At 50.8% G+C, this 115,343-nt stretch carries 107 protein-coding genes, 2 pseudogenes and 2 riboswitches (2 of these 111 running past the window's edge); of the genes and pseudogenes, 21 read left to right on the top strand and 88 right to left on the bottom strand.

Going from position 1 to position 115,343, the window contains the following annotated elements; all coding sequences use genetic code 11:
- The 6 genes from hemA to lonB all read right to left on the bottom strand — a co-directional run.
- On the bottom strand, window positions 1-630 hold the start of the coding sequence (hemA, locus tag NR121_RS02825; protein WP_054819246.1) for a glutamyl-tRNA reductase. The gene continues 771 nt to the left of window position 1, outside the view; only the first 630 of its 1,401 coding nucleotides appear in the window; the start codon lies at window positions 628-630; its stop codon lies beyond the left edge, outside the window.
- Between the two features lie 310 nt (window positions 631-940).
- Window positions 941-1,345 (bottom strand): adenosylmethionine decarboxylase, encoded by a 405-nt coding sequence (gene speD / locus NR121_RS02820; RefSeq protein WP_062409266.1) that lies wholly within the window; start codon window positions 1,343-1,345, stop codon window positions 941-943.
- 408 nt (window positions 1,346-1,753) lie between these two features.
- Complete coding sequence (locus NR121_RS02815) at window positions 1,754-2,341, bottom strand: hypothetical protein (RefSeq protein ID WP_054819245.1); 588 nt, start codon at window positions 2,339-2,341, stop codon at window positions 1,754-1,756.
- Between the two features lie 278 nt (window positions 2,342-2,619).
- Window positions 2,620-3,264, bottom strand: coding sequence for a ribosome biogenesis GTP-binding protein YihA/YsxC (gene yihA / locus NR121_RS02810; protein WP_256830417.1), 645 nt, complete (start codon window positions 3,262-3,264; stop codon window positions 2,620-2,622).
- 78 nt (window positions 3,265-3,342) lie between these two features.
- The gene (gene lon / locus NR121_RS02805) at window positions 3,343-5,673 is read right to left on the bottom strand and encodes an endopeptidase La (protein ID WP_062409268.1); all 2,331 of its coding nucleotides are present in this window, start codon (window positions 5,671-5,673) and stop codon (window positions 3,343-3,345) included.
- Window positions 5,674-5,779: 106 nt separating this feature from the next.
- Window positions 5,780-7,483, bottom strand: coding sequence for an ATP-dependent protease LonB (lonB, locus tag NR121_RS02800; protein ID WP_074727132.1), 1,704 nt, complete (start codon window positions 7,481-7,483; stop codon window positions 5,780-5,782).
- 195 nt (window positions 7,484-7,678) lie between these two features.
- On the opposite strand from lonB, the gene NR121_RS02795 reads away from it, so the two are divergent.
- Entirely contained in the window at window positions 7,679-8,437 is a 759-nt protein-coding gene (locus tag NR121_RS02795; protein ID WP_062409270.1) for an N-acetylmuramoyl-L-alanine amidase family protein, read from the top strand.
- Window positions 8,438-8,564: 127 nt separating this feature from the next.
- Here NR121_RS02795 and ispG read toward each other — a convergent pair whose 3' ends face one another.
- From ispG to NR121_RS02760, 7 genes are all read right to left on the bottom strand, one after another.
- The gene (ispG, locus tag NR121_RS02790; RefSeq protein WP_054819244.1) at window positions 8,565-9,674 is read right to left on the bottom strand and encodes a flavodoxin-dependent (E)-4-hydroxy-3-methylbut-2-enyl-diphosphate synthase; all 1,110 of its coding nucleotides are present in this window, start codon (window positions 9,672-9,674) and stop codon (window positions 8,565-8,567) included.
- A gap of 131 nt (window positions 9,675-9,805) precedes the next feature.
- Window positions 9,806-11,071, bottom strand: a complete 1,266-nt coding sequence (clpX, locus tag NR121_RS02785; RefSeq protein WP_062409271.1) for an ATP-dependent protease ATP-binding subunit ClpX — start codon at window positions 11,069-11,071, stop codon at window positions 9,806-9,808.
- A gap of 15 nt (window positions 11,072-11,086) precedes the next feature.
- Window positions 11,087-11,677 (bottom strand): ATP-dependent Clp endopeptidase proteolytic subunit ClpP, encoded by a 591-nt coding sequence (gene clpP, locus NR121_RS02780; protein ID WP_054819243.1) that lies wholly within the window; start codon window positions 11,675-11,677, stop codon window positions 11,087-11,089.
- A gap of 40 nt (window positions 11,678-11,717) precedes the next feature.
- Window positions 11,718-11,849: a hypothetical protein gene (locus NR121_RS02775; protein ID WP_256380561.1), complete on the bottom strand. Its 132-nt coding sequence runs from the start codon at window positions 11,847-11,849 to the stop codon at window positions 11,718-11,720.
- A 267-nt stretch (window positions 11,850-12,116) separates the two neighbouring features.
- The gene (gene tig / locus NR121_RS02770) at window positions 12,117-13,406 is read right to left on the bottom strand and encodes a trigger factor (protein ID WP_062409272.1); all 1,290 of its coding nucleotides are present in this window, start codon (window positions 13,404-13,406) and stop codon (window positions 12,117-12,119) included.
- Window positions 13,407-13,557: 151 nt separating this feature from the next.
- Window positions 13,558-14,466, bottom strand: a complete 909-nt coding sequence (locus NR121_RS02765) for a hypothetical protein (protein WP_256830413.1) — start codon at window positions 14,464-14,466, stop codon at window positions 13,558-13,560.
- Between the two features lie 181 nt (window positions 14,467-14,647).
- Entirely contained in the window at window positions 14,648-14,989 is a 342-nt protein-coding gene (locus NR121_RS02760; RefSeq protein ID WP_054819242.1) for a hypothetical protein, read from the bottom strand.
- Between the two features lie 308 nt (window positions 14,990-15,297).
- Here NR121_RS02760 and asnB point away from each other — a divergent pair, with 308 nt between their 5' ends.
- Complete coding sequence (gene asnB, locus NR121_RS02755) at window positions 15,298-17,142, top strand: asparagine synthase (glutamine-hydrolyzing) (protein WP_062409275.1); 1,845 nt, start codon at window positions 15,298-15,300, stop codon at window positions 17,140-17,142.
- An 80-nt stretch (window positions 17,143-17,222) separates the two neighbouring features.
- Here the strand turns inward: asnB and NR121_RS02750 are convergent, their stop codons facing one another.
- From NR121_RS02750 to NR121_RS02740, 3 genes are all read right to left on the bottom strand, one after another.
- Complete coding sequence (locus tag NR121_RS02750; protein ID WP_062409276.1) at window positions 17,223-17,861, bottom strand: XTP/dITP diphosphatase; 639 nt, start codon at window positions 17,859-17,861, stop codon at window positions 17,223-17,225.
- Window positions 17,842-18,603, bottom strand: a complete 762-nt coding sequence (gene rph, locus NR121_RS02745; RefSeq protein WP_062409277.1) for a ribonuclease PH — start codon at window positions 18,601-18,603, stop codon at window positions 17,842-17,844. Before rph ends, NR121_RS02750 begins: the two co-directional genes overlap by 20 nt.
- A 174-nt stretch (window positions 18,604-18,777) precedes the next feature.
- A complete protein-coding gene (locus NR121_RS02740) occupies window positions 18,778-19,812 on the bottom strand; it encodes a GerMN domain-containing protein (RefSeq protein WP_062409278.1) in 1,035 nt (344 codons plus the stop codon).
- Window positions 19,813-20,037: 225 nt separating this feature from the next.
- Here NR121_RS02740 and NR121_RS02735 point away from each other — a divergent pair, with 225 nt between their 5' ends.
- A complete protein-coding gene (locus tag NR121_RS02735; RefSeq protein WP_054818994.1) occupies window positions 20,038-20,553 on the top strand; it encodes a phosphatidylglycerophosphatase A family protein in 516 nt (171 codons plus the stop codon).
- A gap of 76 nt (window positions 20,554-20,629) precedes the next feature.
- On the opposite strand, the gene NR121_RS02730 is transcribed toward NR121_RS02735, so the two are convergent.
- The 4 genes from NR121_RS02730 to NR121_RS02715 all read right to left on the bottom strand — a co-directional run bounded on the left by NR121_RS02730 (window position 20,630) and on the right by NR121_RS02715 (window position 24,136).
- Entirely contained in the window at window positions 20,630-21,181 is a 552-nt protein-coding gene (locus tag NR121_RS02730) for a hypothetical protein (RefSeq protein ID WP_054818993.1), read from the bottom strand.
- A gap of 3 nt (window positions 21,182-21,184) precedes the next feature.
- The gene (locus tag NR121_RS02725) at window positions 21,185-22,267 is read right to left on the bottom strand and encodes a Ger(x)C family spore germination C-terminal domain-containing protein (RefSeq protein ID WP_054818992.1); all 1,083 of its coding nucleotides are present in this window, start codon (window positions 22,265-22,267) and stop codon (window positions 21,185-21,187) included.
- 137 nt (window positions 22,268-22,404) lie between these two features.
- A complete protein-coding gene (locus NR121_RS02720; RefSeq protein WP_256830409.1) occupies window positions 22,405-23,397 on the bottom strand; it encodes an MBL fold metallo-hydrolase in 993 nt (330 codons plus the stop codon).
- A 1-nt stretch (window position 23,398) separates the two neighbouring features.
- Window positions 23,399-24,136: a class I SAM-dependent methyltransferase gene (locus NR121_RS02715; protein ID WP_054818991.1), complete on the bottom strand. Its 738-nt coding sequence runs from the start codon at window positions 24,134-24,136 to the stop codon at window positions 23,399-23,401.
- Between the two features lie 168 nt (window positions 24,137-24,304).
- Between NR121_RS02715 and NR121_RS02710 the strand changes: the two genes are divergently transcribed.
- A complete protein-coding gene (locus NR121_RS02710; protein WP_062409281.1) occupies window positions 24,305-25,516 on the top strand; it encodes an ROK family protein in 1,212 nt (403 codons plus the stop codon).
- A gap of 74 nt (window positions 25,517-25,590) precedes the next feature.
- On the opposite strand, the gene NR121_RS02705 is transcribed toward NR121_RS02710, so the two are convergent.
- The 6 genes from NR121_RS02705 to NR121_RS02680 all read right to left on the bottom strand — a co-directional run bounded on the left by NR121_RS02705 (window position 25,591) and on the right by NR121_RS02680 (window position 31,323).
- Entirely contained in the window at window positions 25,591-26,763 is a 1,173-nt protein-coding gene (locus NR121_RS02705) for a DNA sulfur modification protein DndB (protein ID WP_054818990.1), read from the bottom strand.
- Window positions 26,763-27,938: a DNA sulfur modification protein DndB gene (locus tag NR121_RS02700; RefSeq protein WP_256830407.1), complete on the bottom strand. Its 1,176-nt coding sequence runs from the start codon at window positions 27,936-27,938 to the stop codon at window positions 26,763-26,765. The genes NR121_RS02705 and NR121_RS02700 overlap by 1 nt, the downstream gene beginning before the upstream one ends.
- A gap of 370 nt (window positions 27,939-28,308) precedes the next feature.
- Window positions 28,309-29,178: a YitT family protein gene (locus tag NR121_RS02695; RefSeq protein WP_256830405.1), complete on the bottom strand. Its 870-nt coding sequence runs from the start codon at window positions 29,176-29,178 to the stop codon at window positions 28,309-28,311.
- Entirely contained in the window at window positions 29,175-30,410 is a 1,236-nt protein-coding gene (locus tag NR121_RS02690) for a cation:proton antiporter (protein ID WP_062409283.1), read from the bottom strand. Before NR121_RS02690 ends, NR121_RS02695 begins: the two co-directional genes overlap by 4 nt.
- 2 nt (window positions 30,411-30,412) lie before the next feature.
- Entirely contained in the window at window positions 30,413-30,910 is a 498-nt protein-coding gene (locus tag NR121_RS02685) for a cation:proton antiporter regulatory subunit (RefSeq protein ID WP_062409284.1), read from the bottom strand.
- Between the two features lie 74 nt (window positions 30,911-30,984).
- Window positions 30,985-31,323 (bottom strand): hypothetical protein, encoded by a 339-nt coding sequence (locus NR121_RS02680; protein WP_054818987.1) that lies wholly within the window; start codon window positions 31,321-31,323, stop codon window positions 30,985-30,987.
- Between the two features lie 191 nt (window positions 31,324-31,514).
- Here NR121_RS02680 and NR121_RS02675 point away from each other — a divergent pair, with 191 nt between their 5' ends.
- The gene (locus tag NR121_RS02675) at window positions 31,515-32,144 is read left to right on the top strand and encodes a C40 family peptidase (protein WP_054818986.1); all 630 of its coding nucleotides are present in this window, start codon (window positions 31,515-31,517) and stop codon (window positions 32,142-32,144) included.
- A gap of 33 nt (window positions 32,145-32,177) precedes the next feature.
- On the opposite strand, the gene NR121_RS02670 is transcribed toward NR121_RS02675, so the two are convergent.
- The 10 genes and pseudogenes from NR121_RS02670 to NR121_RS02625 form a co-directional block, all read right to left on the bottom strand.
- Window positions 32,178-32,945 carry a divergent polysaccharide deacetylase family protein gene (locus tag NR121_RS02670; RefSeq protein ID WP_235594135.1) on the bottom strand — a complete coding sequence of 256 codons (768 nt, stop codon included), beginning with the start codon at window positions 32,943-32,945 and terminating at the stop codon, window positions 32,178-32,180.
- 171 nt (window positions 32,946-33,116) lie between these two features.
- Window positions 33,117-34,802, bottom strand: a complete 1,686-nt coding sequence (locus NR121_RS02665) for a methyl-accepting chemotaxis protein (RefSeq protein WP_062409286.1) — start codon at window positions 34,800-34,802, stop codon at window positions 33,117-33,119.
- 308 nt (window positions 34,803-35,110) lie between these two features.
- Window positions 35,111-35,203: pseudogene (locus tag NR121_RS02660) on the bottom strand (LuxR C-terminal-related transcriptional regulator); the annotation flags it as partial.
- Window positions 35,204-35,219: 16 nt separating this feature from the next.
- The gene (locus tag NR121_RS02655) at window positions 35,220-36,878 is read right to left on the bottom strand and encodes a recombinase family protein (RefSeq protein ID WP_054818983.1); all 1,659 of its coding nucleotides are present in this window, start codon (window positions 36,876-36,878) and stop codon (window positions 35,220-35,222) included.
- 85 nt (window positions 36,879-36,963) lie between these two features.
- Complete coding sequence (locus tag NR121_RS02650) at window positions 36,964-37,131, bottom strand: hypothetical protein (protein ID WP_160327386.1); 168 nt, start codon at window positions 37,129-37,131, stop codon at window positions 36,964-36,966.
- Window positions 37,132-37,299: 168 nt separating this feature from the next.
- The gene (locus tag NR121_RS02645; RefSeq protein WP_054818982.1) at window positions 37,300-37,662 is read right to left on the bottom strand and encodes a DUF779 domain-containing protein; all 363 of its coding nucleotides are present in this window, start codon (window positions 37,660-37,662) and stop codon (window positions 37,300-37,302) included.
- A 13-nt stretch (window positions 37,663-37,675) separates the two neighbouring features.
- The gene (adh, locus tag NR121_RS02640) at window positions 37,676-39,196 is read right to left on the bottom strand and encodes an aldehyde dehydrogenase (RefSeq protein ID WP_062409288.1); all 1,521 of its coding nucleotides are present in this window, start codon (window positions 39,194-39,196) and stop codon (window positions 37,676-37,678) included.
- Between the two features lie 182 nt (window positions 39,197-39,378).
- Complete coding sequence (locus NR121_RS02635) at window positions 39,379-40,827, bottom strand: sigma-54-dependent transcriptional regulator (RefSeq protein ID WP_375162501.1); 1,449 nt, start codon at window positions 40,825-40,827, stop codon at window positions 39,379-39,381.
- The gene (locus NR121_RS02630) at window positions 40,802-42,094 is read right to left on the bottom strand and encodes a sensor histidine kinase (RefSeq protein ID WP_256830401.1); all 1,293 of its coding nucleotides are present in this window, start codon (window positions 42,092-42,094) and stop codon (window positions 40,802-40,804) included. The genes NR121_RS02635 and NR121_RS02630 overlap by 26 nt, the downstream gene beginning before the upstream one ends.
- The gene (locus NR121_RS02625; protein ID WP_062409291.1) at window positions 42,094-43,254 is read right to left on the bottom strand and encodes an iron-containing alcohol dehydrogenase; all 1,161 of its coding nucleotides are present in this window, start codon (window positions 43,252-43,254) and stop codon (window positions 42,094-42,096) included. Before NR121_RS02625 ends, NR121_RS02630 begins: the two co-directional genes overlap by 1 nt.
- A 233-nt stretch (window positions 43,255-43,487) precedes the next feature.
- Here NR121_RS02625 and adhP point away from each other — a divergent pair, with 233 nt between their 5' ends.
- Window positions 43,488-44,501: an alcohol dehydrogenase AdhP gene (gene adhP / locus NR121_RS02620; RefSeq protein ID WP_062409292.1), complete on the top strand. Its 1,014-nt coding sequence runs from the start codon at window positions 43,488-43,490 to the stop codon at window positions 44,499-44,501.
- A 251-nt stretch (window positions 44,502-44,752) separates the two neighbouring features.
- Window positions 44,753-46,528 (top strand): sigma-54-dependent Fis family transcriptional regulator, encoded by a 1,776-nt coding sequence (locus NR121_RS02615; protein ID WP_256830398.1) that lies wholly within the window; start codon window positions 44,753-44,755, stop codon window positions 46,526-46,528.
- Here the strand turns inward: NR121_RS02615 and NR121_RS02610 are convergent.
- The 16 genes from NR121_RS02610 to NR121_RS02535 all read right to left on the bottom strand — a co-directional run bounded on the left by NR121_RS02610 (window position 46,503) and on the right by NR121_RS02535 (window position 61,061).
- Window positions 46,503-46,820 carry a helix-turn-helix domain-containing protein gene (locus NR121_RS02610; protein WP_249929615.1) on the bottom strand — a complete coding sequence of 106 codons (318 nt, stop codon included), beginning with the start codon at window positions 46,818-46,820 and terminating at the stop codon, window positions 46,503-46,505. The two genes, NR121_RS02615 and NR121_RS02610, sit on opposite strands and share 26 nt — an antisense overlap.
- Window positions 46,821-46,982: 162 nt before the next feature.
- The gene (locus tag NR121_RS02605; protein ID WP_054818981.1) at window positions 46,983-47,831 is read right to left on the bottom strand and encodes a sugar phosphate isomerase/epimerase family protein; all 849 of its coding nucleotides are present in this window, start codon (window positions 47,829-47,831) and stop codon (window positions 46,983-46,985) included.
- Window positions 47,832-47,867: 36 nt separating this feature from the next.
- Window positions 47,868-49,094 carry an ROK family transcriptional regulator gene (locus NR121_RS02600; protein WP_074727110.1) on the bottom strand — a complete coding sequence of 409 codons (1,227 nt, stop codon included), beginning with the start codon at window positions 49,092-49,094 and terminating at the stop codon, window positions 47,868-47,870.
- Window positions 49,095-49,188: 94 nt separating this feature from the next.
- The gene (locus NR121_RS02595) at window positions 49,189-50,331 is read right to left on the bottom strand and encodes a Gfo/Idh/MocA family protein (RefSeq protein ID WP_074727109.1); all 1,143 of its coding nucleotides are present in this window, start codon (window positions 50,329-50,331) and stop codon (window positions 49,189-49,191) included.
- A gap of 49 nt (window positions 50,332-50,380) precedes the next feature.
- A complete protein-coding gene (locus NR121_RS02590; protein ID WP_074727108.1) occupies window positions 50,381-51,211 on the bottom strand; it encodes a carbohydrate ABC transporter permease in 831 nt (276 codons plus the stop codon).
- On the bottom strand, window positions 51,208-52,092 hold the full coding sequence (locus NR121_RS02585; RefSeq protein ID WP_054818997.1) for a carbohydrate ABC transporter permease: 885 nt from the start codon (window positions 52,090-52,092) through the stop codon (window positions 51,208-51,210). The genes NR121_RS02590 and NR121_RS02585 overlap by 4 nt, the downstream gene beginning before the upstream one ends.
- A 63-nt stretch (window positions 52,093-52,155) precedes the next feature.
- Complete coding sequence (locus tag NR121_RS02580; RefSeq protein ID WP_062409296.1) at window positions 52,156-53,544, bottom strand: ABC transporter substrate-binding protein; 1,389 nt, start codon at window positions 53,542-53,544, stop codon at window positions 52,156-52,158.
- Window positions 53,545-53,575: 31 nt separating this feature from the next.
- Window positions 53,576-54,613, bottom strand: coding sequence for a zinc-dependent alcohol dehydrogenase family protein (locus NR121_RS02575; RefSeq protein WP_062409297.1), 1,038 nt, complete (start codon window positions 54,611-54,613; stop codon window positions 53,576-53,578).
- A gap of 14 nt (window positions 54,614-54,627) precedes the next feature.
- On the bottom strand, window positions 54,628-55,458 hold the full coding sequence (locus NR121_RS02570; RefSeq protein ID WP_256830395.1) for a sugar phosphate isomerase/epimerase family protein: 831 nt from the start codon (window positions 55,456-55,458) through the stop codon (window positions 54,628-54,630).
- 391 nt (window positions 55,459-55,849) lie between these two features.
- On the bottom strand, window positions 55,850-56,476 hold the full coding sequence (locus NR121_RS02565; RefSeq protein WP_074727107.1) for a DedA family protein: 627 nt from the start codon (window positions 56,474-56,476) through the stop codon (window positions 55,850-55,852).
- Window positions 56,473-57,057 (bottom strand): class I SAM-dependent methyltransferase, encoded by a 585-nt coding sequence (locus tag NR121_RS02560; RefSeq protein WP_054818971.1) that lies wholly within the window; start codon window positions 57,055-57,057, stop codon window positions 56,473-56,475. Before NR121_RS02560 ends, NR121_RS02565 begins: the two co-directional genes overlap by 4 nt.
- Before the next feature lie 139 nt (window positions 57,058-57,196).
- Window positions 57,197-57,664 carry a large conductance mechanosensitive channel protein MscL gene (gene mscL, locus NR121_RS02555; RefSeq protein ID WP_074727211.1) on the bottom strand — a complete coding sequence of 156 codons (468 nt, stop codon included), beginning with the start codon at window positions 57,662-57,664 and terminating at the stop codon, window positions 57,197-57,199.
- Between the two features lie 210 nt (window positions 57,665-57,874).
- The gene (locus tag NR121_RS02550; protein WP_054818970.1) at window positions 57,875-58,636 is read right to left on the bottom strand and encodes a CAP domain-containing protein; all 762 of its coding nucleotides are present in this window, start codon (window positions 58,634-58,636) and stop codon (window positions 57,875-57,877) included.
- A 174-nt stretch (window positions 58,637-58,810) separates the two neighbouring features.
- The gene (locus tag NR121_RS02545) at window positions 58,811-59,482 is read right to left on the bottom strand and encodes a YcnI family copper-binding membrane protein (protein WP_256830453.1); all 672 of its coding nucleotides are present in this window, start codon (window positions 59,480-59,482) and stop codon (window positions 58,811-58,813) included.
- A gap of 86 nt (window positions 59,483-59,568) precedes the next feature.
- A complete protein-coding gene (locus NR121_RS02540) occupies window positions 59,569-60,237 on the bottom strand; it encodes a response regulator (RefSeq protein WP_062409301.1) in 669 nt (222 codons plus the stop codon).
- Entirely contained in the window at window positions 60,234-61,061 is an 828-nt protein-coding gene (locus NR121_RS02535) for a sensor histidine kinase (protein WP_062410995.1), read from the bottom strand. The genes NR121_RS02540 and NR121_RS02535 overlap by 4 nt, the downstream gene beginning before the upstream one ends.
- A 307-nt stretch (window positions 61,062-61,368) precedes the next feature.
- On the opposite strand from NR121_RS02535, the gene NR121_RS02530 reads away from it, so the two are divergent.
- The 5 genes from NR121_RS02530 (at window position 61,369) to NR121_RS02510 (ending at window position 64,800) form a co-directional block, all read left to right on the top strand.
- On the top strand, window positions 61,369-62,373 hold the full coding sequence (locus tag NR121_RS02530; protein ID WP_074727105.1) for a ketoacyl-ACP synthase III: 1,005 nt from the start codon (window positions 61,369-61,371) through the stop codon (window positions 62,371-62,373).
- Window positions 62,374-62,545: 172 nt separating this feature from the next.
- The gene (locus NR121_RS02525) at window positions 62,546-62,839 is read left to right on the top strand and encodes a nucleoside-diphosphate sugar epimerase (RefSeq protein ID WP_235594136.1); all 294 of its coding nucleotides are present in this window, start codon (window positions 62,546-62,548) and stop codon (window positions 62,837-62,839) included.
- Between the two features lie 29 nt (window positions 62,840-62,868).
- Window positions 62,869-63,177, top strand: coding sequence for an alpha-helical endospore appendage domain-containing protein (locus NR121_RS02520; RefSeq protein WP_054818968.1), 309 nt, complete (start codon window positions 62,869-62,871; stop codon window positions 63,175-63,177).
- Complete coding sequence (locus NR121_RS02515) at window positions 63,155-63,505, top strand: hypothetical protein (protein WP_217437276.1); 351 nt, start codon at window positions 63,155-63,157, stop codon at window positions 63,503-63,505. Before NR121_RS02520 ends, NR121_RS02515 begins: the two co-directional genes overlap by 23 nt.
- Window positions 63,506-63,666: 161 nt before the next feature.
- A complete protein-coding gene (locus tag NR121_RS02510) occupies window positions 63,667-64,800 on the top strand; it encodes a YheC/YheD family endospore coat-associated protein (protein ID WP_074727104.1) in 1,134 nt (377 codons plus the stop codon).
- 103 nt (window positions 64,801-64,903) lie between these two features.
- Here the strand turns inward: NR121_RS02510 and NR121_RS02505 are convergent, their stop codons facing one another.
- Window positions 64,904-69,379: a WIAG-tail domain gene (locus NR121_RS02505; RefSeq protein ID WP_256830390.1), complete on the bottom strand. Its 4,476-nt coding sequence runs from the start codon at window positions 69,377-69,379 to the stop codon at window positions 64,904-64,906.
- Between the two features lie 219 nt (window positions 69,380-69,598).
- Window positions 69,599-70,171, bottom strand: a complete 573-nt coding sequence (locus tag NR121_RS02500; RefSeq protein WP_054819515.1) for a DNA-3-methyladenine glycosylase I — start codon at window positions 70,169-70,171, stop codon at window positions 69,599-69,601.
- An 86-nt stretch (window positions 70,172-70,257) separates the two neighbouring features.
- Here NR121_RS02500 and NR121_RS02495 point away from each other — a divergent pair, with 86 nt between their 5' ends.
- Window positions 70,258-71,082, top strand: a complete 825-nt coding sequence (locus tag NR121_RS02495; protein WP_082660820.1) for an EcsC family protein — start codon at window positions 70,258-70,260, stop codon at window positions 71,080-71,082.
- A gap of 144 nt (window positions 71,083-71,226) precedes the next feature.
- Here the strand turns inward: NR121_RS02495 and NR121_RS02490 are convergent, their stop codons facing one another.
- From NR121_RS02490 to NR121_RS02445, 10 genes are all read right to left on the bottom strand, one after another.
- Entirely contained in the window at window positions 71,227-72,183 is a 957-nt protein-coding gene (locus tag NR121_RS02490; RefSeq protein ID WP_256830389.1) for a ComEC/Rec2 family competence protein, read from the bottom strand.
- Window positions 72,180-73,301: an ABC transporter ATP-binding protein gene (locus NR121_RS02485; protein ID WP_062409307.1), complete on the bottom strand. Its 1,122-nt coding sequence runs from the start codon at window positions 73,299-73,301 to the stop codon at window positions 72,180-72,182. Before NR121_RS02485 ends, NR121_RS02490 begins: the two co-directional genes overlap by 4 nt.
- Window positions 73,302-73,304: 3 nt before the next feature.
- Complete coding sequence (locus NR121_RS02480) at window positions 73,305-74,171, bottom strand: ABC transporter permease (protein ID WP_054819520.1); 867 nt, start codon at window positions 74,169-74,171, stop codon at window positions 73,305-73,307.
- Window positions 74,168-75,022, bottom strand: coding sequence for an ABC transporter permease (locus tag NR121_RS02475; protein WP_256830388.1), 855 nt, complete (start codon window positions 75,020-75,022; stop codon window positions 74,168-74,170). Before NR121_RS02475 ends, NR121_RS02480 begins: the two co-directional genes overlap by 4 nt.
- A 23-nt stretch (window positions 75,023-75,045) precedes the next feature.
- Window positions 75,046-76,254, bottom strand: coding sequence for an extracellular solute-binding protein (locus NR121_RS02470; RefSeq protein ID WP_212741253.1), 1,209 nt, complete (start codon window positions 76,252-76,254; stop codon window positions 75,046-75,048).
- Window positions 76,255-76,412: 158 nt separating this feature from the next.
- Window positions 76,413-77,126, bottom strand: coding sequence for a GntR family transcriptional regulator (locus tag NR121_RS02465; protein ID WP_074727100.1), 714 nt, complete (start codon window positions 77,124-77,126; stop codon window positions 76,413-76,415).
- Between the two features lie 78 nt (window positions 77,127-77,204).
- The gene (locus NR121_RS02460; RefSeq protein ID WP_054819522.1) at window positions 77,205-78,557 is read right to left on the bottom strand and encodes a hypothetical protein; all 1,353 of its coding nucleotides are present in this window, start codon (window positions 78,555-78,557) and stop codon (window positions 77,205-77,207) included.
- Window positions 78,558-78,771: 214 nt separating this feature from the next.
- Complete coding sequence (locus tag NR121_RS02455) at window positions 78,772-80,421, bottom strand: b(o/a)3-type cytochrome-c oxidase subunit 1 (protein WP_062409310.1); 1,650 nt, start codon at window positions 80,419-80,421, stop codon at window positions 78,772-78,774.
- Window positions 80,422-80,452: 31 nt separating this feature from the next.
- The gene (locus NR121_RS02450) at window positions 80,453-80,923 is read right to left on the bottom strand and encodes a cytochrome c oxidase subunit II (RefSeq protein ID WP_062409311.1); all 471 of its coding nucleotides are present in this window, start codon (window positions 80,921-80,923) and stop codon (window positions 80,453-80,455) included.
- A gap of 21 nt (window positions 80,924-80,944) precedes the next feature.
- A complete protein-coding gene (locus NR121_RS02445; protein ID WP_373864978.1) occupies window positions 80,945-81,115 on the bottom strand; it encodes a cytochrome c oxidase subunit 2A in 171 nt (56 codons plus the stop codon).
- A 239-nt stretch (window positions 81,116-81,354) separates the two neighbouring features.
- Here NR121_RS02445 and NR121_RS02440 point away from each other — a divergent pair, with 239 nt between their 5' ends.
- Complete coding sequence (locus tag NR121_RS02440) at window positions 81,355-82,155, top strand: SDR family oxidoreductase (protein WP_256830380.1); 801 nt, start codon at window positions 81,355-81,357, stop codon at window positions 82,153-82,155.
- 44 nt (window positions 82,156-82,199) lie between these two features.
- Here NR121_RS02440 and tenA read toward each other — a convergent pair whose 3' ends face one another.
- From tenA to NR121_RS02420, 4 genes are read right to left on the bottom strand one after another with little or no spacing between them, the layout of a single operon-like run.
- Window positions 82,200-82,862 carry a thiaminase II gene (tenA, locus tag NR121_RS02435; RefSeq protein WP_256830379.1) on the bottom strand — a complete coding sequence of 221 codons (663 nt, stop codon included), beginning with the start codon at window positions 82,860-82,862 and terminating at the stop codon, window positions 82,200-82,202.
- Between the two features lie 47 nt (window positions 82,863-82,909).
- Complete coding sequence (locus NR121_RS02430; protein ID WP_174350128.1) at window positions 82,910-83,704, bottom strand: energy-coupling factor transporter transmembrane component T family protein; 795 nt, start codon at window positions 83,702-83,704, stop codon at window positions 82,910-82,912.
- Between the two features lie 6 nt (window positions 83,705-83,710).
- Window positions 83,711-85,219, bottom strand: coding sequence for an ABC transporter ATP-binding protein (locus tag NR121_RS02425; RefSeq protein ID WP_256830378.1), 1,509 nt, complete (start codon window positions 85,217-85,219; stop codon window positions 83,711-83,713).
- Window positions 85,216-85,809, bottom strand: a complete 594-nt coding sequence (locus NR121_RS02420; protein ID WP_054819523.1) for an ECF transporter S component — start codon at window positions 85,807-85,809, stop codon at window positions 85,216-85,218. The genes NR121_RS02425 and NR121_RS02420 overlap by 4 nt, the downstream gene beginning before the upstream one ends.
- Window positions 85,810-85,920: 111 nt before the next feature.
- A riboswitch (TPP riboswitch) is annotated at window positions 85,921-86,026 on the bottom strand.
- A 173-nt stretch (window positions 86,027-86,199) separates the two neighbouring features.
- On the opposite strand from NR121_RS02420, the gene NR121_RS02415 reads away from it, so the two are divergent.
- The 3 genes from NR121_RS02415 to NR121_RS02405 all read left to right on the top strand — a co-directional run bounded on the left by NR121_RS02415 (window position 86,200) and on the right by NR121_RS02405 (window position 88,645).
- On the top strand, window positions 86,200-86,412 hold the full coding sequence (locus NR121_RS02415) for a hypothetical protein (protein WP_235594137.1): 213 nt from the start codon (window positions 86,200-86,202) through the stop codon (window positions 86,410-86,412).
- A gap of 148 nt (window positions 86,413-86,560) precedes the next feature.
- Window positions 86,561-87,352 (top strand): archaetidylserine decarboxylase, encoded by a 792-nt coding sequence (asd, locus tag NR121_RS02410; RefSeq protein WP_062409317.1) that lies wholly within the window; start codon window positions 86,561-86,563, stop codon window positions 87,350-87,352.
- 36 nt (window positions 87,353-87,388) lie between these two features.
- Window positions 87,389-88,645, top strand: coding sequence for an MFS transporter (locus NR121_RS02405; RefSeq protein WP_137670563.1), 1,257 nt, complete (start codon window positions 87,389-87,391; stop codon window positions 88,643-88,645).
- A gap of 65 nt (window positions 88,646-88,710) precedes the next feature.
- Here NR121_RS02405 and NR121_RS02400 read toward each other — a convergent pair whose 3' ends face one another.
- On the bottom strand, window positions 88,711-89,520 hold the full coding sequence (locus tag NR121_RS02400; protein WP_062409319.1) for a DUF2797 domain-containing protein: 810 nt from the start codon (window positions 89,518-89,520) through the stop codon (window positions 88,711-88,713).
- Between the two features lie 185 nt (window positions 89,521-89,705).
- Here NR121_RS02400 and NR121_RS02395 point away from each other — a divergent pair, with 185 nt between their 5' ends.
- Window positions 89,706-90,803 (top strand): PRK06851 family protein, encoded by a 1,098-nt coding sequence (locus tag NR121_RS02395; protein ID WP_054819526.1) that lies wholly within the window; start codon window positions 89,706-89,708, stop codon window positions 90,801-90,803.
- A gap of 81 nt (window positions 90,804-90,884) precedes the next feature.
- On the opposite strand, the gene NR121_RS02390 is transcribed toward NR121_RS02395, so the two are convergent.
- From NR121_RS02390 to NR121_RS02350, 9 genes are all read right to left on the bottom strand, one after another.
- Window positions 90,885-91,550 (bottom strand): class II aldolase/adducin family protein, encoded by a 666-nt coding sequence (locus NR121_RS02390; protein ID WP_062409321.1) that lies wholly within the window; start codon window positions 91,548-91,550, stop codon window positions 90,885-90,887.
- Window positions 91,551-91,676: 126 nt separating this feature from the next.
- Complete coding sequence (dhaL, locus tag NR121_RS02385; RefSeq protein WP_062409322.1) at window positions 91,677-92,333, bottom strand: dihydroxyacetone kinase subunit DhaL; 657 nt, start codon at window positions 92,331-92,333, stop codon at window positions 91,677-91,679.
- A 46-nt stretch (window positions 92,334-92,379) separates the two neighbouring features.
- Entirely contained in the window at window positions 92,380-93,381 is a 1,002-nt protein-coding gene (locus tag NR121_RS02380) for a dihydroxyacetone kinase subunit DhaK (protein ID WP_256830451.1), read from the bottom strand.
- Window positions 93,382-93,453: 72 nt separating this feature from the next.
- On the bottom strand, window positions 93,454-94,479 hold the full coding sequence (locus tag NR121_RS02375; RefSeq protein WP_082660823.1) for an ABC transporter permease: 1,026 nt from the start codon (window positions 94,477-94,479) through the stop codon (window positions 93,454-93,456).
- Entirely contained in the window at window positions 94,476-95,984 is a 1,509-nt protein-coding gene (locus NR121_RS02370; protein ID WP_137670565.1) for a sugar ABC transporter ATP-binding protein, read from the bottom strand. Before NR121_RS02370 ends, NR121_RS02375 begins: the two co-directional genes overlap by 4 nt.
- A 76-nt stretch (window positions 95,985-96,060) precedes the next feature.
- Window positions 96,061-97,113 (bottom strand): sugar ABC transporter substrate-binding protein, encoded by a 1,053-nt coding sequence (locus tag NR121_RS02365; RefSeq protein WP_256830371.1) that lies wholly within the window; start codon window positions 97,111-97,113, stop codon window positions 96,061-96,063.
- Window positions 97,114-97,294: 181 nt separating this feature from the next.
- The gene (locus NR121_RS02360) at window positions 97,295-98,305 is read right to left on the bottom strand and encodes a LacI family DNA-binding transcriptional regulator (protein ID WP_054819530.1); all 1,011 of its coding nucleotides are present in this window, start codon (window positions 98,303-98,305) and stop codon (window positions 97,295-97,297) included.
- 202 nt (window positions 98,306-98,507) lie between these two features.
- Entirely contained in the window at window positions 98,508-99,797 is a 1,290-nt protein-coding gene (locus NR121_RS02355; RefSeq protein WP_062409326.1) for a nucleobase:cation symporter-2 family protein, read from the bottom strand.
- A 1-nt stretch (window position 99,798) separates the two neighbouring features.
- Entirely contained in the window at window positions 99,799-100,407 is a 609-nt protein-coding gene (locus tag NR121_RS02350; RefSeq protein ID WP_062409327.1) for a xanthine phosphoribosyltransferase, read from the bottom strand.
- A 170-nt stretch (window positions 100,408-100,577) separates the two neighbouring features.
- Window positions 100,578-100,681, bottom strand: a riboswitch (purine riboswitch).
- Between the two features lie 499 nt (window positions 100,682-101,180).
- On the opposite strand from NR121_RS02350, the gene NR121_RS02345 reads away from it, so the two are divergent.
- Entirely contained in the window at window positions 101,181-102,398 is a 1,218-nt protein-coding gene (locus NR121_RS02345; RefSeq protein WP_062409328.1) for a cation:proton antiporter, read from the top strand.
- A gap of 21 nt (window positions 102,399-102,419) precedes the next feature.
- The gene (locus NR121_RS02340; protein WP_054818933.1) at window positions 102,420-102,908 is read left to right on the top strand and encodes a cation:proton antiporter regulatory subunit; all 489 of its coding nucleotides are present in this window, start codon (window positions 102,420-102,422) and stop codon (window positions 102,906-102,908) included.
- Window positions 102,909-103,341: 433 nt separating this feature from the next.
- Here the strand turns inward: NR121_RS02340 and NR121_RS02335 are convergent, their stop codons facing one another.
- The 10 genes and pseudogenes from NR121_RS02335 to nfsA form a co-directional block, all read right to left on the bottom strand.
- Window positions 103,342-103,827 carry an amino acid ABC transporter permease gene (locus NR121_RS02335; RefSeq protein WP_256830449.1) on the bottom strand — a complete coding sequence of 162 codons (486 nt, stop codon included), beginning with the start codon at window positions 103,825-103,827 and terminating at the stop codon, window positions 103,342-103,344.
- A 348-nt stretch (window positions 103,828-104,175) separates the two neighbouring features.
- Window positions 104,176-105,120, bottom strand: coding sequence for a cysteine synthase A (gene cysK, locus NR121_RS02330; RefSeq protein WP_137670567.1), 945 nt, complete (start codon window positions 105,118-105,120; stop codon window positions 104,176-104,178).
- Window positions 105,121-105,193: 73 nt separating this feature from the next.
- On the bottom strand, window positions 105,194-106,987 hold the full coding sequence (locus tag NR121_RS02325) for an ABC transporter ATP-binding protein (RefSeq protein ID WP_375162503.1): 1,794 nt from the start codon (window positions 106,985-106,987) through the stop codon (window positions 105,194-105,196).
- Window positions 106,988-106,994: 7 nt separating this feature from the next.
- Entirely contained in the window at window positions 106,995-108,758 is a 1,764-nt protein-coding gene (locus NR121_RS02320) for an ABC transporter ATP-binding protein (protein ID WP_054818931.1), read from the bottom strand.
- Window positions 108,759-108,787: 29 nt separating this feature from the next.
- Window positions 108,788-109,588, bottom strand: a complete 801-nt coding sequence (locus tag NR121_RS02315; protein WP_256830447.1) for an ABC transporter ATP-binding protein — start codon at window positions 109,586-109,588, stop codon at window positions 108,788-108,790.
- Between the two features lie 132 nt (window positions 109,589-109,720).
- A pseudogene (locus NR121_RS02310) lies at window positions 109,721-110,517 on the bottom strand (ABC transporter transmembrane domain-containing protein); the annotation flags it as partial.
- A 98-nt stretch (window positions 110,518-110,615) separates the two neighbouring features.
- Window positions 110,616-111,224, bottom strand: coding sequence for a PadR family transcriptional regulator (locus tag NR121_RS02305; RefSeq protein WP_074727083.1), 609 nt, complete (start codon window positions 111,222-111,224; stop codon window positions 110,616-110,618).
- Between the two features lie 172 nt (window positions 111,225-111,396).
- Window positions 111,397-112,371 (bottom strand): aldo/keto reductase family protein, encoded by a 975-nt coding sequence (locus NR121_RS02300; protein ID WP_256830364.1) that lies wholly within the window; start codon window positions 112,369-112,371, stop codon window positions 111,397-111,399.
- Between the two features lie 42 nt (window positions 112,372-112,413).
- Complete coding sequence (locus tag NR121_RS02295) at window positions 112,414-113,775, bottom strand: LLM class flavin-dependent oxidoreductase (RefSeq protein ID WP_062409335.1); 1,362 nt, start codon at window positions 113,773-113,775, stop codon at window positions 112,414-112,416.
- A gap of 139 nt (window positions 113,776-113,914) precedes the next feature.
- Window positions 113,915-114,667: an oxygen-insensitive NADPH nitroreductase gene (nfsA, locus tag NR121_RS02290; RefSeq protein WP_054818935.1), complete on the bottom strand. Its 753-nt coding sequence runs from the start codon at window positions 114,665-114,667 to the stop codon at window positions 113,915-113,917.
- A gap of 233 nt (window positions 114,668-114,900) precedes the next feature.
- On the opposite strand from nfsA, the gene NR121_RS02285 reads away from it, so the two are divergent.
- Window positions 114,901-115,343: the 5' end (the start) of an NAD(P)-binding domain-containing protein gene (locus tag NR121_RS02285; RefSeq protein ID WP_256830362.1), read on the top strand. 706 nt of this gene lie beyond the right edge of the window; only the first 443 of its 1,149 coding nucleotides appear in the window; it begins with the start codon at window positions 114,901-114,903; its stop codon lies beyond the right edge, outside the window.

The following is a 115,343-nucleotide window of genomic DNA, read 5'->3' as shown; positions in this document are numbered from 1 at the left end:
GATGACTTTATCCGCTCCGTTGGCGTACAGATGCTTTACCGTCAGCTCGCTCATCTTCCCGGCGCCGATAATCAGCACTTTCTTGCGCTCGTAGCTCCCGAAGATGCGTTTGCCGAGTTCCACCGCCGCATAGCTGACAGATACCGGATTTTCCCCGATTCCCGTCTCGGTGTGCGCTCGTTTAGCCATGGTAACAGCCTGCTTGAACAGCGTGTTAAACAAGACACCCGTCGTCTTCTCCTGCTGTGCCAAAAGGAAAGCATCACGAACCTGGCCTAAAATTTGCGTCTCACCGATCACCATCGAATCCAGTCCGCTCGCCACCCGGAACAAATGCTCAATGGCTTTCTCATTCTCCAAAACGTAAAGATGTTTATTGAACTGCTCTTTCGGCACATCGAACCATTTTTCAATAAATCCCCGTAAAAGATGTCCGCACAAATGCTGGCTGTCAACCACAACGTATAATTCCGTCCGGTTGCAGGTGGCCACAATGACGCATTCCATCACGCTTTTGATGTTCTTCAGCTCTTTCAGCGCCAGCGGCAAATCCTTCTCGGCGAATGCAAATTTTTCTCTGATCGATACCGGCGCTGTTCGATAATTTAAACCTGCCACGACGATATGCATCTGGTTCACCTGCCTCCTCCTTTTAAATTGAATTTATTATAGCATAGTTGTCCGAGCTTCTTCGACATAATTTATGAACTTTTTTTCACATTCACGGCTTATTTTCAAAATTTTCTTGTTCAAGACCGCATTTCTATTTTCCTCCGGAATACCGGGACGTATACTTGCCGGCTCCATTTTTTTCTTGGCCTCCGGATGACTGCCTGCATGCAGCCGAATCCCCTCTCAACCAAGCAATTACTTGATATGTATGGGAGGGAATGAAAAGAAATAACCACGGAAACGATTCCGTGGTTATGATATGTTCAATTCATGATTTAATCAATTCCGCTTGCTTCAATACCGGTGTTTCGACTTGCAGTTCACCCACACCGCGAACCAGTTTTTTAGCGTGTGCAACCTCCGGCTTCAGAACGGAGAGCATATGTTCAATCGCTAGCTGAGGATCGACCGTCTCGCCACAGGTATAACAATCGAGCGCTGCGAAGCCTTTCTCAGGATACGTATGAATGGAGAGATGACTTTCTGACAGTAATACAAGAACCGTTGCGCCTTGTGGTTCAAATTGCTTGGACTGCACCGACAAAACGGTCGCCCCGCAAACCTCGGCAGCTTCTACCATTTGTGCTTGTAACCATTCAGCATTATTGAGAAGTTCGAAATCGACTCCCCATGTATCTACAGCTACGTGTCTTCCGAAAGTTGAGTATTCCATCTTCCGGTTCCCCCTTCCTAGGAATAAAATGTTTTGAAAATTTCATCCGCTAGGACCTACGTCATTCACTTCTCGAGGGAATAATCTCTCGCAACATTACATGTCCTGAGTGAATCCTGGTTCCTATTATTTTTTCAACGAAAATAAAAATAACATCTATTGACCAGAAATGCAATACTTTTTTTTGCAAATTCGTTTTTCCCTATCATCCGTGAACACCCAACAACAAAATATGTACAAAACATGTCCCATGTGAATTGAGGATGGCCTTCATCCCAAGCCCATTAGCGGCTGTAACGGCGATATCCGAAACCGGTATAAACAAAGGTGTATAAAAATGCAAATGGAACCCTTCCCCGGCACAGCAAAGCCGAACCGGAAAGAGTTCCTATGAATAAACGCATTATCTTAAGCTTCAAGTACAAACAAACGATGCGTCAGTTTGCGAAGTCGGACATCGATCTGGTCGCGAACGTAATTTTCCGTGATCTCATTGCGAAGGTCAAGCAGGCTGTTCACTTGCTCCTTGAGCCACCTGATCTCTTGCTCCACCTCATTCTTATGGAACAAATGCTCCAATTGACCGAGCGTATCCTTAAATTCATAAACCACTTTTTCGGCATTCTTCGCCTTCTCCACAATCTTGACGACTGCGCCTTGTTTATATGTGTAGACCATGGTGTAAGCATGATAAATCCGGTGAACGACAGCATCCCCTTTAAAGACGGATACTGCTTTTCGCATGGCGTTAACCAGATTTCTATTTTTCATCCGGCAAGTGCCTTGACATACATACAAATTCATTTGCCGCTCAAACGGCAGGACGATTTCTTCACCAGCGTCGTCTTGCAGCACAACCTCTTGATTTCCATTTTCAAGAACTTTGACTTGCAAAGAAGCCCCCTGGTCGACAAACATTTGAATGAATTGGGTCATCTCGGCTTCCGTTAACTTTAGGCAGGTTTTGACGTATTCAGTCGCTAACCTATTTGCCATAAAAATCCCTCGATTCATTTTTTTCGAACCTAAGCTTGAGCCTATTTTCAGTTGTTCTCTATACATTATACTACATAATTATTTAATATTCCTGCTCCCAAGGTTTTGTATTTCGCCGGAAATTAGAAAAATTCGCTTTTTCCCCTCAGAAGACCGGGGGAACGGGTAAATAACTCTTTCTCCCTCCCTTTGTTTCGCAGTTCCCCGTACCAATGCCGTAAAAAGGCAAAAAGAAGCAGCCCGCAGTCTTTCCTGTGTTCAAGACCAGGGCTCTTCTTTTATCGGCTTTCATTTTCTTTGGCGTTATTTATTGCATCTTCAGGCTCCGATATTGCGCCGTCTCCGATCCGCTGCTCGATGACGGACCACAATTCGTCTTTACCGAGTCCCGTTTCGGAAGAGAACAGCACAAGCGGGTCGGACTTGTCCACACCCAGCGTCTCTCTAACGATCTTCATGTGCTTCTGCCATTTGCCCTTCGGGATTTTGTCCGCCTTCGTGGCTACGAGGCACACCGGAACCCCGTTATGCTTGAGCCAGGCATACATCGCCTGATCGTCCTTCGAAGGCGGGTGACGAAGATCAATAACCTGCAGCACAAGCTGCAAATATTCCCGCTTCAGCAGGTACTCCTCGATGAACTTCCCCCACTTTTCCCGTTCGGTTTTGGACACCTGCGCATAGCCGTAACCGGGCAAATCGACAAAAAATAAATCGGTATTAATCCGGTAATAGTTAAGCTGCTGCGTTTTGCCGGGCTTCGAGCTGGTGCGGGCCAGATTTTTACGGTTGATCATACGGTTGATTAATGAAGATTTGCCGACATTAGAACGCCCTGCCAGAGCAATTTCCGGCAAGGCATCGGAAGGATATTGGCTTGGACCGACGGCACTGATCACAAATTCAGCCTGATTTACTTTCATGCCATTTCACTCATTTCTAACGGATGCCGATTAATCCGAACGGATCTCCGCGCAGCGGATTCAATCGGCGCATATATATTAGACTCCTACAGGTTTGACTAAAGCATGTTCAAGAACTTCGTCCATGTGGGAAACAGGGATAAAGTTCAAATCGCTGCGCACACTTTCGGGTATTTCTTCAATGTCCTTTTCATTATCTTTGGGCAAGATGACCGTACGGATGCCTGCCCGGTGGGCAGCCAAGCACTTTTCCTTCAATCCGCCGATCGGAAGCACGCGGCCGCGAAGCGTAATCTCTCCTGTCATGGCCACATGGCGGGAGACAGGTATACCGGTAAGCGCCGAGACCAACGCCGTGCCCATCGTAATTCCGGCAGAGGGCCCATCCTTCGGGATGGCTCCTTCCGGAATGTGTATATGAATATCAAATTTTTCATGAAAATCGGCTTGAATATGGAACTGCTCAACCCGCGAACGTGTGTAACTGAATGCGGCCTGAGCGGACTCTTTCATCACATCGCCGAGCTTGCCCGTCAAAGTCAGCTTGCCGTTGCCGGGCATGACCGTCACTTCGATCACCAGCGTGTCTCCGCCGACTTCTGTCCAGGCAAGTCCCGTGACGGCTCCGACTTGGTCTTTTTCTTCCGCCATCCCAAAACGGAATTTGGGTTGACCCAGGAACTCTTTAAGATTGTCCTCCTGTACGTGCACGCTTTCTGTTCCGCCGACGACCTGCTTGGCGGCCTTTCGGCAAATCGATGAAATTTGCTGCTCCAAGTTGCGGACGCCGGCTTCCCTTGTGTACTCGCGAACCGTTTTCATCAGCGCAGCTTCATCTACGATCAGCTGCTCATCCGTCAGCCCGTGATCCTCCCGCTGCTTCGGAAGCAAATAATTTTGCGCGATATGCAGCTTCTCGATCTCGGTATAGCCCGGGATATACAGCACTTCCATTCGGTCCAGCAGCGGTCTCGGAATATTGTGCACGCCATTGGCCGTCGTAATGAACATCACCTTGGATAGATCGAAAGGAACTTCCACATAGTGATCGCTGAACGTGCTGTTCTGTTCCGGATCGAGGACCTCCAGCAGCGCCGATGCCGGATCGCCGCGAAAATCCATCGCCATCTTGTCGATTTCATCCAGCAGGAAAACAGGGTTGTTGGTCCCGGCCGTTTTCATCCCCTGAATGATCCGTCCCGGCATGGCGCCGACATAAGTGCGGCGGTGTCCCCGAATCTCAGCCTCGTCCCGCACTCCGCCCAAAGAAATTCGAACGAATTCGCGTTCCAAAGAGCGTGCGATGGAGCGGGCAATCGACGTTTTCCCGACGCCCGGAGGCCCTACGAGACACAGAATCGGGCCTTTCATTTTTTTGACCAGCTTCTGTACGGCCAAATATTCAAGAACACGTTCCTTGGGCTTCTCCAAGCCATAATGGTCCTGATTAAGGATTTCCTCCGCTTTGCGGATATCCAGATCGTCTTCTGTCGAATGTGACCAGGGAAGGGCAAGCAGCCAATCGATGTAATTGCGGATCACCGAGCCTTCCGCCGATGTAGCCGGCATTTTCTCAAGCCGATCGATTTCTTTTTCGATCTTCTCTTTTACTTTCTCCGGCACTTCGCTTTGCGCCAGCTGGCTGCGCAGCTCCTCCGCTTCACCAGCACGGCCTTCCTTGTCCCCCAGCTCCTTCTGGATAGCCTTCATCTGTTCGCGCAAGTAATATTCCTTCTGCGTCTTCTCCATTTGTTTTTTGACGCGTTGGCTGATTTTGCGCTCGAGCTCCAGCACTTCCCGTTCGTTGTTCAGAATGTTCAACAGCTTTTCCAGCCGCAAACGCACATCCACGGTTTCCAGGATTTCTTGTTTATCTTTAATTTTTAAAGATAGATGACTGCAAATGACGTCCGCCAGTCTTCCCGCCTCATCAATATCGGAGACGGCGGCCAGCGTCTCCGGGGTCACTTTCTTTGAAAGATTAATATAATGCTCGAATTGATTTAATACGGTACGCATCAATGCATCGATTTCCGGATCGGACACTTCCTGTTCGGGCAGTTCCTTGACGTGAACCTCATAATATTCGTCATTGACCAGAAACTCGGTGATTTCCGCGCGCACGACGCCTTCCACAAGAACCCTGATCGTACCGTTGGGTAGCTTGAGCATTTGACGTACTTTGGCAATGGTACCGATCCGGTAAATGTCTTCGTTCTTCGGTTCTTCAATATTTACTTCGGATTGCGAGCACAGCAGGATCATGCTGTCCTCGACCATCGCTTTCTCGAGCGCACGCACCGACTTCTCTCTGCCTACGTCCAAATGCAGAACCATGCTCGGATAGACGAGCAATCCCCGCAGCGGAAGCAGCGGCAAACGACGCACCTTCTGTTTGCTCGGTCCCATTGGCGAGCACCTCCAGACTTAACATACATGCTGTGATTTACATTTTATCAAAATTGTTTTCAAAACACCAATCAGCGCCTTTATCCAAAAAGAGACGCCAATCGCCCTATTCGAGCGCATCGGCGTGCAGTATTGTTACAGAAGCGGGAGAGGCGGGCTCCTGAACCAAATCCAGGGATTCGGATGAAACGTGGAGTTCCATGCCCAATGCATGATACAGCGCCTCTTCAATGCAATCGACGGGGATGACCTCCAGACCGTTTAAACCTGCAAAAATTTCCTGCCAGTTCTCCTTGGGAATGATGACCCTGTTTGCTCCTGCCTGGAAAGCGGCTTCCACCTTGGCAATAACCCCTCCCACAGGCTTTATTTTCCCGTGAATGCTGATTTCGCCAGTCATGGCGATATGGTTGTCCACCGGAATTTGTTTAATGGCCGATGTGATGGCAACAGCCATCGAAATTCCCGCAGAGGGTCCGTCAATCGGAATGCCTCCCGGAAAATTGATGTGCAGATCGAAATCATGCGGCCTGATGTTGAGTCTTCGAAGAACGGTTAGTACATTCTCTACGGAGCCGCGAGCCATACTCTTGCGCCGCAGCGTCCGCGCGCCCCCTCCCATCTCTTCCTCATCCACGACACCCGTAATCGTAAATTGTCCGCCGCCCGGCTGTGCCGCGGGGATTGCCGTTACCTCGATGTCCATTAGCGTTCCCATATTGGGGCCATAGACGGCCAATCCGTTCACCAAACCGATTTCAGGCTGCGAATGAATTTTTTTCTCCGGACGCGGAGAAAGCTGAGAACTGTTGACCACCCATTCAATATCGGCCGCCGACACTTCGCGGCGCTGTTCCGTCAATGCCATGCCCGCCGCCAACTGAATCACATTAACGGCTTCCCGTCCGTTGGTCGCATACTTTTTCACCACATCGATCGCTGCGCTGTTTTCGGGAAACCCGATTTTTTTGAGCGCTTTGGCGGCAATCATGCCAATCTCATCGGGCAGCAGCGGGCGAAAATAAATTTCCATGCAACGGGAACGGATGGCGGGAGGAAGCTCCTGTGGATTGCGCGTCGTAGCACCGACAAGCCGAAAATCGGCCGGCAGCCCGTTCTGAAACACGTCATGAATGTAGCTCGGCACATTCGTGTCTTCCGAATTATAATATGCGCTCTCAAGAAATACTTTACGATCTTCAAGTACCTTTAATAATTTATTCATCTGATGTGGATGTAATTCTCCGATTTCATCTATGAACAATATTCCTCCGTGCGCCTTGGTCACCGCACCCGGCTTGGGCTGGGGAATACCGGCAACCCCCATGGCTCCGGCTCCCTGATAAATCGGATCATGAACGGAGCCGATCAAAGGATCGGCAATGCCGCGTTCGTCAAATCTTGCCGTGGTCGCATCGATTTCCGTAAATTTGGCGTCGGGACGAAACGGGGATTCCGGATTCTTCTTCGCTTCTTCCAGCACTACACGGGCAGCTGCCGTCTTTCCTACTCCCGGCGGCCCGTAAATGATGACATGCTGCGGGTTAGCCCCGCATAAAGCGGCCTTCAGCGCGCGCAGACCTTCTTTTTGTCCAACGATATCTTCCATCGATGACGGGCGTGTTTTCTCTACAAGGGGCTTATTGAGCGAGATGGAACGAAGCTTGCGCAGCTTCTCCAGTTCCTTCTTGGATTCTTTGTCTACGGCCGTACGGTTCGTTTGCTGATTGCGCAGCAAATTCCAAAAGTACATCCCGATTACAATGGCAAAAAACAACTGGATCACCATTAAAACTACACTGATGTTCATAGCGTTTTGACCTCCATATGATTTCAGCTGACCGGGCTTTGTTTGCGGATATTTCCGGGGTCAGTTGCAGTTTCATTGATAACATATATGGTATTATTGCCCAGTCGTGGTAGCATTAATCGCTAAAGCTCGAGAAACTTTTTGGGGGATGCTAAAGAAGGCAGCACATTTCATTGGACGACAGGGGTGAGTTTTATGGCCACACGAATCATCATTAAACGTATGGCATCACTCGGATTAGCGCTATCGATCTTACTTATGCCCAAGTTGCCAGGACTTTTGGTGCAGGTGCAGCAGGTGCAGGCATCAGCTCCCGATTCCATTTTGCAGCCTAATGCAATAAGCGAACATCCGGCTATATCGAATGTGGATGTCATTATCGATGCAGGCCATGGAGGAATCGACGGCGGAACTTCGTATGGTGAGCTGTTGGAGAAGGACATTAATTTGGCCATTGCCGAAAAAACCTACGAGGCTTTACGGAAAAAAGGCTATATTGTTCTTCTCAACCGTTCGGGAGACTATGCGCTCAGCGGCGAAAATCTGTGGTTGAGAAGCAGATCGAGACATTTGAAGGATTTAGCGCAGCGGAGTCATTTGGCCAATGAAATCAAACCTAAGGCGATGATCAGCTTACACGTCAATTCGGCCAGAAATTCGTCCAAAAGAGGAGCCATTCTTCTTCATCAAAAAAATGAGCAGAGCAAACAGTTGGCCCGGCATCTTCAGCATTCGCTGAATCATTTGTACGGCATTCACGAAAAACCCTTTTATGGAAAGACTTACTATCTGCTTAAGCACTGCCGGATACCTACCGTTATTGTGGAGATGGGTTTTATTACGAATCATCAAGACCGCGAAATGCTGGTCCGGCCGGATTGGCAGCAAGCCATCGCCGATCATATTGCCATAGGGCTGGAACAATATTTAAAGACGTCATCCAATCCCTCCTAGACTTTGGTTTATTTTGTTATTGGTCTTTATCCCCGTTTTTATACGTTTTATGTAAGCAGGATGCAAAAAAAGCCTCGTATCCGTCTCGCAAAAGACAGATCCAAGGCATTCTCGTTTAAAGCCGTTGTTATGCATTGGCATGATGCTTTCTGCCGGGAATTTCACCGGTTTTATTAAAATGATCGACAATATGATCGATTTCCTTCTTCAGTTCGGAAAGGAGTTCGGCTTCAGGGACTTTACGGATCATTTCGCCGTAGCGGAACAGCAAGCCTTCTCCACGGGCTCCGGCAATTCCGATATCGGCTTCCCGAGCTTCGCCGGGGCCATTGACGGCGCAACCCAGCACGGAAACTTTAATCGGTACCTTCAGTTTGGAAATATATTCTTCAACTTCATTGGCAATGGAGAAAAGATCAATGTCAAGACGTCCGCAAGTCGGACAAGAAACAAGCGTGGCCGCATTCGTGATCAAACCGAATGATTTGAGAAGCTCGCGGCATACTTTGACTTCTTCCACCGGATCCGCGCTAAGCGAGATACGGATGGTGGAACCGATCCCCATACTGAGCAGCGCCCCTAGACCCGCGGCACTTTTTACCGTTCCGGAGAATAATGTTCCTGCTTCCGTGATACCCAGATGCAGCGGGTAGCGGAATGCAGCCGCCGCTTTCGTGTAAGCGGCTATGGCCATAGGTACATCGGAGGCTTTAAGAGATACGATGATATCATGAAAATCAAGCTCTTCCAAAATTTGAATATGGTACAAGGCACTCTCAACCATGGCTTCAGGAGTCGGGTAGCCATATTTTTCTAAAAGATGATTCTCCAGGGATCCGGCATTCACACCGATGCGAATCGGAATTCCCCGCTCTTTGCAAGCCCTGACCACGGCTTCCACTTTCTCGCGGCGGCCAATGTTCCCCGGGTTGATTCTCACCTTATCAATACCGTTTTCAATCGCCAGCAGCGCCAGACGATAATCGAAATGGATATCGGCTACAAGCGGAATAGAGATTTGCTTTTTGATCTCTTTAATGGCTTCCGCCGCTTCTTTATTGTTTACTGTCACGCGCACGATCTGGCAGCCGGCTTCCTCGAGCCGATGAATCTCCGCTACCGTCGCCTTCACATCCGCCGTCTTGGTCGTGCACATGCTTTGGATGATCACGTCGTTGCTGCCGCCAATGGTCAGATTTCCAACTTTGACCGGAATTGTTTCCGTTCTATGAAACATCTGTTTTCTTCTCTCCCATGATACCAAACATCCTCCGCTCCGAAGCGCGTGTTCCTTGGCCCCTGAACGGGTGAAACAAGGAATTTTCGGCAGCGGATTGGAGGTGTTTGATTTTATTGTATATCCTGCGCTTACGCGCTTTCTTCTTTTTTCTTCACCGTTTGGCCGTCGAGGGCTGTAATCTGCGGAGCGATCTTGGCTTGGACCACTTCCTTCGTTACAACGCATTTGGACGATTCGGTACGGGAAGGCGCTTCATACATCACGTCGAGCATAATGCCTTCAATGATGGCTCTTAAGCCCCGTGCCCCGGTATTGCGCTTGATCGCCTCTTTGGCAATCTCTTCCAACGCCTCGTCCTCGAACTCGAGCGTAACATTATCCATCTCAAGCAGCTTTTGATATTGTTTGACGAGCGCATTCTTCGGTTCAGTCAAGATCCGGATCAACGCCGCTTCATCGAGCGGCTCCAGTGTGGAGATAACCGGAATACGGCCTACAAATTCTGGAATTAACCCGAACTTCAGCAAATCCTCAGGCAGCACAAGCGACAAATACTCGCCCGGCTTCAGATCGACTTTGTGTCCATCCGTACCAAACCCGATGACTTTTTTGCCGATCCGGCGTTTAATAATCTGTTCCAAACCATCAAACGCTCCTCCGCAAATGAACAGGATATTCGTTGTGTCGATTTGGATGAATTCCTGATGCGGATGCTTGCGCCCGCCCTGCGGCGGAACGGAAGCGACCGTACCCTCAAGAATTTTGAGGAGCGCCTGCTGCACACCCTCGCCCGATACATCGCGTGTGATGGACGGGTTTTCGGATTTGCGCGCCACTTTGTCGATCTCGTCGATATAGATAATGCCGCGTTCGGCTTTTTCGACGTCGTAATCCGCAGCCTGGATCAGCTTCAAAAGAATGTTTTCCACATCTTCCCCTACATACCCGGCTTCGGTGAGTGAAGTGGCATCTGCAATCGCAAACGGCACATTCAATATTTTGGCCAGTGTTTGCGCCAGCAGCGTTTTTCCGCTCCCGGTCGGACCCACTAGCGCAATATTGGATTTTTGCAGCTCCACATCATCCAGCTTGCCCTGCTGCGTATTGATCCGTTTGTAATGGTTGTAAACCGCAACGGAGAGCGATTTTTTGGCCTGCTCCTGCCCGATAACATAGGAATCCAAAATAGCCCGGATTTCCATCGGCTTGGGTACATCCTTCAGATCGAGCTCTTCTTCATGGCCCAATTCTTCCTCAACGATTTCCGTACAAAGCTCAATACATTCATCGCATATATAAACGCCCGGTCCGGCAACCAGCTTGCGCACCTGCTCTTGCGATTTGCCGCAAAAGGAGCATTTCAGCTGGCCTTTTTCGTCGTTAAATTTAAACATGGGATCACTCCTTTTCTATGTCAAATCACTGCGAGTGATAACCGCATCAATGAGCCCGTATGCTTTAGCTTCCTCCGCACTCATGAAATTATCACGGTCTGTGTCGCGTTCGATTTTTTCGTATGGCTGTCCTGTACGTTCCACATAGATTTGATTCAGCTTCTGCTTGGTCTTGATAATCCAGTCGGCATGAATTTTAATGTCCGATGCCTGACCGCGAACTCCTCCAAGCGGTTGATGAATCATAACCTCGCTGTTCGGCAAAGCAAAGCGTTTGCCCGGCGCCCCGGCGGTTAACAATAACGAGCCCATACTTGCAGCCATCCCGACGCAAATGGTCGAAACGTCCGGCTTGATATATTGCATTGTATCATATATACCCATTCCTGCGGTAACGGAACCGCCAGGGGAGTTAATGTACAAGTGGATATCCTTCTCGGAATCCGTTGCAGCCAAAAATAACAATTGGGCTATAACCAGGTTGGCGACATCGTCATCGATCGCACTGCCCAAGAAAATAATGCGATCCTTTAACAAACGCGAGTAAATATCGTAAGAGCGTTCGCCGCGGCCTTCCTGTTCTACAACCATAGGTACCAGAGTCATCGTCTCAACCCCTCTACTTCGTTAATGCAATACAAAGAACTTACAAAATCATTGTAGCACGTTTAATGGCTAAAGTCATTCTCATGCAAATGACCCGCCCTCGTCTCACGCCTGCAACCATCACGGCCGTTTCCATCGCCATGCTGAACGACGGCAACCGCCTACTGCTCATTATGCGCTCTCCGTGAGCTTACTATGTACTAAAAGCAAAGCCGTTCTTATGTCGGTTTAAACGTTTGCGGCTTAATACCGCTATGTACGCAACTACGCAACGTTCACATGTACGGCGTAGGCAAAGCTATGTACTTCTTATTGTACTGCTATGTCATTCTTATGTGCATTCATCAGCCGGCAGAAACGCAATTTTTGGGTAAAACAAAAGCACGCATGGAAGTACACGTGCCTTTGAATGTATGTGACGCGGTATGAGCGTTACTCGTTACGCCGTTTTGCTGTTGTCGAGCAGGAATTTAACCGTTTTACGGTTCACAATGTCCTGAACCAGGGAAGGCATGTTTCCGTTGGACGTGAAGATGCTGCGGATCTCGTCTGCGGAACGGCCGTACAATTTGGACAAATTCTCCAGCTCGGCATTGATTTCCTCTTCTGTTGCTTCCAGGTTCTCAGCCTTGGCAATGGCTTCGAGCACCAGGTTATTCCGTACGCGCTTCTCGGCGTCGGCGCGCATTTGACCTTTCAGGTCCTCGACGCTTTGTCCGGTAAACTGGTAGTACATCTCGATGTTCATGCCTTGCGTACGCAGACGGGCTTCAAATTCTTTAACCATTTGCTCGGCCTCGTCATTGATCATGACTTCAGGAATTTCAACTTCAGCCGCTGCAGCAGCTTTCTCCACCACTTGAGCTTCTCTCTTTGCGTTGATCTCGTTTTGCTTGCGCTCTTTCAGCTTACTTTCGAGATCAGCCTTGAACTCTTCAAGCGTTTCGAACTCGCTGACGTCTTTAGCGAATTCGTCGTCAAGCTCCGGCAGGTTTTTGCGCTTGATGTCGTGCAGCTTGATTTTGAATACGGCTTCTTTGCCCTGCAGCTCTTCCGCCTGGTAGTTTTCGGGGAAGGTAACCGTAATGTCCTTCTCGCCGCCTTTCTCCAAACCGACCAGCTGCTCTTCAAAACCAGGAATAAAGCTGTTCGATCCGAGCTCCAGGGAATATCTTTCGGCTTTGCCGCCTTCAAATGCAGCGCCGTCTACAAAGCCCTCGAAATCGATCACGACAATGTCGCCATTTTGCGCAGCACCTTCTTCTACCGGAATCAGCTCCGCATGACGCTTTTGCAGTCTTTCCAGCTCTTCGTTGACTTCTTCCGCCGTTACGGAAGCTTCTTCCGCTTCGAGCTCGATGCCCTTGTATTCGCCAAGCTCTACTTCCGGCTTTACGGCAACCTTGGCTTTGAACTTCAAACTTTGTCCTTTGCCGAACTGCTCGACGTCTACTTCAGGACGGTCTATGGGCTCGATGCCTGTTTCTTGCACGGCTGCAACATAGGCGTCCGGCAAAATAATATCAAGCGCGTCCTGATACAAGCTCTCCACACCGAATTTGGATTCAAAAATGGCGCGGGGCACTTTGCCCTTGCGGAAACCCGGGACATTCACCTTTTGTACGACTTTCTTGAATGCCTTGTCCAGGGCGGCGGCCACCTGTTCCGCTTCGACTTCAATATCAAGAACGGCTACGTTCTTCTCTATTTTTTCCCAGCTTGCTTTCATTTTATGCTTTCCCCTTCCAAAAATGTTCCATCCATGATTTGTTACCGCAACGAACTGAGGACAAGCCTCTCGATATAACCATTATATTATAACTAGAATGAGTGACGTTTTCAAGGTATAAATGAATGTTGCAAAACGATAGAGACGCCGATCAAACCCTTCGGGTAAATACAGTCGAGGCAAACTGCTGCATCAACCGGTACGCCTGCTCCCATTGAAACGCCAATTCGGACGTAATGCCGTACTGCTCCAGAATTTCCGCTTTGTCTCCGCCCTCAAACAGATGCTCCAACAGCGTCAAGTGCAGCGCTGCGGCCCAAACATCCACACAATCGGTTTCCTGCTTCAGCATTTGGTCATAAAACGAGGTGCCGTAAATAAACGCGAGGAATTCGTTCCAGGTTTCCCCTGCAAAATAGGATAAAGCCGGGTGCTGCGTTTCGCTGATTTCCTGCACCCGATGGATAATATCTTGAATTTGCGAAGGGAACTGGTCGAAACCCGCAGGCGTATCCTCGATATCGACCTCCGCCGTTTCCCCGTTCTTATGGAGCGCCACAACACCGGTGATACCGCGCTTTTTTAACGTTTGGAGCGTTTTGAATTGAACAATGGGATGAAGCGGCATCTGCGTAAGCCAATCGAGTAGGGCTTGATCAATATCCGGATGATCCAAAAAAGCGAGCTGATCCAGCGCCAGCATCAGCTTGTCCACGTCCTTGTGTTCCTTCAGGCTTTCCAGCAGCTTTTGGGCATACTCTAAGCTCTGTTCACCTTTTGCGCTCAGATGCTCGCGCAGCAAATCCGTCTCGCTCAGATCCTGCTCCAAGTCGCTTTCGGGTTTGAATATGAGATCGGGAAACATCATATACAGCCAATCCAGAAGCGATTGCCATTCTTCCCTCGCCCTTGCGTCGCCGGACTGGCAGGCAAGGAGGAAACGCAGCAGCCTGATCGCTTCGCCGTATTGTTCCGACTCCAAAAGACGGGTCAGTTCATATTGATAGTACTCGACGGTTTTGGGAAATAGAATTACATTATCGTTCGATTGTCCGTTCATGTGACACCGCCTTTCCTTAAGCGACTTTCTTATGAATGCCAGTGTACCCGAAAAAGAAGCCGAAAGCAAAATTTGCCTGCTGCGGCTGCTGATCACAAAAAAGCCCCTGATGGCATCCATCCGGGCTGCATGTAATTTCAACTGGTTCGTTGGTATGGGGTTTGACATTCGTCCGCAGATCTTAGTCCATTTTCATGGCGGCTTGAATCAATTGAGCCTTGATGTGCGGATTTTTGTCGATGAAGGCGTACATTCTGTCGACAGCTTCCTTGTTTTGCAAGTAGTCGCGTTCATTTTGAATCATCTGGTGAGACCAGTTCAAAAGCGCAGCTTCCGCCGCTCCAAGACGGTTCAGGGCCGTGTGCAATCCGGTATCTTCAACAAGCCGCTCCATGACTTCCTGGTTTACGGTACCCAGCTTCTTCGTGGTAGCCAGCTTTTGCTCGAACTCTTTGTTGACTTTCTCAAAATGCTCCTTGGCTTCCTTATATTCCTTTTGCTGCTCCGATAAAGTCTTTTTCATACTTATGACCACCTTTCATGTTGATTCTCTGCCTTCCTGTCCTGCGCCGTGATGAAAAAAGGGAACCAAAACTCCGCTTTTTTGTTTCATAGGCCGCGCAAGGCAGAACTTACCCAATGGTTTTATACGCTTTAGTGTAACTTTTATTCGATCGTTTGTCCAATTGTTCGTCAAGTTTATGAGCCGTCCGCCCGCTACGGACAGACATGAATCGCGTTTTTCCCGCATAACCTTTAACATCTTGCTGTCGCTCCTTGGATAGGCTTGTTAGCCTGGAGGAATTCCAGAGATCAGAAAGGATGAAGACTATGTGTGGAATTACGGGATGGATTGATTGGCACAAAGACTTGACGCAGTATCCGTCCATTCTTGAAAATATGACGGATACGCTGGCCCCCCGCGGTCCGGACGCTTCCGGCACCTGGATCACGCCCCGCTGCGCCCTCGGCCACCGCCGTCTGAGCGTCATGGACCCGGAGAACGGCGTACAGCCGATGACGCGGAGAGCAGGCGACAATACGTACAGCCTTGTATACAACGGTGAGCTGTATAATGCCCCCGAGCTGAAAAAGGAACTGGAGCTGTGCGGTCACCGTTTTCTAACCGCATGCGACACCGAGGTGCTCCTCGTGGCGTTTATCGAATGGGGCCGGGCCTGCGTGGATCGGTTTAACGGCATTTTTGCTTTCGCCGTTTGGGATGATGAAGAGCAAACTCTGTTTGCGGCCCGCGACCGGCTCGGCGTCAAGCCGTTTTTTTATTCCTACACGGACGGACGGCTTCTGTTCGGTTCGGAGCCTAAAGCCATTCTCGCACATCCCGATTTTCCCGCCCAAATCAGCGGGGAGGGGCTGGCCGAGATCTTCGCTTTAGGACCGGCGCGTACCCCCGGGCACGGCGTATACAAAAATATGCACGAGCTGAAGCCCGGCCACTGCATGGTCCTGGATGCGAACGGCATTCGCATCCGCGCTTACTGGAAGCTGGAAAGCAAGCCTCACGAGGATACCGTCGAAGCCACTGCCGGGAAGGTGCGTGAGCTTCTGGAGGATACGGTTCAACGCCAGCTTGCTTCCGACGTGCCGGTCTGCACACTGCTCTCGGGCGGACTGGATTCCAGCGCGCTTACGTCTTTTGCTTCCCGTCATTATCATGCGCAAGGGCTCGGCACACTGCATACCTACTCGATCGATTACGTGGATAATGACAAGCATTTCAAAACGAGCGCCTTCCAGCCGAACGCCGATGCGCCCTGGATCCAACGGATGACGGATTACTTGGGCACCGTTCATCACGCGCTGGAATTTGATACGCCGGAGCTTGTAGATTCCCTGAAAAATGTAGTGTACGCCCGTGATTTGCCGGGGATGGCCGATGTCGACGGCTCGCTGTACTTGTTCTGCCGGGAAATTAAAAAGGGCGCTACGGTGGCGATTTCCGGCGAGGCCGCGGATGAAATATTCGGCGGCTATCCCTGGTTTCATCGTGACGATGCCCTGAACGCGCAAACCTTCCCCTGGTCGCTCGCCACTCCGGAGCGCATCGCTTTGCTGTCGCCTGATTTTGTCGATTGGGTGAAGCCGGAGCAGTATGTTCAGGAACGGTACCGCCAGGCGTTATCCGAAGTTCCGCGGCTTGCCGGCGAGAACCGGCAGCAAAACCGGATGCGCGAGATGTCGTATCTCAATATCACCCGGTTCATGCCGACCCTGCTCGACCGGAAGGACCGGATGAGCATGGCGGTGGGACTTGAGGTTCGCGTACCTTTTTGCGATCACCGGCTCGTTGAATACGTCTGGAACATTCCCTGGGAAGTCAAGACGGCGGGCGACCGTGAAAAAGGCATTTTGCGGAAAGCGCTCAAGGGCTCCTTGCCGGACGACGTGCTGACCCGTAAAAAAAGCCCGTATCCGAAAACACACAATCCAAATTACTTGTCGGCCGTCCGTTCCTGGGTTCTGGACATTTTACACGATTCCTCCTCGCCGCTGCTGCAATTTATCGATGTTGCCAAAATCCGCGCGTTAGCCGAGGACGACGGCAGCCGGTTCGACCTTCCCTGGTTCGGACAGCTGATGACAGGACCCCAGCTCTTGGCCTACCTTGCCCAAGTGGACACCTGGCTTCGCGCCTACAAAGTGGGCATTCGCTGACGGCGTACGGAAATCGGCCTCTAAATAAAATGACGGGACGAACTGCCGGAATGTTTCACCGTGCAGGCTTGTCCCGTCATTTATTTGCGGTCAAGCATGTCCCACAGCTTTCGCAGCGCACGGCCGCGGTGGCTCAAGGCGTTTTTCTCCTCCATCGTAAGCTCGGCAAGCGTACGGCCAAGCTCCGGCACATAGAAGAGGGGGTCGTATCCGAAGCCCCGTTCTCCCCTCGGCGAATCGATGATGACGCCTTCGCATTCCCCTTCAACCTCGGCTACAGGCTCGCCATGCTTGTCCACAAGCGCTATGGCGCACACGAACCGGGCCGGGCTGAGATATACAGGCCCGCCCGGCGCGGGGCCTTGAGCAGGCGCTGCGCGCTTACCCAGTTCATCCAGCAGCTTGCGGTTGTTCGCCGCATCATCCGGCGGCTCTCCGGCGTAACGCGCGGAATACACTCCGGGAGCGCCGTCCAGCCGATCTACGCATAATCCGGAATCGTCGGCAGCGACCGCGACTCCGAACCGCAGGGCGATCGCCCTCGCTTTAATCAGCGCGTTGGCCGCGAACGTTTCCCCATCCTCCGGGATGTCCGGAATGTCCGGGTAATCCCGCAGGCTGCGAACCGTCAAGCCTTTGTCCCGAAAGAGGGATTCGAACTCTTTTACCTTTCCCGCGTTCTTCGTTGCAATAAGGATTTCAGACCCGGGAAGCAGCATGGGCAGCCCCCCTGATCCGTTCAGAGATCACTCCGAGCACTTTTTCCTGTTCACTGATCATGGATTGGATGCCAAGCTCAGCTAACAACAGCAGCTCATCGAGCTCTTTGCGGGAGAACGGCGATTCCTCTCCTGTCCCTTGAACCTCTACAAATTTGCCGCTGCCGGTCATTACCACATTCATATCCACCTTGGCCTTGGAATCTTCGTCGTAATTCAAATCAAGAAGCGCTTGTTCCTGGATAACGCCCACACTGACCGAGCCAAGAAAATCAATGATCGGAAAACGGCTTAATTTTTTGTCGGTTGCCAGTTTATCGATCGCAATGGCCATCGCTACGAACGCCCCCGTGATCGACGTCGTACGGGTTCCGCCATCCGCTTGAATCACGTCGCAGTCGAGTGTGACGGACCGTTCTCCAAGCGCATCCAGTTGAACGACAGAACGCAGCGCACGGCCAATCAACCGCTGAATTTCCATGGTTCGGCCGCCCAGCTTGCCTCTGGCCGATTCCCTCTGGTTTCGGACCGAGGTCGCGCGGGGCAGCATCGAATATTCCGCCGTTACCCAGCCCTTGCCCTGCCCTTTCATAAACGGGGGCACCCGCTCTTCTATCGTCGCGGTACAGATCACCTTGGTATCGCCCACTTCGATGAGCACGGAGCCTTCCGCATGTTTATTATAATTCGCCGTGATTTTTACCGGCCTGGTTTCATCGGCTCTTCGGCCGTCGCTTCTCATCAAGTGCTTCTTCCTCCTTTTGCTCTGACGCTCCTTATTGTACCAGAGCAAATCCGGAAAACCAACCGGCACCGATTTCCGTTAGGACGCCCTTGTTCATCAATAGAATTGGTTAAAATTCCCCCTTTATCGGACACCGCCGCATAAAGGGGGAAATATTCGTGAGTATAAGACTTACAATTTGATCTGATTGACCGCCTGCGGTCTGGACACCGGCTTCGCGTAGCTTTGGTTGTCCGTCGTGCTCACATCCGCTTTCCCGTTGACCAAAATTTGCACTTTGGTGGCCGCTCCCGCATTCTCCGTCAAGGAAAGCACAACGGCTCTCAACGCTTCGGCCGGAGCTTTATGATCCGGTCCGAGCATCTTGTCGGAGAAATTGACCGTGATGATATCCTCCGCTTTGCTAACCTTGAGCAGCTCCGCGCCGGGCGTCATCACGGCGCTCAAGCCTGTCTTCTCATTCGGACCGGCTATAAGCTGCTGCACAACCGCTTCAGCGACCTCGTCGGTCCGCTTGATCAATCGGGTCACCGGCACATAGTAGCTGTATTCTTCCTGATTTTGATTCAGGAAATAAAGGGTCACAGGAGTCGTCTGCCCGTATTCCACGTGTTCCGATTTCTCCAGGTTGATGCCCATCTCCCGAGTCAGCGCTTCGTCCAACGGCGTTTCGCCGACGGGCATTTCTTTCAGCGCCTTACCCTCTACGCGAATTTGCACTTTGTCCACGGTCGGAAAGCTCGTAAGCGTCCAAGTAATGCCCTCCAATATTTTCCTTTCGTCCTGCAGGTTATAATCTGTGAAGGAATTGGAGAAATCTACGATAGCGAGCTTATCTTTAATATTGATGCCTTTAATTTCGGTTCCTTTGGGCAGCAGACTCGTGAAGCCCGCCGGAAGCCGGCCTTGTGACGGCCCGCCTTCCACCATATATTCCAGAGCTCTCTTGGCCGTGCCTTCTGTCTTCTCGACCTGTATGGCAATAGGTGCGACAAAACCTTTCTCATCCTTTGCATATACCGTAATCTGCATCGGATTGGCAATGGCAGCCAAGACGGCTTTGGCCCCCGCGGCCCCGGCATCCGTCCCGGTCTGTGGAGGATCGATCGGCTGGGATTGTTCCTTTGTCGCTTCCGAGCAGCCGGAAGCCAGCAGCACCACAATGCCGGTAACGGCGGCCCACCGTGTCCATTTGTACTGTTTCATTGCTTTTCCTCCTTGATTGTCGGGGTGTTGTCCTTTTTTTACTCTATGTATACGAGACAGAGACAAGTTTATGACAATAATTTATCTGCCGCATTCGGATCTGCCTTTCTAGCTCTTAGAGCGGAAGAATCCTTGATTTTCCTGTCCTTGGAAGCCTATAATAAAAAATGTGTTTTCCCAAAAAGAAGCGAATCGCCAGATCGAAAATACGAAGGAGGCGTCCTCATGAAATACACTTTGAACAGCAAGGAAGTGGCTGAAGCCTCCCGTGAATGGCTTATGAAACGCGGGGTCCGGACTGAGGATATTGCAGAACTGACGTATTTTCTGCAAAAAGATTATTATGATAACCTGACGATGGAAGAATGCCTGTCCAGCGTGGAACAGGTGTTGTCCAAGCGGGAAGTGCAAAATGCCATTCTGACAGGCATTCAGCTGGATATCTTGTCGGAGCAGGGCAAACTGATGTCTCCCCTGCAGGAAATGATCGAGAACGATGAAGGGCTTTACGGCTGCGATGAAATCCTGGCGCTCTCCATCGTTAACGTATACGGCAGCATCGGTCTGACGAATTTCGGCTATATCGACAAGCTCAAACCGGGTATTGTAAAAGAACTTAACGATAAAAACGGCGAGCGCAAGCATACGTTTTTGGACGATATCGTCGGAGCTATCGCCGCATCGGCCAGCAGTCGGATTGCACACCGCAAACAGGAAGAAAAAGAGAAAGGAATGCGGTAATACCGCTCCGTAAAAACAAGGGCGATGCCTCTCATGGATGAGAAGCATCGCCCTCTTTGTTTACGGGTCAGGCTGTTTATTCGAGCGGCGCCAGCGTTTCGGCAATGGCTTCTATGGCTTCCGGAGCAGTGCCTTGGAGGGGCTGGATGGCGATAAACGTGTCCCCCTGCTTCAGATAGAGCGCGCGCTGTCCGTTTACCGTTAACCAGTCGGCTGTACCAATGCTTAGCTTCACTTCTTTCTCGGACTCCTGCCCCGGCGGCCTGAGCTCTTCAGGCGACTCCAGGACAGCCATATGTTTAAATTTCACCGTCATCACCTTCCCGTTGCCCTGCACTTGGTCGATCTTGTCATCGGGAACCGCTTTTTGCGGTACATAAATGGAAGCGACGCCGGTGAACTTGGCAGTATTTCGAATATTCTCCTTGTCCGCCTCCGTGTAGCTGATCGGCACAAGCTCCACCTGAGCCGCCGGCGGGTTGGCAGCCTGGTCTCCTTGATTTTGATTTTGCCCCTGCGGGGGCGTAGTCTGATCCTTCTGGCAGGCCGTTAAGGCAAACAGAGATGACGCGAGGAGCAGTACAAAGAACCATACCGTTCCCCGTTTCCACGGATATCGTGCATTCATTGTTTACGTACCTCCATGTAAATTGACGTCAACGTCCAATTTGATTTCCGCCCGAGACAGCGCTTCTCTCCATCGTTCTTGCGTCCATAAGCCGCTGTACTGCTTACGGACGGCTTCCCCCAGACGCAGCGGGTCGGTCCGAAGCTCCTGCAGAGAACGGATAAGCTCCGCCCCCTGCTGCTTCAGCCTTTCTTTCCACTGCCCGGCGGTTGACCGTCCGTCCGAAAGCGCCGATACCGTCAAAACCACCCTCAGCTTCGGCTGCTTTAAATCGCCATTGGCGGCTATATCCACCCTGCAGGAGACCTGCCGAAGCGTTGTGGATCTGCCGGCGGCGGATTCTGCCTGATCCGTCCCCGGCCAAACAAGCCGAGGCAGATCGCTGCCCCGCAAGCAGGAAAGCAGTTCGCTTTGACCGGCGGAAAGCACGGTGACAAGCTTTTGATTTTTAAACAGCAGGGCCTGAGGAGTTGTCTTCCGGCTGCCCTCGCCCGACCGGGATAACGCCTCCGCAGGCAGATAAGGCAGGACAAGGTCGTCGCCATACCGGGAATCATAGGCGCCCAGCGTGTCTAAGGCCCAGCCGCTTTGGCCGAGCAGCGCCATACCGCCTTCCGCTCCGCCGGGGCTGCGCACCCATCGCTCGGCCGAGCCTTCCACAACGGCAAGCAAGGGCTTGCGTCCTTGCCTCACACCAAGCCGCTGCAGCTGCTTGGCCCAGGATGCCGGGAAGCCGTGAGTACGCACCCAGGCTTCACCGACGGCAATAAATTGCGGAGACGCTTTTTGCTCCCACTGCCAAGCTGCGTCCGCGAAGGTGGCAAAGGATTGCGAGCGCGGCTCCGCCGCCGCATAAGTCTGCAGCTTCCCGCCCGCCAAGCGGGTGAAGTGCTCCGAAGTCGTTACGCGCAGTCCTCCCGGACCATCGTCAACTCCGGCCATCGTCAGCCGCGCCCCTTCGTACGGAAGCGGCCTCATCGATTCGTTATCAGATGCCCTGCAGCCGGTTGCCGCAACAAGGCATGCGATGACCGGAAGCAGCAGCCGGAGCGGTGCGCCTTTCGGCGGCATGCCGTCTTTTGTCATTGAGCCTTCCCCTTCCTTTGCGCATGGCAGAGAGCAAGAGCTCTGCATTTCTTACTGGTCTCATATTTCCCATTTTGCAGTAAAATATGCAGAAAGCACCGGATCTCGCTTATCGCGCCGGAACAGGCACGCTCGGCTTATTGCTGCTCATAGCGGATGATGCCGTCCCGCTCTGTACACCGCGCCGCCCCTTGTTCGCGCAGCCAGATCAGGTGCGCCACCGTCTCCGACAGAGCGAACCGGAGCTGGTGCGTGCTCAGCTTCTCTCCGAAGGCGGCGCGGCATACGTCATAAGCCGTACGCGGCTGCGTCAGGAGAACACGCATTGATTCAAGCCTCTGACGGTGATGAGCGATCAGTTCCTTCGCCCGCTGCTGCAAATGAGCGAACGGCTCCCGGTGGCCCGGAAACGCCAGGCGCACCTCGTAGCGGCTGATCAACTCCAAGCTCGCCATATAACTTGCAAGCGGGTTCTCGTCGATACCGGGCAAATAGCTGACATTAGGCGAAATTTGCGGCAGCACATGGTCGCCGCAAAACATCGTTGCCGTCTCCGCACGATAAAAGATCAGGTGCCCGGAAGCATGCCCCGGCGTATGTATAGGCTCGTAGTCGTCCTTGCCCAGCCTTACTTTTTGCGCTTCATCAATAATGGTGACTTGCGGCTGCGGCGATACGGCCTGTACGAAGCTGTCCATATTCTCCCGCACCGTCTTCTCCAGCTCCGAGGGCAGCCCGTTGGTTCGAAACAGCGCCATCAGCTTTTCCGTCATAGGCTGACCCTCGCCCCACAGGAGACGGGTTTGCTCCCAGGCCGTCCGCGACATCAAGACGGGAGCGCCGCCCGAGCGTTCCTGAAACCATCCTGCCAGGCCATAATGGTCGGGATGATGATGAGTGAGCACGATTCGCTCGATGTGGTCAAAACGAATCCCCCGTTCGGCGAGCACCGACTCCCACAGCAATTCGGCCGCTTCCGTCCGGAGGCCCGGATCGATCAATGTCCAGCCGCCGGGCCCGGGCAGCAGATAGCTGTTGACAAAGCGTAAAGGAAACGGAAGCGGAACTTTCACCTGCAGAACATCGCCGTGCTCCGTAACCGTAGTGGATAACGACAATCGACTTGACATCCTACGCTTCCCTCCTGCCTACAAAAATCATCCGTTGGGAGTCATCGGGCTCATATGGAGAAGCATCGTAGCCGCCGTACACGGCATCTGCAGCCAATCCCGCCCTGCTCAGCATCTGAAGAAAGGTTTCCCGATCAATTAGCCTCACCTGCTCATCATAAACCCGTTCTTCCCGGTTCTTTTCATCCTGCAGCACAATCGTTTTCCGGACGAACCCATCCTCGATCCGACGCCGTTCGTCGATGGTAATCCCGCCTTCCGTACGCACCGAATGCGGGACGAGGTGAGCGGCCACATAAGACGGATTCAAATAGTCGATAATGAAACGTCCTTCCGGTTTAAGCAGTCTTTGAATTTCCCTTAATACCCTTTCATTGTCAGAAGGCTCGGTAAAATAACCGAAGGACGTAAACAAATTAACAACCGCATCAAACTGCTCCGTCAAAGGCACGCTGCGCATATCTCCTTGAATCCATCGCACTTCACCCTTCCTGTCCAGCTTCTTCGCCTCTGCCAAAAGCACCTCAGAAAGGTCGACTCCCGTGACCTGAAAGCCAAAGTCATGAAGCGCCATCGAATGGCGGCCCATTCCACAGCATAAATCAAGCACTCTCGCTCCTTCCGGCAGCTCCAGCCAGTCCATCATCCGATGAACCTCTTCATAAGCCCCTTGTAAATCACGATGTTTATATACCAACAAATAATCTTGTCCAAAGCTCTTTTCAAACCACTCCGCCATCTCTCCATCGTCCCTTCCCGCATATCTCATACAGCCGATTGAATATTACAAACTACACCCTATTTTACCAGAACACGGCCGCAAAAATCACGTTATTGTTTCCGACCCGTCACGAGTATAGTATAATTATATTTTAATCAGCAATGATTCTGGCATCGGAGGAAGATCATGGAACATGATAGCCTGGAACGAAGAATTTCCGGCCGGAAAGCAAAAGATATTTTTGAACAAATACGAAAAGTGGGAACCGTATCCAAAATCGACCTCCTCGATAAGAGCGGCCTGACCGGCAGCACCCTGACCCGAACCCTTGAAGAGCTAACGGCGCAAGGGCTGATCCTGGAGGCGGGCTTTGGAGAATCGACAGGCGGCAGAAGGCCGATTCTATACACCATTAATCCCAACTATGCCTATGTGTTCGGACTGGATATATCCAGAATGTACTCCAAACTGATGCTCTTCGACCTGCAAATGAACAAGCTGGAGTCGAAAACCTGGGTGATGACCGAGAGCCTTAGTCCGGATGTACTGTTTGATGAGATTGTCTTGACGGCGCAGAAGATGATGTCCGGGCGCGGCATTTCCTCAAATAAAGTGCTTGGCATGGGTGTCGGGGCGGTAGGACCGGTCGATCGAGCCTCGGGCACCATCCTGGAACCCTTATATTTCCCTTCCGAGGGCTGGAACCAGGTGCACGTGACCGACGTTCTGGGGCAGAGGCTCGGGTTTCCCGTTCTCCTCGACAACGGGGCCAATACCGCCCTGATCGGAGAGTCCTGGTCCGACCGCGGGCGGGATTATCGGCATCTGCTGTATATTCATGTCGGCGTCGGCCTGCGCTCGGCCATGATGACGAACGGGCAGGTCGTTTACGGGGCAGTGGACATGGAAGGAGCCGTCGGGCAGATGATTATTCAAACCGACGGGACCCGGCTGTGGGATGAAGGCAATTTCGGCGCCTGGGAATCGTACGCCTCCATTCATGCGCTGGAGCGGCAGGCTCAGCGCCGGCTTAAGCAGGGGCGTGACAGCCTATTGCTCCGTATGGAGCCGGATCCGGAGAAAATCACGTTTGCTCATCTGGGACAGGCTTTGCGCGAGAATGATCCTCTAACCGTCGAATTGTTCACTCAGGCCGCCACTTATTTTGGCATCGGATTATCCAATTTGCTCAATATTCTGCATCCCGAGAAAGTCATTCTCGGCGGTGCTTTGATCGGCAGCCATCCCGGTTTTTTCCATACCGCCACTCGCGTCGCCATCCAAAGAACCTACTACTATCCGAAGTACCAGGTCGTGTTCAGCCAGGGCTCCTTGGGGGAAGATGCGCTTGCCACCGGTGCGGCAATTATGGTCATCAACAAACTGACCGGCGTTTAAGTTTACATCGCTCCGGAAACCAAAAAAGCTCCACAGAAACCTATGGGTCGCCGTGGAGCTTTTCTCATTTTCGATTATGCTGATGCTTCATCTTCATTGACCGGGTCGCCATGCATTTCCTGGAACAATTCAACCAGTTTGGCGTGTTTGCGCAGCGATTTCTCATGAATGAGGTTCAGCTTCCCATTGTCAAGCAGCCCGAAACGTTCGATCAGCTGCTCGTTTTCATGGGTCCAGTCGAAGCCTTCAAAAATGTTCAAACAGGTCGTCCAGTTTCTCACATATTTGCCGTCCGCAAACAAATAACGGTTCGCATAAAGCGCGATACTCTCCTGCATGGCACGCGAAGACGAACTGTACTGAGGCAGACCAGGCTGTTCCGGCATCAACGGAATGAGCGTGGTAAAGAACTGGTGCAAAATCTCGATATACGTGGAAGGATCCTGCTTGATCTTACGCGCCAGCTCATAAGACGGCTGCATCTTCCCGGTAAACAACATGGTGGCCGTAGAATACAACCAGCTGAACGAAGTGAAATTTTTGTTGTATGCGGTCAGGTTGGCCCTGCGTTCCACGCCCGCGCCCTTCAGGAACACGTTATGATCCACTACCTGCTGAATAACAACGTTGAGCGGGTCGATGGAGTCGAACGAATGGCCGAGCTCCTTGCTTACCAGCTGCACCTTGGAGTTAATGTCTCCAAACAGCTGCTTTTCTTCTTCTTCGCTAAGGCCGATATAAATCTGAACCGCCAGCTCGCTTTCCATAAGCTCCAGACGGCGGCGTTCCAACTGCTCTACCTGCCCTTCAAGCTGTTCCAGCTCGGCGGCAATTTCCGCATTGTCCGGCGTCTTGCGATGCTTGATCTTCAAAGCGGCAACCTTCTTTTCCAGGCTGCGGGCTTCTTTGAGCATTTGCTCGCCTACATACCCCAGCGCAAGAATACGGTGCTGTCCGTCGAGTATGCTCAGCTTGGAACCCGGGCGCAGGAACAAACCGTTATCCGCCTTAGCCAAGCTGCTGACATCCCGCAGGCTGAGTGTAACCGGGCCAAAAAACACGCGGTCAAGATCGCGTTCTTGCAAATAGTTCGCAATTTTACGGCGCTGACCGGCGCTCAGCTTCCTCTGCACCATCGGGTCGATCGTTGTATAGTTCAACAAATCCTGTACTTGAATGGCTACCGTTGCAAGTCCGAAACGATCGCAAAATGGATGGATCGTCATTTGTAGATTTAAGCCGTCCATTAGCCAACGTCCTCCTTAGTGTTATCCGTTTGGAAAACTTGTTCAGCAAGCGAGTCTTCACGAATCAGGAACATATGGTGCTCCTGATAAAAATCTTTAATATATTGGTATGCTTTCATAATGCGGGAGCGTCTGGGCAAACGGTCTTTCTCATCCCCAGTGTAAATGGCATCCCAATCGATGTGAGGCAAAATTTTAAGCGCATAGTCAAGCGCATATTTGTTAAACGTGCCGGTTTTGGTCACTTCATCATGGAAGAACATGGACAGAGCGATTTGCAGGTTCTCCGACCAGCACAATTCGCCTTTTTCCGGCGCAGGCAAATACTTCAGCAGGCTCTCAAAGTAATGGACGGCCAGCTTCATGTGCTCCTCCACCTGTTGATCCTCGAAGTAATACCCGTTGTTCCGGGCGGCTGACTTCAAACGCCCTTCAAACAAACCAATCATTATCTCGATCAGCAGGTGATAAGAGAACAGGTACTCCGGCCCTTTGCCCCGCTCGGTAAACATATCGACCGGAATTTGTTTCATCACCTCTGTCTCCAGTGCCAGACGGGAAGCAAGGACATGATAAAATCTGCGCTGCTCTCTCAAACCCGCCAAATTCCCGCCGATCTTGCGCGGGAGCTTATTGATATCCGAGAACAGCTGGCGCTCTTGACGCGCATTGATATCAAGATAAATCATCGTGGACATCGGGAACGTGTACAGCTTGCTCAGCTTCGCCGAAATCTCTTCCATACGATCGTACTCTCTGCGGTCTTTGGCCCGCGCCATAGCGCTTTGCAGCGTTTCCATCAAACGCCGGAATGCCGCCAAGCGATGCTGCCCGTCGACCACGTACAGTTTCTCGATGGCTTGAAGTCTGTACAAGCGTGAATCCGGATCATATTCACCGGCACCGCGGGCAGACAAAATAATCCCCGGAAAATAAATCCCTTGTCCGTGATCCAGATAGAGCATGATATAGTCCATCATTTTGGACAAGTTTTGCGGGACGATGGAGCGCTGAACCTCCAAATCCACTTCATAGATGGCAAAAAGCTTACTCATGGGCAATGTTGTAGAAAGCGTCGTTTGGCCGAATGTTCTGGAGACGACCCCTGGAATTTCTATATACGACGACGCCTTCTGCTCTGCCAGCAATTCCGACAGAGATGTGATGTTATCCATATCCGTTTCCTCCTTGGATACCTTGCAGTCAGGCATATAAGTATATTTTACTATAATAGGTTGATATAATTCCATTATACACCGAAAATGCCCAAAACATTCAGGTTTCCGGCAGATTACGCAGGTTTTTCACAAAAAAAACCATTTGACAACAGAAAACCCTTGGAAAAAGCGCGATCCGCGCCTTTCAACGGTCTCAGCCCGGTACTGCAAAGTTATAGTTAGGCATATAAAATTAATCGTATATTCTTTTCAAAGGGTTGTCAATTCATACGGCCTGAAAGTCATGGCTGCTTTTTGATAAAAATATGAACGTTTTCAAAAAGAAATAAATGACAAAGAGGCATCCCATGAGGGTGCCTCTTTGTCGCTAGCGTCGCGTATATTCCGCCGCTTCCGATGGTTTGATCGGAGTGAAAATCACGGAGACCTCAGGGTCCGCACTCGACAGAACCGGCTGGATCCGGGTCATAAGTTCACGCGGTATAATGAGAAACAGTTCATTCGGGGATGTGTTGGAATAAGCCGGTGAAGATACCCATACCGCTTGATCGCCGTATGCCTCGGACACCTTTTCTTTCACGGCGGATGCATGATTGGTCCTGATCCACACCATCATCAGATCAAAATGGTCCCTTAGCATGAACTGCAGCGAGCAGTAAGCCAGGAAATAAGAAATAATGGAGTACAAAGCTTGTTCCCAACCAAAGAGGAACCCGGCCAAAGCCAGAATGCCGATATGAATCAGAGTCACGAGCTCAGCGGTGGAAAGCCTCGTTTTTTTCCTTAACCATACTGCCGTTTCCCTTACTCCGTCCGTGTGCGCACCATATTTGACCATCATTCCGGTACCGATCCCGAGCATCAGTCCTCCGGCAACCGATGCAGCGAGCGGATGCTCGGTCACCGGCGGTACGGGGTGCAGCAGCAGCGTAACGAAAGTAAGCAGCAGCAGGCCGATCCAAGCCATCCAGGCGGAAATGTCCTTTCGCCTCACTCCCGTGAGAAAAACAAACGGAAGGTGAAGCAGAAAAAGAAACAACCCCATATGCATTTCGGTGATATACGCCAGCATGATCGAGAGGCCTTGAACACCGCCAGGCACGATCCAATTGGGTCTCAGAAACAGCTCCAATCCTACGGATACGAGAACGATACCGGCTGCGAACAAGCCATACCGGAGCAGCATGTGCAGGTACGGATGCCTGCCTTTATCTTTCATCTGCATTTTTATTTTCAAGATTCATCGATCTGCCGAGCAGGAGTCTTCTGCTCTTTTTTTGTATTCTCAAGCGGAATAATGCGGTTCAGCATGGTGTAGACCCACTTGGATTCTTTAGTCAGCAGCGGTCCCAGGATCGCCAGAATCAAAACATAGAGCGCAGCAAACGGCTGCAGAATCGCAAGCAATCCGCCCGCTTTGCCGATGTTCGCCATAATGATGGAAAACTCGCCACGTGACACAATCGTAAGCCCGATGTTCGCCGACGCTTTGGATGACAAGCCGGCGTATTTCCCCGCGAGCATGCCTGCAATGAAGTTTCCGATCAATGTAACGACGACGGCCGCCAGAGAGTACCACACGGCTCCGCCTAAAGTAAGCGGATCAATCGACAAGCCGAAACTGAAGAAGAACACGGCTCCGAAGAAATCCCGAAAAGGAAGGATGAGGTGCTCGATCCGCTTCATATGCTCTGTCTCCGCCAGAACCAGCCCGGTCAGCAGCGCGCCGATGGCCTCGGCAACGTGAATTGTTTCACCAATGCCTGCAATCAAAAACAAAGTGCCAAAAATCACAAGCGCGAAGAGTTCATTGGATCGAATATTTAATGCACGGTTTAAGAATGGTACGGCCTTTCGGCCAAGGATGATAAAGAAGAGCATGAATCCCAAAGCCATTAAAGCGGAAAGCAATACGCCGCCAAGCGAGGAAGCGCCGCTTAGGACAAGTCCGGAGAGGATCGAGATATAGACAGCCAGAAATACGTCTTCGAACATGATAATGCCAAGAATCATCTCGGTTTCGGGGTTAGCTGTTCTTTTTAAATCTACCAAAACCTTAGCAACAATGGCACTTGAAGAAATCGTGGTTATCCCTGCAACGACTAATATTTCCTTTACAGGAAGGGCCAGCATCCAGCCGAGCAGAAGGCCCAAAGTAAAGTTAATCGCGATGTATATCGTGCCGCCGACGGCGATGGATTTGCCTGATTTAATCAAACGGCCGACAGAGAATTCCAGTCCCAGATAAAAGAGGAGGAAAAGAACTCCGAGACGGCCCATGAATTCGATCAATGGCGCGCTCTCAATGAAGCGGAAATCGAAAAATCCGATTTTGGGGGCGTGAGGACCTACCGCCATACCGACCAAAATGTAAAACGGAATAACGGAAAAGCGCAGTTTAGCTGATAACAAGCCCGCGATAGCAATGAGTGAAATAGCAAGACCTACCTCCAGAACGATATGATCCATGCTTATTCACTCCCGCTAACCAAAATCTGTTTGAGGAGTTTTAAATGTTTCCGTTCTCCGGCAACAATCAGCATGGAATCGGCTTTAAACACGTAATCCGGACCCGGATTGATTTTCTTGCTGTGATCTTTCTCAACCACCGCAATAATGCTGGTGCCCGTCTTTTGCCTGATTTCCAACTGCCCGATGGACAGGCCGACACATTTATAGTTCGGCTCGACCTTGTACCATTCAATGGTCAAATCATCCAGTTCCACTTCAATGGTCTCCAGCGCTTTGGGCTTATAATTCATTCCGCCGATGATGCTGCCTATGATGCGTGCTTCGTCGTCGTCGAGAGTTACCATAGAAATGCTGTCATCCGGATCTTCATGTTCAAAATGATAAAGTTCTCTTCTTCCGTCGTCGTGGATAATGATGACCAGTTTGTCTCCTCCACGGGTAATAAGTTGAAATTTGCGGCCGATGCCGGGCAAATCGATTTCTCTGATATTTGGCATAATTCAATGACCTCCTGAAAGCTCACTTTGTATCCGAATCGGTTATTGTAATGTATCGATCAAACATGCAGGCTTCAAAACGCCACAAAATGTGAAGTAAACTTGATCGGGTACAGCAGAACCTTCCTCATCCGCTTAGGAACCGTACAATCAAAACGATTGATCGGCATTCGGAACAGCAAGAATTTCAGCAGATCCCGACAGCAAGCCAGAGAAAAAGCTGCGATCAGGTATGTCATCATGACCTGCTGGAAAACCATCGTACCTGAGGAATACGTTGAATGTCCCAAGGATGACGACAACCCTCTGGATATAGGATCGATAGTAATGAAGGGACTGACCGAAGCCACTGCCAGCGCAAGCAGAATGAACAGCAAAAAAAACAACCGTATGCCTTTATTCTTGATACGCATGGTTATCCCTCCCTTAACCCTTATCCATTCATTATATAGAATTTTGCTAATGAAATCCATTATCTCATCCAAACCGTGTGAAAACGCTCATTTGTTTCCTTTTTCCGATTCCAGAATTTACCCCTTTATTCGATTTCTTCATCCTTGATAGAATGGTTAGTGCAACTAGAATAACATACAGGAGGTAACAAATGAAAAATATGATCGTTTCATCCGTATTGGCCGGAACCTTTTTATTTAGCGGAGTCGCTGCTGCAAACGCTCCCAATCAATACATAGCCACGGACTCTGATACGCTCTGGACCGTTTCGCAAAAGCTGAATATTAAACTGTCCGATCTGATAGCGGCCAACCCTAACCTGGACCCGCAAAACATTTATGCAGGCGTGGTGATCCATCTTCCCCGCTCCACCGCTCAAAAACAGAGCTGGGAAGCCAAAGCCGATGCCGTCATTGCAACGGGGTTGAAACAGCTTGGAACACCGTATGTATTTGGCGGAGATACGCCGTATGTTGCTTTTGACTGCTCGGGATTTGTCCAATATTCCTTTAATCAAAACGGATTCAACCTTCCTCATTCTGCAGCATTGATCAGCCAAATGGGGACGCCTGTAAATAAATCCGATCTTCGCAAAGGCGATCTGGTATTTCTGTACGGAACCTATACCAGAGGAGTTTCTCACGTGGCCATCTATCTTGGGAACAATAAAATACTCCATGCAAGCACCTACGGAGGGACCAAAGAAGTCAAAATCACTCCCCTTTTCGGTACGCCTTATTATGATGCGCATTATTGGGGTGCTCGCCGTTTGATCCACTAGCAGACAACAAGCGGATGACCCTCGGCTTGCTGCTTATAAGGGCGGCTGTTTTTTGACCAGTGCGGATACAGGCAAAAATTGAATTTCCTTCTTTAATTTAGGGATGACATCTCCCAAAACCGCTGCCGTTTTCTTTCGGGTTCCAACATGCCCTATCGCTACGCATTGGTCATGGTCCTTCAAATGCTCCTGAAGCAATGTAATTTGCTTGTAAATATGCTCCCTCGTGTTGATATCATCCAGGAAAATATGGTTTTCAATACAAGGGACTCCGACTTTTGACGCCGTTTTGGAAACAATGCTCCGGTAATTCGTATGGCTGTCCAGAAAATACATCCCTCTTTTTTGGCATTCTTCCAGTATGATGCGAATGATGCGAGCATCGGCCGTCACTTTTGAACCCATGTGATTATTGATGCCGACAGCATGGGGAACATCATCAATCGCGGCGTTAATACGCCGCCTGATTTCCTCTTCGGCGAGGTCGGTCGTAATCGCCCCGGGTCCAAGCCATTTGTCTTTGTTCCCTGACTTGGGCTCCATCGGCATATGGACTATCACTTCATGACCGGCTTGGTGCGCCCATTCCGCATCCCTTTTGGTCGTTGGCAAAAATGGCATAACCGCAACGGTAATCGGAAAAGGCAGGTTCATCATCTCTTTGGTTCCGAACATGTTGTTACCAAAATCGTCAATAACAATAGCAGCCTGTTTGGTCGGAATTGCAATTTCTTGCGCTTCAGCAACCAAGACGGAACCAAGAATCAGCATCACCGCTATACATCCAGTCCAAAATTTCATAACAAACTTCCTTCCCAAGACCATTCATTTACCAATAATATGTTGATTTTCGGTTTGCAATATGCATGGGAAATGACTTTTTAAGGCAACGTTTAACAAAAAAAGCCCCCGTCTTACGATCCCTCCACTTAGAGGCAGCGTAAAAAGAAAGCTTTTGAGGATTCATAGATATCACACTTTGAATTTGCTTATCATTTCCTGCAGATCTTGAGCCATCTTGCTTAAGGATTCCGCAGAGGCTGATATTTCTTCCATGGAGGCATTTTGTTCTTCTGCTGAAGCAGCCACGTTCTGTGTATTTCCTGCCGATTGTTCAGCGATATGTGCCACGCCTTCCATCATTTCCGCCATACTTTGTGAGCTTGAATTCACTTGTTCTATGATAGCAGATACCTCTTGAGATTCGGCAGCAACTTGTTCGATCGCCTTGACGATGTCTCTGAAAGCTTCACCGCTTTGATGAACCATTTGAATACCCTCAAGTATAACATTAGCCCCTTCGTCCATCGATTGAACAGCCTTGTCCGCTTCCGCTTGAACCTCGCCGATCAGTTGACGAATTTGGCCCGCCGCGTCTCCGGATTGTTCTGCTAATTTTCGTACTTCATCGGCAACTACAGCAAAACCTCTTCCATGTTCCCCGGCCCGCGCAGCTTCTATCGCAGCATTAAGAGCTAACAGGTTGGTCTGATTGGATATTTCGGTAATCAACTGAACAATATGACCGATTTCTTTTGACTTTTCGCCAAGCGCATTTATCACCTCTGCGGTGTGTCCCACTGAGCGCTGCATAACATTCATTTGTTCCATAGCCTGCGTCACCACTTTATTTCCAGCGGTTGCTTTTTCGTTAGCTGTTGTAGTCAGATCAGCAACAGATTGAATGGACAAGGCCGCCTGATTCATCCCTCTTAAAATTTCAGCGGCCGCCTGATTCGCTTCCGCGGCGCTGTGAACCTGTTTTTCAGAGCCCAATGCCACCTCTTGAATGGCAATCGATATTTGCTCCGTAGCTTTGCTGGTCTGTTCAGCACTTTCAAATAAATCGTGTGAAGTGGCACTAACCTGCTTGGCATTATTACTTACCTGACCAATCAAATGCCGGAGGTTCATCTTCATTTGATTGAAGGAGTTTGCCAGATCCGCAATTTCATCGCGGTTTTTCACCTTAATATCGTCCCCGGTAAGAATCCCTGATGAAATTTCCTTTGCACTGGCGGCTATAGTTAAAATAGGTTTTTTGATGATTCGAGTAATATATACCCCTATCAATACGGCCAAAATACAAGCAAAAACACTCAGAAAAAGAACGGTAGTCACAACCGAGTCAACTAACTGACGGTTAGCCGCACTTGCTTCTTCCATCAATTTTGCTTGTTCATTGGCGATTTGGTCTGACATGTCCCTTATTTCTCTAGCTAATGGAAATAAAACTTGGTTTGATTGACGTACAGCTTGTTCGGGATTGCTTCTCGCCGAAGCGATTATCGCATCGGATTGCGATTTGAAATCGGCATTCAATATTTGCAGCTTTTGTAATTTAGCCTTGAGTTCTTCACGTTGGACTATTTGGATGGTAGCATTGATCTTCTCGCTCAGATCATTAATAGCGGTTGCTACTATCTCCGATGAACCTTCTTCTTGCATCAACACCCCTCGCATACCGGAAATTTGCCGCGAAGCACTGATTTGCATATCCTTGGCATTGGATAAAATGATGACCCGGCGCTCAACCAAATCGGAATAGGATTCGTCTACCTTCTTGATGTTGTAATACGATATAAAACTAATGATTCCAAGAAGTAAAGAAACACTAAGAAATCCACCCAACATTTTTTTGCCAATCGTAAGCTTCATTCAGTACACCTCATGATACATTTGTTTTATTATCTCATGCTTAATAGGCATTTCTTACTGTAAATATCTATATAAAGGGTTCTCAAAAATAGTCCTAAATCCGGTTCCTCCTTACTTTCGTCAGGTTTCCTGCTGGCATATTTTAGAACTTTAGTCCTGTACTAATATATCACATAATGGGTAAGATGTTGAAGGAAAATTTTAAAATTTATATCAAATTTTCTCCCCAAACCAAAAAGCCCTCGTCTCACGATCCTCTATGCAGAGGAACCGCAAAAAGAAGGCTTTGTTAGGGTCAATGAAATTTTTCAGATCTGCAACTCCCCAAGCTTGATCAGCTCGACAACCGCCTGCGAACGTCCCTTTACGTTGAGTTTTTGCATTACATTCGTGATGTGGTTTGAAAGTGGCATCATTTTAGTATGAGTGCTTCCCACCGGCAGCTTCATCCTCCTGAGCAGCAAGATCTTTCCATTGGGGTCCGAATGTTGTCTTAACAGAAATGTTTCCTTTGCGGTCAACGGTAATCCGCTCAATTAATTTCAAAATAATCAACCGGAGTTCTTCAAATTCATCTTCGTCATCGAAATTCAATGTCACCAAATCGTCCAATGAATCCATGACTTCCTCATATAACTCATTCAAGTTGTTTTTCTTTTCATGGTTATTCCTGAGTTCTTCCAGCCTTTTTTCCAATGCAAAGATATCGGCTTCGTATTGCTGTTTCTCAAATTCATATTGCTTTTCGTCCAAAGTCCCCTGCATTTTTTCTTTTCGAAGTTTAAATAATAGCTTGCGTTGATTTTCAAGCTGCTTTTCAGCATATTGGATTTGTTTACCGCTATCGTCATTATTGATGTTCAATAAGTCTTTATATTTTTCAAATAAATCTTCTGCCAAGCTGCTTTGCGCAACATGATCGGAGATGATGTCAAGCAAATCCTTTTTAAACGGATAATAAGGAAGCCAATAATCATTATGGCATCCTGCAGCTCCTTGCCTCCTCCGTTTGGAACAAATCAAGTATCGATATTCTTTGCCTTCGCGATGGGTTTGCCGGCCTTTTGACCGCAGGGTGACCATGGCCGCCCCGCAGTGGGAGCATTGTATGATACCTGCAAACAAATTTTTATTGTTTCGTATTCCGCCACGTTTCCCGCCACCGCGCTGCAGCCGGATCTCTTGAGCCAGTTTGAACAGCTCTGTATCGATGATCGCTTCATGAGTCACAGGATGAATTGCCCGTTCCCATTTTTCTTGATCCCGTTTGACCAGTTTCTTTGTTCTGTCCGAGAGATCCTCCGTATTATTATAAATCAGTTTGGACTCATACTTGCCGAATACGTTAACTCCTGTATAGGCTTCATTTTGTAATATCCGCTGCACGGAAGAAAGCCCCCAAACACCGCCTTTGGGTGAAGCAATTTTCTTCTCCTCGTTCAGATATTTAACGATTTGTTTCTCTCCCATTTTGTGAGCAGTGTATAGTTGAAATATTAATTGGACAATTCCTTTGGTCTGATCGTCCGGTATTAATGTCTTCTTATTATCTATCATCACTTTTTTATATCCATAAGGAGCCACGCTTCCGATAAAATTTCCTTTCAGAGCGGACTGTCTTATTCCCCGACGGGAGCTGAAGCTGATTTGTTCGCTTAATTTCTGATTGACTGCGGATAGGATCTGAAATTTTAACTCGTCCAAGTCGATAAGAGAATCGAATCCTTCATCCAGTGAAATCAATCTGATCCCAAGCGTATCGACCAATATTCGTTTAAGCGATAATGAATCCAGGGAATCTCTTGAAAAACGCGATAATGAGGCAAAAATGACATTTCGAAATTCCCCTCTTTTCGCATCCAGGATCAGTTGTTGTATGGCAGGGCGATGAACAATAGTCGTACCCGTATCCCTGTCTTCATAGATGAATTGTTCCAAAACTTCCAATTCCATTTGACGCGCTTTTTCCCGGCAAACGGCTTCTTGATGCTCGGGACTGTCTTTTTGGCTTTCCTTCGTCGTACTGACCCTCACGTAAATGGCCGTCTTATTTCCTGTCTCATTCGCAACCCTCATTGCGGAACCTCCAGAATATATCAAACGGATCTCTCGGAGCGAACCGGAAAAGGCCGGTGAATGATACTCCTCTTCCCGTCATCCGCTACACAGCTCGTCTAAACGTCCGGCTTTTTTTTACTCCCCGGCAGACAAAATCTCCCGCGTTTTTCCGGACCGTTTGTTTGGCCAAATCATCAATGATCCGATTCAAATCCGATTCGCCATAAAAAATATTCAAGCGATATGTTTTGGCATCCTGTCGGTTGATCATTTGGAATCTCTCCCTTCGCGCATGACATCATAATGTATTCGTTTCTTAACTTGTACTATGCATGTAAAATAGCGACGAAAAGGGCAGGAGGAAAATCCCCCTGCCCCTTGCGTACCCTATTCATTGCCTCAAATGGCCATTAGACTATAGTATTGTATTTACCCCTGCTTATAATTGAAGCGCCTTTAATTCTTCGTCCGTGAAAACGCGGGAGCGTGTCAGGAACCGGCGTCCTTCCGGTCCCTCCAGCGAGAACATGCCTCCCCTGCCGGGAACGACATCAATGATTAACTGCGTAAACTTCCAGTATTCATATTGGGCCCGGCTCATATAAAAGCGGGCTCCGCCGATTTCCCCCAATAACACGTCATATTCGCCGATCAGAAATTCGCCTTCGCGGTAGCACATCGGAGAGCTGCCGTCGCAGCACCCTCCCGATTGATGGAACATGACAGGACCGTATTTGGCTTTCAAAAACTCGATCAGTTCAAGGGCGGCGTCAGTGGCCAGAACTTTTCGGACTTCTTCCATGACGATGACCTTCTTAGAAGAATCCTAAAGCGTCCGGGCTGTAGCTGACAAGCAGGTTTTTCGTCTGCTGGTAATGGGAAAGCATCATTTTGTGCGTTTCACGGCCAATCCCGGAAACCTTGTAGCCCCCGAATGCCGCGTGCGCCGGATAAGCGTGGTAGCAGTTGGTCCATACGCGGCCGGCCTGTATGCCTCTTCCGAAACGGTAAGCTGTATTGATATCGCGGGTCCATACCCCTGCCCCCAACCCGTACAGGGTGTCATTGGCGATGGATAACGCTTCCTCCTGATCTTTGAACGTCGTTACGGAAACGACCGGCCCGAAAATCTCTTCTTGGAAAATACGCATTTTGTTGTGCCCTTTGAACACGGTCGGCTCAATATAATACCCGCCTTCCAGGTCGCCTTTCAACGACGATCTGTTTCCGCCGATCAGACATTCCGCACCTTCCTGTTTGCCAATGCTGATATAGGACAAAATTTTCTCCACCTGTTCCGAAGATGCCTGAGCTCCGATCATCGTTTCGGTATCGAGCGGATTGCCCTGCTTGATCGCAGCCACGCGCTTTAATGCCCGTTCGATGAACGGTTCGTAAATCGATTCCTGAATCAGGGCGCGGGACGGGCAGGTGCAAATCTCGCCTTGGTTCAGAGCGAACAGCACAAACCCTTCGATAGCCTTATTCAAGAACGCGTCGTCTTTGGCGAAAACGTCTTCAAAAAAGAGATTGGGAGACTTGCCGCCCAATTCCAGCGTAACCGGAATAATGTTTTGTGATGCGTATTGCATAATTAAGCGGCCTGTCGTCGTTTCTCCTGTAAAAGCGATCTTGGCGATGCGGTTGTTTGAAGCAAGAGGCTTGCCTGCTTCCAGCCCGAAGCCGTTGACGATATTCAATACTCCTGGAGGCAGCAAATCGCCGATCAGCTCCGCCAGGACCAGGATGGAAGCTGGCGTTTGCTCCGCTGGCTTCAGCACGATGCAGTTGCCCGCAGCGAGCGCCGGCGCAATCTTCCATGTAGCCATCAACAGCGGGAAATTCCATGGGATGATTTGCCCGACGACGCCTAACGGTTCATGGAAATGATAGGCAACCGTATCGCCGTCCACTTCTCCGAGCGTTCCCTCCTGGGCGCGAATGCAGCCCGCAAAATACCGGAAATGGTCGATTGCCAAAGGAAGGTCGGCAGCCAGCGTTTCCCGGACGGGCTTTCCGTTATCCCAGGTTTCGGCTACGGCAAGCTGCTCCAGATTGGCTTCCATGCGGTCGGCGATTTTTTGCAGAATCAAGGCACGCTGGGCCGCCGATGTGCGCCCCCAGGCGTCCTTGGCGGCATGGGCAGCATCCAGCGCCAATTCGATATCTTCCGCTGTCGAACGGGCCACTTCGCAAAAAATCTGGCCTGTTACCGGCGTGATGTTCTCAAAATATTCCCCTTTGACAGGCGCAACCCATTTTCCCCCGATATAATTGTCGTAGCGCTTTTTAAAAGTAACTTTGGAGCCGGCTTGCCCCGGTTGTGCATAAATCATTTGTACAGCCTCCTTTATATCCATTGATTTTTGACAATAAAAACTAGAGCAAAAGTCGTGCCAATGGAAAATAAACGGCTGTGCCAGCTTTTTTTGTAAGCGCTTATATCGCTTTGCATAGAAATGGAACAGATCGGGTGTTTCATCTTGTTCAAAATAGAACAATCGCATTGAGACTTTCGTTACTTCTCATTTAGAATATATCGGAGCGTCCTCATGGAGATATTTAATTTTTTGCTTAACAACTGCCTGTCTCTATTGGTCTCGGACAATTTTCTTTCAATCACTTTTCTCCCGATTTCCCCTTCCATCTTTCTGATCCTGTCCAATACTTTTTTTAAATGGAGCTGCTCGGCTTGGCTCAGGCCATTGACCAGACTTTGCACAAATTGCTTGGCTTCCCGTTCAATAAAATCTTCGATTTGCCGGTCAATCGGCATGGGGTTGTCGGGATGCTCCGCTCTTTGCAGCAAATATGGCGGAAGATGGTCTGGCTTTAAACACTTGCATTCGTGAATGGCATGCGTCTGATTGAGCACATTGAGGAGCTGTCTCACGTTCCCGGGCCAATCGTACATTTTTAACATCTCCGCTGCATCCGGATCAAGCCGGCACTCGCCTCCATATTTTTTGTCCAGATAGGACTGCGCTATCAACGGAATATCCCCGGGTCTTTCCCGCAACGGAGGAATCGACAATTTCACTCCCTCCAGCCGGTATAAGAGGTCAGAGCGAAATTGTTTGTTTTGGACCTCGGTTTCCAAATTTCGATTGGTGGCCGAGATGAACCGCACATTGCTCTTTTGGATCTCCTCACTGCCCACCCTCATGAACTCTCCCGTCTCTAGCACACGCAGCAATTTTACCTGAATCGAAGTCGGCGCCTCTCCAATCTCATCCAGGAAGAGCGTTCCGTTATTAGCAAGCTCGAAATACCCCTTTCTGGTCCTGATCGCTCCGGAAAACGCCCCTTTTTCATGACCGAACAATTCACTCTCCAGCAGACTTTCCGGCACGGCCCCGCAATTGATGCCGACAAACGGATAGGGGGCTCTCAGACTGGAGCCGTGAATGAATCGGGCCAACAATTCCTTGCCGGTCCCCGTCTCTCCCTCGATCAAAATGTTGATGGCTTTCTTGGCCAGCTTTTCCGCTACGGCTATGACCTTTTGCAGCGGACTTGAATTTGAAAAAATAATTCCGTATTGCGCAGCTTCCATGTTCAGTTTTTCCGTATTGCCGACCGGGTTCAGCAATACGGAATTGATGATGTTTTCCAGGCTTTCCAGGTCATCAAACGGCTTTTCCAAATAGTCTTTGGCCCCCGCTTGTAAGGCCAGCACAGCTGATTTGACGGTGCTGTAACCGGTCATGATCATGACTTCGCAGTCGGGGTACCTGGTTTTAATTTTGGCCAACAAATCCAATCCATTGGCATCAGGCAGCTTCAGATCCACAAGAGCCAGATGAAACGGAGACGGATGCCGGTGAAGCAGCTCATCGACCTCCCTTCCTGAATTCGCAATCGTCACGTCACATCCTTTATCTTCCAAAAAATATCGAAAAAAAGAGGTCACTTCCATTTCATCATCAATGACGAGCACCCTACTCAAAGGATTCCCCTCCTTCATTTTCTTGAATCGGCAGCAGAAGGGAAAACTGGGTGTATTCGTTGACCCTGCTGTCTACCAGAAGCTTTCCTCCATGGGACTCGGCAATGCCCAGACTTACGGAAAGTCCCAGACCGGTACCCTTCATGCTTTCCTTCGTTGTGAAAAAAGGATTGAATATTTGAGAGACGTTATCTTCTTCAATGCCGACTCCGTTGTCGCGCACATAGATCGAAACGAATTGCCGGTCCTCCAAATCGACGAGGCATGTTCCAATGATCACTTCCGGGTTGCTTTTTCCTTGCACCGCGTCTCTCGCATTCAGAAAAAGGTTAATCAGCACCTGTTCGATTTGATTGCGGCTCCCTCTGACGACCGGGAGTGTCGGATCGATTTCCTTCTGTATGGAAATACCGGAAACAGCCAGCTGATATCCCACCAGCCCTAATACGTCATCGATCAAGCCGGAGAGGTGCATGGTTTCCAGCTGATATTCTTCCTGTCTTGAGAATGTCAATAAATTTTGTATGATTTTTTTGCTGCGCAGGCCGCACTGGTAAATATCCTCCAGCATTTTGCCCGGACGCCCGTCTTTCATGTCGCGCATCAGCAGCTGGACATTCCCGAGAATGGCGGTTAACGGACTGTTCAATTCATGGGCGATTCCCGCAGCCATCTCTCCCAAAGCGGCCATTTTTGCAGACTGGATCAGCTGCGCTTCAATGTGGACTTTCTCGCTCACGTCTTTAAACAGGAGGATGTTTTCAATGGAGATCCGCACATGCTCTCCCATACGCCTGTAAAGCTCAAGCTCTTCCCGGGAATACTCCACTTTCTCCCGATTCAAAAGAGTAAGAAATCCGTAGATGTTTCCGGCTTGATATTGCAAACAAACGGACGTGCCATGATGATCCGGTATTTCCTTTTTAAGCAGCTTTTTGAATTCTTCAATCGACATGGCCGTCTTCGTCACCATTCGCCTTTTGACAAAACGGCAGGACCAGCCCGCCGCTTCCGGCTCCGAAATATAAAACAGCAGATCGGAATGGTCGAGAAGCGTCAGGACAAACCGGTCGAAAGAAAGAATTTGTGATAATTGGGCGGCCAGATAGCTGCTGACTTCCTCCCATGATTTGTCCACATGGATCTGTGTTAACCGGTTAATGACTTCCAGCTGCTTGTTCTTTTTCTTCATTTCTTCAACGATAGCGTTTAGTTCGCTGTAATAACTTTTTCTTGAAGATTTAATCCCTGTTAACTTGTCGATCAACTCTTGTTTGCCCGACATCAGATGTCACTCCCCAAAGCATGGCGGAACAGCATTTTCACATCCGACACCTTCATATCCCGCGGGTTCGTCGTCATGCAGGCATCATGAACCGCATTATGGCTCATAAAATCGATCTGTTCTTCCTTCAGGTTCAAACCGGACAAAGAATCGGAGATGCCGAGATCGCCGGCCAATTCCTTAACGGCTCCAATCGCCTTTCTGGCGGCCGCAGTCAGGCTGAGGCCTTCGACGTTTTCACCGAAAGCCTCGGAAATGTTTTTGAATTTCTCGGGACAAGAGATCAAATTATACTCCAATACATAAGGCAGCAAAATCGAATTGACCTCCCCGTGCGGCAGATCCAGCAAACCGCCTAATTGATGTGACATGGCATGAACCGCTCCCAAAATCGAGTTGGAAAAAGCGATCCCTGCCTGAAGGCTGGCCATGGCCATCGCTTCTTTCGCTTCGCGATTGTGCTGGCTTGCCACGGAAGGCCGAAGGTAATTGGCAACCAAGCGAATCGCTTGCAATGAATACCCTTCCGTCATCGGGGTAGCCGCCAGAGAGATATAAGATTCAATGGCATGTGATAAAACGTCCATACCCGTATGTGCCGTTAATCGCGCATCTTTCGTCATCAGGGTCTGCGGGTCAATGATAGCAATATCGGGAATCAGCGATTTGGAAATAATGGTCATTTTCACCTTATGTTTGGAATTGCGGATAATGGAGAACTGGGAAACTTCCGATCCCGACCCTGCCGTCGTCGGCACCATGACCATTGGCGGAAGCGGCCTGGTTACCAGATCGACTCCTTCATATTGTTGGATCGTTCCACTGTTGGTTGCAAGTAAGGCAACGGATTTGGCAGCGTCAATTGCACTTCCTCCCCCGATCCCGACAACCGAATTGCAACCGCTCTCAACATAGGTTCGAACACCTTTTTCCACTTCATAATCCTTGGGGTTGGAGGTGAGTTCCGTCCATAAGCAGTAGTCCAGTTTGCAATCTTTCAAATAGCGGACGGCAAGTTCCACCCAACCGGAATTCAGAACGCCTTTATCGGAGACAACAAAAACCTTTTTCGCTCCCAGTCGAAGCAGGCTTTCCCCGATTTGACTCAGAGCATTCGTACCGAAAATAATTTCCGGTGTCATGAATTTGAAAATACCCATGGCTATTCCTCCTTCATTGCTATTGTACTGTGTAATTTACTTTTTGGTAAACATTTTATAAAAAGCCGAAAAATTGATAGGATAGCCGTTTTTTTGGCTTTACGGCCGAATTTTCGTCATTTCAATGCAAAAAAACATAACGTTTCTGCGTTTTTTAGGATTGGCACAGGTTTTGCGTTTGTATGAAAGTGTTGCATGCAACCCTATAACGTTCATCTTAAAGGAGGATACAAATGAAAGCTGCTATTGTAAATCAATTTCATCAAAAGCTGGAAATCAAGGAAGTGCCGACACCGGAGGTCGGACAAGGGGAAGTACTGGTAAGAATCACGGCTTGCGGAGTTTGCCATACCGACCTGCATGCCGCTCATGGGGATTGGCCCGTGAAACCTAAGCTGCCTTTGATCCCCGGTCATGAAGGCGTTGGCTATGTGGAAAAAGTCGGTCCGGGAGTAAGCTCCCTCAACATCGGGGACAGGGTTGGAATTCCGTGGCTGTTCTCCGCCTGCGGCGAATGCGAGTACTGCTTGACCGGTTGGGAAACGCTATGCAAAAGCCAGTTAAACGGCGGCTATTCGGCCGATGGAGGATACGCGGAATATTGCGTCGCACCCGCCGCCTATGTCGCGAGAATCCCGGACGGCGTATCGGATGAAGAAATTGCCCCGATCCTATGCGCAGGCGTAACCACATATAAAGCCCTGAAGGTTACCGATGCAAAACCGGGAGAATGGGTGGCGATCTATGGCATTGGAGGTCTCGGACATATTGCGCTCCAATATGCGAAGGCGATGGGATTTAACGTCATTGCCGTCGATATCAGCGACGATAAATTGGAACTTGCCAAGCAGTTGGGAGCCGATCTTACCATTAACGGCAAGTCTGTAAATCCTGTAGAAGAAATCGAGAACAAAGTCGGAGGCGCTCATGCCGCCGTGAGCGTGGCCGTCACTCCAAAAGCGTTTGAGCAAGCATACCGTTCCGTAAGACGCGGCGGTACACTGGTGGTCGTCGGTCTTCCGAGCGGCGAGCTGCCGATCCCGATTTTCGATACGGTTCTCAATGGCGTTACAGTAAAAGGTTCGATTGTCGGCACAAGAAAAGACATGCAGGAAGCTTTGGATTTCGCCGCCCGCGGCAAAGTGAAAGCGATCATCGAAACACAGCCTCTGGAAAAGATCAATGAAATTTTTGAACGTATGGAAAAAGGAAACATTAATGGACGGATCGTCTTGACATTCAAATAATGTAAGCGCTTGCCGACGAGTCCATGGTGCCAGAGCCACACAAACACCGTTACGTTATTGGCTTTAGCGGAATCACCATTCCGCTCGGATCCAATGCGTAATGGTGTTTTTTCCGACGACGGATTCAATTATATCTCTTTTGCGTTAAGCTGTAACATTTTGAAACATTCTTGTTCAAAAGAGCACATCTGAATTTCAAGTATGTTATACTACAATCAATATCTCACAAGTGGTTTGTGGAGGTGTTTACGTTGCCGTCTCTGAAAGCAAGGAAACATTCTGAAGTTGTAGCAACCTCTTGGAAGCGCTGTCAGCAATATGGATTGAAACGGACGGATCTTGTGGACGACCAGTTGATGACAGGCAGGCAAATTCATGAAATCCTTCATCAGAATGAAGTTCTGCTCAAGCACGTCTCGCATATATTCGGGAAAATGGAGCTCTTCATCAAACAAGCGAAACAGGCGGCCCTTCTAATCGATGCTCAAGGCAATATCATTTATTCGGTCGGCGACCCCGATTTCTCCAAACGCGCGGCAGCGGTTCAACTCCAGGTAGGGGCCAATTGGGCGGAAAACAGAAAGGGAACCAATGCCATCGGGGTAGCCATTACGGAACGGCTCCCTGTCCGTATCCATGCCGATGAGCATTACTATCAGTTGAATCATTTCCTCACCTGCGCATCGTCGCCTGTGTTCAGTCCGACCGGGGAATTGTTGGGCGTCATCAATTTCAGCAGCAAACAGGAAAATTACAATGCCCACAGCCTGGCTCTCGCCACGATGGCCGCGGATTCACTGCAGAACCGGCTTCTCATCGAAGATTCCAAGAAGGAGCATCTCATCACTTTAAAGGAACTGGAATTCTCGATGAAAAATAATCCGCTTCCGCTTCTGTCGCTGGATAACGACAACAGAATTATTCGTGCCAACCAAGCCGCTCTCCGGATTATAGGCAAGGATGCCATCGGCAAGGAATTCTCGGGCATCGAGGGCTTTTCCATCGAAACAATCCACGATCATCATCAAAAGGTTTGGCGTTCCATAGCGATTCAAAAAAAAGTGATCGGTGTAACTCGCTTGTATACATTCTCCGATATCGCCGGATCGTGCCCCAGCATCATACAGAAAAAAGAACTGGCCTACAAAGCGGCTCTCACCGACTTTCCGGTTCTGCTGCTGGGAGAAAGCGGCACTGGAAAAGAATTGTTTGCGCAATCCATTCATACGGCCAGCTTACGTTCGAATCAACCCTTCATAGCCGTGAATTGCAGCGCAATACCCGACAACCTGGTGGAAAGCGAATTGTTCGGTTATGAGCGGGGCGCTTTTACGGGGGCCAATCGGGAAGGAAATAAGGGGAAATTCGAGGCGGCTCATAAGGGAACGATTTTTTTGGATGAAATCGGCGACATGTCTCTGCGCGCGCAGGCGGCTCTGCTCAGGGTTTTGCAGGAACGGACGATCACCCCCGTCGGAAGCGCCAGAAGCAAGTCCATCGATATAAGAATCATCGCGGCAACCCATCGAAACTTGCAAAATGAAATCAAGGAAGGACGGTTTCGCGCCGATCTTTATTACCGCTTGAAAGGCATTCAAATTACATTGCCTTCCCTTCGTGAAAGAAGCGATATCGTCGAGCTTGCCAAACATTTGCTGCAAAGCCATAACTATCCGAACGCTTATTTGTCGGAAGCAGCGGAAAACTTGCTCCTGCGGCATGCCTGGCCCGGAAACATCCGCGAATTAAACAGCGCCCTTATGCAAGCCGCTTTTCTGGCCGAGGGAGGGCCCATACTTCCCGAACATCTGCAGATTGCAGACGATTGTCAAAGCGGACCGGAGGCTCAGGCTGCCGATGATGCCGTCCCGTCGCTTCAAGAGGCGGAAATCGAGGCAATCAAAAAGGCGCTGCATGCAACGGGCTGGAATTTAAGCAAGGCTGCGGCCCTTTTGAAAATAGGAAGAACGACCTTGTACAGAAAAATTGAAGAATACAATATTACATGCCTGACAAGCTCCCGGTGATCCGATCCCGGCTATGCACGGTTGTCCCGGCATGCGGTCGGAGGGGCTTGAACCCTCGCCACCGTCCCCCTCCAGAAAGCGGCTTTGTATGAATTTCAAACCACATCACATTCGAGATATGGTTGCGCACGGTCTTCTCACTGATAAACAGTTGCTGCGCGATATCTTTCGTCGTTTTATCCTGCACCAGTAGTTCAAACACTTCTCGTTCGCGATTGGTTAGCAAAAATTTACTTTTATTATTGTCGTTGCCCTTCAATGTCACCCCTCCTTGCCCGGGTTTTGGTATCATTACAAGGTCTAGGGATACAGTCAAATTCAGTTTATGTAGGACAGCATAGCGTGGTGATTGGCTGGGGAAAAATGGGCTCTTAACGGCTTTCGCTGCGCCGAGGCAAAAAAAATCCATGGCGGCGATCCATGGATTTTGGGGCTGATGATCCGATACGGCCGATTATGCAGACGCCGTTCCCGTAATTTTTTGGACTATACGTTTCATCTCTTGAATGGAACGTTCGGTATACAAATCGAACACTTCGCTGGAACCGGTCTTCGATGCCGCTAAATACGGATTAGCGACCGGCGGCAAAAATTCCATTGTAATCGGTCCTTGGTAGTTCAGCTCAATCAATGTTCTTATCACAGGCTCGAAATCGGTCTGTCCCATGCCAGCGGCTTCACGGGTATTATCGGCGATATGAACATGAACGAGGTACGGAGCGATGGTCTTCAAGGCTTGAACATGGCTGCGCTCCTCAATATTCATATGGAACAAATCGGCCATGATCTTCACGCTGTCCACGTTAACTTCCTTGGCTAAGGCTAACGCTGTTTCCAGGTTATTCACAAGATAGGTTTCAAACCGGTTCAATGCTTCAATCGCCAGATTGATTTGTTTGGAGGCAGCATACTCGCCCGCTTCTTTCAGGCTGTTTACCGCATTGGCCCATTCCTCGCTGCTCGTCGTCTCCGGACGGCTCTTGCCTACCGGGGACGGTACGACGATGACATGGGCAGCTCCCAGGCTGCTGGCCATGTCTACGCAATCCTTCACATATTGAACCGCTTTTTGGCGGACTTCCGGTCTGGAAGACGAAAGGTCGCGCTCCGCCGTATAAATGCCGCAAATGGAAGTACAGATCAGACCGTACTGCTTCAGCAGCCGTTTGGTATGCTCGATATCGATGGAATAAGGTTCTCCGGCAAGTTCTACACCATCGTATCCGTATTTTTGCAGCCTTTTCAGGCTGGCTTCGATTCCTTCATCTCCAAAAATCCATTGCGTAGCGCTATAACGAAACATACGCTTTCCTCCCGAACAGCATAAATTTAGTAGTCACTACCAGCTTTTCATCCTCAAATCAAGAAGGGTATCCGATTTTTCAATGCTGTTGATGATCAGCTGATCGATCGTCATAAATGCGCCGCCTACGAGTCCTGCGGCCTTTCCCAAATTAGACTTGTTAATTAACAAATTGCGCGTAGACAGAGGCAGGGATCGCTGATAAACTCCTTGTCTGATCGCGGCCAGCAAAATATCGCCGATCTCCGCAACTCCCCCGCCAATCGAAATCAGGGAAGGGTTCGCAAAGTTAACCAGTGAAGAGATCACTTGGCCTATCAGGGCGCCGCTCTCGCGAATCAATTCAACAGACGCGGAGTCAAAGCTGTGAATTCCCATGCGTACATCCTTGATGGTGATCTCGCCATTAGATTTCAATCTTTCCAACAAAAACTCGCTTTTGCCGGCCAAAGCCATATCCTTGGCTTTGGCGGCAATGGCTTTACCGCCCGCCAGGGCCTCCAGACAGCCGCGGTTGCCGCACCAGCAGACGACATCTTTGCCGACATCGATATGGCCGATATCGCCCGCACTGCCGCTTACGCCACGATAAAGCTTGCCGTCATAAATGATTCCGGCGCCGATCCCTGTCCCTATTTTAATGTAAATCAAATTGTCTACTTCAAACTGCAAGCCTTTGGCATATTCCCCAACGGCCATGATGTTCACATCATTGTCAACATAGCAAGGGCAATCAAAATGCCGGGACCAGAAATCTCTGATCGGGTATCGATCCCATCCCGGCATAATCGGCGGAGAGACAGGAAGACCGGAGGCAAACTCGACCGGTCCCGGTATTCCGATGCCGATGCCTTTGATTTCGCTTTTTCCGATTTTAGCCTTGTCCAGAATCTCGCTGACGATGCTGTGAATATAGGATAGAACTTTCTCCGGACCCTCGCCGATATCTACCGGGGCGCCATGAGAGACGAGAATATTGCAGTCAAAATCAGTAATCCCCACACGTACGGCACTTGTGCCTAGTTCAATGGATATGATATATCCGGCATGTTGATTGATAGAGTACAGCTTGGGCTTTCTGCCGCCGCTGGAATTGCCAATATTTGAAATTTGAATTAATTTTTCATTCATCAACCGTTCGACATGTTCAGATACTGCGGAAACGGATAAACCGGTAGCCGCCGCAATATCCGTTTTGGACAAAGGCTGCTTAGCTCTTCTTATGATTTGCAGTACATGGGCGGTCATCGAGAGCAATTTCATGGATTACACCACTTTCTCTAAAATAAATAACCTTATCTAGTCCATAATATAACACCCCCGGGACGATGAGAAGGCATGACTTCAATCTTTTTGACTATTCCGCCAAACTTACCCATCTTTTTTCTCTATGACTTTTCAATATGGCATCGATTAATCTCATGATCCGGTGTCCATCGGAGAAGGTGGCAAATGAACTTTCATGATCCCGGTTTCGCACTTTTTGATAAAAATCGATGCACAGATTTTTCAAACCGTCGGGCCAGCCTTCTTGATGGCCTCCCGGATAATGGGCTAATGATACGGATTTGGGTGATAATAAATCCGGATCCCTGAGCCATTCTTCGTTGGAATGGTCGCGTTTTCCTACCCACAGCCGGTTGGGGTTCTCCTGATCCCATGCAAACGAAGACCGTTCCGCGGAAATTTCAAAATACAATCGGTTTTTTCTTCCTGCCGTCACCTGGGATACCGTAAATACGCCCTGAACGCCATCTTCAAAGTGAACCAGCACGCTTCCGTAATCCTCTGTCGTGATTTTCACTTCTTCTCTTTCCACATCATTGGACGATTCGAATGTATTAACTTTCCCTTTCGGTTTTTTCCGGATCGGATGCACGATCTTCAGGTCGGCAAAGACTTCGGTAATTTTTTTGTTTAATACATATTGAACGGTGTCGCACCAATGGGAACCGATATCCGCGATCGCACGGGAAGGACCGTTTTTATCTTCCTCAAGCCTCCAGCTGTAATCCGTATCGTTGCTTAACCAATCTTGAATATAGCCGCCGTAAACGAGATTCGGTTTTCCGTTGCTTCCGGATTCCAGCATCTCTTTGACTTGAGAAACCATAGGATAATGTCTGTAATTGAACGAAACCCCGCTAACCACTCCGCTTTCCCCGGCAAGCCTCAGCAATTCTCCAGATTGTTCGCTGTTTACGGCCAGCGGCTTTTCCGATAAGAGATGTTTGCCGGCAAGGAGCACCTTTTTATTGATTTCAAAATGCAAGGAATTGGGGGTGCAATTATGAACGGCTTGTACCTCCGGATCCCGAATCAACTCGTCCGCATCTCCATATGCCTTGGGTATGCACATTTTTTTGGAGAACTCTATACTTTTTTCCTTGGAACTGGAAGATATGGCGATAACCTCCACAAAAGGAATTCTTCTTAATGCTTCGATATGAGCCATCGCAGAAAAGCCCGTCCCTATGATTCCTACTTTTATTCTCTCCATCTTACCCTCCAAAACGCGCTTAATATCTATCTGCTTATTGTCGTAACCATTACCCTTTTACAGCTCCCATAGTAAGTCCGCTGACCATTTTACGCTGCAAGACTAACGTGATGATGGCGATAGGGACAATAATCATCGTTCCCGCTGCCGCAATTTGTCCCCATAATACACTTACCGGCGTTGCATATTCATTGAGTCCTACAGGGGCCGTACGAACATTCGGGCCTGACAAAATATTGGCGAACAAAAATTCGTTCCAGGCAAAGATAAACGACAACAATCCAGCCGATACAAGCCCAGGGCCGATAATAGGGAAAATGACTCTGAAAAATGCAGTAAATCGGTTACAGCCATCCACCAGCGCAGATTCTTCGATTTCTCCCGGCACGTCCTTGAAAAAGCCGTACAGCAGCCAAGTCACGAGCGGAAGATTCATAAATGTATACATTAAGATCAATGCCGTATACGTATCTAGCATATTCATGTTGGAAAACAACAAATAGATAGGCAGTACCGATACAATCGGGGGAACGATTCTTAAAGTCAAAATCCACGTTAAGATGTCTTTGGCTCCCTTGATGTTATACCTTGCGAACGGGTAGGCAATGCCGCTTCCCAGGATGACCGCCAACACGGTGGAGAAAACCGAAACATACAAACTGTTCCAAAGGTACTTTTGAAAATCCCTTTCAAATAAAACAGTTTGGTAATTATCATAAGTAACGGTAAAAATCCATTTCGGAATCGCCGTAAATGCATCGTTTTGGCTTTTTAAAGAAGTGAGAAACATCCAAGCGATAGGAAATATAAAAACAATCGTAGCAATAATGACTATGAGATATAGCAGTAACGTAAACGATTTACTTTTGGATTCGCTCATGACTTGCCCTCCACATTAAACAAATCAACCTTACGCAAGAACAACATCAGCAGGGTCACGACCAGGATCAGCATGACCACGGATAGTGCCGCGCCATAACCAAAATCGAGGAATTTAAAGCCCTTGTCGTACACAATCCAGCTTAAGGTTGAAGTTACATTGATCGGTCCGCCTTTGGTCATCATATAAATGGTATCGTAAATCCGGAATGCATCAATCGTTCTTAACAACAGTGCTATATATATAATCTTGGACAACAGCGGAATGGTGACATAGAAGAAGGTTTGCGATGCCGTTGCCCCGTCTATTTTAGCCGCTTCATAAGGATCACTCGGTATACCTTTAAGTCCGGCAAGCAGGATAATCATCATAAATGGCGTCCACTGCCAGACATCCGTCAAGATCAAAGCCGGTAAAGCCAGCTGGGGATCGGAAAGCCAGGATATCCTTGAAAAACCAAGACTTTCAGCAAAATAATTAAATACGCCATACTGATCGTTCATCATAAAACGGAACATGAGCCCTACAATCGTAGGCGCCATAGCGATGGGAAGCAAGATCAGCGATTGAAATATCTTCTGCCCTTTGCCAAGCTGGTGCAAAACGATGGACAAAAACAAACCAATAAAAAACTCCAGTGAAACCGTACTAAGAACAAAAATAATTGTAATTTTCAGAGAATTCCAGAAACTTTGATCCTGAAACACTTGGATATAATTACTCAGCCCGACGAATGGTTTCTCTATACTGATCGGACTATATTCCTGAAAACTGATCTTAAACAGGAAAATTGTAGGATATATAGCAAATAACAGCAGGAGTATCATTCCGGGGGCCATGACCAAATAAGGACCGCTCCGGCTTAACTTAAATTTGTTCATCTCCAACTCTCCCGATTGCATAATTGAGGGGGAGAGTCCCCCTCCTTCATCTAGATCAAGCGACTATTTTTTCAGCATTTTGTTGACGGCTTCATCAGCCTTTTTCAATGCATCTTCTACAGACATGGTTTTCAATTGTGCGGCGCTCAAATATTCGGAAACAAAACTCTCCCACTTTTCTTCCTGCGGGAAGAACGGACGGGCCTTGGCCGTTTTCATCGCTTCTTGAAGCGCTTCATAACGGCGGTACTTCTTCACATCGGTACCTTCGATCAGTTCGTTGGTTAACGCCGGGTCGGAATAAGATTCTTCTCGAACCGGGTCTCCTCCACCCATGGTCGCCTGACGCACATCATTCTGCTTATTCTCGAGCCAAATCATAAATTTAACCGCTTCATCCGGATTTTTCGTTGATTTCGGAGCTACGATCGACCATCCGCCGATATGCGGCGTAGAGCTTTTCATAGCCGGCACTTGCACGAAATCCCATTTGCCGACCGTTTTGGACGTTTGGGGATTGTCTACTTCAAAAGCGCTCCAGGACCAGTGAATCGCCATAGCCAATTTCCCTTGAGCCGCATCCGTCGCTACTTCGGCAAAGGTATAGTCGTTAATTCCCGGAGGCGAGTACTGCAGTAAATCTACCCACGTTTTGGTTGCTTCAATCGCCTGAGGAGTGGATAAGGACGAAGTCATCGTATTCCAATCAATCACGTCCGCACCGTTCGAGTACATAAAGGTCAGCCAGGTATGCACATTCCCGAATCCTTTACTTGCCTGGGCGGCCCATCCGTACAATTTTTGCCCGTTATATTCTTTACCGTTAAAGAATTCAGCCGCATCCCTGAACTGCTTCATATCCTTTGGAGGTACCAGGTCGTAACCGTATTTCGCTTTAAATTCCTCTTTTATTTGCGGGTCATTGAATAAATCGGAACGATACCACAGCAATTGAGGATGGATCGATTGCGGCAGTCCATAGATCGTTCCTCCTTCGCCAAAGGATCCGTTTTTGTCATTCCACTGCGATAAAGCCAAAGCTCTCGGCAGGTATTTCGAAGTGTCCACGTTATTCTTTTTCAGATAGTCATCCAAAGGCAGCAGGCTTCCTGTCGAAGCAAATTCCGGAATCCAGTTATAATCGACGTTAAACAAATCATAATTGGCTTGACCGGCGATGGACAGCGCCAGCTTCTGATAAATGACATCCCGGCCTACCAATTCGACGTTGACTTTAACACCCGTTTCTTTTTCGTATTCTTTAGCCAATTCTTGAGTGGCTTGTCCCCAGGAAGAGCCGAGAAATACCGTATTTAATGTGACTTGCTTGCCGTCACTGCCATTGCTGCCGGAAGCCTGTCCGGCTTGATCGCCGGAATTGGAAGAGCATGCGGAAAGCAGCAGAGCACCGGAAAGCATCGCAAGCGCCAGTGGCTTAGACTTCAATTTCATATCCTCATTCTCCTGTCTATGATATGGAATATTATTTCGAGATTTCGACGATAATTTTAATGGTGTCTTTATTGTTTGCCGCTTCCTGGATGCCGTCGACGACTTGCTCCAGAGGAATCGTTTTGGAAATAATATCGTTCGGGTTGAAGCGTTTGCTGGAGATCATGTTGATCGCTTTGGTCCATGTGTTGTATGTTCCCGCATAGGATGCTACAATCGTAAGCTCCTTGCTGTAAATTTCAAACGGTTTAATTTCCATCGTCGCATGTGCAGGAGCTGCACCGTACACAACCAGTACGCCGCCACGGCGAACCATTTGAAACGCTTGCTGATAGGTCGGAATAGCACCTACGGCTTCAATAACAAAATCCGCTCCCCGGCCTTCCGTCAAATCAAACACCGCTTGAACCGGGTCCTGCTTGGAAGCGTCGATGACATGATCGGCACCCAGCTGCTTCGCTTTTTCGATCCGGGTCGGGTTCATTTCACTGATGATGACCTTCGTTGCTCCGTTCAATTTGGCCAGCTGCGAGTGTACCAATCCCATCGGCCCCGCACCGATAATCGCCACCGTGCTGCCCATTGTAATTTTCGCCTGTTCCTGGCCCCGGATGGCGCACGCCAACGGCTCGATGTATGCGGCTTCTTCCCAGGTCATGCTGTCAGGAATGAGATAGACGTTGGATGCAGGCGCCTTCACATATTCGGCGAAAGCACCGTTGGTATGCACGCCAAGCTGCACAATTTCATTGCAAAATAGTTTTTGGCCGGCCCTGCAGAAAAAGCAGGTTCCGCAGCTGATGTTAATATCCGCTGTCACGCGATCGCCAACCTTGACGTTTTTTACGGCGGAGCCTACTTGTACTACTTCACCCGAAAATTCATGTCCCTGGATCAGCGGGGTCGGCACCGGGAAGTGACCGCGGAAAATATGAGGGTCCGTACCACAAATCCCGCAGCGCTTTGTCGCAATCAATACTTCGTGGTCTGCAATCTCAGGTACAGGCACTTCTTCAATTCTCATGTCTTGCGGCTGATGGAGCACAGCAGCCTGCATTGTCTTTTTCATGTTCTAGTCCTCCTTTAATCAATCGAGCTAAACAGTTTTTTCAAATAATCAATCGATTCTTTGGTATATTGATCGTAAAATTCCTCGCAGCGGATGCCGCTGAACGGATCGGCAAAAGGCGGAAGCAGCTCCATCGAAATGTAGCCTTCATATCCGATGTCTACCAGAGCTTGCGCAATCGGCTTGAAATCGATGTGTCCTCTGCCCGGGGCCGCCCTGTTGCTGTCGGCAAAATGAACATAGAATAATTTATCGCCAACTTGACGGAAGGCATCAGCGATATTCACTTCCTCGATGTTCATGTGATACGTATCGCCCATGCAGCCTACGTTAGGCAGGTTCACTTCGTTCACCAAAGCCAGGGATTGCTCCAAACGGTTAATCAGATAAGTTTCATAACGGTTCCAAGGCTCGACCGTCAGACGAATTCCATGCTCGCCGGCATACAGTCCCGCTTCTCTGATGCTTTCAGCCGCCCATTTCAGCTCGGTTTCGATATCCGCTTCAGCGTGGATTTTCATATTGGCCGTCGGGGTAACAGAAATACCTTTAGCCCCGATCAATTTGGCATAGTCAACACACTCTTTTACATAATTCACCGCGTTTTTCCTGATTGATTCGTTGCTTGAAACCAAATCTCTCTCCGGTGTATAAATGGCGCAAATAGAGGAAGCCTCGACATTGTACTTCTCAAGCAAGCTTTTAACCTCTGAACCGTTTACATTTTCCGGCTCTCCGACGAACTCAACCGCGTCATACCCAAAACCCGCGATTCTTTTTATGCTCTGTTCGATTTCTTCTCCTGCATAGACCAGTACGTTATAGGCATACTTTATTTTAGGCATCTGGTTTACCCTCCCCTTAATGATTCAGAAGTGATCAGGTCGTTTCCCATGGTTTACTTCCCCATGTCATCCCTCCTTGATAAGGTATCGCTTACATGCAACGCTTTCATATAGCGTTTACATGAAACCTCTCGCATCCTGATGGTGTTGAATGCACTTTCATAGAACTTTCTTAGTACTTTCATCGTACCAATTGGAGAAATATCGTATTTATTCGACATGTTTCAACTATAAATCATATACTTTTAACTGTCAACGTTAAAAGTATAACTTTTAATTTAGTAATAACGACTTTTAATCCATTTTTTATAATCAAAACAAAAAAATCCCTTTTCATGGACAGTTTGGTCTATCCATAAAAAGGGATGGGTTCTCCGTGCGTTTCCATTTTTTATTCTTTCTCTACCATCGTGCTGCCACTCTCTCGTTTTTTGCGAAGGAACAGCCGGAAGACGACATAGATAAAACAGGCCGCAAAAGGCACCCACAACAGATTCAATCCGTACCGGTAAATCGTCATTCCCACTTCAGCGGCATGGTCGACCGTTAAACGTCCCGCCGTGAAAAAAATCAAGGTCCACAAAAGCCCTGTCGTATAAGAAAACAGAGCATACCTGCTAAACGGCATTTTGTTCAGTCCTACAATGTAAGGCATCACGTGCCGGATGACAGGAAAAAAATAGCTGATCACAAGCGCCAGACTACCATACTTGCTGCTCCACCGTTGAGACATTTCGATATATTGATTCATGTTTTTCTTTCGTCTGAGTTTATCCAGTACGGGTGTCCCGATATAGCGCCCCAGAACATAGCCCAAGGTAAGACCGGAAACGACTCCGAGATAAGTCAGGACGAAGGCTGGAATGGTGTGCAGCAGGCCTCCCGCCGTTACCGCACCGCCGGTCATCACAATGACCTCATCGGGAATCGGCATTCCCACAATTCCCAGCCATAAGGCAAAGAATAAGGCTGCATATCCGTATTGTCCGATCAAATCAAGCAATGTATCGTATGTCATGAAGTCGGATCCGCTTTCTTTCGGCACACATATACGAATGCAGGCGGAAGGTTGAAAGGTACGAACCGGATGGTTTCGATATCAAAATAGCGCCTTAATTGCGGCTTCATTTGCAGTGAATATTGAAAAGCAATGAAGCTTCCGCCCGGTTTCAAGGACGAGATAATTTGTTTGATCAATCGATCGCGTACTTCTCGCGGGAAATTAAAGAACGGCAGCCCGCTGATGACAACGTCCAAACCGTCCAGTTTTTCGCGGCGCACCGCCTTTTGAATGCCGCAGGCATCCGCATAGCAAGCGAACGCAGGGTATTTTTGCGCCAGCTTATAGCGCAGCACCGGCTCTTTCTCGAACAGCAGCACTTTGACCCGGCCTGAGGCAGCCTGCTCAATATATTTGGTCAGCGCTCCCGTCCCCGCCCCCAGTTCCGCCACGCTTTCGATTTTGTCCCAAGCCACCGGCCTGGTCATCGCCTTAGCCAGAAACCCGGAGCTCGGGGTCACGCTCCCTACCTCTTTGGGAGATTGAATAAACTTGTTTAGAAATAAGAATTTTTCCAGAACGATCGAACCGAGATTCATTTGCACGAAACCCTCCCTGCACAGATAACACTAGGCTAACGAAAACACCTTTAGAACATGTGAAGGATTTTCTGAATAATTTCTTAAGATGCAAATTACTCCTTGCCCCCACCTCATGGAAATCCTTAGACTGCCATTCTTAGTTGGACGGTTTCAATTCATTTTCCCCTTCAAGGATTGCAGTACAATATTTGCAGCGAACTGCTTTCAAGGGAATGTCGGAGAGGCATTCCGGACATTCCTTGGTGTTTGCTTCAGGTTCCGGCTTGCTCTCTTCCTTTCTGCGCAAACGATTGAGCTGCTTCACGGCTATAAAGATCACAAAAGCAACAATCAAAAAGTCAAGCAGATTGTTGATAAATAGTCCGTAATTCAGCGTAGGCGCGCCTGCTTCTTGAGCCTGCTTGAGCGATGTATACGACACTCTGTCCAGACTGATGAATAAATCTGAAAAATTGACCCGGCCAAGCAGCAATCCGATCGGAGGCATGATCACGTCATTGACGATCGATGTGACGACCTTGCCGAAAGCCGCGCCGATAATGACCCCGATGGCCAGCTCGATCATATTTCCTTTGATGGCGAATTCCTTGAATTCCTTCAGCAGCCTTGATGCCAAAACAGAACAACCTCTCTTCTCCAAATTCGGTTTATCATCCTATTTTACACTAATCAACCTCTTTATGGAAATGCCTCCATGCAAAATTCATCACCTCTTGCATTACAGAATAATTCGAACCGAATGATGCGGCTTGTGTCAGTCTAACAAAACCGTCCTGAAGCATCGCACGCTTCAGGACGGTTGGGCTTGCCGGCGTTATTTGGCTGTAAACTGCTGAGTAAACATCTTGCCGCAAGGGCCTCCCTCCACGATACCGATGCCGATATGAGTGAAGTCCCTGCTTAGTATATTGGCACGGTGTCCTTCGGAATTCATCAGCGCTTGATGGGCTGACTCCGCATTTTGATTGCAGGCAATATTCTCCCCCGCCGTCCGGTACCGGATTCCGAATCGTTTCATCATGTCGAAAGGCGAGCCATACGTAGGAGAATCGTGGGAAAAATAATCTTTGTCCGTCATATCCTGACTTTTCAGCCGTGCCACTTTGGACAGCTCCAAATCGACGGCAAGCGGAGACAACCCGGCTTCGGACCGGGCCTTGTTGATCAGGTCGATCATCTGCTGCTCCTCAGGCATAAGCCCGGGCGGCTTCTCCTGAGGCGGCGGACCCGGCTTGGGCGGCATCGGACCCGGGGCGGGAGCGGGTTTCTTCGGAATTTTCAGGTTTCCGTATGCCCAGAGGATTGCTTGCAAGGTTTGGTCATCCACCGCCCCTGTAGGGGGAAGTCCGTTAGCCTTCTGAAACACCCTGACGCCGTTGGCTGTATCGGGTCCGTAATAACCGTTGATCTGACCCTGAAAATAGCCAAGCGATTTTAACATCCCTTGAACCGCATAAACGTCCGGACCTTGTGCACCTTCGCCGAACGCAAGAACCTTGCCTGCGATGGTCAGGCTCATGAACAGGCAGACGAGCCATATCAAAGCGTTTTTCTTGTTGCGCCAACGCTGCAGCATCTTCGCAAATCCCCCCTGAACTGGTTAAATAATCAAGTCTACAACCAGCATCCCCTTCCGGCCGCATTTTTATGATTTGGTTTGCAGATAAGAATTCCTCTATATGTAAAAGACCTGCGCTACAACACAAAAAAGCCCGTTTCCCATGCTGGAAACGGACCGGTTCATACGATATCAGCGTTTTCTTCGCGACAAGGACACGACGAAAGATAACGCACCAAGAATGAGGGCGGCAATGGATAAGTACAGCGGCGCTCCGGAGGCTGCCGGTGCTCCGGCCGCCGGTTCCCCGGACACTGAAGGCGCTGCGGCAGAATCGGCTTTGCCGGCATCTGCGGCAGGAGCGGTATGGCCGTGGCTGTCTGTGGCTGCCCCTGCCGGTTTGGCATTGACCTTGGTTACGGAAGCCGGCTTGTCCGAGCCTTCCGCGCCTACCCACTCGACGACACTGCCGTCCTTGTAGGTTTGATAAGCCTTCCATTGGATCGCTGTAGCGTTGTCGGCTACTTTACCCTGCATATAAAATTCTCCGAACTCTGTAGGACCGAGACCTTCTCCCGTTGCGGTCCAAATCACACCGGTAATTTTTCCGTTGTCGTCTTTGGTCAGTTCATAGCTCCAACCCGGCTTCGGCTCGAAACGGGAGATGGAGACGGCATCCAGCGGAAATTTCACTTCCACCTTCACTGTCGGCACATCTTTCTCCGTCGGGACCCGGACGGCAAATTTCTCGTAAGATCCTTGCGTCGTTTCTTTTGGCAGCACGGTGACGTGCGCGCTGGCCAGTCCTCCGGTCATAAGCGATAAGAACAGGCTCAATACCAGCGTAATATGCCATTTTTTCATCATATGGAATCCCTTCTTTCTTAGCGATCAGTATATCCATGTGTAATGTATAACAAACCGCCGCTTGAAAGAATGACTCGATTGGGCTATTTTCGCCCGTTTTTTTGTCCGATCTGTGTCAAACCGTGCCGTACGGCATACGCTGTCAGCTGCACCCGGTTGTCAAGGGACAGCTTGGCCAAAATGTTCTTGATATGATTTTTCACCGTATTTTCCGTGATGACGAGCGTTTCTGCAATTTGCCGGTTGCTTTGGCCGCTGGCCACGCAGCTTAAAATTTCACACTCCCGCTGAGACAGCACACCGGGCTGTACATCGCTCACATTCGCGTCCGCTGAACGAAACGAATGGAACAGCCGATCCGCCATACCGCGGGAGATTTCGCTGTCATCATCAAGCAGCCCGTGCAGGTAGGCGATCCAATCGTCCGGATCCATATTTTTGAGCAGATATCCTTGTGCGCCATAGCGGATGGCGGTGAACAAATCCGCCACGTCATCGGATACCGTAAGCATGACCACGCGGATATGGGGATAGAGCTGTTTAATCCGTTTGGTTGCTTCCAGCCCCCCCATCACCGGCATTTGAATATCCATCAGTACGAGATCCGGCAGCAGCTCGCCGCAAAGCTCGACGGCTTCCTGCCCGTTGCGCGCTTCACCGATCCACTCGAAGCCGCTCTCGCCCTCGATCAGGGTACGGACGGCCTTCCGCGCAAGCGGATGGTCGTCCGCGATCAGTACGCGGTAATTCATGACGTTCTCCCTCCCAGTTCCTCACGCAGCGGCCCGGTAACCAGCAGTTCCATTCCTTGACCCGGCGCTGTTCTGATTTCCAGCTTTGCCCCCAGTTCCTTCGCCCGCTTTCGCATGATGGAAATCCCGTAACGTTGAGGCTGCTCCGGCGCTTCACGATCCGTTCCTTTACCGTTATCTCCAATCCTCAAGCTCCAGTTTGCCCCGTCCTCCTGCAGGACAAACTCAATGTAAGCATGGTCTGCCCGGGAATGCTTGCGGATGTTCGTAAACGCCTCGCGGATGATCGAGAACAGAGGCACCTCCGCAGACGGCGGAATGCGATCCTCAGGCACGCTGATATGCTGATCGACGGCAATGCCGCTCATGCCGCTCCACTCCTCCAGCCATGTCTGCAGTCTGGCAGTAAAGCTCGCCCCTTCTTCCGGCGCCGTTCTCAAATTAAAGATCGCTTGCCGCAAATGATGATCGATCTCCGATATGGCGGAGCGGGCCTCATCCAGCTGCCCTTTTTTTAACTGCACGTTCATAAAAAACAGAATCTGCGCAATGTTGTCGTGCAGCTCCTGCGCCAGCCTTTCCCGCTCCTCATATACCGCCCGTTTGGCCTGTTCTTCCGCCAGCTTCACGTTCATGCTTTGAATGCGTCCGAACATCCATGTTCCGAACAAATAAGAAAGCAAAAGCGTGAGCAGGGTCATATAGAAGTTGCCTGCTTCCATAGAAAGCACATCTAACAAAAAATCATGCCGGATGTACTCAAAGCCTCCAATGATAAGCGGCGGCAGTAAAATCGTCAATATTTTATAGCTTCTCATGGACATATTCATCTGCTTCACCTCACAGCTCGCGCATGGATTGGATTCCATTCTATACGGATATACGAACCTGCATAGAAATCGGGCGTCCCTTCTCTAAGACACAGCCGTATGGCCCTCTGAATTTTGCCGGTATGATATCGACGAACGAATGATACCCCTATTCTAACATAATAAAACAAGCTGTAACTCCTTATCGTATTAAACGCATTGACAGAATGCAAAAGCCCATGTATCATTTTTGGTACCAAGTACTAATATCAGGTTATAATTTTTTTTGAGCGTGAATATAATAAACTGAGGTGATGTGATCATGAATCAATTCGTTCCAAGAATAACGGCGGTTGGCAGCTACACGCCCGAACGCCGGCTGACGAATGCGGATCTGGAGCGTATGGTGGAAACCGACGACGAATGGATCGTTCAGCGAACGGGCATCCGCGAAAGACGCATATCGGCGCCCGAAGAGTATACCAGCCACTTGTGCATTGAAGCGGTCAAGGATCTCGTGAACCGGTACGGAGCCGCATTGGATGACGTGGATCTGCTCATCGTTTCGACCAGCACCCCGGACTTCACTTTCCCTTCGACCGCCAGCCTGGTCCAAGCCCACTTCGGCATTCCGCAGACACTCGCGTTCGATCTCAGCGCCGCGTGCGCCGGGTTCATCTACAGCCTGCATACGGCCAGAAGCATGCTCGCGTCAGGGCTGCACCGCAAGGCGCTCGTGATCGGCGCCGACGCCTTATCCAAAATAACGGATTACACGGACCGCACGACATGCATTTTGTTCGGCGACGGAGCAGGAGCCGTGCTGCTGGAACGGGATGCCGAAGGGGCGGAAGCGAGTTGGCTCGCCTCTACCTTCGGCTCCGACGGCACCGGGGGCGTGCACCTGTACCGGACCGGCATCGCCTCCTCCTTGAACGGGGTACCCGTAAACGCCGGCGGCAAGCTGGTGCAGAACGGCCGGGAGGTATATAAGTTCGCCGTACAGACTGTGCCCAAAGGTGTAGCCGAACTGCTTAAACAAGCCGGTCTGTCCAGCGGCAGTGTGGATTGGTTTATCCCTCACAGCGCCAATCTCCGGATCATCGAGTCCGTATGCGAGAGAACGGGGATTCCGTTGGAAAAAACTCTGCATACCATCGAGTATTTTGGCAACACCTCGGCCGCGACCATCCCTCTCGCTTTACATCAGGGGATCAAGCAGGGCTTGCTGAAAGAAGGCGACAAGGTGCTTATGTACGGCTTCGGAGGAGGTTTTGTACATGGAGGTTTGCTCCTGAAATGGAAGGAACCGTTGAGCAAAAGATAAACACTGGCATATGTTATACAAATAGCGTCCCTTCCCCGCGAAGGGACCTTCATTTGGAACATTCTCCTTTACAAAATGGACGAAAGCTGCGATTCCGCTGGGCCAATGCCAATGTTCCCGTTTACCGGAGCAGCATATATTATGGCATAATTTTGTTTATAAGGGAGGATGAATGATGCATCAGCAAGCAACCAGCATTATCGAACATATGGCCTCCTCGCATTGGGAAATGTCGAAAATTCTGGAGTCGGAGAGGCATGTCGCCGTACGGATGGCCGAGCTCGTTCATGAAATTCCCGAGTATAACCCGACTTTTGATGATATTCCGGCATTGATGGAAGGTTCTCTGCTTGTCACCAAAAACGTTGCGGCCTATCTGAACAGCCTTGCCGATCTGTCCGACGCCATTGGGGATAATTTGAATTTGATCATGAAAGAACAGCGAAGCTCCGACGGGGAAGAATAACGTATGTTGATAATGGAAAGAGGGTAACCATGAGCAGAGAGGACTCTTATTACAGAATCTTGCAATCCGTTTCCCGATTACAGTTCAATATATCGCTAATTCTTGAAGCAAAAGCTATCGAAGCCTCCCGTTCAAGCCAATGGCTTTGCCATCACATATCCTCCATGCAATTTGAAAATCAAGGTGAGCAGGTTGCAAAAACCGTGGAAATCCACGATCATCTGCTGGAAGTCATTGACGGTTTAACCAAAATGGAGCTGGCGCTTTCGAAGAATCTTCAGGCTCTTTTAGGGGACCAAGAGGGAGGCGGCGCCAATGATCCGGGGATCACAGGTTGATCAATCCAATATCGTTCGGAGGAAATTCAAAGTGAACTGGCATGAGGAAGAAGCGCGAACAAAGCTTCATATTCTAATTTCGCTTGCCCGAAGTCAGCGTGCGCTGTCCAGAATTTTGGAAAGCGTAGCGGACGTTGCGGAAAAAACGGAGCCGGCCGGTGAGAGGCTTGTTGAGCAAATGGAAGCGCTCAGCAAGTACCAAAGGCAGATTGCAGTCAAAATGATTGGAATCAAAATACGAAAAAAAACCAGCGGAATCCCTCAAAAACCGTGGATCAACCAAACGCTGGTTCATTACCGTCCTCAAACTATTTCTGCGAAGGAATAGTTTTTTTATTGCCTCTCTGTACTTTACTTCACGTCAATCCGCATGCTCAATGTACGATCCCATTAAATGCCTACGATACCTGTCCAAACCCCCTTTCCCCCGGTCACATATGCTGTATGGTCAAGTATTACTCCGAATCCGGGGACAAAGGAGTGATAGCCATGCTGCCTCCCTACGTAGGCATCCTCGTCAACGATGTGATGTACGCTGGAATACCTTTAGGAAAAACCAAATACGAGAGGATCGATTATTACCTAGAGGCGGGCAAGAAATTCGGGATTACGCCATGCTTTTTTCGAATCCGTGATTATAAGGCAGGAAAGGCTTGGATTAAAGCTTATGTACAAACGGACGACGACAAATTTGAATTGGCTGTCGTCCCTATGCCTCAAGTCATTCATAATCGCGCCATTTATAACGGTATAAAGGAATTCCGCACACTTCGAAGCTGGTCCGATGAAGGAAGGGTGCTCTTTAACTCTTGGAACCGTTACGGCAAGCTCTTCATTCACAATGTGCTGATGAAAAACCCCGGCTTGCAGCCCTACTTGCCGCGGACCCGCAAAGCCACCCCCGCCAATGTAAAATCGATGATGAAACAATTTGATTCCATCATTATTAAACCTGACCGAAGCAGCAAGGGACGCGGAGTCATGAAATTATCCCGCACGCAAAAAAAGTGGAAATTGCTTTATCCGTCCACACTTCATGTGCGCAATACCAAATGGCATTCGATTGTATTCAACGGCCTCAAACTGCCCCCCGTCCTGCGCCGCAGATTGCAAAACGGAAAATATATCGTTCAGCAGTGTGTCGCCCTGGCAACCTATAAGAAACGTCCGTTCGACCTCAGGGTTGCCGTCCAGCGAGGAGCTGCGGGCGAATGGAAAATTACAGGAATCGTCGCCAAAGTGGCTTCAGACCGGATATTTTTGACCAATGTATCCCAGGGCAGCACGATTCACCGGTTGGAGGAGATTTTGCAGCAGGAATATCCCCACCTGACACACGAAGAAGTGATACGGAGTATCCATCATTTGGCCCTAAGCGTGGCTGATCAGCTGGGACAAAGCCTCCCCTGCATGGCCGACCTGGGACTGGATATCGGTTTGACCACAGACGGTGTCCCTATGTTCATTGAATGCAACGGGAAGGACCAGCGATACAGCTTCCTTAACGCCGGTATGCTGAAAGAGTGGAAAGCCTCCTACGAGAATCCGATGGCTTTCGCCAAACATCTTCTTACCTCCGGCAAGGAAGTCGATCGCCCTCACGCCGGCAAAGCGGATCGTTGACTGAGTTTAGCGAAATGCCGGAACAAGCGGAATTCCACCCAGAGGCCGGGAGGCACGAGACGTATAAAAGGCTTGCTCCTGCCGGGAACAAGCCTGTATTGATTTATTCATACACGCTTCCGATGGCAATCCAGTTGACAACCCCTTGGAACTCGCCGGAAACATTGCATCGTACGACTTCGATAACCGCACCGCTATCCTGTTTGCTCTGGATCACGGCGTAGCAGCCGGGGTGGCTCGTTGTTCCGACAAGAACATAGTTATCGTCAGCGTACGGCCGATCAAAAATGACGGGAATGGCCGCACTTTCCGTTTCACTGGAGAAAGAGAAGCTGCTCAGACCGAACTGCTGCGAAGTGGTCAGCAGCTTTCTTTCCGGTGCGGGGAAAAACAACGGATGCTGCCGTTCGTTCTTATCGTCCAGGATCGTATTTTCCTTATCGTTCTCCGTCTCTATATCGATCGCATGCAAATATATTTTGTCGCTCTTCGGCTTTTCCGTTCCTTCTGACGCAGGCTCTTTGGTATGCGCCTTTTCGGACTTTTCGTTTGATTCCTTTGCCGGAGCCTCCGCTTTGTTCTCGGCCGGATTCGGGGCCAAACGTTCCTCCTCCGGACGAATTTCAGCAGCAGGCTTCTTATCCGCAAGCCCCTTCGTCTCCCGCTTTCCTTCTCTAACGGAAAGTCCGTTCAGCAGCGTTTGAAGCTTAGGTTCCAAATGAAGCAGAGAGATCGTTCCCGGGATCAGATGATATCCGGATATAGTTTCCTGCTTAATATGGAATCCATCCACCGTTTCATCACCCAAATGCTTCGACGTGACGGCCCCGTCGGCCAGCCGGCTGCTGTCCACCGCGCCCAGCGCGATCTTCTCCATCGTCACCGCATACGGCCTCAAATTGGCTTCACCCACGGCATCGACTGCCAGATGCTTCGATTTAACCGAACCGGACGTCAGATGCTTCGATTTAACGGAACCGGACGTCAGATGCTCCGAACCGACAGAGCCCTCAGCCAGCCGGCTGCCGTTCACCGCTCCCGGCGCCAGCTTCTCCGTCGTCACCGCCTCCGCACCCAGTTGGGCTGCACCGACCGATCCTGCAGCCAGGTGCTCCAATCTGACGCACTCCAAGGTCAAATGCTCCGGACCAACGGAGCCTTCAGCCAACCGGCTGCCGTCTACCGCGCCGGGTGCCAGCTTCTCCGTCGTCACCGCCTCCGCACCCAGCTGGGCTGCACCGACCGCTTCTTCGGTCAGGTGCTCCGAGCCGACAGAGCCCGACGTCAAATGCTTGAAACTGACGGAGCCTTCAGCCAGCCGGCTGCCGTCCACCGCGCCAGGCGCCAGCTTCTCCAAGGTGACGGCCTGCGGTCCGATTTGTGCTTCGCCGACCGCTTCAGGAGCCAGGTGCTCCGAACCGACAGAGCCCGCAGCCAACCGGCTGCCGACGACCGACCCGGGCGCCAGCTTCTCCGCGGTGACGGCCTGTGGTCCGATTTGTGCTTCGCCGACCGCTTCAGGAGCCAGGTGCTCCGGACCGACAGAGCCCCAGGCCAAATGCTCCGGACCAACGGAGCCTTCAGCCAACCGGCTGCCGTCCACCGCGCCGGGCGCCAGCTTCTCCGTCGTCACCGCCTCCGCACCCAGCTGGGCTGCACCGACCGCTTCTTCGGCCAGGTGCTCCGGACCGACAGAGCCCAGGGTCAGATGCTTCGCCGTGATCGAGCCTTCGGCCAACCGGCTGCCGACCACCGCGCCATGCGCCAGCTTCTCCGTGGTCACGGCATACGGCCTTATCTGCGCTTCGCCAACCGCATCGACGGCGAGATGCTTCAAAGCAACGGCGCCCGGGGTCAGATGCTCGGATGTTACCGAGCCCGCGGCAAGACGACTGCCGACCACCGCTCCCGGCGCCAGCTTCTCCGCCGTTACGGCCTGCGGCTGAAGCTGCTCTTCTCCTACCGACTCCGAAGCGAGGTGCAGGGGACCGACGCTTCCGGGTGTCAGGTGTTGAGAACCGACCGAACCCTCAGCCAGACGGCTCCCGTCCACCGCACCGGGCGCCAGCTTCTCCAAGGTCACGGCCTCCGGCATCAAATGCACCTCACCGACAGCATAGAAAGTAAGGTGCTCCGAGCCGACGGAATACGAGGTCAGATGCTCCGAGGAAACGGCTCCCGCGGCCAGACGGCTTCCGTCCACCGCTCCCGGCGCCAGCTTCTCCGTCGTCACCGCCTGCAGTTGCAGCTGTTCTTCTCCTACCGACCCTTCGGCGAGCTGAAGCGATCCGACGGCACCGGGGGACAGATGCTCCGATACAACGGCTCCCGCAGCCAGACGGCTTCCGTCCACCGCTCCCGGCGCCAGCTTCTCCGTCGTCACCGCTTCTGCCTCCAACTGCGCTTGGCCTACCGCTCCGGCGGCAAGCTGGACCGATCCGACGGCACCGGAAGCCAGATGCTCCGATCCGACGGCTCCCGCGGCCAGACGGCTCCCGTCCACCGCTCCCGGCGCCAGCTTCTCCCTGGTCACCGCCTTCGGACTCAGCTGATCTTCACCTACCGACTCAGGCTCGAGCTGTGTTGGGCCGACAGCCCCCGGGGTCAGGTGCTCCCTTGCAACAGCTCCCCAAGCCAGACGACTGCCGTTTACTGCGCCGTATGCCAGCTTTTCCGTCGTTACCGCATTGGACATCAAATGCTCTTCACCTACGGCCTCGGCAGTGAGATGTTCCGGTCCTACGGAGCGTTCAGCCAGATGTTCCGATGTCACAGCGCCTGCAGCGATTCTCCGGCCGTCGACGGCGCCTTCGGCCAGATGTGAGGCGCTCACGGCTCCATCTGCGATTTGAAGTCCCGTCACGGCGCCTTCGGCCAGCTTCTCCGTCCTCACCGCGCCATCCTCCAAGTGCTGCGCCTTCACGGATCCTGTCCCAAGGTGCACATGCTGAACCGATCCGGGGGACAGATGATCCGCCTGCACCGCTTCCTTGGCAAGCTTTTCCGAAGTCACACTGGCATGCGCCAGCTTTGCCGTTGTGACTGCCAGATTCGTAAGCTTATCCGTGGATACCGATTCGCTGGATATTTTGGAGGTCGTTACGCTATGATTCGAGAGATGTCCGGTATGAACGGCTCCCTCTTGCAAATGCTGCTGCTGCACCGCACCGTTGCTCAGCTTCTCGGAAGTGATGGAGCGGTCGTGCAGCTTCTCCGTTGTCACAGCACGGTCCTGAAGGTGTTCCGCTGCGACGGTTTTTTCCGCCAGATGCCCCGAAATCACCGCTTTATCGGCAATATGCGCCGACCCTACCGTCCCGGGCGTCAAATGCTCGCCTTTTACCGAAGCCTTCGCCAGTTTACGGGAGTTGACCGATTGCTCGGCAAGCTTCTCGGCAGTCACGGCCCCGTCGATCAGTTGGGATACGCCGACACTGGAGGCTGCCAATTTATCACCGGTGACCACACGCGGAGACAAATGCCGGTTCTCAATCACCCCTTGCTGGATATGCTTAGCCTCAATGACCGCCTCCTGCAGATGAATTCCTTGTACAGTCCCTTTGGACAGCTTCGCGGAAGTCACCCCACCGTCCTTGAGATGGACGCTTTGCACCGCTCCGTCCGAAATGTGATTGGGTTGAATCTGCTTATCGGCAATGTGTTCGCTTCGAACAAGCCCTGCCGTCAAATGCTCGTTAACAATCGAGTGCATCTTCAAATGCTCGGACGAAACGCTCCATGGCGCTAATTTCTCCTCCGTCACCGCCCCCTCCGCCAGCTTGCTGGAGGTGATTTCCCCGTCCACCAGCTTGGCGGACGTCACGGACTGGTCCCTCAGCTTTTCTGTGGTCACCGCCTCATCAGCCAATTTGGATACATTGATGGCCCCGTTGGCCATATGAATCGTTTGAATCGCGCCGCTTTTGATTTTATCGGATGTGATGGATTGATTCTGAATCAGCTCTTCCGTTATGACTTCGTCCGCCAAGTGCTTGGTGTGTATCGAATGCTCGGCGATCTTCATGGCATCGATCGTTTTATCCGCCAATTTGTCTGACGTGATGCTGTTATTTTGAAGCTTCGAACCGCTGATCGCACGGTCCTGGATCTTATCCGAGGTAACCGCGCCGGCCGCCAGATGCTCTTCTGTTACCGCTCCGGGGGCCAGCTTTTGTTGGGTTACACTGCCATTAGACAATTTCGTACCGTCTACCGCATAATCTGAAATATGGTCCTTTGCAATGCTGCCGCGTTTAATTTTGGATCCGTCCACGGCATAGCGGGCTATTTTTTCCGATGTTACCGACTCGTCGGCCAGATCGTCCGTATAAATGATAGCGCCTGATGATAGCGGGGATGAAAGCTTCAAGGAAGGGCGCCTCGAGACGGGCGGCAACGTTTTCGGTTGAGCGGACTCCGATTCCCTGACGCGTCCGGGTGCAGAAGAGCTCAAGCCGGCTTCTTCCTTCCGTGCCGTTTCTCCCGAATCCAACCAGCTCAATTCATTCGTAAGCGCATCAACCCGTTTTCCTTGTGTCGGCCTGACTTTGCCGGAACTCCGGCGGCTCACTTTTTTCATATGTGTCCTCCTATATTCCGTAATGACCTTTCATGCTACGATGAAACCTTCGCAATTAGTCATTGCTAACATATGCATTCACCTAGAAGGACGTCATACAAACTGTTAAAAATAGGCAACTATACAGGAAATGCGCGCAGACGAGCACTGTCTGACCGACGGAGAGAGAAAGCCCTGGGCTTTTCTTGCCGAAGAAGCCCGGGGCTGCAAGAAACCAAGCTACACGCCCCGCTCCCCCTCTTCATAACGGAAGCAGTCCGTCGTATGATCCATCACCATGCCGACAGCCTGCATGAACGCATAACAAATCGTCGACCCTACAAAAGTAAAGCCCCGCTTCTTCAAATCCTTGCTCATCGCATCGGATTCGGGCGTGCTGGCGGGCACCTCCTGAAGCGAACGCCAAGCGTTGCGTATCGTCTTTCCGCCGACCAAGCTCCAAATATAACGGTCGAAGCTGCCGAATTCCTCCTGCACCTTGAGGAACGACTGCGCATTGGTAACGGCGGCCCGCATCTTGAGGCGGTTGCGAATCAAACCGGGGTCGGCAAGCAGCTCGTCCAGCTTCGCTTCATCATAGCGGGCTACGATGGCCGGGTCGAAGCCGTCGAACGCTTCGCGGTACCGTTCTCTTTTTTTCAGCACCGTATACCAGCTTAACCCCGCCTGCATCCCTTCCAATATCAGCATTTCAAACAGCTTCCGGTCGTCGTGAACAGGCACTCCCCATTCTTCATCATGGTATTGGATATAAAGCGGATCTTCATTGACCCAGCGGCAGCGGCAAACCATCCGATGACCAACTCCTTTTTTTCTCTATTATAGCGTATAATTAATAACGGGTATTGCTATATTCCTACCTCAAGCGGGGGATTGCCATGAAACATGAGTTGACGGTTTACGAACAACAGATGGAAAAACAGCTGATCCGTTGGGAAAAGGAACTGCTCAAGCCTCCGGGGATGCTGGAAAAGACGTCCAGGGCGGTCCAATCGCGCGTAAATCAGGTCATTCCGGAAAAAGTCCATACAACGCTCACTACTGCGGTGAAGGGCATTGTCCAAACCGCTCTCTTCAGTATGGATTACATTCCGAAGAATGAACCGCTGTCGTTCATGTCTCTGGCCATGCGCGACCACCAGGCCGAAGAGAAGATTTCCTTTTACAAAAAGCTGGCGGCCGCAGAAGGCGCCGGCGCCGGTGCAGGCGGTATCCTGCTGGGAATCGCCGATTTTCCTATCCTCATCGGCATCAAGATGAAATTTCTGTTCGAGCTCGCTCATATCTACGGACATTCGACGCTGGATTACCGGGAGCGGCTCTTTATCCTTTATGTGTTTCAGATCGCTTTTTCCAGCCAAAATAAAAAACCGGCCCTCTTCCGAACGATTCTGGAATGGCCGGAGACCGTGAAATCACTGCCCCCCGAAGCTTCCTACGCCCAGTACATTAATTGGCGGCAGCTGCAGCAGGAGTACCGGGATACGCTCGACTTTCGCAAAATGCTTCAGCTGGTTCCCGGTATCGGCGCTTTCGTAGGAGCATGGGCCAACTATGGTCTGCTGGATGAGCTCGGGCAAGTAGGCATGAACTGCTACCGCTTGCGATGGCTGCAGGAAGCGAAGCGGCGCAAGCATGACGCCGATCAGCAGAGCCAGGACGACGACGGGGTAAAACCGTTTCAAACGGGCAGCCCTGAGTGACAAACGAACGGTGAGGAAGCCGCAGGATGATCCATAGGATATTTGCCGGCATATAAGCCCCCTTGCAGTCTCCGTCATCCGGACGAGGCAGCAAGGGGGCTGTGATATGGAAGGGCCACCCGTTAGGAAGGTTCCCTGATGGGTTTAACCTATATATACAAGAATATCCCCATCCGTGATGAGCTTCGACGTCCCCGGAGGTACATCTCCCGTGATCCGCAGCTGCACATCCTGACCCAGTTCCTCCGATGCCAAGCTGGTCCATTGGGCTTGAAGCGCCTGGGCGCGTTCGGAACAAATCGGAATAATGGCGACCTCCGGACGGGTCAAGCGAAGCGTTGCGGCGTTGAAGGCATCGTTTACACCGTGGTGTGGAGCCTTCCATACCCTGCAGCGGAGCTGCAGCCGCTGTGCCAGCCTTTTCCAGCCTTCTTCCAGCAAATCCCCGCCGAAGAGAACGCCGCCGTCCCCGGACGCTTCATCACGCGTCAAGAGATAGACGGAGCTGTCGTGGTTGGACAGTTGATGAAAACGTTCCAGCCAACCTGCCCCGGCCGCGCCGATCTCATTGCGGCATGCAAGCAAAGCTTCGGTCAAGGCGGCCCAAGCCGGAAGAGGGTCATCCTGCCGCGGATGCAGCTGCTCAAACGTATAGCCCTCCCGATGCCAAATGGCCGCCTGGTCCTTTTGACCATATCCGTCCCGCCATATCAGCCGCGTTCCATTCTCCTGAAGCAAAGCGACCAGTTCCAGGTAACGGGCCAGCAAGCGGCAGACAAGCCCGGTCTGGTCTTCCCGCTCCCGGCCCGCCAAAATCGATTCCGGCAGCACGAAAGGCTTGTAGGGCAGAACGGCTTCCAATACGCGCTTGCGCCTGGCCACCTCCAACAGGCCGTTCAAATGATCGTCATGCAAATGCGTAAGGATCATACAATCAAGCCGTTCCTCTCCGCAACGATCCATCCAGCCGGCAGCCGTATCCCCCCCAGGTACATTCTCCGGCAAGTCCCCGCCGTCCACTAAGGTCAAATGGCCCGACGGCAGACGAATGAAATGCGCATCTCCCCATCCGACCTGGATGCAATGCACTTCAGCCTTCATGCCGAACGCACCTCCTTATCCTCATCTCCCTGCGCATTCTCCTTGCCTCCCGTTTCGTTTCTCTCCTCTGTTTCTTCAAACCAATAGGCTTTGTCGTCCGGTATACGAATCCAATAGGTTCCCTCCGGCTGCGCAGCTTCATCGTCAACGAATACGGTCTGTCCGTTAACCGTTACCATGTGCCGGTAAGCGGAGCCGACAAACAATCGGCTCTTTACTTCACCGAGGAACAATACGCCGCCATCCTCCCGGCGGACCTGCGGCAGTCCGCCGGATGCCGGAAGATGAGCTTCAGCGCCGGTTGCTCCCCGTTCCTCATGGCTGTTCACCGGTATCAGCTTCGCATCATCCGAACGCAGCACCAGCCTGCTGCGCTTCCCGTCCCGCATCACCTGAAGCGTATGGCTCTCTCCCAGAAATTGAGCGGTAAAATAGGTCGCCGGCTTGCGGTATACCTCTTCCGGCGTACCCGCCTGTTCGATCCGTCCTTCATTCATCACGACCACATAATCCGCCATAGACAACGCTTCTTCCTGATCATGCGTCACATACAGCGCCGTTATGCCGAAGGCTTGTTGGATGCTGCGGATTTCCACGCGAAGCCGCTGCCTCACCTTCGCATCCAGATTGGACAACGGTTCATCCATCAGCAGCAGATCCGGCTGCACAACGAGGGCCCGAGCCAGGGCGATCCGCTGCTGCTGCCCTCCCGAATACTGCTGAGGCTTTCTCTTGCGGACCTCCGTCAGATCAATCTCCACCCGGCGCAAGACGTCAAATACCTTTTCCTCCCGCTCCTTGGGGGGAATCTTTCGCAGCTTCAAGCCGTAAGCCACGTTGTCGAACACCGACATGTGCGGCCACAGCGCGTAGTTTTGAAACACCATCGCGGCCCCCCGCTCCTGCGGGGTTGCCCTCGTCACATCCCTTTCGCCGAAATGAATGCTTCCGCTATCCGGTTGAAGGAACCCGGCCAATGTGCGCAAAAGCGTTGTTTTGCCGCAGCCGCTCGGACCCACGATAGCGGTCAATCCCCGCTGCGGCAGCAGCAGATCGATACCTGTGATGCCGCGGCTTTTGGCATAGTTTTTGGTCAAGCCCTGAATATGGATCTGCATAGGTCATACCCTCCCGAAAGCACTCAAATATTCCGATTTCATAAATCGTTGCAGCAGCAGGAGCAATACGATGCCGGGAAGCATCAGCAGAATGGCCGTCACGGACGCCACCTGCATCTCGTATCCGTTCGCCGCATTGTACATAAATATAGGCATGGTCACCATGAACGGCGCGCCGATCAGCAGACTGCCCGTAAATTCATCAAGCGAATACAGGAAGACGAGCAAGGAGGAAGCGATCATGCCCGGCAGGGAAAGCGGAAGCGCGATATGAAAAAAAGTATACAGCCGCGACGCTCCCAGCATGATGGACGCCTCCTCAAGAGCAGGCGAGATCGACTGGAACACCGATACCATGGTCCACACCGAAAAGACAACGGCGCCTACCAGATGAATCAATATGACGCCCGTCAGCGTTCCTACAAGATCCCATTTGTACATGAGCACCATGGTGTTCGTAAATACCGGGAGCTGGGGAAACGCCTGCGGCAGCAAAAACAGCAGCAAAAGAAGGGTTCGTCCCGGAATCCGGCAGCGTGCGATGATGTAGGAGAGCGGTACCGACACCAGAAGACACAGCAAAGTGACGAGCAGCGCCGTTTCAAAGCTGAGTATAAGGGACTGCAGCATCTTTCCTTCGAATACTTTCCGCCAATAGAGCAGGCCCCATTGGTTCGGCAGCGGATGAGGCCAAAACCATTTTTCCGCCAACGACCACAGAAGAAGGCTTGTCAGCGGCCCCAATATCACGAACAATGCGGCTGCATAGGCGACCAGCCTGAGAGAGATTTGCAGCAGACCATAGCCGGAAACGAGCCGGGAAGCGCCGGAAGACGACGGCAGAGCTCCGGGTTGAACAGTCGAATTCATACTTTGGCCACTCTCCTGACGTAATAGATGGCGGCACCCATGGAAACAAGATAAGACAGCACGCCGAGCGCATTCGCTACTCCGTTGTTGTGCTGATATACCATTTGATAATAAAGATCGATCATGAGCATTTGGCTGCCGCTGCCGCTGCCCATCATCGCCGGAATGGAGAAGCTGCCCATCATCGAGGTGAACGTCAGAACGGCAACGACGCCGATCGAGCCCGTGCTCATAGGCACCAGAATATCTTTTATCAATCGAAGGCCCCCCGCCCCTACATTGCGGGCCGCTTCCAAATAGCTCGGATTTACGGCACGGAACGCACCCATGACGAGCAGCAGAGAGAACCCGATATTTTTCCAGACTAAGGCCAGAATTAAGCCGGCGGTATTGAAAGCGATGGAAGGAAGGGAATCCGGATTGAACAACCCGAGCGACATGAACATCGAATTCAGCGTTCCGTGCGGAGCCAGAAAAACGCGCATTGCATGGCCCACCACCACAAAGGGAACAAACAGCGGAATTTTGAACAAAAACTCGATAAACGGACTGGCATGCAAACGCAATACGCCTCCGAGAAGTACGGATACCAGCAGGAGCAAAAGCAAGCTGACCGCACAGACCCATAACGTATACCACAAATCTCCTGTGTATAAAGCGAAGGCTTCCCGATAATGGGCTGTCGTCCATTCCCCCTGGTCCGTCCTCAGGCTCGCCGCCACGGAGAGAACAAAAGGATAGACGAACAGCACAGCTACAAGACCGACGGGAGGAGCGGCAAGCGCCGCCCCCGCCAACCGGTGAATGATAGCAGGGCTAAACCAAGATGGCGTGCTGCTTTCAAGTTTCATCCATTGCACCCCTGATTTCCGTCTCAATTCTTTTCGTAAGCCGACTGCAAGTTCGTAAAGAACTGCGAGATCGGAAACGATTGGCCTCGTTTGCTGAGATCCTCCGCCGTGACGTCTTTAAACAGCTTTTGCTTTCCCTGCTCGCTCACGTTGGCCATGACGGCATTCGCGTCGATACCGGGGTACCAGCTGTTTTTATCCACAATATATTTTGCCTGAATTTCGGGAGATGTAAGGAAATCGGCGAAGGCCAATGCCGCTTCCTTGTTTTTGGCGTTCTTCGTGATCACAACGTACATCGGCTGGCCAGGCAGACCCGGTTCAATCACCTTAAGCCTCAGGTTCGGATTCAAACGTCCTTCGTCTATCCAGGTATAGAACATGTCGACCCAAACCGGGCCCATATCGATTTCGCCCCGGTTCAGCATATCCAGCGTACCGTTATTGCCGTTGGTGATGGTCGCGGGCAGCGATTTGAGCTCCTTCATGATATCCGGCCATTTTTTCTCCAGCTCCGCATTGTAAGGACCCTCGGATAACGTTTTGTAATCGCCTGTTTTCCAGTAGACGTAAGCGGTCGTGAACGCTACTCCGCTCATGCCGTTCTTGATACCGTTGTAGCCGAAGCGCTTGGGATTCGCCTGGATCCAGGCGGCCAATTCCTCAAAACTGGCCGGAGGCTGCTTCACCTTGTCCGGATTGTAAGCGATCGCCACTTGGCTGTGGAACATCGGGATCACATATCCCTCCACATTCGTACCGAGGCTGTTTTTGCTGTCCGAAGAGGTCACGTACTGCTTATTGGCGGATTGCGGCACCCATTTGTCCAGCAAATCATTATCTATCATTTGCTTCATCAGGTTTTGGTGTACGATGGCTACATCGATATCCCATTCTTTTTTGCCTGCGTCTTTTTGCGCCTTCAGCTTTTCCACAATTTTTTGCGATCCCGCATCTCCGGGACCTGTTCCGACCACCGCAACTTCGGCTCCCTCATATTTCTTTTTGAAATCGGGGGCGACAGCTTTTTCCATCAGATCCGTCATAACGGTGTCGCCCGCAACCGCCAAGCTGACTTGAAGCGGTTTGTTTTCCGCCTGTTTGGGCGTATCCGCCGGTTTCGTTTCCGTACCGGAAGTGGTTATCGACGCCGCAGGCGCCGTTTGTCCGCAGCCGGACAGCATGGCCGCAGTGAGCAAGCATACAACTGATAGGCTTCGAATTTTTCTCATTTTCCCCATCCTTAGACCTTTTTTAATGGATTGTTGTCTAGACACCCACTAATCACATTATGCTCAGAGATTATTAGCAGAGTGTCAAATGGATGTGAAGAATTAGTAAAAGTACCCAAACCGTACGGCTTTTGTGACGCAACCAAAAAAAGCGCCCCTTACCGGGTGCGCTTGATCCAAAACTTGAACACGTCGTTGCGGAAATAATCGTACGAAAACAAGACAGGCAGAAAATCCTCGTCGTAGTGCGTTTGCTTCAGCAGAAGTACGGGCGTTTCTTCCGTTAGCCTGAGCTTGGCCGCATGGACGTCGGATGGCGCCGGTACGATCAGCTCGGTATTGGCGCTGACAATACGAATGCCGCACTCCTCTTCGAGAAAACGCATTAAGGAGCCGTGCAATCGCCTTCGCTTGAATGCCTCCCCTGAAATGGCGTAAGGCAAAATATTGATATTGAACGATACCGGCTCTCCACCGGCCGTCCGTATTCTCTCGCTGACGACAACCGGGTCGCCGGACTCGATATGAAGAAAGCCGGCCCACTCCGGTTCGCATGGAACCGTTCGAATCGATTCCTGATACTCGCCTTCCCCTAAACCGGAAGAACGGATCATCTCCGATGTGGAGCTCAAACGGTCCAAGCTGCTGGGGATCGAATCCTGCGGCCGCGTGACGAAGCGGCCGATCCCCTTGCTGACGCGAAGCTTCCCTTCCCGTTCCAACTGCTTTACTGCGGAACGGAACGTTTCACGGCTTACACCGAATCTGCGGGCCATTTCCGGCTCCGAAGGCAGTTTCTCTCCTGCGACAAGCTCACCGGACTCCATTTGTCTCTCCAATTCTTCCTTTATTCGGATATACTCGTGTGCCATATCGTTTCTCTTCGCTTTCGTTTTTTTAAATCGTAACAAACCGTAACGAAAAAAGGAAGCCTTTCGGCCTCCCTGGATTTATCTTACCGCTTGTATCTCTGCCGTTACTCTCGCCTGGCCGTTTGAAGTATCGGCGTTGTTCCAGTTGACGGTTTGACCCACACCGGGCAAAGCGCTCAGGAACCCCATTTCGTCGTCTCCGCTCGTACCGTCCGAGTCGTTGACGAGCAGTTTCATCTCCGTACCTGCCGGCTCGGTGACATAGCGGTCGTTATAAGCGGAACTATACTGGCCGCCGAGTACGGCATCCACCGTTCCCCAAAGCACTTGATAAACCGAGCCAATCGGTGCATCGTTCTTTTTCCATAGCCGGTCATCGCTTACACTGTTGCCGTTTGCTTGCCACTTCACATAGATATCGCTTTTGCCCCCAAACGGGTCCCGGTCAGCCTGACTGGTTACGCTGGAGACCTGAAGCCTGTGCGTATAATAAGAATGATTCACATATTGATGGGAGAAATCCCCCAATCCGTTTACATGCGTATCGACCATATGAGCCGGGTCGCTTAAAAAATCGCCTTTGAATGTCGGACCGTCGTCTGCATCATCCCACACCCACGGCATGGCGGCGGCGTCCGTGCCGTATGTATCCCCGTCCAGTTTCCCCCACGCGCCGAACGTTTTCCCGTCGCCAATGTCGGTGCGCCGGTCCCAGAAATCATTAAAGGACAGCAGAGCATATTCGTATTTGTTGGTATAATTGCCTGTTGCATCCGTTACTACATCCGCTGTCGTGCCGGGTTGATATACGATGCCGTCGCCTCCGGGCGCAGAGCTCCCGTCGTAGGCATAAACCCCGTGTCCGCCCAATGGGCTTTGCCCGTTGGATTGAATAAACACTTTCGGATGCGAGCCGTTAAACAGCACGCCTCCGTCCACATTATCCGTACCCGTCGTAATGGAAGGATCGTTGGTGTACTGATAAAACTGGTTGTGCGCGCAGGTTTCCATCAATTGAAACGCACCGTAGGATGAGCCATCCTTGCGAATGACCAGCAGCACGCCTTCCAGATCGTTTTCATGCCGGTCCAGCGTCAACGGTCCGTCATCGCGGGGATGGTACACATAGTAGCCGATAAAATAATGCGTTACGGTTTCCACCACGGAATAGTAGGCATAGGCTTTCAACGGATATGAATAAAGATTTTCCCAGTTGTTATTGCCCTTCCAATCCCCGTCATAATTAAAATTGGTGATGTAGTCCGCTTCATAGCCGTAGGTTGCGTTTACATCCTGATAAAACTCCGGCGCCCAATGTGCAGCGAGCTCGGCGGCGGAAGCCGCCTGTACGGCCGGAGGCCATGCGCTTCCCGCCACTCCCAGCGTGATGACGAGGGCCAACAGCCAGCTTCGGATCCTTTTCTTTCCCATACCAATCCCATCCTCCCCTAATATAGCCAACGCTTGGAAGCGTCAGCTGTGGTCAGCGGGTGTCTAGACATCATTATCATAATCGAATTGGATTAGCGGAGTGTAAAAGCGATATAAAGATTTTATTAATTCCGCTCAACAGAAAAAAAGCCTCCGCCGGGGCAAAAGCCATGGGCGAAAGCTTTAGAAGTAATGCTATTCGGTATACCGAACATCACCAGGTGACGAAGCCTTTGGCGCCGACTCCGGGATTGGTGATCATCTCTGTTACCGGAATCGCGTAAGCCACGAGAATCAAGACGACCAGCACGCCGATCCACACGCCCCAGCGTTCGAAGACGGCCGGTGTTTTTTCCGCCTGCTCGCTGACCTCGGCAATCGGAAATTCGGTCTCCCCCTTCGGCGCGCTGAGCAGCATGACGATGTTGATGATCATCAACACGACGCCGACGAACAAAATCGTTCCACCAATCGCCATCACCACATGATAAGGAATCCACATGATGGCATCCGGATGATCCTGATAGGTAGTGAATGCCGTACGCCGGGGCGATCCGAGCAAACCGACGGAGTGCATCGAGCCTGACATGAAGAACATGCCTACTGCCCAAATCACGGTTTGAATGATGCCGAGACGATGCATGAGCGGTGTCATCTGGCGGCCAAGAATCGCCGGTATCAACCAATAAGTAATGCCGAAGAAGGTCAATGCGACGCTGGAAGCTACCGTCAAATGAAAGTGTCCTGTAACCCAGAGCGTGTTGTGGATGACCGCATTCAGCTGATGGCTTGCGTTAATCAAGCCGCCGGCCCCCGCCGGAATAAAGATCAGCATGCCCATGAACGGGGCGAAAAAGCGCACGTCCTTCCATGGCAGCTTCTTAAACCAGCCGAACAGCCCTTTGGCGCCGACGGAGCGTCCGTGCAATTCGAAGGTGGCAAACAGCGAGAACGCCGTCATCAAGGAAGGAATAACCACCATAAACGTCAGAATCACCTGCACAAACTTCCAGATGTTAGAAACCCCCGGTTCCATCAGCTGATGGTGGAACCCGACCGGAATAGAGAATATCAAAAACATAATGAAGGATAGTCTGGCCAAGGCATCGCTGAATATTTTGCCGCCGATGACCTTGGGGATGACGCAATACCAGCACATATATGCCGGCAGCAGCCAGAAGTAAACAAGCGGGTGGCCGAAATACCAGAACAATGTACGGCTGAGCACCACATTGACGGTGTCCACCCATCCGAACGACCACGGAATGAGCTGGAACAGCACCTCAACGGCAACCCCCAGCGTAGCAATAATCCACAAGAGCATCGTGATGACGGCCATATAAGCGAACAGCGGCGTCGTTTGGCCGCGATGCGTCTTTTTCCAATAGCGGTAGTTGATAAAAATGCCGAGGCCGCTCATCCAGCTGCCGACCACAACGAAAACCAGCGCGATGTAGAACCAGGGCGATGCTTTCATCGGGGCGTAAAAGGTGTAAAGCACGGTCGCCTTATTCAACAAAATCAGAATGGTGGCCAGGATCGTGCCGAACGTCATCAGTCCGTAGCCCAGCCAGCCCAGCTTACGGGCAATCGGCAGCAGGTGCCCTCCCAGCGTCCGTGCAATCCCTGCAAGCATAAAGCCGATAATGAAATAGGTGGTGAACACTAACGCCATCAGTAGACCATGCGCCGTAAGCAGTTGATAGTAGCCGATCTCCATCGGAAGATGGATCATTCCCCCGCGCACCAGTCCTTGAAGCACGCCCGCTACACCGCCCAGAAACAGGGCGAAAAAGGCGAACAAAATATGAGCAAGCACCAGCGCGGAATCCCGGCTGTCAAAACGCTTGATATCGTTAATCATCGTATACACTCCTTCATGTCGGCCGGCTGTCTTATTTAACAACGATTTTCATCATCATCACTTCATGCGCCGCCCCGCAGTATTCATTGCAAAGCACCAAATATTCCCCGGGCTTGGTGAACGTGTAGGTTAGCCGGTTCACTTCCCCGGGCACCACCATCATGTTGATGTTCGTTCCATTGACTTGAAATCCGTGTACGACGTCCTGGCTGGTGATTTGAAAATGAACCTTCGCCCCGAGCGGTATTTCCATTTGATCAGGCGAGTATCCGAAGGCAAACGCCACGAGATTGGCTTCGTACTCCTGATCCCCGATTTGCTTTAAACCCGGCTTGTCGAACGGTGCGGTCGTGCTGAGCTTCTCCGGATCTACGGTATGACGATGATCGCCGGGAGGCTCCATCCCCAGCGCGAAAGCGCCAACCCCCACAACGGTCAAAAACAGGCCAAGCATGGATATGCCGAATATCAGCCAAATTTTTTCCAATCGATGAATGTGCATGTAAGTTCGACTCCTTCTCCTCTAGTGTCTTGCCATGAACAACAGAAACACACCGACCCAAGACAGCACCAAGAACAATCCGAGCAGCATCACGGATACAAAGGTGCCTTTTAACGATTCTTCACTATGCTTCCCTTGAGATGGCGTCATTTGGTAATGTTCATGCCTCGTCACGTTTTGCGGCTTTGTCATCGTCTTTTCCTCCTTCTTCCCGGAAGTATTTGATGTATACATTGTAAAATTTGCTTTTCATCCCCAACTATGATTTAAGTCACATTAGATGTTAAGCATTCGTGAACGATTAATAAGGCGAAGAACTGGCCCTGCCCTTTGGATGTATCATACTTTCAAATTTTCAACTGCCGGAAGCAGGCATATGTTGTAAAATAGAAGGAAGCAAGAAGCCCCAGCCAATAAAGGAGGAGAATGGGATGGATTTAGGACTTGGCGGGAAAATAGCCATTGTTACGGGAGCAAGCGCCGGAATCGGATGGGCCTGCTCTAAAGCGTTGTTTGATGAGGGCGCTTCCATTGTCATGGTCGCGAGGGACCCGGAGCGCATGGAGCAAGCCGCTGCCGCAATTCTTGAAGGTGATCCGGAGAAGGACGCTTCGCGCATCGTCACAGTGAAGGGAGATTTACGCGAGCCGGAGACCGTGAAGCAAACGGTGTCCGCCGCGATGGAGCGTTTTGGCCGCATCGATATTTTGATCAACAATGCCGGATCGGCTAAGGCCGGATCGTTTTTTGAGATGCCTGAGGAAGCCTTCCTGGAAGCGTGGAATTTGAAGCTGCTCGGCTACATCCGCATGGTCAAGGAAACCGCCCCGCACATGATCCGTCAAGGTGACGGGCGCATCGTCAACATTGTCGGAGCAGCGGGACGTACACCGGGCCCTACGTTTCTTGCCGGCAGTACCGCCAACGCGGCTCTGCTGAACTTTACAAGAGGGATCTCCAAGGAACTGGCCCGATCCAATGTCAGAATTAACGCGATTTCGCCCGGCATCACGGCTACGGAACGCATGCACAGGATGGCGGAGCAGCATGCGAAGGCCAAGGGAATCACGGTAGATGCTCAAATCGCGGAGCAGAGCGCCAACATTCCGCTGGGCCATGTCGTAAATCCCGCAGAAATCGCGGCAATGGCGCTGCTGCTGGTGTCCGATCGCGTCCCGTCGATAACGGGTACGGAAATCGTTATCGATGGCGGACAGCAGCCAGGCGTTTAGACAAAACGATAAAAAACCGCAGCGCTAACCGCTGCGGTTTCGTATTATACCGGCCAGGCTTCTTTACGGTAAGCCATATCCCAGAACATATATTCATACCGGCTGCTGATCACAAAATGATTGCGCATCCGCTCCCGATCCTGCGGCGTCACCTGCTCCGCGATGTCATCGATTCTTGCGATTTGCTCCTCCACCAGCTCGCGGAACCATTCACCGCCGTACGCGGCGATCCATTCCCGGTAAATCGGCTCCTCCGGCGTGCAGCCTGCAAGTCTCTTTCCAATCTCGTAATAGAGCCAGTAGCACGGCAGAATGGCGGCAATAATATCGCCCAGCTGTCCGGTGTACGCCGCCCGGAGCATATGCGACGTATACGCATAAGACGTCGGCGCCGGCTCGAACGCTTTTTGTTCCTCTTCGGTGATTCCGAGAAGCTTCGCAAACTTTTCATGCAGCGCCAGCTCTGCACTATATGTACCCTGTGCATGTACAGCCATGCGGTTCACCGTGTATAAATCGTTTGCCTTGGCAGCCCCTAAGGCCTGAATCCTTGCAAACTGGGACAAATAATAGGCGTCGTTCAGAACATAATGACGAAAGCAGTCCAACGGCAGCGTACCGTCGCCGATTCCGCGAATGAACGGATGCTCGAAGCTGGCCTGCCAGCTGGCATCTGCCGCCTGGCGAAGGTGTTCGGAAAATTTCATAAGTAATCCTCTCCATTTCTTCCCGTAAGATTCGTTAACCGCCTTACCTATCCCGTTCTAACATCCCCTATGTTGAAATACGGGAAATCCCGTCCGAGCCAGAACGCCGCGAGGCAGATCAGCAGCATTACACCGGCCAGAAGCCCGTCCCGCGCCGACCATCCGATCAGGTAATAATAGGACCGCCGCTTGGCCGAGGAGAAACGCTTGGCCTCCATAGCCACCGCGATTCTCTGGGCCCGGCGAATGCTTTGAGCCAACAGCGGTATGGCATACCTGTTCAGTGATTCCATCCAGCCCCGGATCCCTTTGGCTCTCTTCACACCGCGGACCTTGAGCGCCATCTGAAGCGTCCGGTACTCGCTGGCCACCATCGGCAAAAGCCGCATTGCGGCCATAAAGCTGTAAGCATACTTGGCCGGCAGCCGCACCTGCTGCATAAGGGAATAAAACAACCGGACGGGGCTTGTCGTCAGTCCGAACAACAGGCCGATCAGCGCCATATTAACCGATTTCAGCCCGATGTGCATGCCGCGATAAAAGCTTTCCTCCGTAATATGGATGAGACCCCAGCGCAACCAGGTTGTTTCCCCTTTGCCAAAAAATACCATGGACGTCGCGGAGGAGACGAACATCAGTGCAAAGGGCAGCGTCAAAAGCAGCAGCCGGCGCACCGGGTGGCCGGCTGCTGCAAAGAACAAAAGCGCAAGCATCCAGGTCACATGGATCAGAACATTCAAATGATGTGTCAGCAGTACGACCATAAACATGCCGATGGAGACGATCAGCTTAAAGGCGGGGTTGACGCGGTGCAGCCACGTTTCCCTGTAAGACCATGACAAAGCCCCTCAACTCCTTAGTTCTGCGGTGAGCGGCGGGCATGCCGCAGCGAATCGGCTTGCATATTCTTTGGGACTGAGCTCGGCGGCAAGACGACCCTGCCGTACCTCCCATACCCGGGTGGCAAGCCTTCTTACAATTTCCAGATCATGCGTGACCATGACGATGGCGATCCCTTCCCGGCGCCATGATTCCAGCATCTCCAGCAGCGCGAACGTATTTGCGGCATCCTGGCCGAAGGTGGGCTCGTCAAGCAGGACAAGCCGCTGGGCTTTCACCGTCGCCGCCGCTACACTGAGTCGGCGCTTCTGCCCGAGCGACAGCTGATACGGATGCAGATTGCGGTGCTGATCGAGGCCGAACCGCTGCAGAAGCTCCTCCGTTTTCACCCGGATCGTTTCTTCGGAATCCCTGTCACGCCTGAAATTAAAGGCCAACTCATCATAAACGCTGTGGGTCACAAACTGCATCTCCGGGTTTTGAAAAACATAAGCCGCCATGTCGGAGACGTCGTCGAAGCCTCGAACCGGCCCTCCTGCAAGCACATAGTCGCCGCGCGTTGGAATCAACTGCATTAGGGACTGAAGCAGTGTGCTTTTGCCCGCGCCGTTCTCCCCCACCACGGCAACCCAATCCCCGGGATACAGGGCTGCCGAGGCGGCTTCGATTTTCGGCGCCTTCCCGTGGTAACCGGTAAATCCGCGGAGCCGGACCAACGGCTCCATCTCCCCGGGTGTACCGCTTATGAATCGGTCGTTATCTTTTGGGAACCGGTCCTCTTCGTCTTCCCACACGCCAGGATACCAAATTCCGTATTCCTTGAGCTTCGGCTTAAAATCCCGGAAAATCTGCTCCGGCCTTCCGTCTGCCGCAATGCGCCCGTGAGCGTCAAAGAGGATCACCCGGTCGACGAAATCTACAATCTCGTCAATTTTGTGCTCTACGATAATGACCGTCTTATCATGAGCGACTTGTTTCACGGCTTGCCATACCTCCGCCGTCCCTTCCGGGTCGAGTAGCGACGTTGGCTCGTCGAGAAACCAGACGTCCGGCTCGAGCGCCAGCAGCGAAGCGATAGCCAGCCGCTGCTTCATTCCCCCGGAAAGCGAAGCAATCGGCACATGCGGATCATCCAGCACCAGCCCGACCTGCTCCAGGCATCGCCTGATTGTCTCCGGCATCCGTTCGTGAGGCACCCCGATATTCTCAAGCACAAATGCAATCTCTTCATCTGCATAGGGCATGCAGAACTGGGCGTCGGGGTCCTGGAACAAATATCCCCACGAATGCGGAATACCGATGTCTTCATATTTGAGCGGCACCTCCAGCGCATCCGGGATCAGCCCGCTCCAAACCTGCAGAAGCGTGGATTTGCCGCAGCCGCTTGGGCCAAGCAGCAGCACCTTTTGCCCTGCGGGCACGCCCGCCGTCAAATCGTCGAACAAAAGCGACGAACTGCCGGGAAATTTCAGCCTAAGCCGCGAAACCCAGGCGACAGCGCAGTCCGCCCCGTTCAATGCACGTTCTTCCTGTCCAGAGCCTGATAATCTTCGGCGGTTGCCGGGCGCACAAGCTGGGTGACTCCGGTTTTCTCCAATGCCTTCACCATCAGGTAGGCCAGAGGCCCGCAGAAGAGATAGCCGCCGATAAACCGCATGACGATGTAAAGAATAAGATTCCAGGTTTGCAATTCGATGAGATAGCCTTTGAAAAAATCGAGCGCCAGCGCGCCTGCGCCAGCCGCAACCCCGGCCAGACCGGCTGCGGCCGCGGAGTAGCGCTGATACAGGAATGCAGCGAAAACCAGCTCGGCGCCAATCCCCTGCAGCACTCCGTAGGTAAGCAGTTCGACTCCGTATGGCGAACCGGTGATCAGCTCGCCAGAGGCTGCGGCCACTTCCGCCAGAAATGCCACCCCGGGCTTGCGGATGATCAGGAACGCAACGGTCGCCGCCATAAACCACATACCGTACATCAATTGATCAAGCTGAATACCCGGAAGCTTGGCCAGATTGTAGATGTCGGTCCATACCCGATAAATGATGCTGAACACAACCGCAATGACGACCGTGACCAAAATATCCGTCAGTTTCAATTGTTTGGACATGGTATCCCCTCTCCTTTTCTATTATTTCACGGGAGCCTTGGGGAGAATGACGCCAAAAAGGCCGCTCCCCAATGAAGGAAGCGGCCATATAGGCACAAATAAAGGCGTGTGCGCCAATGATCTCCACTTTCCTACGCTGGTATAACCCAGATCAGGTTCAGAGGGTCTAGGATCTATTGATCCAATCTCAGCCTATTCGGCTCCCCTAGTGATATACATCATATTATCACGATTGAAATATTTGTCAATACCGAGATATCGCAAAAACTCTATAGCCAATACTTACCTCTTCTGCTACAATAATCCTTGCCTAGCGTTTTAAATTTTTATTCGGAGACGCCTTTTATTGGAAGCGCTATCTTTACGGAAGGGTGAGAAGGAATGGATGGAATGATTTCAATGGAACGGGAAGCAGAAAGCTTGATCACTGCAGAGATGGTATCCGACTGCTCTTACTGCACCATGGTTTCTCCCGACCCTCTGTACAAAACACCCGTGTACTGCACCAAATACTCCGGTTCATGCCAACCGATTCAGGTGAACCTGGCCGCTTGCCTCACCTGCGGAGAATACAAAAAAACGCCTATTAGGCTTAATCTGTAGTTATAAGTTGACAAGGGAGCTCCTTTAGGAGCTTTTCTTCCTTTTTAAGGGTCGATTTATGTTTGCTTTGTGCTTCGTTCTGTGTCAAGATAAGCGTTAGATTCGCTTACTTAACATTATGAAGAGAAAACAGGTGAACCTTTCGATTATGAAGATTTCGCTATTCCGGCTTCTGACCGAGCTTTCTTCGCGCAAGACCGTATCAAAGCTGACAGGGGCATTCGCCAAATCCAGAGCCAGCAAAGCATTGATTCCACGCTTTATTCGTACTTATGGCATTCGCGAACAGGATGCGGAAAAAGCGGTTCATGAGTATGCTTCTTTAAATGATTTTTTTACCCGCAGGTTAAAAAGCGGATTGCGTCCGATCGATGAAACGCCGGATACGGTGGTCAGTCCCGTCGATGCCCTGATTACAGGAATGGGCGGCGTTCAGGAGGGGTTGATCGTCAATGTCAAAGGCCAGGACTATACGATTGATGAGCTGCTTAATCAAAGTCCCCGCACGATCAATTACAAACACGGATTCTATTTTGTCTTGTATTTGAGTCCTACCGACTATCACCGGATCCATTCGCCCGTAACAGGGACGATTCTGGAGAAGGAGCATGTCGCAGGCAAGGTATATCCGGTGAACGATTTCGGACTCAAGCATATGCGCCGGGTTCTCAGCCGCAATGAGCGGTTGATTACGTATATTCAGCATGAAACCGGGGAAGTCGCCGTCGTGAAGGTAGGGGCGCTGAATGTGAGCAGCATCCAATACGTTACCCCGCTTCCGGCAGAGCTAAACCGCGGCGACGAGTTAGCCTACTTCGAATTTGGATCCACCGTCGTGCTGCTGACCGAATCGGGCACCTTTAACCCGCGCCAGGATTTGAAGGTCGGCAGCAGGGTTGCCATGGGAGAAGCGCTCGGAACAACGAAACGGAAGGATTAGGCCGTTAGCACCTAATCGGGAAAGGAGCTTCCTGCCATGCAGGTACAAACCGGAGCAGCGGCTTCAGGACCGGTCTTTCAGAAGGCCCCGGAGTCCAACGTGAAACCAACCGTATTCCGCATACTGCTTGCCATCAGTTTAGTTCATTTGTTCAACGATTCGATTCAATCGATTATACCGGCGATTCTGCCTATTTTGAAGGATTCCATGAATTTGACCTACATGCAGACTGGTCTTATTGTGTTTGCGTTAAACATGACCGCTTCGGTCATGCAGCCGGTCATCGGCCTTTATTCGGATCGCCGCCCTTCTCCCTACATGCTGCCCCTGGGAATGGGGTTCACCTTCATCGGGGTATTGGGATTGGCTCTGGCGCCGACGTATTGGATGGTTCTGCTGTCCGTGCTGTTCGTCGGACTCGGCTCCGCCGTTTTCCACCCGGAAGGCTCGCGCGTGGCATACATGGCCGGGGGCTCTAGGCGCGGACTAGCGCAATCGATCTTTCAGGTCGGCGGCAACTCGGGCCAATCCTTGGCTCCGATCATGACTGCCCTTATCTTCGTACCGCTCGGACAATTCGGAGCGATCTGGTTCACAGCCGTAGCCGGAATGGCCATTCTTGTCCAGCTCTTCATTTCCCGCTGGTACAGCGGGTATATCGCGGCTCATCGGCCCGCCGCAAAAAAGAACGGCGTACGGGTGATGAGTCCTCTGCGCAAAAAACAAATCACTTTCGCCGTCGTGACATTGATTTTTCTCGTGTTCGCCCGGTCTTGGTATCATGCGGGCGTGACCATTTATTATCCGTTTTACTTGATGGAAAAGTTCGGCATTCCTTTGGAAAAGGCCCAAATCTACATCTTCCTGTTCGCCGCGGCGGGCGCGCTCGGCACCTTCATGGGCGGTCCGCTGTCCGATAGATTCGGACGGCGCAACCTGATCTTCTTCTCCATGGTAGGCTCCGCGCCGCTGGCTGTGCTTTTGCCTTATGCCAATGCATTCTGGGCGTACGTCATTCTGCTCATCAATGGGTTTATCCTCTTGTCGAGCTTCTCCGTCACAGTCGTTTACGCTCAGGAACTGATCCCGGGCAAGATTGGCACCGTATCCGGACTCATCACGGGTTTGGCCTTCGGTCTCGGGGCACTGGGAGCCGTGGCGCTCGGCGGACTGATCGACATCCTGCACCTTCCCGCGGTCATGCAGATGGTCAGCTGCCTTCCGCTGATCGGCCTGCTGACCTTCTTCCTTCCGCGTGACCGCATCCTCAAGGAATGGGCGCAGGAAGGATAATGAAAAGCACGATACAACCAGGTTCAGGTGTATCGTGCTTTTGGCTTTCGGGAGTATCCGGAATATTACTGCGCCGCCTGCTCAACGCCGCGCGATATGGATACTCTGTATCCGCTGAACTTTTTTACATTCATGACCGCCTGCCCGAACATGAGGTAGCTGCCCTTGATGCCGATCAGACGATCCGTAATGACCGGTGATTTGTCCAGGTCATACGTCTTGATTTTCTGAACCGGCTCCAATTGCGGATAGAGGAATTCAAATACCTTCGTGTCGTCGAGCAGATACGGCTTAAAGGCTTCCGGAACGTGAGCGAGAATTTCATCTCTGCTTTGAAGCAGTTCAATCTCGCTGACTTCGCCCTTCAGCATTTTGCGCCAGTCCGTTTTGTCCATCACATGCTTGCTGAGCTCAAATTCCAGCTCTCCCGCAAGCTTTCTTGTCGGCAGCTCGGCAATCGGAATCGCCTGTACGGCTCCTTGATCCGTCCAGCGCTTCATTTGGTTGCCCTTTCGGGTCAGACCCACCTTGAGACCGCTGCTTACCGCCAGATAAACATAGTGCGGAACCATGCAATGGGTTTGGGCGAAAGCTTCATCCCTGCATGTTCCTTGATCAAAGTGGCATTCATGCGGTTTTACGATGCACAGGTCATTTTCGGCTAAAGCGATAAAGCATGGATAGCAGTAGCCGGAATTATATGTTTTTTTTATTTTTCTGCTGCAATGAATGCATCGGATTTCATGTAAAAACCGGATTTCAAGCTGCTCTCCAATCCAGTCATTCAGTTGAACTTCGTTTTCATCCAGCCGCAATATATATTGAACCGGAGATTCGTGCCGGTGCATAAAGCCTCTCAAAAAACCGCTATACATACGCTAGACCACTCCTGTATTATGTAGTATTGGAAATCTATCACTCTATTATCATTATATCTCCCCCGGTTGAAAAAGGATACTTAGGCTCCATGGATAACGCTGAGTTCTCCTGCACCCTTTTGACAGGGTTGTCATACGATAAACTATGCGCCATGACATTAGCCCGGAAAGGTGTGACGGTGATGAGTGGAATCGTCGAAAACTTCTATGCGAGCGGAAATACCGCTCGCGGCTTTGCCAACCTGTTCGATTCATCCATACAAGGTCTGGAGCGGCTTTTTATTTTAAAAGGGGGGCCGGTGACAGGAAAATCGAGTTTGATTCGGACGATAGGAAGCCGCTTGGCTGAGGAGGGCTATGATATCTGGCTGATTCATAGCCCTTCGGACAATGACGCGCTGGACGGTTTGATTATCCCCGCTCTAAAGGCGGGAGTCATCGATGGGACGGCCCTGCGTGAAATAGAACCCCTGGAGCCGGGGACGGTTGTGCGATACGTGAACTTGGAAGAGACCGTGGATGCGGCACGGCTTACCGCCCGGCAAACGGAGATCGAACTCCTGCATGAGACCATTCAGCAGGCCCATGAACGCGCATATGCCGGGTTTGCGGAAGCGCTGCGCATTCATGATGAATGGGAAACGGTTTATATCGCCAACATGAATTTTCAAGCAGCCGATGAACTGACGAATGAGTATATACAGCTCCTCTACGGTGATCGGAGATTGGAGAAGCGGAGCCGGGTAGACCACCGTTTTTTGGGAGCGGCCACTCCGAAAGGCGCGGTCGATTTTGTTCCGAATCTGACCGAAAATCTGAAAAGGTACTTCATTAAAGGCCGGGCCGGTTCAGGTAAGTCCACCCTGCTGAAAAAGCTCGCGGCCGCAGGGATGGAACGCGGCTTCGATGTGGAAATCTACCACTGCGGCTTCGACCCGAACAGTCTGGATATGGTCATCGTGCGGGAGTTGGGCTTCGCCATTTTTGACAGCACGGCGCCGCATGAGTATGATCCCGACCGCGCTTCCGACGAGATCGTGGATATGTATAAGCGCTGCATCCAACCGGGTACGGACGAAGCCCATGCGGATGCGTTAAGCGGCATCAAAGCGCGGTACGCCGTACAAATGAAAGCATCCATACAGCACCTGGCGCAGGCCAAATCGCTTCAGGATGAACTGGAGCAAATCTATGCCCAGTCCACGGATTTCCGCCGGATAGATCAGATCAAGGATGAAATTTTGCGGGAAATCTCCGGCTTGGCTGCGGTTCGTGACTGAGACGGCATTGACAGCAATAAGCATCTTCCCTCGTCAAGCTGAAGGAAGATGCTTTTCGCTGTTCCCGGTTTGATTTCCGAATTATACGGTTGACTTGGGCTGTCTGCCATGAATGCCGTACTTCTGTCTCATCCCTTCAAGCACCCGGACCTTGTCCTGCGGGATTTCATCCATCTTCCCCAGGCTCGATGCATAGTTCATGATTTTTGCCAAATGTTCTAACGATTCCATCTTATAATAAGCCGTCATCAGATCGATCCCCATCGTTGTCGCTCCATGATTTTTCAATAGAAAGCAATCATGCTCTGAAAGCAAATCGACGAAAGAGTCCGTTAATTCATCCGTGGAAGGCGTAGCATAGGGAGCAATCGGAACCTTCCCCAGCTCAAATACCGCTTCGGCCAGAATATATCGGTCTAAGGGTATGCCTGCAACGGCAAATGAGGTGGCGAATGGAGGATGGGCATGCACGACAGCGTTGACATCCGGACGCATTTCGTAAATTTTAAGATGCATCTTTAACTCTGAAGTGGGCTGATAGGTACCCTCGAGGACATGCCCCTGCCGATCGACAATGGATAGCATCCCAGCGGTCATATAGCCCTTGCTTTGCCGGGTAGGGGTAACCAATACCCGGTCGGCGTCCAATTTTACGCTGATGTTCCCGTCGTTGGACGCCACCCACTCTTTGCTGTACATTCGTTGTCCAATATCAAGAATCATGGCTTTGGCCTCATCCGGATTCATTCGGGACATTCACCTCCAAACCGGTTTTTCATTCAGGAGAGCGCCTTTCGGTGCCGAAACGATAACGGCAGTGAAATTCACCTTCATTTTACGGGTGTGCATGAGCGGCAGTGTGAACCCGCACCTCTATGCTGAAGTAAATGTCCCGGCATTGACATAGTTTGAAAATCCTTTAAAGAAGAGTGCGCCGACCGTAGCTCCCGGATCCTGAAGCCCGATGGAACGTTCGAGATACCTCCCGGCCCTGCCGTGTCTGGCCTGCATTTCAATGGTGTGCCTGGCACCCTTGTCTGCCGCAGCATAAGCCTCGTTAATCGTCTCCTTCAAAGACTTGCCTTCTTTCGCAGCCGCCTCTAATGCCTCCATCGCCGGAATAATCGAATCCAAAACCGTTTTTTCGCCAGCCTTCGCTTTACCGCGCTCCACTAAAGCGTGAACCATCGCTCTGGTCATTGTCAGCAAATCCTCGGCAGTCAATTCCGATTTGCCCTGAGTCACTTTCCCGCCACGGATGATGGCGGAAGCCATTAAGGTTCCCATCGTTGAAGCTACCGTTTCCCCCATCACCACAGCGCTATTCATCAATACGACACCGATATTCTCGTTGGAGGTATTCGGCAGGTTTTCAACCACGGCCCGAAATCCTTTCGACATCGTCAATCCGATATCGCCGTCTCCTAAAGCGCCATCCAGCTTACACAGGTAATCTTTGTTTTCATCCATAATTCTGCTGATCTCTTGTAAAATGTTTTTGATGTCTTGGACATTCAGTGTTTCTTTCATATGATCTCTCCTTGTCGCCAGCCTTTGTATCTTTGCAGGAAGTGATTTAATTCTGAATTCGAAACGGAGTGGCAAATGGGGCATCCAGCAGTTCGCGCAATTCATCGTCAAGACGCAGGATGGATATGGAGAGACCCGCCATCTCCAAGGATGTGGCATACTCGCCGATATAACGGTTATAGATATGGATCCCTTTCTCCTCTAACAGCTTATGAACAGACCGGTAAAAAATATATAGCTCTTCTAACGGCGTAGCGCCCAGTCCATTAATCAGAACAGACACATCGCAGCCCTTATCGATCGGCATATCCTGAAGAATGGCTGTGACCAGGGTTTGCGCCACTTCATCGGCGGTTTGAAGTTTTCCGCGTTGAATGCCCGGCTCCCCATGAATTCCCATCCCGATTTCCATTTCTCCCTCTCCGATTTCGAACGTAGGGCGGCCGACGGCAGGCAGAATGCAAGGGGTAAGGGCAACCCCCATGGTACGCACGTTTGAATTTGCTTTCTCGGCGATTCGTTTCACCTCATCGAGGCTGGCAAACTGCTCCGCTTTGGCAGCGGCTAATTTGTACAGGTAGAACATCCCCGCTACGCCTCGGCGTTGGTGTTCATATCCCTTCGGCATCGAGGCCGCATCATCGGTGGCCACGACCGTCTCCACACGAATACCGTCCAAATCGGCTAATTCAGCGGCCATATCAAAATTCATGACATCTCCGCCATAATTCCCGTAAATATATAAGACGCCTTCTCCGCCATGGATCGAACGGGTGACATCCAGCATTTGCTGCGAGCTTGGAGAAGCAAAAATGTCTCCTACCGCTACGCCGTCAAGCATTCCTTTGCCGACATAACCAAGAAATAAAGGAAGATGCCCGGAGCCCCCGCCGGTAGCGATAGCCACTTTCCCCTGGATAGGGGAATCAGCTCTAACCAGGGCGCGGTTATCGCTTCGGATGCTCTTCAATTGATCGGAATGGGCAATAAGCAAGCCTTCCAGCATATCATCCACTACGGTTTCAGGATCGTTAATAAATTTTTTCATCCCATTGGTTTTTTGCTCCATAATTGATCTTCCTCCAATAATTAAATGTTATAAAAATAGCAGCACATCCATTTATTTGGATTTTTTATTGCTTACAGAATCAATCAGCGCAGCTAAGAGGATAACCGCACCCATGATTAATCCCTGGTAGTGGGAAGATATATTCATGAGGTTCATGCCTGTATTTAATACGTTAATGAGCAGAACCCCGATCAGCGTGCCAAAAATAGTTCCCCTTCCGCCGGAAAGACTCGTTCCGCCAATCACCACAGCGGCGATGGCCATTAACTCCAGGTTTACTCCGGCGAGAGGCGTCCCGGACCCCAGCCTCGCTGTCATCATGAGTCCGCCGACCGCAGCCAATGTGCCGGCAATCACATATACCATCATTTCGATCCGTTTTACAGGAATACCGGAAACTTCAGCCGCCTTTTTGTTGCTTCCAATCGCATATACATGACGGCCGAATACCGTATTAGACAGCACATAGCCGGCGATCAGGAACAATACCGCGGTAATCAGGATCATCACCGGAATACCCGCGATTTTGCCCATTCGGAGATATTGCAGGAACGGGTCCTTATATACCGAGATCGTTTGGGCATCGGAATATACAAGGGTAACCGAACGGGCCGCAGCCATCATTCCCAAAGTGACAATGAACGGCGCCATATGAAATCTGGTAATGAAGAATCCGTTGATGATGCCGCTTATCATCCCGATCAACAGCCCCGCCAGGATGGCTGCGATGATCGGTACGCCGGAATTAATCATACCTGCAATGACCATTCCGGTGACTGCAACAATCGAACCGACCCCCAGATCGATGCCGGCTGTAATAATGACATAAGTCATGCCGATGGCAACAATTCCCATGATGGCGCTTTGCAAAAAGATATTTTGAATGTTATCCATCCTTAAAAATTGTTCTGTAGATATGGAAAAAAATACGCAAAGCAGCAATAACGCGATAAGCACTTTATTTTTCGATAACCAGGCAAGCATCTGATTCTGTTGGTTCGCGTATAGTGCCTTCTTGCCGGCAATACCTATTTTGTCTGTGGAGGACTGATTGGCTGCCAAGTTTTCTTCGTTCATGTGTACCCCCCTCTTGTAGCGCAAAGCATAATTTTTTCAGGCGCGGCTTCCTCCCGATGGAATTCGCCGGTGATTCTTCCGCCGGCCATCACCAGAATCCGATCGCTCAGGCCAATCACCTCCGGCAATTCAGAAGAAATAAGAATAATAGCCGTACCTTGGGCGGCAAGCTCATGGATGATGTGATAAATTTCGGCTTTAGCCCCGATATCAATGCCTCGCGTAGGTTCATCCAGAATGAGAATCCTTGGTTGGGACTCCAGCCATTTCGCGATGATAACCTTCTGTTGATTGCCTCCGCTCAGGTTGGAAATCACGGTTTCCCCGCTGGGGGTCTTGATGCGGAGTTGGGCAATATACCGATCGGCAATTTCCCTTTCTTTCTTAAAATTGATTTTTTGAAGAAATCCGGATATATTTTTCAGGGTCGCGATCGTTACGTTTTGAATCACGGTAAAATGACCGATCAAGCCATGCTTTCGGCGATCTTCCGGAACCAGGGCGAACCCCTTTGCGATCGCATCCTGAGTCGATCGGATGTTGACCCGGCTCCCGTGAACCATGAATTCCCCACCGGTAACCGGCTCCATTCCAAAAACAGATTCCATTAACTCGGTTCGGCCGGAGCCCATTAATCCGGAGAAGCCGAGAATTTCCCCTTTATGCAGCCGAAAAGAGATATTCTCAAATACGCCCTTTCGAGTGAAGTCCTTTACTTCCATCACCACTTCCCCGCCAGGCCGTCCCTTTCGTTGGGGAAAGATTTGCGTCATTTCCCTTCCGACCAGCATCCTCACAATCTGCTCCGGCTTCAGGTCGGCAGATAACCCTTCTCCGGCATTGCAGCCATCGCGAAGAACGACAATCCGATCGCAGATTTCGTAAATTTCCTCCATGCGGTGGGAGATGTAGATCGTCGCAATTCCTTTTGCCTTTAAAGAACGTATGATTTCAAACAGCTTTGCCGTTTCTTGTTCCGTAATCGCTGATGTGGGCTCATCCATAATGATCACTTTCGATTGAAAGGATAAGGCTTTCGCAATCTCTACCATCTGTTGGGCGCCCACGGTGAGTTCACCGACAAGGGTCTTCGGATGAATATAGAATCCAAGCTCATCAAGAAGCTGCTGGGCATCCTGGAACAGCTTTTTCTTATCCAATGCGATTCCTTTTTGCGGCAAGGATTGAATAAAAATATTTTCCGCTACGGTCAAATGAGGCAATAAATTGAGCTCCTGATGAATGATGCTGATTCCTGCGCTTTGGGAGTGCCTGGGACCCCGCAGAGATAATTTCTGATTTTCTAACCAGATCTCGCCGGTATCCGGTGTGTAGATGCCGCTTAATATTTTCATTAATGTCGATTTTCCGGCTCCGTTTTCCCCGAGAAGACCGATGACTTCACCTTTGTTCAATTCTAAATGAACTTGATCCAAGGCTTTGACCCCGGCAAAGGATTTGGAGATCCCCGTCATCTTCAATAAGGTTGCTGACTCAGCCACCATTGGCCCCCCTTATCTTGGTTTTGAAGAGTACGAATGGCGAAGCTGTACCCCTTTAAATTTCAATTTCGCGAATGGCTCAGTTCTTCAGTTCCGTTGCCCACAATTTTTCTTTATCTACATTCTCCTTGGTGACAAGGAAGTTACGGGTAAAGGTATGCTTTTCTACCGTTTTTTGATCCACCAGAGCCTGCTTCGCATATTCTACCGCCATTTCCCCCATCTCGATGGGAACTTGAGAAATCGTGGCATCGATTCGTCCGTCTTTAATGGCCTGGATCGCTTGGCGGGTGCCGTCAATCCCAATAATGACGATATGCTCCTTATCTCCGATCGGCTTAAATCGTCCGGCTTGATCAATCGCATTGGCAGCGCCTACCGTATTGTCGTCATTATGTCCAAAGATCGCATCGATTTGGGCGTTGCCCTGGAGAATATTCGTCGTCACATTCAGCGCCTTCTCCTGGTTAAAGTCCGCCGCTTGGCGTGCAACGATTTTGATGTCCGGGTATTTCTGCTGCATCTGATCATTAAATCCCTTGCCTCGGTCGCGGGCTGCAGTCGTTCCTAACAGCCCTTGCAATTCCACCACATTTCCTATGTAATCCCCATTCTTTTCTTTCAATTTTTCCGCAATATAATCTGCTGCTTTACGTCCCATTTCCACGTTATCCGTTTCAAGGAAGGACAGCAATTCACCGGCCGAGGCACCCCGGTCCAAGGCGATCACGGGGATTTTCGCCTGATTCGCTTTTTCAATCGCAGGAACAATAGCATCGACATCCTGCGGGTTTACGATAATCGCGTCCACGCCTTTTTGAATCATATCCTCAATGTCGGCAACTTGCTTGGCTGCATCACCGTTGGCATTAGTATTAATGACTTGGTACCCGTTTTTAGCGGCCCCCTGCTCAACACCCTGCTTGAGCGCAACGAAAAAATCTATGCTTAAAATGGAGTTCGACATCCCGATGGTCAGCTTTCCATGATCCGGCTTGTTTTCCGCATTAGTGCCGGGCTCCGGAGTATTTTTAGCGGAAGAATTACCCGTTTCATTACTACTGTTCGATCCGCAAGCAGCCAGCAAAACCACCATGGTTACTGCAAAAAGCAAACTAAACATTTTTTTCATCGACATCACCCTCCATAATGTTGTAATGAGAACCGTCTTTTTACCATGCCTGAATCCAACCGAATGCAGCAACCAGTACTTTGATTTTTATACCCTGCATCACTCCCAACCTTGATGTAATCGCTTTCAATTAGAGTGAAACGTTTTACTGCATGCCTTAAATAAAACTTCTTGTGGTACTTTATGGTCTGACGTGAGTACCGCAAGAAGTCCCGATCGTTATTTTAGGCGTTACAAGAAACTCTTTAGGCTGGTCAACTTGCTTATCGAATTCGATCCTTTCAAAAAGGAGCTCGGAAGCGATTTTCCCTACTTCGCAGGGGTCTTCCTTCGCTAAAGTGAAGCTTGGACGCAACAGGCCATAGGTATCAATATCACCGAAGCCCGCCACCGATACTTCTTCCGGCACCTGAACGCCCATATCCCATAAAGCTCTAACCGTTCCGGCTAAAGCCAAGTGATTCGTCGCATATATGCCCTCCGGCAATCCCGAATGCTCCAGATATTTTCGCACTTCTGCCGAAATGTGTCCGAGCGCCGCTCCGACTTCTAGAAACACTTGTGCGCTCATATCGAGCCCCAGAAGATGAATCGCTTTTTCGATACCGTTAACTCTTTCGATCTCGACCGAATGACGGAGGGCCCCATGGATAAAAAGTAATTTGCGGCGGCCATGCAAATACAAATGCTGAACCAGCGTGATTGAAGTATTGATGTTCTCATGGACTACCGTATCGAAGCGGGCATTTTCAACCTTTCTGTCAACCAAGATCACGGGAATATTATTCGGCATATTGAGTTCATCCAAGTTGCTTCCTGTAGGCACCATGATAATACCGTCCACGCGCTTTTCCATCAGCCGCTGGAGCGCCTTCCTTTCTTCCTCCGGCCGGTTATTGTGAGAGCAGGAAATGAGATTGTACTCCATTTCCGTCGCCAGATTCTCGACTGATTTTATGATTTTCATCATGTACAGGTTGGAAATATCATCGACAATGATGCCGATCAAATGCGTCTTGGATTGTTTCAAGCTCCTGGCCACCGCATTCGGTTTATAATTTAATAGTGTAATTGCAAGCAGGACTCTTTCTCTGATCTTCTCGCTGACAAAGCCCGATTTGTTAATCACCTTCGAAACCGTACCGATGGAAACTCCCGCGGCGGCGGCTACATCTTTTATAGTCGGCGTCATGATCCACTCCTTAATGAAACGTTATTAATAAATGAATAAAATGGGTCCGTTTGTCAATAAAACGTTTCATTGAACTCATTATAAAACGATAGCGCTTTCATTTCAATAATAAATTTTAAAATTTTTCCTTTTTTGTTACTTTCCCGGCTTCATAAAAAAATCGCCCCCAAAACCAGGTACGGGAGCGATTGGCAACGATGTATTAAGCTTCCTGAACAACCTCCGCGGCGGCGGCATTTCGCTTGGACAGGAACAGATTCAAAAGAATGGCGGTCAAGGAACCGGACACGATGCCGTTTTGCATTAACATTTTGGCGAAGCCCGGAAGCTGGTCGAACATCTGGGGAAGGGTGGCCGAGCCCAGACCGACAGCGATGCTGCAGGCGGCAATCAGCAGATTGTCTCCCTGGCGCAGGTCAACACCCGACAAAATCGATATCCCTGCGGCAGCGACCGATCCGAACATGACGATCATCGCACCCCCAAGCACCGCATTGGGAATGACGGTCGTTAAGGCCGCCAGCTTAGGCAGCAAGCCCAGAACAACCATGATGCCTCCCGCAGCAAAAATGACATCCCGGGATTTCACGCGAGTGAGCGTAATCAAGCCGACATTTTGAGAGAAAGCGGTATAAGGAAACGCATTGAAAATCCCGCCCAGCATAATGGCAAGACCTTCGGAACGCAGCCCGTTGACGATCTGCTTGTTCTCGACTTTTTGATCGGTGGCTTTGCCGACGGCAAAATAAACGCCTGTGGACTCCACCATGCTGACGATATTTACGATGATCATGGTAATAATCGCGGTGATGCTGATTTCAGGAATGCCGAAGTAAAAAGGCTGGGCAACGCTAATCCATGACGCTGACGAAACGGACGAGAAGCTGACGATACCCATGGCATAGCCTGCGGCCGTTCCGGCAATCAACCCGACAAGCACGGAAATGGCCCGTAAAAATCCGGTAGCCAACCGGTTCACTACAAGAATAACCAGCAGCGTGAACAGCGCGAGCAGCAAATGGCCCGGCTGGCCGAAATCGGGGCTCCCTTGACCGCCGGCGGCGTTGTTCATCGCTACCGGAATCAGGGAAAGCCCGATAATCGTCACGACCGAACCGGTCACAACGGTAGGGAAAAATTTAAGCATCTTTCCATACAGCGGGGCGGCTAAAATAACGAATAAACCGGACAGGATAATGGCTCCGTACGCTGTCGCCAAATTCGACGTAGAGGCGATGGCAATGATCGGACCGACTGCCGTAAAAGTACATCCCAAAATAACGGGCAGCCCGCTGCCAAAATATTTTGTTCCCATCACCTGCAGGATCGTGGCGATGCCGCATGTAAATAAATCGGCCGCGATCAGATATGCGATTTGCGAGCTGGTCAGATTGAGCGCTCCCCCGACAATCAGCGGTACGATAACAGCCCCGGCATACATGGCCAGCACATGCTGAAAACCCAGGGTAATGACTTTTTGTTTGCTTAACATGCTACATTCTCCCTTGACCTTGATGGCATAAACGATGGTCTTGCACAAAATGAATCTCACCCGGCGACATCGAAGCAATCCGGGCCAAGGAATGTACAAGGACACCCTTTTTTTCCAGCAGACTGCGGCCTTCCTGAAAGCTTTTTTCGATCACGCAGCCTACCCCTACCAGCTCGGCTCCCGATTCTCTTACGATATCGACCAGCCCCGCCAGCGCCGCGCCTGTAGCCAGGAAATCATCTATAATCAGCACTTTATCGCCCGGGCTCAGGTATTTCTGCGAAACGCTAACCTGGTACGTTTCTTGCCGGGTAAACGAATATACGGGTGCCGAATACACCTTCTCGGAAAGCGTGACGGCCTTCTTCTTTTTTGCATAAATAAAGGGGACATTCAGCGCAATTCCCGTCGCCATCGCAAACTGAATGCCGCTGGCCTCGATGGTCAGCACCTTGGTTACGGACTTATCGCCGAACAACCGCGCAAACTCCCGTCCAATCTCCAATGCGAGCTGCGTATCCACCTGATGATTCAAAAACGAATCCACCTTCAGCACCGTGTCGGACAGAATCAATCCCTCTTGACGAATACGTTCCATCAATAATTCCATTCTGCGTTTATCGCTCCTTTTCCAACTGAAAAAGGACAGGCTCCTTGAGCAGTTCCTCTCAAGTGAAGCCTGTCCTTCTGGGTTTTTATCCCTTTTGGTGTAACACAAAAGTGTCCGCATCGCTTGGTCCAGCCTTTCTTTCTTTGTAAAATCAAAAAAAGAAACGGAACCCTAGATGCGCTTTCACTCATAGTCGGCCGATTATAGTGGTCGGCCGGTAGAAACTTATGGGCCATATTCCCAAAATTATACGAGTTGTTGTATGAGGTTTTACCTTGTATATAGTACACACTCTTCTCCATCGTTTCAAGAGAAAATTTCACAACATCTGACACATTTCGCCGGTTTGAACATGATAGAACCATCTTGTGGCTTTCTTTAAACGTTGTCGCTTTGAAAACCTCTTTCAATAAGGCTTGTATAAGAGATTGGAAGGACGTGCGATATGGAATTGAACTGGACAAAAGCAGGGAATTTGTTATGATGTTGGTAAGCCCCGAATAGGGGTTATTTTATCGTATGGAGGGATTAGTCATGAGAAAAATAGCGTTTTCGAATCAAGCTTTCGTGTGTGCCATCAGCGGAAACGGGGGTGCTGCCTTTTTTGAACCCTAGGCGTTGCGATGAAGCGCGAAATGGATATTTTTACTGATATTACAACTACTGACGGGTCATACTAAGGCTGTGTCTATACCGGGACAGAATATTTTATGCAGAAGGGGTGAAGACTTTCTTTCAGGTTACCAAGTAAGAAACAACAGGGGGGATAAACATTGGATCATATGATTTTTGAGGTTGGAACCGCATTAATGTTAATTGCAATTGCTTCCGTCATTGCCGGCAAACTAAAGTTCTCCATCATACCCTTTTTAATTATTCTCGGCATGGTCGTCGGCCCGCATGCGCCGACACTCGGTATATTTGACTTTACATTTATAGAAAGCCAGGAAGTGATTTCATTCCTCGGGCGAATCGGGGTTCTCTTTCTTCTATTTTACATAGGACTGGAGTTCTCTGTTTCCAAATTGATCAAATCCGGCCGTAACATTGTTTTTGGAGGAACAGTATACGTTCTATTGAACTTCTCGATTGGGTTAGCTTATGGTTTTTTGGTCAATTTCCCATTGTATGAAACTTTAATCATCGCTGGCATGCTGTCCGTATCCTCTACGGCGATCGTGGCTAAAGTTCTGGTTGACCTCAGACGTACCGGGAACTCCGAAACCGAGTTAATCCTGGGTATGATTTTGTTCGATGACCTTTTTCTTGCCGTATTCCTGTCGGTCATGTCAGGCCTGCTTCTGGGAGGCGCGACATCCATCGGAGGAATCCTTCTTTCTGTAGGGATCTCCATCGGGTATATGCTTTTGTTTTTCCTGATTGCCAGAAAAGGAACTCCTGTATTAAACAAATTGTTAAATATCACCTCAAATGAAATCTTTATTATTGTCGTATTTTCTACGTTATTTTTCATTGCCGGATTCTCAGAAACCTTACATGTAGCCGAAGCGATCGGCGCATTGTTGTTTGGCTTGGCTTTATCCGAAACGGAGCATAGCAAGAGGATTGAGCATCTGGTTATTCCATTCCGGGATTTCTTCGGTGCCGTGTTCTTCTTTAGCTTTGGTTTAAGTATTGATCCTCTAACCCTTGGCAATGCTGCATGGTTAGCTATTGGAGCCGTGCTGCTGACCATCCTGGGAAATATGATTTCCGGAATGATAGCCGGTCGCAAGGCAGGTCTGTCCCATAAGGCTTCTATGAATATCGGGCTTACCGTTATGGCGCGTGGGGAATTTACCATCATTGTAGCTAACTTAGGCGTAGCCGGAGGGCTAATGCCGCTGCTTAAACCATTTTCCGCTCTTTATGTCTTGGTATTGGCAATTGTTGGACCCCTGTTGGCAAAAGAGTCGAAACACATTTATAATGGCTTAAATAAAATATTCAAATGGAGCAAGTCACAAGAAAAGCTTAAAAATATGGGGTAATCCGAACGGAGGATATTGATAATGAGTACGATAAGAGAATGCGATCTGCCGGGGATCGGAAAGAAATTCCAGTTGGAAGCGAGATCGGGGGATAAAATGGTGATTGTCATTCATGACGACGGCAGAAGGGAACTATACCATTTCGAAGATGACGACCCGGACAAGACCATCTCCCAGGTCACCCTGGATGACGATGAAGCCAGACAGATCGCGGCTATCATCGGCGGAATGAACTATAAACCCCAAGCGTTGGAAACGATTGAGGTATCCCTAGACGAATTGGTTATTGAATGGTGCAAAGTCGAGTCGCACTTTAAATGCATTAATCAATCTATCGCTGAATTGCAAGTTCGTCAAAGGACCGGAGCCACGATCCTTGCCATTGTGGAGAAGCATCGACAGAAAATCAATCCCGGCCCGGATGACCGGCTGTCGGCGGATATGACGCTTGTTATAGCTGGAGAAAGAAAGCAAATTAAGCTGCTTAAAGATCTCTTAGTGAACGGATAATCAAAGAAGATCAAGTAAATACCAAAAATGGGAAGTGCATCCGATTCATGAAGAAAACGGATGCACTTCTTTTTTCTTTGTTAGGTAAATATTTATAGTTTTCCGCCTTCAACAACAATATCATCCGGATTGATTTCAGGACCAAATTCTTTTTTCAGGTATTCGTCATAAAGTTTATGCAAAAGAACGGCTGCCAGCATACCGGGGACTTCTATCCCCCACAGAATGGGAAGTCCAAAAAAAAAGAAAAACATAAATACAAGAACGGGTACTGCCCGAAATATAGGTTCTCATTTGAATTCCCCGGATAGAGGACATTCTGAAAATTCCAAATACAATACCGCAGACTGTACTTATACATAAAGAATAAACAGCAATCCATAAAGTTTGAATAACTCCGTTAAACAATAACGGAAGGGATGTAAACAATAAACTAATTACCGAATTGTCCATAGGTTAACTTCCTTTCGAAAAAGGATAAACACAGGGACAACGGAAGAATGAGGATAAGGTAAAATGCCGCAAGCATGATAAACATCTCAACCGTTTTATAATAAGTCGCGATCAGATCCGTTGTTGTATAAAGCAGTTCGGGAATAGCGATGGCGGAGACGACCGATGTCTCCTTAAGCAGAAAAATGAAATTCCCTATGAACGCAGGAATAGAAATTCGGACGGCCTGCGGAAGCAAAATAAATCTTAGAAGTTGTCCCTTAGACAGTCCTATGGCTAGTCCAGCCTCGACCTTACTCTTCTGTACCGCCTCCAACCCCGAACGGAACACCTCTGTCATGTAGCCCCCTCCGAGAAAAGTCATGGCAATAATCGCCGTTGTATAACCCGGAATCTTTATGCCCAGGCTTGGCAAAGCAAAGTACAGAAAAAATAGCTGAATTAACAAAGGTGTGTTGCGAGCTATTTGCCCGATACATAATACGTTGTAAATATTTGGGCTTTATCAGACAGATAGGATGCGATTTTATCCCAGTTCCCTTTGCATAAAAAAACATACAGGAAACAAAGGTAGAGCGAGGAATATATAGAAGTTCGGCCGGATCTCAACCAAATGGCTTTCGTGACAACGCAATCCGTACAGAACCGGCATAAACCATAAAAAATACCACCCGATGAAAGGTGGTATTTGCTATGATATTGCGCTTGCTTATGCTGTGAAAAGCCTGTAAGCGGGATACCTTTTGTACTACGGGATAATCCCCGGCGCCCCGGTGTTTGTTTCACTAAAACAGAGGGCTTGAATTCTGTTCGATTATATCTGTTGTTCCTCCGCATACAGCACTGTAGAGAGGTAACGTTCTCCATTGCTTGGAATAATCGTGACGATTCGCTTGCCGCTTCCAAGTCTGGCCGCCAGCTGCAGTGCCGCATGTATAGCCGCTCCTGAAGATATGCCGCCCAGTATGCCTTCTTCCTTCGCCACTCGCCGTGCAGTTTCGAACGCCTCTTCATTCGTCACCTGGATAATTTCGTCATAGATGCTCGTGTCCAGTATTCCCGGCACGAAACCCGCTCCAATCCCTTGTATCTTGTGCGAGCCCGGATTGCCGCCCGATAGCACCGCAGATGCCGCAGGCTCGACCGCCGCGATATGGATGGACGGATAATGCTTGCGCAGCACCTCTCCAGCGCCCGTAATCGTTCCGCCGGTGCCGATGCCGGCAACGAATCCGTCCAGCGTGCCGCCAAGCGACTCGATCGCTTTGACGATCTCCGGCCCCGTCGTCTCCCTGTGGATTTTCACATTGGCGGGGTTGTCAAACTGCCGGGCGGGAAAGTAGTCCGGGTGGCGGTCAACCAGTTCCTTGGCCACGCGTATCGCGCCCTTCATCCCCTCGGCTCCGGGCGTCAGCACAAGGCTGGCACCGTAGGCGCGCAGCAGATTGCGCCGCTCCAGGCTCATCGTTTCCGGCATAACCAGAAGCGCCTTGTACCCTCTGGCTGCCGCAACCATCGCAAGCCCGATTCCGGTATTGCCGCTTGTCGCCTCCACAATCGTATCTCCCGGCTTCAGCTTGCCTTCCCGCTCAGCCTCCTCGACGATGCTGATCGCGATGCGGTCCTTGACGCTGCTGCCGGGGTTAAAAAACTCCAGCTTGAGATAAATGTCCGCACTTCCCTCAGGAACCACTTTGTTCAAATGGACCAGCGGGGTTCTGCCGATTAAATCGGTAATATTGTTGACAACCAAACTCATGTCTCCAGCCTCCTCTATGATCAAATGACCTCGCGGCATGTGCCGATATAATTTGGAAGCAGCGGCAATGACGCTAAACCGCGACATGCCCCTGCGAATGCTCATACAGCTCCCGGTAATGGCCGCCGCACGCCAGCAGCTGCTTGTGGCTGCCCTGCTCCACAATTTCGCCGCGGCTCATCACGATAATCCGGTCGGCCTGCATAATCGTTGACAGCCGGTGCGCGATCACGATCGTCGTCCGGTTCTGCGAGACGACATGAAGCGCGTTCTGGATCAGCTGCTCCGTATGCGAATCCAGATTGGCGCTTGCCTCATCCAGAATGAGAATCTTTGGTTTGAACACGATAATTCTGGCGAAGGAGATCATCTGCCGCTCCCCGGCGGACAAGCCGCTGCCCCGCTCCGACAGCAGAGTATCATAGCCGTTGCGCAGCTTTTGAATGATGGAATCCGCGCCCACAAACTCGCAAGCCTGAATAACCTCCTCGCGGGTGATCGATTCGTCGAACATTCGGACGTTATCGATGATGCTGCCCGAGTATAGAAACGGCTCCTGCTGGACCAGGCCGACGACCCGGTGAAGCGTAGACTGCGGAATATCGCGCACATCCGTCCCGTCAATCCGGATGCGGCCTTCCTTCACATCATAGAAGCGGCACAGCAGGCTGATGAGCGAGCTTTTGCCCGCGCCGGTCGTCCCGACCACGCCGATCAGCTCGCCCGGCTCAATATGCAAATCCAGCTTGCGGATAATCGGAATGCCCTCTTCATAAGAGAAGGAAATGTCGTCAAAGTCGATGCGCCCCTTCACCTTCTCCGGAAGCAGGACCTCCCGCTGCTCCGCACGATCGGTAATGTCCGGCTTGCTGTCGAACACCATCCATATCCGGGAAACGGCGACGGTAGCCGATTGCAGCGTATTCCACTGCTGGGTAATCGTATTGATCGGCTGGAAAAACTGCCGGATGTAAGTAATAAACGCATAGAGGACGCCAAATTCCAGATTGTGATCCAGTACGGCGCTTCCCCCGATCCAAGTGACGAACGCAATCGAGAGATTGCTCAAAATATCAAACGTCCGGCCAAACACGACATTGGTCCGAATTTCTCTGATATTGGCTTTGAAGTACGATCCGTTTCGTTCATTAAACTGCTTCTCCTGCTCCATTTGCTGGTGGAACACCTGGATCAGATTCATGCCGGACAGATTTTCCGCTACGAACGCCACCATTCGGGACAACCTCGTTCTTGCAAGCTGATAGGTCGTTCTCATAAAGGAGCGGAAAGCGATGGCCACCAGCGATATAATCGGCAATAAGATCAGGCAGTAAAGCGCCAGCGTCGTATCAAGCTGGAACATCATCACGATAATAAAGATCAGCGTAAGGCCATCCCGAAACAAACTGAGCAGCACCTGGTTGAAAAACTGGTTCAACGCTTCCGTATCGCTCGATACATGGGTGATCAGACTGCCGCTGGACATCCGGTCGAAGTAACGCATCGATTGTTTCATGATATGGCCGAACAGCTGGTTGCGAATGCGCGCGACAATGCTTTGGCCGATATGCTGGAGCAAATTGCTTTGCAGATAAGTGAACACAAAGCTGGACAGGGACAAGGCCAGGTAAATGGCGCAAATCACAAGCAAGCCCTTGTAGTCGTTTTTGCCCGCCAGCAGATTGTCGTCAATCGCGATTTTCATTAAGAAAGGCTGCAGCAGTTCGGATAAAATCGCAATGAGCGTACAGCAAAAAACGCCGATAAATGCCCATAGATGCAGCCTGATATACCCTGACAAAGCCCGAAAGGCCGAGATATATTGCGGCTTTTGCTCCGTCTGGTTAAGATCGGCCTTCTGATCCATCTGCCAATTATGAATGGCTTGTGGCGGTCGCATGCTGGCTCCCCTCCTCCTGTATGGCATGAAGCTCAGCATAAAACCCTTGTTCCTGCAGCAGTTCCGAATGCGTCCCGCGCTGTACGATCACGCCTTCATCGAGCACTATGATTTCATCCGCGTGTTTGATCGCGCTGATGCGATGCGCAATAATAATCGTAGTTTTCCCTCTTCTCTCTTTTTGGATCGAATCGATAATATCCTTCTCCGTCACGGCGTCTACCGCGCTGACGCTATCGTCCAGAATCATAACCGGAGCGTTCTTGATCAGCCCGCGGGCCAGACTGGTCCGCTGCCGCTGTCCACCGGACAACGTCAATCCCCTCTCACCCAGCCTGGTTTCGAATCGGTCCGGCAAATCGACGATATGGTTGTAAATTTGGGCTTGGCGCGCGGCGGATTCAACATTTTCAAACTCCGTATCGCGCTGATAGAAAGCAATATTTTCCCTAATCGTCGTACTGAACAAAAAGCCGTCTTGGGGAACGTACGCGACTTGGCTGCGCAAGCTCTCAAGCGACATCTCCCTGACATCCGTATTTCCGTACCATACCGTTCCCGTCGGCGGATCGTAGGTGCGCAGCAGCAGCTTCATCAGGGTCGTCTTTCCGCTGCCCGTACGGCCGATGATGCCGAGCGTCTTCCCGGGCCTGATATGCAAATTGATATTTTTCAGCACCTGATGAGAGGATGCGCCGTATGCAAACGAAAGATTCTCCACCCTTATGCCCGCCGCAGACAGATCGATGGACTTCGCATTCTCCGGCTCCACGATATCCGATTGCTGCGAGAGCAGCTCATTCAGCCTTTCGAGCGAAGCCCGGGAGCGCTGGATGGTATTGATGACGTTGCCGATCTGCTGCAGCGGATTCATCAGCATGCGGACATAGAGCGTCAAGGCAACGAAATTACCGAGCGTAATGTGCTTCGTAACCGTCAGATAACCGCCAAAAGCAAGCGCGGTAATCAATGCGATCGTACCGAGAAACGGAATAAGCGCCTGAAAGAAGGACGATACCCGCACGAGCCGCAGTTGGTTTTGGCGAATACGCTCCACCGTTTTGCCGAAGCGCCGCTCCATAATGTCTTCCACCGCAAATTTCTTCGTGACGCGGATGCCGCCGAACTGTTCCTCCGCCGTTTCGGTCATTCGGCCAAGCGCCTCCTGCACCTCCAGGGATCGCTTCCTTATAATGGGTCCCAAATAAACGACGATTAACGGAATAAGCAGCAGCGGGAATACGGAGACGGCAATCAAATAATAGGGAATGCCGCTGACGATCATCATGGTGACAGCCGCCACCAGCAGCATGATTGCGTTGGCCGTTGAATTGAATCCCATCGAGATCGCTTCCCGGACAGCCGTCACGTCATTCATAAAGTAGCTGAGCAGTTTGCCGACGCCGTTTTTGGAATAAAACCGCTCGCTCATTTGCGTAAAATGCCGGAACAAGCGGCCCCGGACAAGATATTCGAACTTTCTGCCGACATACATGACCAAATAGAGGGCCGTTCCGTGGAAAAGCACATGACCTATGCCGACCAGCAAAAGCAGCAAGCTGTAATCGACAATCATGCCGCGGGTCAGCTCGCCCAACTGCAGCTTGTCGGTGAATTGCCCCAGCAGCTTGGGAAAATAAACATGGATCAGGTTGGAAATCAGATGAAATATCAACGAGAACAAGTAGATGTACCACGTTTTCCGAAAAAAATCGGCCAGTATTCGTTGGGATTTCAAAAAACGATCACTTCCTGTCTGAAGGTTCGTTATCTCACCGCTTTCGTTTGCGGAAATTGCAATGCATAGAGCCGGCTGTAGCGGCCTTGCAGGCGCAGCAGCTCTTCGTGCGTCCCGCTCTCAACGATGCGGCCTTGCTCCAGCACATGAATGCGGTCCGCCTGCTGGATCGTCGATAGCCGGTGGGCGATCACCAGACAGGTGCGCCCTTTCAGCAGCCGCGCCAACGCTTCCTGGATATGCTGCTCCGATTCGGTATCGAGCGAAGCCGTCGCTTCATCGAGAATAATGACGCGCGGATTTTTCAGGATGGCCCTTGCGATGGATATCCGCTGCTTTTGCCCGCCCGACAGCTTGACGCCGCGTTCGCCGATTGGCGTATCGTAGCCCTGCGGGAATGCCTCGATAAATCCGCTGGCGCTGGCCGCCCCCGCCGCCGCCCTGACCTCCTCTTCCGTCGCATGGCTGTTGCTGTAACGGATGTTTTCGATGATCGTCCCGTTGAACAATACAATATCCTGCGATACGATGCCGATCTGCTCTCTAAGGGAGGAGAGAGTCACATCCTTCAGGGAGTAACCGTCTATCGTAATGTCCCCGGCTTGCGGATCGTAGAAGCGGGGAATCAGATGCGCGATCGTCGTCTTGCCGGAGCCTGATGAACCGACCAAAGCCGTAACCTTGCCGGCCTCCAGCTCCAGATTGAATCCGGACAGCACTTCCGACTCGCGCGAATAAGCAAAATTCACGTTCCGGAATACGATATGCCCGCGCACGGGAGGCAGCGCAATCGCGTCCTCCTTCTCCCAAATATCCGCCTTCGTATTCATTACTTCCATAATGCGTTCATACGCGGCCGCCGATTGCTGGATCGTATGGATCACCCGGCTGAAATGGCGAATCGGATTTTGCAGCAGGCGCAAATAAGCGGTAAAAGCAACGATGGTGCCTACCGTCATCTGTCCCTTCATCGAAAGCCAGGCCCCGAACACAAGCACGATAGCCAATCCCGTAAAATTAAGAAAATCGATAATCGGCTCATACGCGGCCCGCAAGCGGACGACCTGAATATTGGCGTCCATGTTTTCCCTGGTGCGATGGGAGAATCGTTCGGACTCGTAGTTTTCGGCCGTAAACGATTTGATCAGCCGGATGCCGGTCAGCGTATTTTGCAGATGGTCGCTCACATCGGCAATCGATTCCTGCACCTTGCGAAACGAGGCGCGAATTCTTTTCCCGAACAGCTTCGTCGTCAAAATCATAACCGGGAAGATCGCAAGCAGGAGCAGCGTCAGCCTCCAATCAATCCAGAGCATATACACCGCGATAGCTGTAAACGTGAAAAAATCGGTAAACAATTGCATCATGCTGGAAGAGATCAACTGCTGTAAGATGCTGACGTCATGGGTTACGCGGGACATCAGATCCCCGGTGCGGTTGCGTCAAAAAATGAGACATCAAGGCTCTGCATATGGCGATACAGATCATTGCGGAGCTTGTAGAGCACCTTCTGCCCGATGGAGGCCATCAGCGACGTGCTTATATAACGCAGTACGCCCAGCATGACGGCCGCGCCGAGAACGCCGGCGCCAATCAGAACCAGCCCGTCGAAACGCTTGCCGGGAATCAGATGGTCGATCGTGTAGCGCGTAAGCTGGGGGACGACAAATTCAAGCAGTGAAACGGCGATCACGCACACGACCGCCGTAACGATAGCCGGCCATTCCAGCCTCGCATGCGTAAAGATTCGCGCGAACATACCGTAGATGCTGGCCGGCTTGGCTTTCTCGCCGCTGCCGAATCTTCTCATGCCTCCCAATCCGCCGCCGGCCCGGAAGGCTCCCGCCGGATGGTCACTCATGGACGCCCGCCCTCTCCGCCGTTTCTGCCCGAATCCGCTACGATCCGGCGCAGCGAATCTCGCAGGTTATCGAGCAGCTCGCGCAGTTCAACGGCTTTGTCCGCATCGGACAGCGCGGCGCGTTCCGCAGCCTTCAGCAGATGCAGCAGTTCCTTTCCCTTAGGAGTCAGTCTCCGGTTTCTTCGCACGCCCTCCCAGTGTCCGTTGTCTTCTTCCGGGAGGCTTTGCTCCCGCTCCTCCCAGCCTTGCTCCCCGGCTTCGGACAGCTCGGGACGATCCTTCTCCTCCTGTAAATAAGCGCGGCCTTCATCCGTGATATGAAAAATTTTTTTGCCGTCCACCTTGTAGGCTTCAACAAACCCCTGATCTCTGAGCATCTGCAGCGTAGGGTAGATGGAGCCCGCGCTTGGCTTATACGTACCTCCCGATTGCTCCTCCAGCGCCTTCATCATTTGGTAGCCGTGCATATTCTCCTGCTGCAGCAGCTCCAGCAACGCATACTTCACGCCGCCGCGGCTGAAATACCGCCTGCCTGAACCAAAGGCCTCCCGTTCATGACCGTGAAACAAAAATAAACGTTCCTCTTGCTGCCATTCCTTTTTCATGCTGTGCTGCCTCCATTAACGATATATCGTATTAATTAGAATTTTATGCGATATATCGTTAATTGGCAATCCTTTTTTCCAAATTCCGCATCTATAACTGCTTTTCCCCAAAACAAACTCCAGTAAATCAAGTTCATTTACTGGAGTTTGTCGCATTACAGCTGACAACAGATTAGAAAGAGCCTCTCGATGCTGCAGGTTCAAGATCGATAACTTTGGCAATACGCTCAAGGACCGCATCGTCAAGCACGATGCCAGACGCCTTCACGTTCTCCTCTACCTGCTCCGGACGGCTGGCGCCGATCAGCGCGCTGGATACATTCGGCTGGCGCAATATCCAGGCGAGCGAAAGCTGGGCGACCGTAATATTCAGCTCGGAAGCGATGCCTTTCAACTGATCGACCTTAGCCAGCCTTTCTTCCGTAATTTTGTTTTTGAAATTTTCATGCTTGGCGGCCCGGGAGTCCTCCGGCACCTTTCCGTTCGACGAATATTTGCCAGTCAGCAGGCCTTGAGCCAGCGGCGAGAACACAACCTGACCGAAGCCTTTCTTCTGCCCGAGCGGGATAATCTCTCTCTCAATGTACCGCTCGAACAGATTATAGATCGGCTGGTTAACCACGATGCGGTCCAGCAAATACTTATCGGCAATCGCGAAAGCTTCCGTAATCTGCGCCGCCGTCCACTCGCTAACCCCGATGTACAGCACCTTGCCCTGCCGCACCAAATCGTCAAACGCCCGCAGCGTCTCATCGAGCGGCGTATCACTGTCGAATCGGTGGCTGTAGAAGATATCCACATACTCCAGCCCCAGCCGCTTCAGGCTGGCATTCGCCGATTCGATCACATGCTTGCGGGATAAGCCTCGGTCATTCGGGCCATCCCCGATTTTGCCGTAAACCTTGGTAGCCAGAACATAAGATTCGCGCGGATAGGCGCGAAGCGTCTCACCCACCACCTTCTCCGCCTCTCCCTTGGCGTACACATTCGCCGTATCGAAGAAGTTTACACCGAGACTGTAAGCCTTTTGAATCGATTTGACCGCGTTTTCGCGCTCTACGTAGCCTCCGTAGGTTAACCAGCTTCCCAGACTGATCTCGCTTACTTTAAGACCGCTTGCTCCTAATTGACGATATTGTACAGACATACCTTTATTCCTCCTCTGATCGTTATAAGTTATCGTTTCGCTTTAACCGTTTTGAGCTTTCAAAGCTGTCCTTTCCAATGCACATATCGCCTTGTTCTTGTTTTCCGGCCGGGCAAGGCCGAGATTTTCACGAAGCGTCTTTCCCTCGTAGGCCGTACGGAACAGCCCCCGATTTTGCAGCTCCGGAATCACCTTGTCGACAAACGTTTCCAGCCCGCTGTAATAGATATGCGGCAAAATGTTGAAACCGTCCGCCCCATTCTCGCGAATCCACGTCTCGATAAAATCCGCCGTTTGTAGGACGGACCCGGTAAAGGACACATGCCCGTGTCCCGCCGCGCTTCTGGCGATGAACTGCCGGATGGTCATCCTGTCGCGGCGGGCGGCGTCAACGACCACCTCCTGGCGGCTCGTAATGCCGGTCGTAATCGACCCGTAAGGTTTTGCTTTGTCAACCGGAACGAGGCTGTCCAGCGAGTAATCCGACAGATCTACCGTAAAATAGTTCGATAGCTTGTGCAGCATCTGTTTCGTATTCAGCAGTGCGTTAAATTCATCCTCGATATCTTTGGCCTCCGCCTCGGTATCCGCGACAATGGGACTGAGCCCCGGCATGATCAGAAGCTGATCCGGCGTCCGGCCGTACTTCTTCAGGCGGGACTTCACGTCCGTATAAAACTCCTGAGCCGCACCCAGCGTCTGCTGCGCCGTGAATATGACTTCCGCTGTCTTCGCCGCAAGCTCCTTTCCGCTTTCGGACGAGCCCGCCTGCACCAGCACCGGATAGCCTTGCGGCGGCCTTGGAATATTGAGCGGCCCCGTCACGGCATAATATGTTCCTTTAAAATTGATCTCGTGCACCTTGCTCGTATCGACGGCCACTTCGTTTTCCCGATCATACACAAGAGCGTCCTCTTCCCAACTGTCCCAAAGCTGCTTCGTCACCTCCACGAATTCGTCTCCGATCTCATAGCGCCGCGACACCTCGGGATGCTCCGGTTTGCTGAAATTGCCCGCGTCCGCCTGCGAATGACCGGTCACAATATTCCATCCGGCCCTTCCTTTGCTGATATGATCAAGCGAAGCAAACTTCCTCGCCACATGGTAAGGTTCGTTGTAGGTCGTGCTGACCGTGGCGATCAGACCGACATGCTTTGTCAGCGCCGCCAGCGCGGACAGCAGCGTAAACGGCTCCAACCTTCTGCCAAGACCGGAGTAGTTGTCCGCCATAAACAGCGAATCGAACAAGCCGCGCTCCGCTATTCTTGCGATATTGGCGTAATACTCCAGATCCAGATCTTCCTTGGGCCTCGAAGCCGGATGCTTCCAGGCTGCGGCATGATGTCCGGACCCCCGCAGGAACACGTTGAAATGCGCTTTCTTGTCCAAGGATGAATCACTCATGTTCAACACCTCGTTAATGTAGGTTTAAGATCAGCGAAACGCGAAGATGGGTTAACCCGCATTCGCCGGCCTTTTCGTATTGCCGCTGTGTCTCATGCGAAACGCATCGATTCTATATCGTCATGGATGTGTGTGCCTTTTACTTCAACTCAAAGCCCCGGCCTAACAGGAAATCGTGCATATGACCGCGGAGACGTTCCCCGTTGAATCTTCTCAGCATTTCCTTCGACCACTTGGTTTCCTGCTCTCCGCCCCTGCCGCCGCCTTTGCGCGTGGCGTAATAATGCCGTGTAATTTCGTCATAAGCTTTAATTTCATCTTCCAGCCCTTCCTTGCTGTATACCTCCTGATGATAGACGGCCGCCAGCGGCAATCTTGGGCGGATATCCGGTTCTTGATCCGGTACGCCCAGACACATGCCGAACACCGGATATACCAGCTGCGGAAGCTCAAGCAAGTCCGTCACGTCCTGCGGGTTGTTGCGGATGCCGCCGATATAGACCATGCCGTAGCCGAGCGATTCCGCCGCGACGGTGGCATTCTGGGCCGCCAGGGTCGCATCGATCGTGCCGAGCAGGAAGAGCTCCACGTTCTGCTTGAGCTCCACGTCCTCGTGCAGGCGAATCGCCGTTCTGATTTTGTTTAGGTCGGCACACCATACGAGGAATACCGGACTCTCCACGATTTGCTGCTGATTGCCGGCCAATCCGGCGAACCGCCGTTTCCTCTCAGGGTCCTTGACGGCAATGACGCTGTAGGCTTGAATATTCGAGGAGGTCGATGCAGCTTGTGCAGCCAGTATGATTTCAGTCAGATGCTCCTCGGGTATCGCCGTTTCCTTGAATTTTCGAATAGAGCGATGCTTTTTTAACAATTCGATGGTTTGATTCATCAGGATCCCTCTCCATTTCTTGTCAAAAAAAACCGGAGACACATGAGGCTGGTGTCTCCGGTTGACCGGTAGATAATAATTTCCAATTATTCCAATTTATTTAATATGAAAAAATTTATCATGGAATAATTCAGCTGTCAATCATTAAAATATCAAATTAAAACTTGTCGTTAATAGTAAATATAGTATAATTTTGGGTATCATTTCGAACTTGATGAACAGGAGGCTTCCACATGATTGACTTGATCATTATCGGGGCCGGTCCCTACGGGATCTCCCTCGCTGCTCATGCGAAAGCGAGCGGCTTATCCTATGTGTTGCTTGGCCTGCCTATGCAGTTCTGGAAGGATCAAATGCCGCAAAACATGTTCATCCGCACGAATCCGCGTTATATCAGCTTCTCCGACAAAGAGAATTCGCTGACCATCGATCGCTTCTGCGCAGAGACGGGAACCCCGCTCGAATCGCCCTTCCCCCGTCCGGCTTTCGTGGAGTATGCCTTCTGGTTCGCGCGTCATGCCAACGTCGAATTTACTCCGGAGCTTGTGGTGCGGCTGGACTATGCCGCTTCCGCCATCACGGTCACAACGGAATCGGGAACCCGGTTCACCGGCGCGCATGCAATCGTCGCTACGGGTCTGCAGCACTTCAGCTACATCCCGGATGTATTGTCCGG

Source organism: Paenibacillus sp. Pae15 (genome assembly GCF_024519685.1).
Lineage (GTDB): Bacteria > Bacillota > Bacilli > Paenibacillales > NBRC-103111 > Paenibacillus_G > Paenibacillus_G naphthalenovorans.
The sequence above is the reverse complement of the archived record's forward strand: the minus strand, read 5'-3'. Positions and strand labels throughout refer to the sequence as shown.

Bases quoted from the DNA above. Each gene is read 5' to 3' on its own strand.
- clpP (WP_054819243.1), bottom strand. From the start codon at position 11,677: ATGACTCTGGTACCTATGGTTGTAGAACAGGAAGGCCGCGGCGAACGC.
- lonB (WP_074727132.1), bottom strand. From the start codon at position 7,483: ATGAACATCAGTGTAGTTTTAATGGTGATCCAGTTGTTTTTTGCCATT.
- NR121_RS02720 (WP_256830409.1), bottom strand. From the start codon at position 23,397: ATGTCAAGTCGATTGTCGTTATCCACTACGGTTACGGAGCACGGCGAT.
- NR121_RS02700 (WP_256830407.1), bottom strand. From the start codon at position 27,938: ATGGATAACATCACATCTCTGTCGGAATTGCTGGCAGAGCAGAAGGCG.
- NR121_RS02670 (WP_235594135.1), bottom strand. From the start codon at position 32,945: ATGAAATTTTGGACTGGATGTATAGCGGTGATGCTGATTCTTGGTTCC.
- ispG (WP_054819244.1), bottom strand. From the start codon at position 9,674: ATGTTTCATAGAACGGAAACAATTCCGGTCAAAGTTGGAAATCTGACC.
- NR121_RS02715 (WP_054818991.1), bottom strand. From the start codon at position 24,136: ATGGCGGAGTGGTTTGAAAAGAGCTTTGGACAAGATTATTTGTTGGTA.
- NR121_RS02355 (WP_062409326.1), bottom strand. From the start codon at position 99,797: ATGTTAAGCAAACAAAAAGTCATTACCCTGGGTTTTCAGCATGTGCTG.
- rph (WP_062409277.1), bottom strand. From the start codon at position 18,603: ATGAGAAGCGACGGCCGAAGAGCCGATGAAACCAGGCCGGTAAAAATC.
- NR121_RS02675 (WP_054818986.1), top strand. From the start codon at position 31,515: ATGAAAAATATGATCGTTTCATCCGTATTGGCCGGAACCTTTTTATTT.
- NR121_RS02340 (WP_054818933.1), top strand. From the start codon at position 102,420: ATGAGTACGATAAGAGAATGCGATCTGCCGGGGATCGGAAAGAAATTC.
- NR121_RS02765 (WP_256830413.1), bottom strand. From the start codon at position 14,466: ATGAACGGACAATCGAACGATAATGTAATTCTATTTCCCAAAACCGTC.
- NR121_RS02315 (WP_256830447.1), bottom strand. From the start codon at position 109,588: ATGAATACGAAGGCGGATATTTGGGAGAAGGAGGACGCGATTGCGCTG.
- NR121_RS02705 (WP_054818990.1), bottom strand. From the start codon at position 26,763: ATGGACGGCTTAAATCTACAAATGACGATCCATCCATTTTGCGATCGT.
- adhP (WP_062409292.1), top strand. From the start codon at position 43,488: ATGAAAGCTGCTATTGTAAATCAATTTCATCAAAAGCTGGAAATCAAG.
- NR121_RS02730 (WP_054818993.1), bottom strand. From the start codon at position 21,181: ATGAATGCACGATATCCGTGGAAACGGGGAACGGTATGGTTCTTTGTA.
- NR121_RS02375 (WP_082660823.1), bottom strand. From the start codon at position 94,479: ATGAACGAAGAAAACTTGGCAGCCAATCAGTCCTCCACAGACAAAATA.
- lon (WP_062409268.1), bottom strand. From the start codon at position 5,673: ATGGGACCGAGCAAACAGAAGGTGCGTCGTTTGCCGCTGCTTCCGCTG.
- tenA (WP_256830379.1), bottom strand. From the start codon at position 82,862: ATGAAATTTTCCGAACACCTTCGCCAGGCGGCAGATGCCAGCTGGCAG.
- NR121_RS02475 (WP_256830388.1), bottom strand. From the start codon at position 75,022: ATGAAACTTGAAAGCAGCACGCCATCTTGGTTTAGCCCTGCTATCATT.
- NR121_RS02590 (WP_074727108.1), bottom strand. From the start codon at position 51,211: ATGAGCGAATCCAAAAGTAAATCGTTTACGTTACTGCTATATCTCATA.
- yihA (WP_256830417.1), bottom strand. From the start codon at position 3,264: ATGAAAGTAAATCAGGCTGAATTTGTGATCAGTGCCGTCGGTCCAAGC.
- NR121_RS02735 (WP_054818994.1), top strand. From the start codon at position 20,038: ATGAAATACACTTTGAACAGCAAGGAAGTGGCTGAAGCCTCCCGTGAA.
- dhaL (WP_062409322.1), bottom strand. From the start codon at position 92,333: ATGAAAGAAACACTGAATGTCCAAGACATCAAAAACATTTTACAAGAG.
- NR121_RS02325 (WP_375162503.1), bottom strand. From the start codon at position 106,987: ATGGATCAGAAGGCCGATCTTAACCAGACGGAGCAAAAGCCGCAATAT.
- asnB (WP_062409275.1), top strand. From the start codon at position 15,298: ATGTGTGGAATTACGGGATGGATTGATTGGCACAAAGACTTGACGCAG.
- NR121_RS02530 (WP_074727105.1), top strand. From the start codon at position 61,369: ATGAATCAATTCGTTCCAAGAATAACGGCGGTTGGCAGCTACACGCCC.
- NR121_RS02420 (WP_054819523.1), bottom strand. From the start codon at position 85,809: ATGTCCAAACAATTGAAACTGACGGATATTTTGGTCACGGTCGTCATT.
- NR121_RS02650 (WP_160327386.1), bottom strand. From the start codon at position 37,131: ATGATCAACCGACAGGATGCCAAAACATATCGCTTGAATATTTTTTAT.
- NR121_RS02490 (WP_256830389.1), bottom strand. From the start codon at position 72,183: ATGAAGGCTGAAGTGCATTGCATCCAGGTCGGATGGGGAGATGCGCAT.
- tig (WP_062409272.1), bottom strand. From the start codon at position 13,406: ATGAAAGCAAGCTGGGAAAAAATAGAGAAGAACGTAGCCGTTCTTGAT.
- NR121_RS02360 (WP_054819530.1), bottom strand. From the start codon at position 98,305: ATGACGCCGACTATAAAAGATGTAGCCGCCGCCGCGGGAGTTTCCATC.
- NR121_RS02445 (WP_373864978.1), bottom strand. From the start codon at position 81,115: ATGACAAAGCCGCAAAACGTGACGAGGCATGAACATTACCAAATGACG.
- NR121_RS02400 (WP_062409319.1), bottom strand. From the start codon at position 89,520: ATGTATAGCGGTTTTTTGAGAGGCTTTATGCACCGGCACGAATCTCCG.
- speD (WP_062409266.1), bottom strand. From the start codon at position 1,345: ATGGAATACTCAACTTTCGGAAGACACGTAGCTGTAGATACATGGGGA.
- NR121_RS02395 (WP_054819526.1), top strand. From the start codon at position 89,706: ATGAGTGGAATCGTCGAAAACTTCTATGCGAGCGGAAATACCGCTCGC.
- NR121_RS02630 (WP_256830401.1), bottom strand. From the start codon at position 42,094: ATGTCGGGCAAACAAGAGTTGATCGACAAGTTAACAGGGATTAAATCT.
- NR121_RS02815 (WP_054819245.1), bottom strand. From the start codon at position 2,341: ATGGCAAATAGGTTAGCGACTGAATACGTCAAAACCTGCCTAAAGTTA.
- clpX (WP_062409271.1), bottom strand. From the start codon at position 11,071: ATGTTTAAATTTAACGACGAAAAAGGCCAGCTGAAATGCTCCTTTTGC.
- NR121_RS02305 (WP_074727083.1), bottom strand. From the start codon at position 111,224: ATGAAAAAGGAATGGCAGCAAGAGGAACGTTTATTTTTGTTTCACGGT.
- NR121_RS02545 (WP_256830453.1), bottom strand. From the start codon at position 59,482: ATGAAAAAATGGCATATTACGCTGGTATTGAGCCTGTTCTTATCGCTT.
- NR121_RS02510 (WP_074727104.1), top strand. From the start codon at position 63,667: ATGCTGCCTCCCTACGTAGGCATCCTCGTCAACGATGTGATGTACGCT.
- NR121_RS02610 (WP_249929615.1), bottom strand. From the start codon at position 46,820: ATGATACCAAAACCCGGGCAAGGAGGGGTGACATTGAAGGGCAACGAC.
- NR121_RS02585 (WP_054818997.1), bottom strand. From the start codon at position 52,092: ATGAACAAATTTAAGTTAAGCCGGAGCGGTCCTTATTTGGTCATGGCC.
- NR121_RS02515 (WP_217437276.1), top strand. From the start codon at position 63,155: ATGATCCGGGGATCACAGGTTGATCAATCCAATATCGTTCGGAGGAAA.
- NR121_RS02470 (WP_212741253.1), bottom strand. From the start codon at position 76,254: ATGAGAAAAATTCGAAGCCTATCAGTTGTATGCTTGCTCACTGCGGCC.
- NR121_RS02775 (WP_256380561.1), bottom strand. From the start codon at position 11,849: ATGAGCAGTAGGCGGTTGCCGTCGTTCAGCATGGCGATGGAAACGGCC.
- NR121_RS02710 (WP_062409281.1), top strand. From the start codon at position 24,305: ATGGAACATGATAGCCTGGAACGAAGAATTTCCGGCCGGAAAGCAAAA.
- NR121_RS02465 (WP_074727100.1), bottom strand. From the start codon at position 77,126: ATGGCACACGAGTATATCCGAATAAAGGAAGAATTGGAGAGACAAATG.
- NR121_RS02595 (WP_074727109.1), bottom strand. From the start codon at position 50,331: ATGGAGAGAATAAAAGTAGGAATCATAGGGACGGGCTTTTCTGCGATG.
- NR121_RS02390 (WP_062409321.1), bottom strand. From the start codon at position 91,550: ATGAATCCGGATGAGGCCAAAGCCATGATTCTTGATATTGGACAACGA.
- NR121_RS02725 (WP_054818992.1), bottom strand. From the start codon at position 22,267: ATGACAAAAGACGGCATGCCGCCGAAAGGCGCACCGCTCCGGCTGCTG.
- NR121_RS02655 (WP_054818983.1), bottom strand. From the start codon at position 36,878: ATGAGGGTTGCGAATGAGACAGGAAATAAGACGGCCATTTACGTGAGG.
- NR121_RS02380 (WP_256830451.1), bottom strand. From the start codon at position 93,381: ATGAAAAAATTTATTAACGATCCTGAAACCGTAGTGGATGATATGCTG.
- NR121_RS02300 (WP_256830364.1), bottom strand. From the start codon at position 112,371: ATGTCTGTACAATATCGTCAATTAGGAGCAAGCGGTCTTAAAGTAAGC.
- NR121_RS02690 (WP_062409283.1), bottom strand. From the start codon at position 30,410: ATGGATCATATCGTTCTGGAGGTAGGTCTTGCTATTTCACTCATTGCT.
- cysK (WP_137670567.1), bottom strand. From the start codon at position 105,120: ATGAGTTTGGTTGTCAACAATATTACCGATTTAATCGGCAGAACCCCG.
- NR121_RS02450 (WP_062409311.1), bottom strand. From the start codon at position 80,923: ATGCACATTCATCGATTGGAAAAAATTTGGCTGATATTCGGCATATCC.
- NR121_RS02635 (WP_375162501.1), bottom strand. From the start codon at position 40,827: ATGAAGGAGGGGAATCCTTTGAGTAGGGTGCTCGTCATTGATGATGAA.
- NR121_RS02750 (WP_062409276.1), bottom strand. From the start codon at position 17,861: ATGCTGCTTCCCGGGTCTGAAATCCTTATTGCAACGAAGAACGCGGGA.
- NR121_RS02440 (WP_256830380.1), top strand. From the start codon at position 81,355: ATGGATTTAGGACTTGGCGGGAAAATAGCCATTGTTACGGGAGCAAGC.
- NR121_RS02535 (WP_062410995.1), bottom strand. From the start codon at position 61,061: ATGTCCATGAGAAGCTATAAAATATTGACGATTTTACTGCCGCCGCTT.
- NR121_RS02565 (WP_074727107.1), bottom strand. From the start codon at position 56,476: ATGACATACGATACATTGCTTGATTTGATCGGACAATACGGATATGCA.
- NR121_RS02495 (WP_082660820.1), top strand. From the start codon at position 70,258: ATGAAACATGAGTTGACGGTTTACGAACAACAGATGGAAAAACAGCTG.
- asd (WP_062409317.1), top strand. From the start codon at position 86,561: ATGAAGATTTCGCTATTCCGGCTTCTGACCGAGCTTTCTTCGCGCAAG.
- adh (WP_062409288.1), bottom strand. From the start codon at position 39,196: ATGATTTATGCACAACCGGGGCAAGCCGGCTCCAAAGTTACTTTTAAA.
- NR121_RS02665 (WP_062409286.1), bottom strand. From the start codon at position 34,802: ATGAAGCTTACGATTGGCAAAAAAATGTTGGGTGGATTTCTTAGTGTT.
- NR121_RS02600 (WP_074727110.1), bottom strand. From the start codon at position 49,094: ATGAAATTGCTCTCGATGACCGCCCATGTACTGCAAATCATAAGAAGA.
- NR121_RS02365 (WP_256830371.1), bottom strand. From the start codon at position 97,113: ATGAAAAAAATGTTTAGTTTGCTTTTTGCAGTAACCATGGTGGTTTTG.
- NR121_RS02560 (WP_054818971.1), bottom strand. From the start codon at position 57,057: ATGAATCTCGGTTCGATCGTTCTGGAAAAATTCTTATTTCTAAACAAG.
- NR121_RS02505 (WP_256830390.1), bottom strand. From the start codon at position 69,379: ATGAAAAAAGTGAGCCGCCGGAGTTCCGGCAAAGTCAGGCCGACACAA.
- NR121_RS02580 (WP_062409296.1), bottom strand. From the start codon at position 53,544: ATGAAATTGAAGTCTAAGCCACTGGCGCTTGCGATGCTTTCCGGTGCT.
- NR121_RS02760 (WP_054819242.1), bottom strand. From the start codon at position 14,989: ATGAAAAAGACTTTATCGGAGCAGCAAAAGGAATATAAGGAAGCCAAG.
- NR121_RS02740 (WP_062409278.1), bottom strand. From the start codon at position 19,812: ATGAAACAGTACAAATGGACACGGTGGGCCGCCGTTACCGGCATTGTG.
- NR121_RS02480 (WP_054819520.1), bottom strand. From the start codon at position 74,171: ATGAATTCGACTGTTCAACCCGGAGCTCTGCCGTCGTCTTCCGGCGCT.
- NR121_RS02415 (WP_235594137.1), top strand. From the start codon at position 86,200: ATGATTTCAATGGAACGGGAAGCAGAAAGCTTGATCACTGCAGAGATG.
- NR121_RS02520 (WP_054818968.1), top strand. From the start codon at position 62,869: ATGAGCAGAGAGGACTCTTATTACAGAATCTTGCAATCCGTTTCCCGA.
- NR121_RS02540 (WP_062409301.1), bottom strand. From the start codon at position 60,237: ATGAATTACCGCGTACTGATCGCGGACGACCATCCGCTTGCGCGGAAG.
- NR121_RS02455 (WP_062409310.1), bottom strand. From the start codon at position 80,421: ATGATTAACGATATCAAGCGTTTTGACAGCCGGGATTCCGCGCTGGTG.
- NR121_RS02295 (WP_062409335.1), bottom strand. From the start codon at position 113,775: ATGAGTGATTCATCCTTGGACAAGAAAGCGCATTTCAACGTGTTCCTG.
- NR121_RS02460 (WP_054819522.1), bottom strand. From the start codon at position 78,557: ATGGGAAAGAAAAGGATCCGAAGCTGGCTGTTGGCCCTCGTCATCACG.
- NR121_RS02685 (WP_062409284.1), bottom strand. From the start codon at position 30,910: ATGCCAAATATCAGAGAAATCGATTTGCCCGGCATCGGCCGCAAATTT.
- NR121_RS02575 (WP_062409297.1), bottom strand. From the start codon at position 54,613: ATGAAAAAGACAATGCAGGCTGCTGTGCTCCATCAGCCGCAAGACATG.
- NR121_RS02795 (WP_062409270.1), top strand. From the start codon at position 7,679: ATGGCCACACGAATCATCATTAAACGTATGGCATCACTCGGATTAGCG.
- NR121_RS02405 (WP_137670563.1), top strand. From the start codon at position 87,389: ATGCAGGTACAAACCGGAGCAGCGGCTTCAGGACCGGTCTTTCAGAAG.
- NR121_RS02550 (WP_054818970.1), bottom strand. From the start codon at position 58,636: ATGCTGCAGCGTTGGCGCAACAAGAAAAACGCTTTGATATGGCTCGTC.
- NR121_RS02680 (WP_054818987.1), bottom strand. From the start codon at position 31,323: ATGCGTATCAAGAATAAAGGCATACGGTTGTTTTTTTTGCTGTTCATT.
- NR121_RS02525 (WP_235594136.1), top strand. From the start codon at position 62,546: ATGATGCATCAGCAAGCAACCAGCATTATCGAACATATGGCCTCCTCG.
- NR121_RS02605 (WP_054818981.1), bottom strand. From the start codon at position 47,831: ATGTTTCGTTATAGCGCTACGCAATGGATTTTTGGAGATGAAGGAATC.
- NR121_RS02570 (WP_256830395.1), bottom strand. From the start codon at position 55,458: ATGCCTAAAATAAAGTATGCCTATAACGTACTGGTCTATGCAGGAGAA.
- NR121_RS02625 (WP_062409291.1), bottom strand. From the start codon at position 43,254: ATGGGTATTTTCAAATTCATGACACCGGAAATTATTTTCGGTACGAAT.
- NR121_RS02485 (WP_062409307.1), bottom strand. From the start codon at position 73,301: ATGCAGATCCATATTCAGGGCTTGACCAAAAACTATGCCAAAAGCCGC.
- NR121_RS02645 (WP_054818982.1), bottom strand. From the start codon at position 37,662: ATGGAAGAAGTCCGAAAAGTTCTGGCCACTGACGCCGCCCTTGAACTG.
- NR121_RS02370 (WP_137670565.1), bottom strand. From the start codon at position 95,984: ATGGTGGCTGAGTCAGCAACCTTATTGAAGATGACGGGGATCTCCAAA.
- NR121_RS02500 (WP_054819515.1), bottom strand. From the start codon at position 70,171: ATGGTTTGCCGCTGCCGCTGGGTCAATGAAGATCCGCTTTATATCCAA.
- nfsA (WP_054818935.1), bottom strand. From the start codon at position 114,667: ATGAATCAAACCATCGAATTGTTAAAAAAGCATCGCTCTATTCGAAAA.
- NR121_RS02350 (WP_062409327.1), bottom strand. From the start codon at position 100,407: ATGGAATTATTGATGGAACGTATTCGTCAAGAGGGATTGATTCTGTCC.